The sequence below is a fragment of the Zobellia nedashkovskayae genome (genome assembly GCF_015330125.1).
Classification (GTDB): Bacteria; Bacteroidota; Bacteroidia; order Flavobacteriales; family Flavobacteriaceae; genus Zobellia; species Zobellia nedashkovskayae.
Genome location: NZ_JADDXR010000002.1, coordinates 3,056,593 through 3,171,935, shown reverse-complemented (window position 1 = coordinate 3,171,935; position 115,343 = coordinate 3,056,593). Strand labels below are relative to the sequence as shown.

Genomic DNA, 115,343 nt, shown 5'->3' with positions numbered 1-115,343 from the left:
TACTACTTCGCTGGATGGTGATATTCCAGAAATATCGGAATGGAACACAAGTCTACGAGGCAAGAGTCCTTTTGTAATTGGAGCATCCTTATGGACATTCAATGACTACCGAAGTGGTTATGCTGCTACCTCACCAGAGGAAAACCGAGTTTGGGGACTTGTAAATACCTGGCGCCAAAAGCGAAAATTATATAATCGAATAGAAAATGAACATAGCCCTATTCAACAAATTAAAGTATCAGATTTAGATGCAAGAAAAGGAAATGCAAAGATAATAATTACTCCTAAAAACTCAGGAGACTACCCTAGCTATAGTTTAAAAAATCACCTTTTAGTATGGTCTGTCCATGATTCAAAAGGAGACACATTGGCTAAAAAAACTATAGAAATGCCGGTATTAAAACCGGGAGCTGGTCCAACAGAAAATAATATTGACTGGAAACCATACTTAAGTGACATCTCTAGCTTACATGTAAATCTGGTTTCGCCAAATGGCTACAATCGGTTCCACAAAAGTTTGGCTATTGCTGTTCCTGAACAACCTTCCATTTCTAAAATTGAGTCCGGAAATACATCGGTTCGGATTCATTTTAATTCTGTATTTGGTGCGGACGCCTATCATATTATTCATCAAAACACCAGTGGTGAGCTCGTGAAATCTGAAAAAACTACAGCCAATTTCTTAGAAATTGAAAACTTGGAAAACGGAAAAGAATATATTTTTCAGCTCATTGCTACAAATGAAAAAGGTATAAGTAAACCTTCCGAAACACGAACCGGAAGCCCCAGCGGCAAAGAGCTTCCGCCCGTAATCTGGGATGCTTTTCTAGTTGGGGATAAACTTGTAGTTGGTTATTCTGGTAAGACAGATGACACGAGTTATGTGGTACGATATGGTACGCGTTCAAGTTATCTTCCTTTCAAGAATGCGACCAGAACACGAGGTATGACGGTAATCGATTTTGAAGGTGATGACCCACATTTTGTAAGCATCATGAAAAAAACCAAAAACGGAGAAAGTGAATGGTCTAAACCAAGGTATGTGTACACATTGAGAAATATTAATAGAAAACAACTCTGAAAATTCAAATTAACTGTAAAACAAATAGCGAGTTAAGAGCTTCTCTTTCATAACTCGATTCAACAAAAAGAATATAACTATGAAAAAACTATATATAATCGCGGCCTTCGTGACTGCCTGCTTGTTCTTTTCTTGCAAAAGCGAAAAAAAATCCAGTTCGGAAACTACTATGGCAAATAATGAAGTGTCCGCTACCAAAGCAGTTCCCGACTACAAAATAGAATTCGGAAAAGTTTCACCGGAGTCCATATTCAGGAATGACAGTCTCAGTATTTGGGGCGGTTCTATGGTAAAAGGCGAAGACGGACTTTACCACATGTTTTACTCCCGATGGCCTAAAAATATTGGTTGGGAATGGGTAAACTATTCCGTAATCGCCCATGCGGTATCAGAATCGCCCTTTGGTCCATTTGAGCATAAAGATTTTGCCTTACCGGACCGTGGTACAGAATTCTGGGATGGTTCTACGACCCATAACCCAACTGTGCATAAGTTCAACGGAAAATATTATCTGTATTATATGGGTAATACAGGAGATAAGAAAATTGTAAGTGTTCCCGGTAAACCCAAGATTAACTGGGTACACCGTAATAACCAGCGTATAGGCGTAGCTGTAGCGGATTCACCCAACGGACCATGGAAGCGATTTGACAAACCTGTTTTAGATATCGCACCTAACGAAGATGCCCTAGATGCTTTAATGACTTCTAATCCTTCCGTATGTCAAATGACAGATGGTAAAATCTTGATGGTGTATAAGGCTGTGGGTAAAAAAGACCCACTTCCAGGAGGTGGACCCGTTGTTCATATGGTGGCCATTGCAGATTCTCCTACTGGTCCATTTAAGAAATACCCGGATCCCGTTTTTACTTTTGAAGGTGAACGTTTCCCTGCCGAAGACCCCTACATTTGGTACCAAGATGGTAAATACAGAGCCATAGTAAAACGTATAAAACACGAAGGTAAAACTCGCGAATTCTCTTTGGTACATTATGATTCTGAAGATGGGATACATTGGAATACCGCTAAGAATTTTGAAATCTCAAAACGTATTGTTGAATGGGAAAATGGAAGAAAACAACAATTTGAACATTTAGAACGACCACAAGTGTACATGGAAAATGGTGAACCAATAGCGCTTCTATGTGCTGCAGACACCCTTGATGCCAATGGTATACGTGAATCTTTCAATATACAGATTCCGTTGAAAGTTGAAAAAATAGCTAACTAAAGTTAGTATTCCAAAACAAACTAAGTTCAAACTATAAAACACTAAACATGAATATCAATCCTTTTCTTAAGTGTTCCGCACTGAGCATTCTAATGGCTAGTGCACTTATCGCTTGTTCAGACCAAAAAACGGAAGTTAAGTCGGCTTCAACGGAAGGTTCAACACCAAAGGAACACCAAGTTTTTCCTCATAAAATGCCTTCCGAAAAACCTGATATGCCATTAAGCGCAGCAGCAGAACGTATGTTCAACTATCCTACGCCACGCGTTCAGGATAACGAGCTTTTTTCTCAATTTAAATACACTCGTTTAAAAGGATTTGATTATCACAACGGAGATGGAACTGTTTCTAGACGTGATCCTTCCAGACCAATTTTGGTAGACGGAAAATACTATTTGTATTATACAAAAAGAGATACCAAAGTACCACCAATTGGTTGGAACCGCGCTGATGAAGCTACGGATGAAATTCCATCTACGGATTGGGATTTGTGTGATATTTGGTATGCTACCAGTGAAGACGGAACCACATGGAAAGAAGAAGGCGTAGCCATTGGAAGACCAGAAAAACCAAAAGCCGGATGGCGTTCAGTAGCCACACCGGATATTTTGATATGGAAAGGAAAATACTATTTATACTATCAGGCTTTTAATGAGCCTAGTGGATTACGAGGAGATTGGTGTCCAGTATCCGTCTCGTCCGCAGACTCACCGAGTGGCCCTTGGACACATGGAGGTGACTCGGTAATTCCCTTTGGAAAAAAAGGAGAATGGGATCAAGACGCTACGCATGACCCACAACCCATTGTTTACAAAGGAAAAATTCACTTATACTATAAAGCAGCTTATAACAAATGGCCTGACATTCGCGATAAATATGCAGTTGGCCATGGTCTAGCTATTGCCACTGACCCTTTAGGTCCATTTGAAAAACACCCTTTAAACCCGGTGATGACTTCTGGGCATGAGACCACCTACTTTCCGTTTAAAGAAGGTGTGGCAACGTTGGCGATAAAAGATGGTAACGAAAGGTACACTATGCAATATGCAAAAGACGGTGTTAATTTTGAAATTGCTTCTGTGGTATCATTAGCACCTACTGCAGCAGCTCCTTTTGCTGCAGATGCCTTTACGGATTCAGGTGATGGAAGAGGAGTTTCTTGGGGGCTTTGCCATTTTACCAATGCCAGTAATACGCCTAAAAAAGGATATTCCATTATGGCCAGATTTGATTGCGACTTGAGCCTAGACGTTGATGAACCTTCGTATAAAAAAACAGGTGTATGGCACAAACCTGAAGTTTATTTTGCACAGGCACCCAAACAAAATAAGAACCCAGAAGGGCGATAAGGATTTGCTTCAATATAGAATTATAACAGTCTAATTTCTGATTGTTAAACAATGGTAAAAACCTAATTATTATCTTAAATTTAGCAAAGGACTTTTTTGTTGGATAGCGCCTTAATATATCCTCTTTTACACAGAAAAGTCCTTACCATAGAATACAAACTACCAAACCACTGTTTACATGAACAACTCATCTATTTTTCTCGCTTTCATTACGTTGCTTTCCTTTAATTTCTCCATTGCCCAAAACCAAGATAAAGACCGTCCCAATGTAGTTTTGGTTTTTATTGATGACGAGGGTTATGGTGATGTGGGCGTATATGGCGCTACAGGATTTGAAACACCTAACATTGACCAACTGGCCGCAAAAGGCACTCGTTTTACTAATTATTACTCTGCGCAACCAGTTTGCAGTGCTTCAAGAGCGGGAATATTGACAGGGTGTTATCCCAATAGAATCGGGTTTTCCGGTGCTCTATTTCCAAGACATGAAATCGGCTTGAACAAAGATGAACTTACTATTGCAGAAATATTCAAAGAACAAGATTATAAAACGGCTTGTTTTGGAAAATGGCACTTGGGATGGCAGAAAGAGTTTTTACCATTACAACATGGTTTTGATGAATTTGTTGGCTTACCCTACTCTAACGACATGTGGCCTCACGACAGTGCTACGGGAGAACATCTTTCTGCAGAGAAGAACAGAGCTCAGTTTCCTGATTTACCAATTATAGAAGGAAACGAAACCATAGCGTACGTTAAAAGTTTAAAAGACCAAGATAAATTGACCTCCCTTTATACAGAAAAAGCGGTAGATTTTATAGACAGAAATGCCAGCGAACCCTTTTTTCTCTATGTACCGCATACCATGGGCCATATACCTTTGGGCGTATCGGACAAATTTAGAGGCAAGAGTGAGCAGGGTCTTTATGGCGATGTTATGATGGAGATTGATTGGTCCGTAGGTGAAATAGATAAAGCCTTAAAACGAAATGGTGTTGCGGATAACACTATTTTTATTTTCACAACGGACAACGGGCCATGGTTAAACTACGGTAATCATGCAGGCTCCTCGGGAGGATTAAGAGAAGGAAAAACCACCAGCTGGGAAGGCGGGCAAAGGGTTCCTTTTATCATTCGGTGGCCTGGAAATACTCCAGAAGGGACTGTTTCTCATAAACTGGCTTGTGCGGTAGATTTGCTTCCCACATTCGCGGCGATTACCAATGGAAAACTATCCAACAATAAAATAGACGGCTTAGATATATCATCTCTTTGGAAAGGACAATTTTCAGAAACGCCTCGTAACACCATATTATATTATCACGGAAAGAACAACCTAAACGGAGTTAGAAAAGGCAATTGGAAACTCGTGCTTCCCCATACCTATAGCAGCTATAACGCAGAAAGTGGTAACGATGGGTATGGCGGAAAGAGAATAAAGACTGTTGTAGAACAGCCAGAACTTTACAATATGATGCGTGATCCAGGAGAACGGTATAATGTAATCGCCTATCACCCGGAAAAAGTAAAAGAACTGATGGTTGTTGTAGAAAAAGCTCGCAAAGAATTGGGCGACCTAAATGTTAATATTGAATCTGGAACCGAAAACAGGGAGATAGGCAAATTATAAAGAACACCTTGCTACTCTTCAACTAATAAAATTAATAAATACCACTATATGAAACTGAATAAACTAATCTGTTTGGCTGCTTATCTGCTACCCTTACTCACCATTGCCCAAGAAAAGAAACCTAATATTGTCTGGATTTTTTCTGATGATCATTCCTACCAAACTATTGGTGCTTACGGTGGTAGACTGCAAAGTTTGAACCCAACTCCCAACATAGATAAACTGGCCGCAGAAGGAATGCGTTTTGATAAGGCCTATGTTGAAAACTCAATCTGTGCACCAAGTAGAGCTACCTTATTAACAGGTAAAATGAGCCATCTTCACAAGAAGCTAGATAATACCAAGAATACAATTTTTGACCATGACCAGCAGCAGTTTCAAAAAATACTACGTACCAATGGTTATCAAACTGCTATGATTGGGAAAATTCACCTTCCGGGAAAAATGCAAGGTTTTGATTATTGGGAAGTACTTCCTGGACAAGGGAAATACTACAACCCGGATTTTATAACCGAAGAAGGCGATACAAACTATAAAGGCGAATACGTTACCGACGTTATTACCGACCGTGCCCTGAATTGGTTAGAAAACGAACGAGACCAAGACAAGCCATTTATGATGATGGTACACCACAAAGCTCCACACCGTAATTGGGATCCGGCAGAACGCTATATGGACAAATATGAGGATATAGAAATCCCTGAGCCAGATAACTTTTTTGACGATTACGCTACACGTACTACGGCCGCTCATAAGCAAGAAATGGATATTGCCACAAGCATGAAAATTGATTCCGATTTAAAAGCCGAAGGTGAACGTTATGCTAACGACCCAAGGTATAAAGAACGTTACGCAAAATTTGCCCAAGACAATCTTAAAGGCAAAGAGCTTGTTAAATGGAAATACCAAACATACATGAAAGATTATTTACGTTGTATTTGGTCTGTAGATGAGAGTGTAGGTGAAATAATGAAGTCGCTTAAAGAGCAAGGTCTTGACGAAAATACGATAGTAATCTACTCTTCTGATCAAGGTTTTTATATGGGTGAACACGGTTGGTTCGATAAACGTTTTATGTACGAAGAATCGTTTCGGACACCGCTTATTGTAAAATGGCCCGGAACAGTTAAGCCTGGAAGCGTAAATACCAATTTGGTACAAAACATTGACTTTGCCGAAACCTTTCTTGACCTTGCCAATGCTCCTATTTCAGATGATATGCAGGGTAAAAGTGTAGTGCCTCTTTTAAAAGGAGAAGCCCCTAAAAACTGGCGTAAATCTATGTACTATCATTACTACGAGTATCCTGGAGCACATGCAGTTCGTAAGCATGAAGGTGTTGCCAATAAGCGTTATAAGCTTATCCGTTTTTACGGAGAAGATGTTCCAAACGGGGAAGAATGGGAATTTTATGATTTGGAAAAAGACCCTTCGGAAATGGACAATATATACAACTCATCTGCTGCGGCAAAGCAAGTTTTAGAGATGAAAAAAGAGCTTGGTAAACTAAGAGTTCAATACGCGGTAAACGAGTAAAAAAGCATCAAAAACAGAATAACTAAAGACCGATGAAAAAAACACTCCTAGCCGCATTATTATGCGCCACTGCTTATTGTACAGCACAGGAAACAACTATTGATTCAAAAAAGTATGAACCCTATGTCAACCAATTGGGTTATAACTTAGGAGAATCCAAACGTTTTGTGTGCTATGGTGCCGAAAATGATACACCTTTCCATATTTTGAATGCCACCACTTCCAAAGTAGTATTTGAAGGGAAAATGTTGAATAACGAAGGATGGTTTTCTGAGTTTGAGCCAAAAGAAACTCAAGACGAATTTGTAATTAAAGTTGATGGGCATGGCAGTTCGGTTCCTTTTTTAGTAGCGGATTATCTGCTTGAAACGGCATCCTCAAAACTAGCTTATGATTTCTTTGTTGACGCCCGGGGATTCGATGATTTGAGCACCTATGATATGGCTGCCGTATATGGTGGTGGCCCAACACGTGATGGAGGGGCTTACGGACTTGAAACCATTTTTGAAATATTGCAGTACGCAAGTAATCCAGCCCTATTTGATAACTGGAAAACTGAATTGGGCGATAAAAAAGTAGCCGATGTTATAGACCTCATTCTCTGGCATGCTGAGTTTGCTTACAAATATGTTGATTATAATGGTCCCGTAAAAACCCGTCACGGTACTTTAGGTTATCAGGGGGAACCCAGAATGAACTATGATTATTGGAATAGTTTAGACCAACTGGCAGTGGTCTGTGCTGCATACCACTCATTTCTAAAACCCTATTTAGCCGAAGAAACCTATCAAAAATATAGAAAGGTCTGTTTGGATAATTGGGAGGCCTATGACCGCCATAAAGTAGTCCGGTTCTGGACATACAGTACCAAATGGGTAGATGAAGGCTTTCAAGAATTCAATGAAATGGGCAACGCCTACGGACAATCGGTTTTTCGTAATCTTTTTATGTACGAGTCCGAAAGGCATGAAAAAGATGGCTCTCCTGAGAAGTTTTTAAAATGGGCACAATCCGGTGCTTCGGATATAATAAAGAACTGGGATTTTAATAATCCACGTCATATGTGGTGGATTAGAAATGCCGAACATATTACGCCTCAGGCCCTAGCATATTTTCTTCTTTTAGCTCCAGAAAAGGCACCTGAGGGAACAAAAGAAAAACTAGAAGGTTGGGCGCTTCATATAAAACAAAAAAGCAATAATTTTTGGAAATACCGTAAGCACAGTGAAACGGAATGGGCACATTCAAAGACTAAAGAATTAGGAGGGGCTCCTGCTCTTGGCGGTTCTATGTTTGCCATAGCTCATCTTTTGAATGACCCTGAGCTTAGGGCGTTAGGTTGGGCTCAGACGGATTTTGTTTTTGGAGTTAATCCTGTAGGCACGCACCTTAGCAATAAAAGCGATGCACGTGTAAAAATTGGCGGGTACTGGAACGGTGTTGAAAAAGGGTGGCCACAATCCCACCCACATGGTTATGGAGAATTAGGTAACGTTAGGGGTACATTAGATGGTTCTCCATTAGACAGTCAATTCCCGATTGCTGAAAAAGTTGATGCAATTGAAGGAAAGAATGAAGGTCGGGTTTTTGGTAAAAATGCCTACGCAACTGAAGGTTGGGGAGTTTCTAACCGCGGTTGGCAAGCCACCCTAACCTTTGCTACATTAGGTAGCCACAAACTTCAAGTTTTTGATGGAGATTTTAAAGAGGAAATCTCAACTATAAAACCAGGCCAAACCATTACCGTACAACTAAACGCCGCCCTAAATATTGATAGAAATGCCATAGATAAAGGCTGGGTGATTGTAAAACAAGGTGAAAGGATTGAAAAAATTCAGCTTGCGGAGACGGGTCTAAATACTGGAATATTTGCTTCCGAATTCAAAATACCTAAAAATACGAACGTGAATTTTTTAGAGTTATCTTACGGTTTCTTAGGCTTTGAAAAGAAACTTAAATTAGACGTTCAACACTAAATTAACCTCATTTTTAACATGAAATATTTTTCCAATCCCCTAGTATTTTTTATCCTAGCGACAGTAGTAATATCATGCAAGAACGAACCTAAAAAAGCTACTATGAAAGAGGTTGAACAAGAGGTTAAAAAACCGAATTTAAAACTATTGGTAGGTACTCACGCAAGTGGAGATGAGCAAGGTATTTATCAGCTTGACTTTAATCCAACAACCGGCGAATTATTGAACTCGGAACATTTAGTAAAAGAGAACAATTCAGGTTACTTGTACCTCTCTAAAGATGGAAAAAGGGTGTATTCTTCCAACGGAGCAGTACCCGGTAGCATTTCTGCATTTGAGTGGAATGCCGATGGAAGTAAATTGAATAGAACAGCTAATGTAACCAGTGAAGGTGACGGAGCTTGTTATATTGAATTAAGTCCTAATGAAGACCTCCTTGCCGCTGCCAATTACGGTTCAGGCGGTATCGTATTGTATAAAGTAGATGAAACCGGAAAGATAATTGGTAAGCCAGAAGCTAGAAAACATGTAGGGAATGGGCCTCATGACAATCAAAAATCCCCCCATGCGCATTGTGTGAAGTTCAGCAAAGGGGGAGATTTTCTTTACGCCGTAGATTTAGGAATTGATAAAATATTAGCCTACCCTATTACCAGTGATGGTACATTAGGAAAAGAGCATACCGCTTTACAATTAGACCCGGGCGATGGGCCGCGTCATCTTATTTTTCACCCTACAAAAAACAAGGTTTTTATTATTAATGAATTGTATAGCTCTGTAGTCTCTGCAGATGTGGACACCAAAACGGGGATATTTACTAAAATTGATAAGAAAAGCACATTACCCGAAAGCTATGATGGAGCTAGTTTTTGCGCCGATATTCATTTAAGCAATGACGGTAAATTTTTATACGCCAGTAATCGCGGACATAATAGCATTGCCGTTTTTTCCGTATCGGATGATGGGCAAATGAGTTTTTTGGGTACGGAGTCCGTTCAAGGAGATTGGCCAAGGAATTTCACCTTGTCACCAGACAATAATTTTCTACTAGTAGCGAATAGAAAATCTGAGAATATTACCGTATTTAAAAGAGATGCAACCTCTGGTCTTTTGTCATTTACAGGTAACGAAATAAAGTTACCGCAACCAGTTTTTCTAAAATTTAGATAGCTTGTCTCCCCTTTTGGACTTTTAAAAAAGTAAAAAAATTGCCATAAATTTACCTTCCAAAAGGAGAGCGCCAATTAGCTACCTTTATTATTATATACTATTTATATTAATGTATTTATGTTCTTGTTCTACAAGTTCTATGAGCATACGCTGTTCGCCAGCAGGAAAATCCCATATTAACGCATCGCCTTGTGCATAACCGATTACAGCAGCACCCATTGGAGTTAATATTGATATTCTACCACTGTTTACATCACTCTCTGTGGGAACGACCAACTTAAATTTCTTTTGCCACCCATTTTCTGAGACAATGGTAATGGTAGAGTTAAAGCGGATAACATCTTCGGGCATTTCTGCCTCATCGTATATTTGTGCCGATTCTAGCTCTCCCACTAATTTCTCTACCGATTTACGCAAAGTTTCATCTTTGTAATAGCCCGAAAGGTTCATGAACCTTTTCAACAGTACATATTCTTTCTTTTCAATAACCAAGCCACCGTATTTCATTTCACTTTTATTTATGGAAAAATTCCCCTTTGTACATAAGTTTCCTCAAGCCTTTCAATGGCTATGATAAATGCTGCCGTACGCATATCAATCCCTCTTTGGGCTGAAGTCTCCATTACTTTAGTAAAAGATTCCCTTAATTTTTTCTCCAGTTTTTCTAATACTTCGTCCATTTGCCAGATTTCGCCGTTGCGGTTTTGAAGCCATTCAAAATAACTTCCTATTACCCCACCGGAATTACAAAGAATATCCGGTAAAATGGTAACCCCTTTATCCAGTAAAATCTCTTCTGCCTCAACATCAGTAGGTCCGTTCGCACCTTCTGCAATTAGATACGCCTTTATTTTTGGGGCATTAGCAGCAGTAATTACATTTCCTAATGCAGCTGGAATACAGATATCGCAATCCAAACTGAAGAAATTTGCCTTGTCTAAAGTCTCTGCTCCGGCAAAGCCCATAATACTACCTTTATTCGCTTTAGTATACGCCAACAAATGATCTACAGAAATACCTTCTTCGTTAATAATACTTCCGTAAGCATCTTGAACCGCAATCATTGAAGCACCTTCTTTTTCAAGAAAATAGGCCGCCCAATATCCTACGTTACCAAAACCTTGGACAATAAAACGCTTGTCTTTTAGCTTTATATTTTTGTGCTCTGCCCAAAATTTAATGTTCAGAAAAACACCATAACCCGTTGCTCTATCACGACCTTGAGAACCTCCAGCACCAATTGGCTTACCGGTAACCACGTGCATATTTGTTGACCTCTCTGCAGGCGATTTTGTAGACATATACGTGTCTAAAATCCATGCCATAGTCTGTGGATTGGTATTTACATCCGGAGCAGGAATATCTAATTCCGGTCCAATATTATCCCCCAATGCATAGGTAAACCTTCTGGTAATACGCTCAAGTTCTGCGTTCGAATATTTGGTAGGATCCAATTGTATACCACCTTTAGCACCTCCGTACGGTAATCCGGCCAAAGAAGTCTTCCAGGTCATCCACATTGCCAAGGCACGTGCTGCATCTATATCTACCGTTGGGTGATAACGTAAGCCACCTTTGTACGGTCCAAGAGCGTTATTATGCTGTACCCTATAGCCCGTAAATATTTCAACCTCGCCATTATCCATTCTTACAGGAAAATGAACGACCAGTTCATTATTGGTTACTTCTAATATCTTTCTGATATTAGAGTTTAATCCAATGATGTCTGCGGCATTATCAAATTGTCGCATGACGTTTGAGAGCATACCTTGCTTAACAGCTTTTTTCTGCTCAGGAGTTTTTACTATCATAAAATTATACTTAAAACAAGACCTTTGCGGCCTTTCGATTTCTAATAACTCGTTTCAATTCCGGTTTTCTCCGTATCGAACGATTGTTTTCTATTGGCCCATCATCAAAAAGATGAATATATTCACTACACGAGCTAATAGCATTTTTATTTGTAGTGATTACACAATGACTAACGTACCTACACGTACTGCAAATACTTCTGTTATACCCATTCATTTTATAATTTGATTAAAATTTTAAGTATAAAACCTACCCGATATTCCTGAGAATTCAACAAAACTCAGGTGCGGACAATCGGGTAGATCTTAATAACCACTATCAAACTAATTCATTAGCAATTCACCTGCGGCAAGTGCATTGTTTATATCTGCTGAAACAACGGTATGACTTCCAAAAAAGCGACCACCGTCTTTTCGTTTAATTTTTATTTTGGTAGAACCGTCCTTGTTCGTTTCTATTGCGGTAACCACAACTCTATCTCCTTTTAGTCCTTTGTAATTTGCCAAACCACCTCGTTTTATAATAAAATTGGCCCTCGGAAAATTTATATGTTTATAATCCATGCGCTTAGATGTACCTATTTCAAGTACATCACCAATCTGAACTTTAGACGTGTTAATTTTTACTTCTTCTTGTGCCTGTAATAAACTTGCTGAAAACAATAAGGCAAATGCTAATTTCTTTATCATACGCTATTCTATGTTTAAGTTAAAAATGAATTTACACTTCTACTTTTTCCAGCTTTAGATTACCCACTTTACTTATTTTTAAAGAAACACTGTCTGCTGGAGGTCCATAGGTTATAATATCATCTTCTGATCTACCGATAACCAAAGAACCCATAGTGCTTGTAACGGATATCTTTCCGTTCTTGGGGTCATTATTTAGAGGTGAAACCAATTGAAAAGTATACTGAAATTCTGAAATACTAGAAACCGTAACCATTGAATTAAATCCACAGATGTCTTCTGGCATATCTTCTCCTTCAAAGATTAATGCCGTTTTTAAGTTATCTTCTAAAGTGTCTAGCGCATCTTTATGCGAATAATCTTCTATGTACAGGTTATCCTTTAGGTATTTCTTTAAAACCCTATAATCTTTCCTCGCCAATACTAGACTTCCATACTTCATACGCTTTACTTTTCAATAATGTCATCTCTAACTGATGACTCACCAAAAAGCAAAACATATGCCTAGCAGAAGAAAAATATTTGCAAACAAATACAACCCACTGAATATCAGTAGATAAATAAAAAATATTCTTTTTGGAAAAAAATATGAAGTGAGGAAAATCTACCCAATTGAGTATATTTCCCCCAGGTAATTACTTTAGTCTTTCCCGTAGGGTTTTACGGTCTATTTGAAGAATTTCGGCCGCTTTTGTCTTGTTACCTTGCGTGTGAAGAAGTACGCGCTGCACATACTCTTTTTCCATTTCCCGGAGAGGCTTAAAGTCATTTTCAGGAAAATTTATTTGGAATTTTAATGCTTCAGGAAGGTCTTTAAGAGTAATAGCTCCATCAGACATGATCACAGCACGTTGTACTACATTTTCTAGCTCCCTAATGTTACCAGGCCAATTATATCGTTTTAAAACAGCTAAAGCATCTGGAGAAATTTTCAGCAATCGGTCTTTATATTCCACTCCGTATTTAAATAAGAATTTATCGACCAATAGTGGAATATCAGTTTTACGATCACGTAAAGGAGGAACCTGTATTTCTACTACGGTTAGTCGGTAATACAAGTCTTCCCTGAAGCGGTTTTCTTTAATATCGGTCAGTAAATCTGCATTGGTGGCGGCTATGATCCGGATATCTACTTTTTCACTTTTTCTGGCACCTACTTTTGTGATTTCTCGCTCTTGTAAAGCTCGGAGTAATTTGGTCTGAACAGTTAATGGAGCTATTCCTATTTCATCTAAAAAGAGAGTTCCACCTTCAGCCGCCTGAAAGAAACCTGTTCGGTTTTCATTAGCCCCGGTAAATGCCCCTTTTACATAACCAAAAAGTTCTGCCTCTAGCAAATTTTCAGGGATTGCCCCACAATTGACCGCAACAAAAGGTGCGCGAGAAAATTTCCCGGAATAATGTATAGCCCGTGCCACCAGCTCTTTTCCTGTTCCACTTTCCCCTTTTACCAAAACGGTAGCCTTGTTATTTTTTACCCTTTCGATTACATCGGTAATTTTTTGAAAGGCCTCTGATTCGCCTATCATTTCATTATGTACCGACTTATTTGCTGTAACTGTTTTTGATTTCACAGCTTTGCGACTCTTGCCGTGCTCAAAAGCTTTCTGCACTGCTTGTCTTAACTCTTCTTTTGTAAAAGGTTTGGTTAAATAATCTGTAGCTCCGGATTTAATTACTTCCAAAGCACCATCTACAGAAGGGTAACCGGTAATAACCAGTTTTGGAATTTCGGGATAATGTTCATCGGTGAATTTTAATAATTGCAATCCATCTACCTCAGGCATTTGAATATCGGTTATCAATAAATCAATAAAAGTATCTTTCAAAACATATAGTGCCTCCTTTACAGAAACCGCTTTGTAGGTATGATAATCCATAGACTGCAGATGGCGCTGCAAAAGCTCTAGGATATTAATATCATCATCTACCAGTAGAATGTTCTCTCTTTTAAGCATACTTATAATTTAGGAAAATCCAGAATAAAAACAGTGCCTTTAAGCTTATTGGGTCTATGTTCTATGGTGCCCTTATGACTACTAATAATACCATGAACAACACTTAGCCCAAGTCCAGAACCTTCTCCCAAAGGCTTAGTAGTGAAAAATGGTTCAAAAATTTTATCTTCTATTTTGGGATCAATACCTACTCCTTCATCTGAAATACGGATTTGAATATTCTTCCCTTTTTCAATTATAGAAACACCTACCGTTCCTTTTATTGGTGAATAATAAATTGCATTCATCACCAAATTAAAAAGTACTTGGGTAAACTGAACTTTATCTGCCCGCAACCGAATATCGTCTGAACCAAATTTTTTAATAAGTTTGAGATTCTTTTCGCGGAACGAAGGTGTTAATAATTTAAGTGTACTTTCTATAATAGGGTTCAGTTCTACCGGCTGCATTTCCTGCGGCATTTCGCAAGCAAAGAACATTAATTTTTTGACTATTTCACGACTGAATATTGCATTCTCAACAATTTTATCAAGATCTCTTAAGGCACCTGCATTACTTACCCGCTCTTTAAGAAGTTCCGTAAAACCTAGAATATTCGCCAGCGGTGTATTAAGCTCATGGGCAATACCTGCAGTAATCTCACCAAGAATATGAAGCCTGTCCGTACGTTCCATTTGGCGTTTTACTTTTGCCTCGCTTTCTCTAATCTGCTTTCTTTCCAGTAAGTTCCCTATGGCTATGGAAACATTGTTCAATAAGTCTTTTTCCTCCTCCAGAAAGTCTGCATAAAAATACCTGTCCTCTGGATATCCTACTTTTAGAGTACCACTAACCTTATTAAAAACCTTAATATCAGAATGCATTAAAGTCATGGTATCCTTGAAGCCATCTGTCTGGACGCTATATTCGCCCAAACTTAAATGTACTTCGCTAAGTAAATTAAACTGCCACGCGTTTTTAACACTATAAACAATAGCTTCTAGCGAAATCTCTAACTGATCAAAGTCGGAATTTGCTATTATTGAAGTTACCTCATAAAGGCAAGTCAACTCTTTAATACGTTCCTTTAATTTATCTTTAACCGTAGCCATATGTAAGATATAATTCTGTTTACAAAGATGATATTTATAAGATACTTCTGTATATATTTTAGAAAATCTTGTGATTTGGGAAGGTATAATTATGATTAAGCATCCGTATCAAATTTAGTTTTACTATTTCTAAAAGTGGTTGGGTAGACCAAACCTTGACCAAGAATTTTAAGCTTACAGAACCTATTCTTTTGTAACTCAACAAAAGATTTAAATTATAAAGAGCTTTAAAAAAGTACATTAATAATTATGATTGTACGTTGATGTTATTTGGTAGAAACAAACTAAATACCTCCTTAGGACTACAGGTTACTTTTGATGTATGTAGCACACAGGACAAATCATATTGAAATAAAATTCTTACAATTAAAGAATAAAGCCTACATTTAATATAAAAAATATAGCTAACTTGAAGGTGTATTCTTATAAAATTGCAAGATTTGGGGAAAACTACCAAAAAACCGAAATTGAAAATACCATATCTCGAAATCTTTATTGAACAGGCACCGACCGCTATTGCCATGTTCGATAAAAACATGTGCTATATAGCCGCTTCCAATTGCTGGATAAAAGACTACAAATTACAGGGTATAGAAATTGTTGGTCAATGCCATTATGATTTGTTTCCAGAAATAAATCAAGATTCAAAAGATTTACATCAACAATGTCTTGAAAGGGCTATAGACGTCTATGACGAAGCTCCTTTTAAACGTGAAGATGGCACGGTACAATGGCTCTATTGGGATATTAGTCCTTGGTACATTTCAAAAGGCAAGGTAGGAGGTTTGTTCATACATACTATAGATGTTACACACCATAAAGAAAGTGAACTAAAAAAAGCCAGAACAGAGGATATTTTCACTCAAACAAAAGAGGTTGCCAAAATGGGCACTTGGGAGATAAATTTAGCTACAAAAAAGGTATACTGGAGTAAAATAACACGTGAAATACATGAAGTGCCCGAAGGTTATAAACCCAACCTAGATAAAGCTATAGATTTCTTTGAAGAAAAAACTAGTCGTCCTAAACTCCGTTCCTGTGTAGAAGACACCATTGAAAAAGGTATTCCTTTTGATTTTGATTTTGAACTCATAACAGCAAAAAACAATATACGATGGGTACGGGTTATTGGAAAAATAGAAATTATAGATGGCAAATACAGTAATGTTATTGGACTTGTACAAGATATAAGTGATGTTACATTTTACAAAACACAGTTAAGCAAAGCACATGCGCAGCTAAAAGCCATATACAACTCAGAGTCCATTTCTATTTTCTCAACAGATAGTACGGGTTATATAAACCATTTTAATAAAGGTGCTGAAAAACTTTTAGGGTATTCTGCGGAGGAGATGGAAGGTAAGAAAGACCCAACTTGTTTTCTATATCCGGATCAGGTAAGCAAGTTTAGAGAAGACCTTGCTACTACGCACGGGAAGAATCCTGATAACTTTAGCCATTATGAAGATTTACCTGTTGAAAATGTAAACGACACCAGAGAATGGACCTACATCCGCAAGGACGGCTTTACAGTACCTGTACAATGTACAGTATCATCAGTAAAAGATGATTTAGGAAAAAATATAGGCTTTATAGTTGTGTCCACAGATATATCTGAATTAAAAAAGTACCAGAACGAACTTATCGCAAAAAATGAGTTGTTGAATTTCGCTGAGCAAATAACCTTAATGGGGCATTGGCGACGCAATTTTATTACCGGCCAAGGGTATTGGTCTAAGAGTCTCCATGAAATTTTTGAAAGTCAAGGAGATGGCTCTGATTTTAGCCAAGATAAGTTTGAAGCACTCGTCCACCCAGATGATAAGCAAATGATATTAGATCATATGCGAGAAACTGTCCAATCCAAAACTTTTAGAAGTTTTACCCATAAAATTGTAACTCCTTCCGGAAGAGTTAAAACAATTCATGTAATGGGTAAGGTCGTTACTAATGAAAAAGGAGAAATTACGGAGATAATAGGTACAACACAGGACATTACGGAACTGAAAATGGCCGAAAAAAAATTAAAAGGTCTTTTAGAATCAGCACCAGATGCTATTATAATCATCAATGAAGAAGGTACTATCCAGATTATTAACAAGCAGACTGAAACCTTATTCCAATGTTCACCAGATGAATTATTAAAAGAATATATAGAAGATTTTATTCCTAATATATTACCCTTTATAAAGGCGTCTAAATTCTCTAATTCTAATAATACAAGACAAGTTGGTGTTGTAGAAGAACTTGTTGGATTACGTAAAAACGGAGAAGAAGTACCTATTTCAATAAATATGGGACCTGTAGAATGGGAAAGTGAGCTGTTTACATCTCTTGCTATCCGAAATATTACCAAACAAAAAGCGGCAGAATATAAAATTCTTAAAGCCAAAGAAAATCTAGAAGTCTTAGCTCACAAATTAACTGAACAGAACAGACAGTTAGCAGATTTTACCCATATAACCTCTCATAACTTACGTTCACCAGTAAGTAATCTTAATTCTCTTTTAGACATTTATAAAACAACAGACGATGAAGTCCTAAAGGAAAGTTTGTTCGATAAATTTGAAACAGTAATAAATCACCTCACCTTAACACTAAATACCCTCATTGAAGCGTTAAAAACAAAAGGTCCTCATTCAGATGAAGATGTTGAAGAAATTGAGTTTGAAGACGTCTTAAATACAACCAAAGATTTGTTGGCCGGTGAAATATTAAAATCCGGCGCTTCTATTACCTCTGACTTCTCTAAATGCTCAAAAATTAAGTATCATAAAATATATTTAGAAAGTATTTTTTTGAATCTGATTAGTAATAGTATGAAGTACCGATCAAAAATTCGCAAACCAGAAATAGAAATTGAATCCACAAACCTAAATGGTAATATAATGTTGGAATTCAGGGATAATGGTCTAGGCATAGATTTAGAACAACATGGCCATAAATTGTTTGGTTTGAATAAGGTCTTCCACAGACACCCAGATGCCAAAGGTGTTGGTTTATTTCTAACAAAATCTCAAATAGAGTCTATGGGGGGCACCATTAATGCTTCCAGTAAAGTAGACGTTGGGACAACTTTTACCATAAATTTTAATTGAACAAATGAAAAGTACCCCTAAAATTTGTATCATAGATGATGATTATATCTATCGTTATACCGTTGTAAAAAAAATGGAAACCATGCATTTAGAAGCAAATACCATGGATTTTGAAGACGGTGAAGTGGCGTTGGCCTTCATATTAAAAAACCTTAACATTGACTCAGAATTACCCGATGTTATCTTTCTAGATATTGATATGCCCGTTATGGATGGATTTCAATTCATGAAAGAATTTTCTAAAATTGAAGATCAGCTAAGTAAGAAAATAAATATCTATATGATTTCATCTTCCTTAGACCCTATAGATATTGAAAGAGCCAAAAAAATTCATTCTATCGCCGACTATTTTGTAAAGCCTATAAAAGCAGAACAGCTTCAGTCTGTGTTCTCTTTATTGTAAAACATTGATTACCAATGTTATATATTCAATAAACATTTTTCTTTTTTCTCTGCATTGAAAAAAGAAGAATGTTTTTCTTACTCAGTCGGCTATTTTTACCCTTACTAGCACTTCTTACATTACGGATACTTGTCCGCTTTAATAATTTCTCATTAGATTTTTCCAAAAGCACTGTGGTTTCTCCAGTATTTCTCTGTTTTTAGGCAGCATGTTATCAAAATTCTTCAAAAAAGCTAATTCTAAATTAGCATAAACTCAATTTAGGCACAATTTATCCACTAAAACCCTAAAAATGGTAAAATAGTGCAATCCCTAGTTAAATTTCGCAAATATCTTCCTTCGTTTTTGTGGTTCATTTGTAAAAATTAAATGAGCATTAACAATTTAACAAACCAATTCAACTCCTTATGAACCAATTACTCAATCCTTAAAAACTAAAATATAACTGACAAAAAAAAAGGAAAGTGCGCTAACACTCCCCTTTTAGAAATTCATGCTATGCATGAAGTAAAGTAATACCCCATTGACTCTGGGGCATATTAACTCTAACTAATTCAAATTTATGAAAATCAAATGGTTTACTGATGCGGATTGCCCGGGCAATTCCATCAAGAGATTACTCGCATTAAAGTTCGCGATAATCTTAACGATAACGATTCCCTTCCAATCACACGCGTCTTCAGATTTAACGGAATCATCTTTAGAAAACGACCTCACCTCCAACCCAATTCAACAAACCGTAACAGGTACGGTATCGGATGCAACGGGTCCATTGCCAGGTGTAACCATTCTAGTTAAAGGAACCACCAATGGTACTTCAACAGATTTTGATGGTAATTACAGTATTACTATTGATGATGACCAAACTACACTTGTATATTCCTATATAGGGTATTCATCAAAAGAAGTTCAAGTGGATGGCAAATCGGAAATCAACGTTACCTTAGAAGAGGATGCTGCATTATTAGACGAAGTAGTTGTTTTAGGGTATTCTACTAAGAAAAAAGGAGAAGTAACTGGATCAGTAAGTACTATTAATAGCAAGGCTATTGAGCAATCATCAAGTAAGGATGTTGCCAAATCATTAGCAGGTAGAGCTTCAGGTCTAATTATTAGTGACCGTGGTGGTGTACCAGGTGCAGGTAATGGTGGGGGTGGCGATACAGATGATGATGCTACCACTATTTTAATTAGAGGTAAATCTACTTTAGGAAATAATACTCCACTAATCTTAATTGACGGGGTTCCTTCAGATTCGTTCTCTCAATTGGCACCACAAGATATTGCATCACTTACTGTACTTAAAGATGGCGCTGCCGCAATTTATGGCTCTAGAGCAGCGAACGGAGTTATTCTGGTAACTACAAAAAGAGGTGAATCCGGCAAGCCTAAAATCAATTTCTCTCATGCGTATAACGTTTCATCTTTTACCAAACGGCCAGAATTGATGGATGTAAACCAGTTTGCAACCTATGAGAATGAAATAAATGCAAGAGTTAATGGTGCAGATGCCGACCCATTATTTACACCTCAGGATATTGCAGGCTTTCCAAATACTGATTGGGCCGATGAGGTATTAGCAAAGACTTCTCCTGAATCTAGAACATCTCTTTCTGTTTCTGGAGGTAGCGAAAAAGCTAAGTATTTCGTTAGTGGTGATTTTATAGACCAAAAAGGTTTATATAAATCAGGTTCTTTAGGTTTTAAGCAATATCAACTTCGCTCTAATATTGATGTCAATTTAACTGATAGCTTCAAATTAGGAGTAGATTTAGCTACACGTTTTGGTAAAAGGACTGCGCCAGGTGTAGATGCCAATAATATTTATAAACTAATTTTTGGTTTACCGCCAAATGAAATTGCAAGATATCCCAATGGTCTTCCTGCACGAGGAGGCGATGAAGGAAATCCTATTTTAACCTCTAGTAATGCCTCTGGGTTTGATGATATCTTTACAAATACCACTACAGGTCGTTTTACAGTAGATTGGAAGCTGAGCAAGTTATTAAAAGGGTTAAGTATAAAAGGATTTACAGGGTTTAGAAAAATAGAGACCAATAGAAAAACTTGGTATTCTCCTTGGACATTTTACGCACAAGGGGATGATGGAACTTTTGAGCCAAGAATTGGATCTAATCAGCAAGGAACAGAACGTATCTTGACCGAGAGATTTGATAAATTTGATGAACAAATCTATAATGCACGTTTACATTACGATAACACGTTTGGCGACCACTCCATAAGTACCTTCGTAGGAATGGAAAGGCTAAATAATGATTCAAATAATTTCTTTGCATCAAAAGTTGGTGGATTTCCTGATGCTAGCAGAGGAGAATTGTTTCAAGGTAACAATGATGATAGACAGGCCTCGGGTGGAACTAGCTCTGAGTTTAAAAGACAAGATTTCTTTGGATCTCTATCGTATGATTTTAAGAAAAAATATTTTATTGACTTTACAATGCGATACGATGGATCCAGTAGATTTGGTGAAGGCAATCGTTATGGGACATTTCCAAGTGCTGCGGTATCGTGGGCAATTGATAAAGAGAGTTTCTTAGAGAACGTTAGTTGGATCGACGGTTTAAAACTAAGGGCTTCTTGGTCAGAAATGGGTAACGATCGTATTGGCGCTAACCAATTCCTTTCCTTATTTGATCTTGGAACAAATACGGGTAACACAAATAATCCATTAGGCACAAGATTTCCAAATTATTATGTATTAGGAGAAGGTGGTGAAAATTTTTCCAACACCTATAATCTTGCTAGGCTAGCAAATACCGACGTAACTTGGGAAACGGCTAAGCTATGGAACATTGGTTTGAACTTTACCTTGTTTGATAGTAAATTATCAGGTGATTTCAACTATTACGAACAAGATAGATCAGATATTTTAGTAAATAGATCAGGGGCTATTCCTGGGTTTATAGGATTACAGAATAGTCAAATTCCGGCTGAAAACATAGGTGAGACCAGAAGTTGGGGTTACGAATTTGAATTGGCTTGGAATGATCAAGTAAACGATAACTTCTCCTATAATTTAGGAATGAATTTTACAAATGCTCGTAACGAAGTGATTTCATTACCTGAGGGAGAAAATATCCTAGATTCCCAAAAGCAAGCTGGTAAACCAATAGACTCCTATAATAACGTCTTCCCGACTAATGGAATCTTTAAAGACCAAGCTCAGGTTGATGCCACTGCTATTAAAAGAGAGGGCACTGTACCGGGAGAACCAATTTACGTAGACGTAAATGATGATGGTGTAGTTGATGGAAATGATTTTATCAGAACATCAACTTCAAACATTCCACAAGTACAATACGGTATATATGGGGGCTTCAATTACAAAGCCTTTGGTTTCAATTTCTTGTTACAAGGGCAAGCTGAAGCAGAAACGTTGGTATTCTTTGATCAATCAGGTGCAAAACCAGAATTTGTATTCAATGAAAGATGGACACCAAACAACACAAACTCAATCTACCCAAGAGCGTTTGCGCAAGGAGATGCTATAAGTGGAGGGCAAATAGACGGAACTGATGGTTTTGCTGACATTTACTATTTTGACGCCTCTTTTGTACGCCTTAAAGAAGTGGAACTTTCGTACACTTTAAAAAGCGATGTTATCAAATTTGCTGACATTCGTCTGTTTGCCAGAGGATTTAACCTAGCCACTTTCTTCTCAGATATCTGGGATTTGGGCCTTGACCCTGAAGCTACGGGGTATAACAATTTTAGAGGAGCACAGTATACCCCCCTAAAAACATATACTTTGGGTGTTAATTTTAGTTTCTAAAAAAAAAAAAATATGAAAAATAATATAGTACTAAAAAGAATAAGCATTACAATGCTGATGGCGTTCTTTATAACCTTTAGCAGTTGTGAAGAAAGCTTGGATATAGACGTAAGGGACTCTTTTGCCAGTGATTTGGTATTGAGTACACCAGAACAAGTTGAATTGTTATTACTTACAACTTATAACAGTACGGAGTCATTTGGGGTTGGCTCCCAATTTTGGGCTCGTTACATGAATGTGGAGATAGCATCCCTTGAAGCTAGAATGAATTTCAACGCAGCAACACAAGCCTTAGACATCTTTGGAGTTCTTAGAGGGTGGTCTTCTCAAAATGTAGGACAGTTAGGTCAAAAATGGCAAGACCTTTATACCTATGTAAGACAAGCCAATGTATTTTTAGAATTAGTTGAAGGTAGTGAGGCTCAAGTAAATAATCCCGATGAAATAGAAGCCTTAAAGGCAGAAATGCGTTTTTTAAGAGCTAATCAGTATTCGAAATTACTGAAGTTCTATGGAGGGGTACCATTATTAACTTCGGCAACAACGCTAGATGATGACTTTAATATTCCGCGTAATAGTTATCAGGAGGTCGTAGATTTTATAGTTAGTGAAATAGATGAAATCGCGCCACTTTTACCTGTAACTAGAGAAAGTAGAGAATTTGGCAGAGCTACAAGATTGGCTGCATTGGCCCTGAAATCTAGAACTTTGTTGTATGCAGCGAGTGATTTGCACGACCCATCTATGGCTCCGCAATCATCTAATTTAGAATTGTACATCTATAACAAGGCCAACAAATGGCAAGATGCCGCAGATGCTGCTAAAGCGGTTATTGATTTGGTAGGGGATAGAGATTTGATAAGTACTCCAAATGCTAAGGCTTACCAAGAACTATTTTTATCAGCAAATCAAGATATCTTATTCGCAAGACCTTTTGGGGGAACTGTTTTTGGCTACGGTACCGATGTAACGACCCAACCTGACAATGCGCAATCGCCTAGAGGTTTTGATGGATGGAGTCTTTCTACACCATTGCACAACCACACCTTAATTTATAATATGGATGACGGTAATACTACGGATAGTCCTTCCTATGATGCAGCGAACCCTTACGAGAATCGCGAAATGCGTTTTTACGCCAATATCAATTACCAAGGGGCTATTTTTAGAGGAAGACCTATTGATTATGCTATTTCTTTAGATAACACGGTTGTACCAGATGGTTTGGATTCCTTTTCACAAGACCAACAAACCTTAGGGAATTTTAGACACGGTTCTACAACTGGGTATGCAATACGTAAATTTCAAAATGAGGCATTGGGTACAGATGTAAAACAAGCTAGCCCGGGAAGACCTTATATCATCTATCGACTTGCAGAAATTTATCTAAATTATGCAGAGGCTTCATTTAGAGCTGGTGATGAAGAGACGGCAAGAAGATATGTAAGTAGGGTTTCAGAAAGAGCCTTGCAGCCAGCTATTACAGCTAGCGGTCCAGAACTATTAGAGGCAATAAAAAGAGAGCGACGTATAGAGCTTGCCTTTGAAGCTCATAACTTCTTTGACGAAAGACGTTGGTTAAATGAAGATAATCTTGGTTTTGACGTACAAGGTATGCGCTGGATAAAAAATCTTGATGAAAATGTTTCTTCTGAAGAATTTACAATTGAAACAAGACCATTTGATAAAAAACAGTACTACTTACCAATACCGCAATCAGAAATAAATATAACTGAAGCGCTGATTCAAAATGAAGGGTATTAATTACCTACCAAATGAGGTAAATAAAGACAAAAGCCGGAGCATGTTTCCGGCTTTTAAATCAATTAGTATGTTATTACCACTATAAAAAAAGAATGGAGCTAAAAAAGCCCTTTCTGTTGTTTAAAAATAGGGGTTACTTAAAGGGAGCCTACTAAAAAGAGTTGTTTGTTGAGTTAGTTTGTTACCAGAGGGTGTAAAAGCTCTCTGGTTTTTTTATACTTAAAAAAAGCTAACAGCTCTAAAGACAAAAAAGGAACAACCCGTGTGCAGAGTTGTTCCTTTTTATATTTACCAATTGCTATAAAGGTTGTCTTATAGTTACTTTGTTCTTTCCTGAACAGAAATCGTAGTTTTAATTCTTATGAATGTTGTTATTTTTTCTTGTTTTTCCTTCTTGCTCAAGAAGCTGAGCATAGTTGAGTTTACGATACTGTTTCTTCTGGCTCTCGGGAGCTTTTCTATCAAATAAAACAGTGTATTTTTCATAATCGTTGGCTTTCATTCCGTCTTTTACTAAACGCTTATAGCGTTCATCATAAAGCTTGCGCATATTGGCGAGTTCCGACTTGTAACCTTCATCCTTTGCTAGGTTATGCATTTCAAGTTTATCTTTTGATATATGAAACAGTTCCTCTGTGGGCTGCATACGATCATCTGTATATTGCCAATAGATATATTTATAATCTTCGGTTACCACGGATAAGGCCTGTATTTCATCATTGCCCCACATATTAGTCAATGCTATATGGTCTCTTTTAATACCGGATTCCTTTTCTATTAAAGGAATTAGGTTTTCGCCATCCAGATTTTTAGGGATGTCCATACCGGCATAGGTTAGGATAGTTGGAGCCATATCTATATTAGCCGTTATAGTCTTCCGTTTTACACCCCGTTGCTTTTTGGGAGCTCTTGGGTCGTAAATAATAAATGGAGATCTGGAAGCTTCCTCATACGGAAGTACTTTCCCCCCAAGATTATGAGCTCCACAGCTATAGCCGTTATCACCAGTAAAAATGATGATGGTGTTTTTATCCATTCCGTGCTCCACTAACGATTCGCGAATCATTCCAATAGCATAATCTACGCCATGAATTAGCTGATTGTAAGCTCTAATCGCCTCTTGATAAGATGCTTCCGATTCTCTCCAGAAATCATATGAATTATATTGACGTCCAGATTTTGCCTGAGGCGATAAATGTTTAGCATATTCCGCTCCGTAATTATCCGGCTTCTTATACGTCTGCCCAGCATATACATCATCAAAGAAAGGGTCTGGTGTAAAAGGTAAATGAGGAGCCTTAAAACTGATGGACATGCAGAAAGGTTTCCCTGAGCTTTTTGCTTCTTTTATAAAATCTCCTGCCCAAGCACCATAGGCGCGTGTACTATGTGGATACTTTTTTGCGTATGCTGCTATAGTTGGGTTCTTGGCCGTCTCATATATAGTTTGGCCAGGTCCCCCACCCCATTTATCAAAATAGCCTACTGGTAATCCGTCTTCAATTTTTTCCGATTCTGGTCCGTCTAGAACAAAGCCTACTTTGCCCGCAAAACCAGTAAAATACCCAGCTTCTTTCAATAGTACCGGATATGTATTCTCAAACTTATCTACTGCAAGATCACCATGCATAAAATTGCACCCGGTTTTATATTCATACATCCCCGTTAAAATATTAGCTCTACTGGCCATACAGATAGAAGTAGTATTATAGTGATTAAGAAAGAGAACACCCTCTTTCGCCAGTTGATTTATATTAGGTGTTTTCACCTGGTTGTTTCCATAACAACCTGTGGCTACACTGGTCTGGTCATCAGAAAGAAGGAATATAATATTTGGGCGATTTATATTTTCTGATGATTTTTTTCTTTCTTGAGCAATTATCGTTGTTCCGGTAATTAAGAAAAGAAAAACTATAAATTGGCGCGCACTTGCTTTGTAGAATATTTTCAAATTAGGCATTTTCAAGGATTTAAAAGAGATAAATTAATTCTTAATTGGCTTGAGCATTCAGAAACGTGATGCGGCGCATTACTTCTGATTTCTCTCCCATAAACTCAGGATTTATTTTACTCTGATCAATAGAGAATTTATATCCATAAAGATCCGAATTTAGAAGTACAATGGAATTTAAAATCAATAATGCTTCAGTTTCAAATTGGGCGGAATAAAGAGCATTAAGCATAACCGGAGCTGGATCTGCTGCTCTAATAACCCCTAAAAATTCTGCAGCCCTTACCCTATTGATTGCCTGCACATCATTCCGTGCTATTTTATTGATATCCGGAGTTAAAGCTTTTATTTCTTCACCAAAACTACTACAAACAATTAGTGCCCAATACCGCTGCCATGGATCCGAAGATATTAATAACTCTTTTAATTGTGCTTGTACAACTGTAGCATCCTCCAACATTAAATTGGCGGTTGATATGTACTTTTGAATATCACCTTTATGAATCCTTCCAAGCTTCACAGGATTATCAAATGCATTTTGGACCAGATAGAATTCAGGATAAAAAGAAAGGTCAGGCATACCACTAATCCAATCATTCAATAGACCGCGCATCTCTTTTAGAGTAGTTTCAAACTTAATATCACTGGCCAAATTTGTGGTTTCATACGGATCATTTTCTACATCAAATAGCATTTCCGGAGCACGTGATTTGAAAAAAGTGGATTGTACTTCATTTAACTTTCCTTCTTCGTTCATTTTTTTCCATTCGCCATAAGCCGCTTGCTTGTAACGGTATTCGTTCATTAATCCGTCAAAATTAAACGGATTAAAACTTCTTATGTATTTGTACTTTCCCTTACGCACGGATCGCACCATATCATACTTTTCATCAAACCGATCGGCATACCCATAGGTTACATTTTCTTCACTCAATTTGTTGGCATCAACACCATTACCTAAAAAAGGTTTCCCATCTATTTGTTCGGGTATTTCTATGCCTGCCAAGTTCAATACTGTGGGTGCCAAATCTATAAAACTAACAAAGCGATCTGCTTGACTTCCTGTTTTTAAGTCCACCATATCTTTGTAATTCTGGGGAATCCTAACCACCATGGGTACATGAAGGCCTGTTTCATATAGATACCCTTTACTCCCCGGCAGTACACCTCCATGATCTCCGTAATAGAAAATAAATGTATTCTCTAATTGACCATCTGCTTCAAGCTCTCTGACTACCTCACCCAATTGACCATCCATTTCAGCAATTTTATCACGATAACGGGCATTTGTATAACGAAATAGCTTTGTATTAGGGTGATTAGGTTGCACCGTATAGTCCTCTACATTTGCTGTTGTAGGTGCATCTTCTATATCACTTTCCGGAAAATGAACTCGAGATTCATGTGTAGTTCCTATATTATGTACATAGAAAAAAGGTTGATTATCCTTGCGGTTTTTCCAAGTTCCTTTTGACGATGATTCGTCCCAGACATTATCACTTTTAATAAAATTATAATCCTCTTTGCTATTATTAACCGTGTAATAACCAGCATCCCGTAAATATGCCGGAAACATTTGTAGAGAGTCTGGCATAGGTACTAATTTTGAACGCCTGTGAAATTGAGAACCAGTTCGTGGTGCATAACAGCCAGATATAATAGTGGATCGCGCCACGCTACAAACTGGTGCATTGGAAAATGCTCTATTGAATTGTACCCCTTCTTTTGCCAAAGCTTCAATATTTGGCGTTTCAATCCCGTTTTTATCAAATAGTTGTAGGTAGTGCTTTGAGTTATCTTCCGAAACAATCCAAACAATATTGGGAGGAGAATGATTTACTTTATTTTGTCCTTTACAGGATAAATTTAATATTACGATGAATACAGTAAATAGGGATTTGAATTCCATAAAACATAAATTATTTTGATTTGAAACAAATTAGAAAGTTCATTTGGTTCAAGCTTCAAAAATGTAATATATCTTTTGAATTCTTTGCTACTATGGGTTAAAATTGTAGAACAAAAGTCTTTTGTATAGAAATTGTTGCGTTTTTAGAACCTCTTTCTTTTTTTGATATGAACAATTTCTTAAAAATTAAATAAGAAAATGGTATTGGAATTGAAAACTTGAAATACACGTTTTCAATCTTTTCTCTTAACTATTAAAAAGTAAAGTCTCTTTTCAAGGCATAAAAAATTTAACTGAAACCTACTCGTATAAGCTCAATTTATTTTTAAGCCTAATCATCTCTTCATTAGCTTTTTCTATGCGTTTCAACAAGCGCGTAATGACCTCAACACCTTCAAGGTTAATATTCAAATCTGTGTGCAGCCTCAGCACTTTCTCGGCCATAGGAAGTTCCTCCATAGGTATATATGAGCTATCACTACGTTCTATGATGCTTACAAGGCCAAATTCGTTCAACTGATTTATAACCGTTGTAGAAATACTATGACCATTACAAAATTCGGTAACCGATACATATTCTTGTTGTTGCATAATCTTAGTTTTTAAGGGATGCTAATTGTTTGAATAGTTCTTTCTCTTTATCGGATAGATTGGTAGGGGTTTGAATGTTGTAAGTGATGTAAAGGTCTCCGAACTGGCCTTCCTTTTTATAAATAGGAAAACCTTTACCTTTTAATTTTACCTTGGTTCCACTTTGGGTTTCTGGTTTAACTTTAAGTTTTGCTTTACCATCAAACGTATCAACAGTAATTTCTCCACCTAAAACCGCAGTGTACAAATCAACATCAACATCTTTATACAAGTTATTTCCGTCTCTTTTAAATGGCGTATTGTTATCAATAATAAACTTTAAGTATAGGTCGCCCTTTGGACCATTATTTCGGCCTGGTCCACCATGACCCGGTATTTTTATGGTCTGTCCATTTTCAATTCCTGCCGGTATGGTAAGTCTTATATTCTTACCATTAACGGTTAAGGTTTGTTTTTGCGTTGTAAAGGCGTCTCGCAAATTTAGGCGTAACTGGGCATTGAGATCTTGCCCCCTAAACCTAGTTTGTTGCCCTCCACGTTGTGAGAAACCGCCGCCTCCACCGCCGCCAAACATAGATTCAAAGAAATCGGAAAAATCACCCCCGCCAAAATCTTGGCCATACTGCTGGCCGCCACCACCTCGTGAACCCTGTTGTGCTTTTGCCTTTTCAAACTGCTCGGCATGCATCCAGTCTTTACCGTACTGGTCGTATTTTTTTCGGTTTTCAACATTTCCTAAAACCTCATTGGCTTCATTTATCTCTTTAAATTTTTTTTCGGCAGTTGCATCATTTGGGTTTACATCAGGATGGTACTTTCGTGCCAATTTCCTGTATGCTTTTTTAATATCTTTTTCACTAGCCTTTTTAGGCACGCCCAAAACCTTATAATAATCTACATAGTCCATCTTGATGTCAATTTAAAGAGTGACGCTTATCACAGCATGAAATTAACTAAAAATCCCCTCTAGGTCAAGCCTTTTAAAGATTGTTTTTAAGAGAGTAAAATATAAATAAGAACACATGATTTGGGTCATTTATCAGAAAATAAAATATAAAAAAACCATAGGATTGCAGTTTAAAAAGAGGGAACTACCTATGGTTTATATATCTAAATCTATTAAATGCCCAATTACAAATGTGGTTGTAGCAAATTAAAGTACCTCTTACTTTGCAACCGGTTTATAAATTCGGATCCAATCTACTTTAAACGTATTGTTATCTAAATTCTCTAACTCTCCATCAGTTGGGGTAACCGTTTGAGATTGTAATCCTGATGCTGGTGTAGATCGCCAGGTTTGGTCTTCGGTGTTTATAATGATATCCATTTCTTTACTGAGACCGGTACGGGTATCTACTTCTATGTTTCCGGGGTCTGATGTGTTCGTAAAGTATTTAGGGTCTATCATATCCTTTCCTGAAACGGTGCGCACTAATACCCCATCTATATAATACTCTAAATACCATGGGTTTTTCCAGTAGACACCATAGGTATGGAAATCTTTATTCCATACGGTACCGTCTTCAAACCAAGTTCCTGCATCTTTTGGTTGATAGTCTTGAAAAGGTTCCCTAATAAATACATGATGACTAATATGTATTTTTTTTGAAAAATAGGATTGCTCTTTTTGGGCACTTTCAGAATAGTCTGCTCCATAGGCCTCAAGGATATCTATTTCTTGGGTGTCATCTTCACTTAACAACCACACATCTGAAGCTAGGGTTGAGTTCATAACCTTTGCACGTGCTTCTATGTAAACAGGATAAACTACTCGCGTTTTTGAAGTAATACAGCCCATATTAATCTTTTCTGAGCTTGGTTTACGCGTGGCCCACATTTGTAATTGCCCGTTTGCCACATAAGAATGTTCTCTTTTCCATTCCGTAAGGCCCGGTCCGCTCCAGTGGTTATGATAAAAATCATCCCACTTTTCAAGGAATTTATCTCCTTTATTATCCGCAGGAGCATCATACTTAAAATCATCGGAAATTTCTTGAAACTCCCATGTCATATCCACCCCGGCATCTGCCGGTACAGGAATTTCTTTATAGTCAACTTCTTCGGATATTTCTTGCACAGGCTCTATTTCTTTTTCTTCTTCCTCAATCTGATTTTGCGTAACAGGTAATTCGGACGAATTATCAAATTTTGAACTGGTACCGCAACTATACAATAAGGCACAGCAAAACACCAATTTCAGTGGATTTAAGCTCATTTCTTTTAATATTTTAAATATTTAAATTAAATTCTAATAAAAAGGGAGAATCTCTCAATTCTCCCTTAAACTCAAACAAACAACATTGTGGGGATTATGGTCGTTCTTCTTTTTCTACAATAGAAAAGTCATCATAATACACTGTCATATCTGTAGTTTTATCCGCATTTGGAATAATCCTTAAATAAAATTGAGACAACGGTGTTGTACTTTGATAATCTGAGGTGTGTGTAGTCCACTCTCCTACTGGATGGGCAAAATTGTTCCAAAACTGGAAACCCCAATTCTGTAATAAGAAAAGACCGGTATGTGTACCGCCATCTGTACCTACACCACCTGGCGCTATATACATTTTATAGGAAACGATATAGGTCTTGCCATCTTCAAAAATGATAGGATTAGCGAATGCTGCACCAGCTTCTGCATTATCTTGACCTGCCTCTACTTTTAATTTTAAGCTGTATTCACCTGTGGCAGCTTGTTCCGTAGAATATTCAGCAGTTCCTTTATTGCTCCAGAAAGGAGCCCAACTGTCCGCCCCTGTTTCTAAACCGGCAATATCTGCAGGTATTAAATTAACCGAACTCATTAGTACAGGTTCATCTGTAAATGGTAATGCCTCTCTAGTATCCGATGATTCTATGCTACCACCTGAATAAGAAACCGTAATAACATCTGGGCGATATATTGGAGCCGCTAGCTTAATATCCATTTTTGTAGCATCATCTGCATTAACTGCAACGGAAGCAACTTCAAAAGCCTCTCCGTTTACCATAACAGTAAAAAACTCTTCTTGGCCACCAAAAGGTGTAAACTCTCCATTAAAAGGAACCTGAATAGTTTCATCCTCTAGTTCCTTAACTTCTCCTGTAAGCTCAAAAGGTTTAGAAGAAGGTATAACCTTGATTGGTGCATTCACTACATAAGTTGCAAAATCACCAGGAATGTTCTGCCCTGTACGAGATAAATTCATAGTTGCACTAAAGCTTCCCAATTTATTGAAGGCAATGTTAGCAATTGCATCGCCGCTACTACCTACAACAGGATTCTCTACAACTTCCTCACCCGGTTTTAACGCTTTTCTTATGCTCCAAGTACGACCGGTAGGCTCTCCTATAGTAGAGAGATCTGTAAACTCCATTGTATTCCCTGCTTCAATATAAATGGTATCCCTAGCTTCATGATTTACAACCACATCTCCATTTCTTACCTTTATTACTGGAACAAGTTTAGGGTAGACCTTAACCATAAAAGTAGTATCAATAACAAATAGGTCTCCTTCTTTTTTTGCAGCCATCTCATAATCTACATTATCACGATTCCCCTTAAAAACAACCATTTCATTAAAGGTGTTGTATAACCTAACTTTTTTCATTCCCGAGGTTTGAAAGAGTACATGCACCGTCTTTTCAAACGAGGTTGTGGTTCTAGGTTCTATAATAAAGGGGTCTAAGATAGAATCTGTTCTATCTATTGGTCCTTCAAGAAAGACATCCGTTTTTTCAATTCTCCAGGAATGGGCCTCCGCACCTTGAGATAAATCGGTAAAGGACAAATACTCATTTAAATTTACCTGGAGGTCGTTTGCCGTACCCTTACTCGTATAAAAACCTACATCCGAAAAAGGAAAAGGAGCCTCATATTCGTTGTCGTCGCATCCCACGAAGAGGATGGCAAAAACGGCTAATATTCTTATTGCGTTTTTCATTTTTTGCTTTTTTAATTTCTTGTTTTTGGCATTGTTCATTGATTTAATCATAGTATCCTTCAATTCTAATTATTCAATTGAGGGTTAGATATGATTTCTGAATTTGGTAAAGGCCAATATTCATGGATTGATGAATTGTAATTCACCGCAGCCTGTTGAAACTCATTCCAATTTTCATCAATATCCGGATCACCTGCTGGTAATTCCTTTACAATAGAAGCCCATCTGGTAACCTCTTTACCATCCTCATCCAAAAGGGGATAATGATCTGCTGCATAACGTTTTTGGGCAAGCTCTTTAAAACGTTCTGCCTTTATGCCCCATCTTCTAAGATCAATATTTCTGTTACCGTCACCTTCTGCAGAAAGCTCCAACGGCAATTCCTTATACATAAGATGCTCCATTAAACTTTGGGCATCGTAAGCAACATTGTCATGATCGTTTGCTGGGAACTCTCCGGTTCCTGCCAAGCCCAACAATTGAACTCCTGATCTTCTACGTACTTTGTTGATATAGGTAAGTGCTTCATCTACGTTGCCTAATTTTATCTGAGTTTCTGCATATTGCAAATAGATTTCTGCTAAACGAATTAAACGCTCATTAACACCTGATCTAACTTTACCAGGTGACAGCTCTTCCTCAGACCTAGTGATGTCCCAGTTGGTGTGTTTTCTCCAAAATGCAGTCATTTTAACATTAAAATTTGAGGCTTGTCCTGTTTCGTCTCTCAGGTAATACCCCATATCCGTATCGTCAACCAAAGCAACTGACCAAGATGTTCTTAAACTAAACTTTCTAAAGCCTTCATTACCCTCTTCATCAATAACCTTATTTCTAGGGTCTGAGAAATCTAAAGGTTCATTTCTATATTCTAATATTAACCAGTTGGCAACAACAGCTCCGAACCATGTTCCTGCTCCTCCTGTAAATTGTCTAACATATGCTGAATTTGCAACATCTCTACCATCCCAAGGACCTAACTCATTTTTGAAATCTAAAGAATACCCTACTTCTAAAATAGATTCTTCGTTAAACTCATCCATAGTAGTAAAGTTGCTACCAATATTTGGAGTCAAAGAATACCCAAAATTGTCAATCACATTTTTAAAATTTGTGGAAGCGGTTTCATAATCACCTTCATAAAGATAGGATTGCCCTAAAACCGCTACGGCTGCACCCGCAGTTACACGGCCTTTGTCTTTATCCTCCCATGAAATCGGTAAATTTTCCGCAGCAAATTTTAAATCTTCTAAATAAAATTTCTTTACATCCTCTGCTGGTGAAACCACTTGGTAAAATTCATTTTCTTCTATAGGTACAAAATCATAAATTGGTACAGCTCCCCCGTTAAAAGAGTTATATAGATTAAAGTACAAATAGCCTCTTAGAAACCGTGCTTGCGCAAGGATGACCAACCCATCTTCTATCTCTTTTTCCGTAGTATAGGTTTCTGCCAACACAGCAGCCGCCTCAATGACTTGATTTGCCCTAAAAATAGCTGTATAGTTTGCACTCCACTTATTGTTAGGTACAGAAGAAGCTTCATTAAAAACCTGTAAGTAATACTCGTTTGTATTATTTGGTCGCTGATAACCACTTGACCAGGCTAAGTCAGTTCTAGCAAGTTCGCCAACTAAATTTATAGTATTTGAATTCGCGAAACCCTTATAACTCGCGACTAAGCCTTGTTCTAAATCTCCATTGTCTTTCCAAAACGTTTCTGTAGAAATCTGATTTGGATTGGTCTGTTCCAGAAAATCATCTGAACAGCCCAAAATTGCTAACATGGGCACTAGTATAAAAAGTAACCGTTTTGTTATCGTTGTTTTCATAACTATCATTTTTTCATTTTTTTTGTCGGAATTGCTCTTCTTCATCTCAAATCTCATTAAAATTCAATTTGAAGCCCGGTTCGTATTTGGGAGCTTACCGGATAAGTTCCCTTATCGATTCCTCGTGTACTTAGGCCGTTATTACCCACTTCTGGATCATATCCATCATATTTGGTAATCGTTAACGGGTTCTGTGCCGCAACGTATATTCTGAATTTTGTTATGCCTAGTTTTTCGGTATAATCTCTAGGAATCGTATATCCTAAAGAAATATTACGCAACCTTACAAAAGTGCCATCATCCAACCAGTAATCTGTTTGGCCTCTATAATTGTTGTGGGTTGCATTTCTATTTACTGGAATATCCGATGTGCTATTTTGCGGTGTCCATTGGTATACCAAATCTTGGTGGTTCCCTACCTTATAAGCCAAGGCTTTGTTCCCGTTTATGATTTCGGCACCGAATGAACCATACCATTGCATTGAGAAATCTAATGCTTTGTAATTGGCTGAAAAGTTAAAGCCCATTTCAAATTCTGGAGTACCACTACCCATATATTGACGGTCACCAATACCAATCGTTCCGTCTTTATCAAAATCTACATATTTTAAGTCTCCTATTTTGGCATCTGGAACAATCGCTTGGTACGTAGCCAATTCTTCCTCGGTTTTAATAGTACCGGCAGTCTCCACCAAAAAGAAAGCTCCACCTTCATAACCTTCTGCCAAAGCGGTAACCAAATCCTGATCATTGTCATGCCCAGAAATACTACTATCATCAAAATATATGATTTTGTTACTACCGCTCATTTTGGTAATGATATTATCATTTCTGGTGTAAGTAAGCCCAGCGTTCCATGACACTTTACCTGAATGTTGATAATTCATGGCGAATTCGACACCCTTGTTGGTCATATCGCCAACATTTAAAACTACTTCAGCATTATTACCGCCTCCTGCTGTTGGAGGTAACAAAACAGGAAATAACATATCTTGTTTCTTGGTTTCGTAAATATCTCCTGAAAGTGTCAATTTATTATCAAAAAAGCCCATGTCGAAACCACCGTTTAACGATACCGATGTTTCCCAACGTACCTTAGGATTGGCAAATCCGGTTTGAGTAGCCCCTAAAATTAAATTTTGATTGGTTGCAACACCTAGAACATAATCATTATCCAGTGTAATTGTAGGCGTATAGGAATAATCAGCAATACCTTGGTTACCAGTGGTACCTCTACTAGCTCTTAATTTAAACGAAGACACGGTACTCTTTAAAGGATTCCAGAACTTTTCGTCAGAAACATTCCAACCTGCAGAGACAGAAGGAAATACACCCCATGGCTCTTCTTTAAAACGAGAAGATCCATCTCTTCTAACAGCTGCGCTCAAAAGATACTTGCCTTTATAATTGTACTGAAGTCTGGCCAACATACCAATTAAAGTACTTTCGCGATCTTGAGTCCATTGATTGTTTCCTGATCCTACATTTGGATCTGATGTTGCGCCGTTAAGAACAACTACATCATTTGAAGCTAAATCACTTTTCTCAGCAAAAAACTCTGAATAGTTATACTTCTCTGAAGAATAAACTCCCGTAAAATTTATATTATGATCTCCAAAACTTTTTTGATAGTTCAATATATTCTCCCACGTAAATTTCTTTGCTAGTGAGCTCATATTTCTAACCTTTGAGCGCTGTGAAGTTACCTCTGTTCCGTCATCTCTATATGCTGTGAATTTTGGATTTATGGTAATTCTTGTTCCATTATCGTAGCTTGTTGCAATTCTTGAAGTAAACTTTAAGTTATCTGTAAAGCTATAAGTTAAACTCAAGTTGCCATCAAAATAATTGTTCTCTTGATTATCCTCTTGTAAAAATCTGTATCCCAAATAAGATAGATTGGTAGCTCCGTTACCATCAGGTCCTGCATTATCTAAAACACTAGAACCCGGGTCTATGTTTGGACTGTATGCAGTATACTTTATAGCATCACCAAGTAGACCCCATGGAGCATGTTCCCTATTTTCTACCCTAAAAGACAAACCTGTTGTAATGTTCCATTTTCCTTTTACGAACTGGGTATTAGCCCTAACATTAAAGCGGTCATATCCAGATTTGATAATTACGCCCTCTTGGTCAAAATAATTACCCGTTACGTTGTAAGTAAGACCATCTTTTCCACCAGAAAGTGAAAGGCTATGGTTTTGAATTGGCGCCATGTCATTTTGAACAAGTTGTACCAAATCCGTATTGTTTGTAAGAAAGTGAGGACTTTGCTCTATTGTGGTCCATGTGTTACCATAACTACTGCTGTTCAATGCTGAACCTTGCAAAAATTGGACATACAACTTATCCTCTACATTAAGTAATGGAGTTGCAGAAGTAATAGTCTGTAGACCGTAATAACTATCTACGGCTATTTTCATCTGGCCTTCTTTTCCTTTCTTAGTAGTAATTAAGATTACACCAGCAGCACCTCTAGTACCATAGATTGCGGCAGAAGCCCCATCTTTTAATACATCTATAGTTTCAATTTCATTGATACTCAATTTTGGATCTCCATCAAAAGGGATACCATCTACAACGTACAGTGGCCTATTCGCTCCATTAATAGATGTAAGTCCACGAATCATTACGTTCGCTTCAGAACCAGGAGCTCCTGAACTTGCTGTAACATTTACCCCAGCAATCTGGCCTTGTAAAGCAGCACCAATGTCTGATGTTGATGTTTTTAATAATTCTTCTGATTTCACCTGAGCCACAGCTCCTGTTAGCTCTTTCTTCTTCTGAGCACCATAGCCTATTACTACAACTTCGTCTAGTGCAGAAACATCTTCTTGGAGTGTTACATCTATGGTCTGCTTACCACCAACAGCTACTTCTTTGGATTTAAAGCCAATATAGGTGAATACTAAAACGGCATTAGATTCCGCATTAATTGTGTATAAACCGTCAAAATCTGTAACTGCTCCGTTGTTGGTACCTTTTACCACAACGCTTACTCCTGGTAAAGGGGCATCATCGGCATATACCGTTCCACTAACGCTTTGAGATTGTGCGGCCATTGTACTTAGACAAAAGACCAAAAACAATCCCATTTGGAAAGTGAAGGATTTAAAATGAAAAATGTGTTTGAAATTCATATAGTTTCTTGTTAAATTTTAAAAAAGACACGATTAAAAAAAGTAGGTCTAACCTTATTTTAAAAGTTGAATTCAAATTCAAGTAATGATGGATTTTCTTTATTAATTAAATCGAGACAAATGACTCCCCCATACCTTGTTATAGTTTGACATATTTAAGAGGTCATTCTAGAATTGGTATGGCTTCATTTACATGGCAAGACTTCTATTTTTATTCTGTTTTGAGTTTGAAAAAAACCATTACTTGTTCTAATTGAAATCAACATGATGTCTGTTGATTTAGTTTAGGAATACATGTTGATAAACACCCTAGAGAAAATTGGGGGTGCGTTGTTGGAGGAGAAGTGATTTTTTCTTTTCATAATTAGAGTTGGTTTAAATTGAGTAAAGGTTAATTATTGAATTATCAATTAAGAGCTAAAAAATTTACATATGCTCTTTAATAGGTGTCCAAAATAGAGATATTGTTAAATTTTGCCTAAAAAAAGTGCTTGACAAAAACTTGACAGATTCAACTTTTTTTGTCTACTTTACCCTCCCAACCCCTTAGAAATACAGATTTTAGAAATTGATCATATCATTTACAACACTACAAGAAAGCCTTCTTTTCAAATGTTAAAATTTGATTTGTTCCAACAAAAAAAATAGAAAAAAAAGCAAGAATTACATACAAAAGAATACCGCAGAGTCCCTTAAAACATTGGGTTTACACTAATTTTAACTTAGGTTGGATGAATTTATATATGCTAGAATATTTTTGAAGTATACAGAAGTAACGGCTAACTGGGAGTATAACATATGGTTTTAAATAGAACATATGTTACCCTATAGCATACTCCCATTTTACCTTCTCTTTGGTTATATGCCAATTTCAAAAAAACAAAGGGTTCTTACTATCCTAAAAACTATCAATGAGAAATTTACATCCCGATTTACCTCATCACTACATAGATATAAACCTCCTTTAATAGGTAATTTTGAAAACAAAGGCATGTTTACCAACGGGAACATTTGGTAAAATTATGTGCAGACCATCCGGTTTATTAATAAATTCTAGTTCTTGTGATGCTCCCAATAGTTCAATAGATTTGATTTCTTTTTTAAGCAAGCCACGTTCCGTACCCAAGCTTCTTATGACCGTCTCACCAGATTTTGGCCAATCTAATTGTATGGCATATAAAGCGTCTCCCTTAACCGTAAACCGAATGTCATCTGCTGTATTGTCCGGATTTTTGCGCTCACTTAAATGACCCTCAGTTACTTTTGCAGACCCTTCTCCATATACTTCCCAAGGCCTAGTACCATAAATAGCTTCTCCGTTTTGACTCAACCACTCCCCTATTTCCAGCAAGCGTTCTTGTACTGGAGCAGGTATTTCACCATTTGCTTTAGGTGTAATATTTAACAACAGACAACCATTTTTACTGACCACATCTACTAAAAAATCTATAATACGGTTTGTACTTTTATAATCGGGATTACTAATGTCACTCCATGCTTTCCAATCAATAGAGTCATCTGTTAGCCATGGAAAATCTTTCATTTCGCTCATTCTTGCGCGCTCTACATCTAAAACTGCCGTGCCTTTTGCAAAATCATAGAATTTATAAGTAGCAACTACTTCTTGGTCATTATTAACTCCGTGGTTATAATAGTAGGATAGAAATTCTTTTCGGTAAGCCTCATCAATAACATCAACCTTATTATCAAACCAAACAAGATCAGGACTATAATTATCTACAATTTCTTTTAGTCTGTCTAACCACTCTTCATTGAATTTTTTATCACCAACGGGATAGTACCGTTCGGAACCTTCATCAATTTCTTTAGTACTGAAAGGGTACTGAAAATCACCTTTTTTTAACTTTGGACCATATAAATCTGCGTACTGCGGGTCTGCGGCATCGGTAGATTCGTCCCAAGTTGGGTACCAACCAAATAACCACTGGCGGTGATATGTGGCTATGAATTTCATGTCTCTTTTTCTAATCTCTTTTGACAGTTCTCCCATGATATCCCTTTTAGGCCCCATATTTTTAGAGTTCCAACGGGTAAGTTTACTGTCCCACATAGCAAACCCATCTGCATGTTCGGATACCGGTCCTGCAAATTTAGCACCCGCTTTTTCAAAGAGATCGGCCCATTCTGCAGCATCAAATCTTCCAGCTTTAAACATGGGAATAAAATCTTTATAACCAAACTCGTTTAACGGTCCGTAAGTTTTAACATGATGCTCGTAAAAACGTTTTCCTTGTTTGTGCTCTGGGTTATTAGGAGATGTATACATCCAATGTGAATACCATTCATTCTCATAGGCTGGAACGGAGTATGGCCCCCAATGACAGTATATACCAAATTTTGCATCTCTAAACCATTCGGGAGTTTCGTGATTTCTCAAAGACTGCCAATCCCCTTCATAGCTCTTTTCTTGTGCAGAAACTAAATTCAAGGTCAACATCAATACCAATACTAAATAGATAGTTCTCATTTTTTCAAAATTTTGATCAACATTCAATGCTCCTAAATATTAGGACATGACAGATATGGAAATTACAAATTTGCAAATCAAATCATAAGGACTACAGCGGGTTATATTGGTTTGTTGAGTTTATGTATAGTTAGATTTTAAAGAAAGTTAAACCAAATGAAGAAATCACTCCTCGATTTTGAAAAATGAAAGAAATTAATTACACTTGACTTCTAACTTTTATAGAATTATACAGCATGTAAGCATAGTTTACATTACGAATAAAAGCCCTAGCTTTCGATTTAATAAATATCAAATTAGTTTTAATAAATAATAGAACTGCATGTTATTGTCAAAAAGACTTATCCCCACTTACGGTCTTATTATTATATTCCTGCTTTCTGGTTTCTCCCTTAACGCCCAAGACTCTTCCATTCCCCTCAATGCATCTATTGTTCATACGGATACACTCGCAGTTCGTCCTAATGTACATAACATAGATTCCTTAAAATCAGCCATTGCTTCAGGCCTAATTAAAGGTGACACCCTAAAATCTGTTTGGACGTTGTTAAAACTTATGGATGCTTATAGTCACCAAGCACAGTATGCTAAAGCTTATGAGACTGTTTGGTCTGCTTTAACCTTAGTAGACTCTTCTGATAAAAAAGTAATAAAATCTCATATTTATCGAAGATTAGGGGCTATGTACAGTTATAATAAAAGAAAGGAAGAAGCTCTTAAATATTTACAGATGTCACTAGACATCATGAAAGAACAGGTAGAAAAAGGAACAATGCCAAAAGCCTCATTGGCTCATAGTTACTATACTTTTAGCTACACCTATAGGGGGTTGGATGAGCCGGAAATGGCAAAAAAATACTTGGATAGTTGTTATATATATTATGGCGATGTACCTGACAAAATTGCTTTACCTTATTTAAAATTTGAAGAATCCTATGTTTTAAGGGAGGAGCAAAAATATGAGGAAGCCATGCAAACACTTGCTGAAATAGAACCATGGTTTCAAAACAATACACCCTCCTATTTAGTACTTGTATACGCATATTGGGCGGTTATCTACAAGAGACTTGGTAATGTTGACAAAACCATAGAATATTATAAAAAAGCTCTTATAATTTCAGATAAATACCAGAGTCATATAGATTTTACTCCCTTCATTTATGAAAAACTTTCGGATAACTATAGACAAAATGGAAATTATAAAGAAGCTTACCAATGCTTGAATAAGGCAAGAACCTTAAACGCAAAATTTTTTGATGGGAGAAGCCAAAATAATATTCCTCTCATGGAGATTAAAAACGAATACCGTTTAGAAAAGGAGCGCCAGCAAGAAGTGATACGCCAGCAACGTATGGAAAAGTTAGAGCAACAAGATAAAATCTTGCTGCTACAGCGAATTATCTTGGGGACTAGCCTCATATTCGTGGTTATAATAGGTTTTGTCTACGTAAAGCACATTCGGTCTAAACACAGGGCTGAAAAACTTTTGATGCAAAAGACAAAAGCGCTCGAAATGGAACAGGCAAATGAACTTCTCGAGACCAAAAACAAAGAGCTAGCTGCCTCAACACTTCAGTTGGTTGAAAAAGATGAGTTTTTAAAAAGGTTAAAAACTGAATTACGAGGCGAAGATGGCACGGTAAAGGTCTCAGAAATTAATAGGGTTTTAAAGTCCATTTCTGTTGGTAACGCCAATAACTGGGAGGAGTTTAAACTTCGGTTTACAGATGTAAATAAGAACTTCTACGAAAAACTAAATAATACATATCCTAACCTAAGCCAAACAGATCAAAAAATTTGTGCTTTAATCAAACTAAACCTTAGCAGTAAGGACATGGCCCGCCTATTAGGTATTTCAACTAAATCTGTGCATACCACGCGACATCGTCTCCGTAAGAAAATGGAGCTACAGCGAAGTGACAACCTTGAGGAACTAATCTCTGCGTTATAACCTCTTCCGTAAGGCTTTAACTACCTGATATAGGGGCACTACCCACTTTATTTCATTACACTAAAATTTTATCCTATCACATTAAAAATAGCCGTTCCGAAAGGTTATTTTTACCGCTTGTATTTTTACAACATAAAGACAATTATATGAAATTTAAAATCTCAATATTGATTTTAATAGGGCTACAATTTCTAACTTCGGACCTAAGCGGGCAGACGCTAACACGAGAAGAAGTTCGAGATACCATGCAACTAATTCCCAGATTTTCTATTCACAACGATAATTATTTCGCTACCGGAGTTCCTACCAATAAAAGTATAAACAGTTCTACTGCCGATGCCAAGTACCAAATTAGCTTTAAACAAATTATAAGCCGTAACACTTTACCTTGGGATACATACGCATTCCTAACTTACAGCCAAAAATCTTTCTGGGATATCTATAAAGATTCATATCCTTTTGATGAAATTAACTTTAATCCAACTATAGGTGTTGAAAAAGCCTTTTATGATTCTGAAGATAGAATAAATGGGTGGGGCTCATTAGTATTTGAGCATGAATCCAATGGCCGCGACAGTATCTATTCTAGGAGTTGGAACCGCATAAGCGCTCAGTACTCTAGACTTTTAGGCCCCAAGACTATGCTACATGTTAGAGGCTGGATACCTTTTGGTTATAAATCTGGTAATCCAGACCTAATTGATTATGTAGGTTTAGGAGAAATAAAACTGTCACACGATATTATTGCAGACAAGCTTTTATTTGAAGTTAAGGTCAGAAAGGGGTTAAGTAATGATGCCAAAGGTATGATACGAACTAGGTTACATTATAGTCCATTTAAATATCCCTCTAACCAATATTTTATGATTGAGTGGTTTGCCGGGCATGCGGAAAACCTTATTGATTACGAAGAATACAAAAGTATGATCAGATTAGGATATGTTATAAAAAGTAATGAATTTAATATCTTAAAACGAAAGAGAAAGCAATTTTAACCTTTGACTTTTTACATAAAAAAAGCCCCTTTTCAGGGGCTTTTTCATTACACTATTATTTTACTATCTAACGTCTTCTAACGTTTTAATGGTCTTTAAATCATCCATTAACCAATCGCGTTGTTTTCTAATTACAGAAGCCGCCTCTAATGGCAAATGTGTATCTGCCAATACTTCATTATATTCCTCTATAGCAGCGTTATCTCCGCGTATAGCTTCTTCTAACATGGCTTCATCATTATCTCCGGCAAAGAAGGTCTTAACGTCCATCCATGCTCTGTGCATAGCTCCGGTGACACTACCATCTACTTCATCCCGCGTTTTTAAATCTGGGACCGCTGCTTTAAGTGAAACCAGGAAATTTCTGCGTTCAATAGATTTGGTTTGAAAGTAACTCTTTAACCCAATCTCTGTAGCATTTTCCGTTGCTTTTTGATACCCCTTTATGGCGTCTTCGTTCTTTTGTATAATGTCATTTATACTGTCTTCAATCTCTTTTATATCGCTATTCATATCATTTTTATTTTGCGGTAACTTAAATGCCTACCGTTTGACATATATTAAAATTAATACTAAATATTGTTTCCGATTGATTCGAAAAAAATTCATTTGAACGCTATTCAATTAGCTTCTTTAAGCAACGCTTTTAACGTTGTTCAATTTAACAATACAGATATAATCTTCATTCTGAAGCGTGCATTCGCCCAATCTTCTCATTTGGGCTTCCGTAGCTATATAATCAAAAAAGTCATCATATATTAAACCTCCCGTCTTACTCAAATCAGTAATATTAGAAAAAAGTGTTTCTTGTGTAATCTTAGAAATAATGGTGTACTTATAATTAAAATCGTTCATGTTGCTTTATTTAAATTAGACATCACCTGCTTTATTACAGGTACTAACTAGTTCAATTTTGGGTACTTAAATACCACTTACTTTCATAAGGATTAACTACAATCCTAATGGCACTAAACAGAATAGTTGGTATCTAGGTTTGAATACATTTTCAATATGGAATCCAATCCTTATGAAGTAAGGACCATTGCCCTCTCTGAATTCTGTTTATTATTATAATCTGATATCAAAAATAAAGTGGAGTAAGAATGTTGTTGAACTTTTTCAGTTGAAAAATGACCTCGATAAATAGCAAAAAAAGCATCCTGAATTTTATTTCAGAATGCTTTTTTTAATGGTTTACCTAAATTATATGGGTTATGAACGCATAACATCTTCCAACATAAAGTCTTCTATGGGGCGGCCGTGCTGTTTATGTAGAACTGAAATATCTCCCGTAGTTTCAAAAATTACTGCTTTTACCTCAGATAATTCAGTAACATTAGCTTCACGTAATTTCGCCCTCAAATCTGATTTTGCCACTCTACCCTTTCTTAAATTTTCTTCCAAAATAGTTTCTCCATCCATTAGTAATAATGGTTTATTATCCATCAAATCTTTAACTGTATCGTTTCTTCTAGCCAAGGCAGCTCCCATTTGTAAAAGATACACTACCACAATGCCAACAATTCCGTCTGCAAGACTTACTGTTTTAGACAAAATTGTTGTAGCCAAAATGGAACCTACAGCAACTGTCATGGCAAAATCAAAACTGGACATTTTTGAAAAACTACGTTTACCACAAATGCGCGTCATGACTATTACCGTAATATAAATCCCTACTGCGGTTAGGCAGATGGCAAATAATGCATCCCAAGAAAATACGAACCACTTTTCCATAAAACTATAATTACTAATACCCATTCTAACACTTATTCTAGAATGGCAGGTTGAAAATTTAAATTGATATCAAATCTTAATTAAGATCACAATTAATCATCCAATTGATGCCGTAGCGATCTGTGAAACGACCAAATAGAGCATTCCATTCACGTTCCCGTAATTCATGGTGTATACGACCTCCTGAAGATAGTTTCTCATATAGTTCCTTAGCTTCGTTCTTATCGTTCAGGTCTATACTCAAATGAATTTTTGTGCCTTCTGTTAATGGTGTATCCGGCGCTGCATCATAGGCCATAAAATGTACACCCTTACCTTTTAGCTCCGCATGTTGTAAACGATTGCGATAAGATGCAGGTACATCTATTTTCTTATCTGCGTATGTTTGTCTGTTCTTAATTTCTGCGCCTAACGAATCTGCGTAAAAGTTCAGTGCTTCTTGACAATTTCCGTCAAAGGCTAAATATGCTTGTGTTTTCATGATATTGAATATTAGAATTTATACTAAAATACTAGCAGAACCCTTTTGCGATCGATTACATCGATAATAACTTTAACACAAACGCAAAATGTACGTGTTCCCTAGTATCTAAAATAGAAAAGGGCATTCGCAACACTTTGGAACACCCTTTCAAAACTAAATACGTTCTGTGCTATCCGCCTATTACTTCACCACCGTTAATGTGTAATATTTGCCCTGTCATATAGGTGCTATCTTCAGATGCTAGATACACATAGGCCGGTGCAACTTCAGAGGGTTGTCCGCACCTTCCCAAAGGCGTATCTTCTCCAAAATCTTCTATATTATCCATAGTTGAAGGAATTAAAGGGGTCCATATAGGACCTGGAGCAACACCGTTTACCAAAATCTTTTTGGGTGCCAATTGAGACGATAAGGCTCGTGTAAAAGAAGTAATTGCCCCTTTAGTAGAAGAATAATCTACTAACTCCTTATGCCCTCTGTAACCTGTTATTGATGTAGTATTTATAATTCTGGAGCCTTCCTTTAAATGTGGAAATACCTGTTGGGTAAGGTAAATCATGGCAAGAATATTAGTATTAAAAGTTTCCTTTAGCTGTTCAATAGAAATATCTGTAAAGTCTTTTTGAGTGTATTGAGTAGCTGCATTATTTACCAGAATATCTATACTACCATAAGTATTCATTACCTGCTCTACCAGATGATTACAAAAATCATAATCTTTAAGATCTCCCGCCAAGTTTAGACATTGTGACCCCTCGTTTTCTACCATGCGTTTTGTTTCTTCTGCATCTTCGGTTTCATTTAAATAGACAATAGCTACCTTGGCTCCTTCTCTGGCATAGTGTACAGCCACTGCACGTCCTATTCCACTATCCCCTCCAGTGATCACCGCTATTTTGCCTTTTAACTTATTACTCCCTCTGTAGGTAGCTTTAATAGTTTCTGGCTGAGTTTTCATATTGGCCTGAAGACCCGGTCTATCTAAATTTTCTTTTCCTTTTTCAATTGTTGCTGTTTCTGACATAGTTAAATATTTTAAAGTTACTAAGTTTCGCAGAAGGAAGATTAAATCCTGATAATCAAATGAATATTTCTAATATCCCTCCTATAATACCACTAAATTATAAAGGCAAGTAGGGATAGAATAACTCAGTTCCTCTAAAAATTGACGCAAATAAATAGACTCGTGCAACCTTGAAATATCACTGGTTTTATTTTAATGCAAATTTGTAATTGCACTAATAAAGATTTTTTTACAGCCAAAACATTTTTAAACAGTCCAATAATTTTAAGGTATCATAATAATACATTAATAGTTATGGAATGTTTAGAACAACTTCTGAAAGTAATTGTAATTAGTGAATTACGTTACGTAGAAGGTGCCATTAATACGAAGGCCCCGTTAATGCGAATATTCATGGAACAATGCGCTATTGAACGCTCAAATTTTATTTTAAACGTTTGGCATGTAGCACTAAAACAAAATCAGAAAACAACATTATCTGATTTGTACAATTGGCACAACCAACTTTATGGTAAGGATTATTTACATATGCAGATTGGTTTAAACCTGAACATAGATGTATTAGATAGAAAAGCCCTAGAAATTTGCCGATTTATGTTGCAAATGAATCTACCGGATGAGCTTACTGCAATCCTTACGGAGCAGTCTATTAAAATAGAAACCAGCTTATTAGCTCTTGTTCAGATTAGGTCGCTTAGTGAAAACTAAGGGTCAAATATGGCTTTCTTGCCAAGTATATTGTTAAAGATAACTACATCTTATTAAAATTATTCCCCAAATATTATTTACTAATAAATGAACTCTATATGGAATCTAAGAAAACATCTAAAAAAGAAATTACCTCCAAAGACAAACAACTTCAAAATTATGAGGTAGACTATCAGAAAAAGCCCTTAACTACAAGACAAGGACTCAAAGTAAACGATACCAACAACTCTTTAAAGTCCGGTGAACGTGGCGCCACTTTGTTAGAAGATTTTCTACTACGAGAAAAAATACACAATTTTGACCATGAGCGTATTCCAGAGCGAATAGTTCATGCTCGGGGAAGTGGAGCCCATGGCTATTTTGAGCTTTATGAGAGCATTGAAGAATATTCCAAGGCAGGTATATTCACAGATACCTCCCGTAAAACTCCTGTGTTTGTCCGTTTCTCTACCGTTGCAGGATCTAAGGGGTCCACAGATTTGGCACGAGATGTTAGGGGTTTTGCCGTAAAGTTTTATACCGATGAAGGAACATGGGATTTAGTAGGTAACAACATGCCCATATTCTTCATACAAGATGCCATGAAATTTCCAGACCTTATACATTCGGTAAAGCCTGAACCACATCAAGAAATACCTCAAGCAGCATCGGCCCATGACACGTTTTATGATTTTGTTTCCCTTACACCAGAAACGTTACATAATCATATTTGGGTAATGAGCGACCGTGCCATACCTCGTAGCTTCCGTATGATGGAAGGTTTTGGGATTCATACTTTTCGTCTTATAAACAAGGAAGGAAAGGCACATTTTGTAAAGTTTCACTGGAAACCTAAATTAGGAGTGCACTCCGTAACTTGGGATGAAGCAGTTAAAATTAGTGGTGCTGATTCCGATTTTCATCGTAGAGATTTATGGAACGCCATTGAAGCTGGACACTTTCCGGAATGGGAACTCGGTCTACAAATCGTACCCGAAGAAGACGAACATAAATACGATTTTGACCTTTTAGATCCCACTAAGCTTATTCCAGAAGAAATGGTACCCGTAAAAATAATAGGGAAAATGGTTCTGAATCGGAATCCTGAAAATTTCTTTGCAGAAACGGAGCAAGTGGCCTTTATGCCTGGTAGTATTGTACCGGGAATAGACTTCACGAACGATCCTTTATTACAGGGTAGATTGTTCTCTTATCGCGATACACAGCTTTCCCGCCTTGGATCGCACAATTTTCATCAAATACCAATAAATAGACCCGTTGCAGAAGCTCAAAACAACCAACGAGACGGGCATATGCAGACAGAAATCCCAAAAGGAAGAACTGCTTATTTCCCCAATTCCATAGGTGGCGGCTGCCCCTATCTTTCCACCGTTGCCGAAGGAGGATTTGAGTCATATCAAGAACGTATAGATGCAAAAAAAATAAGAACGAGAAGCGAAAGTTTTAATGACCATTTTTCTCAGCCAGCTCTATTTTACAGGAGTCTTTCAGATTGGGAAAAAGAACATATAATAAATGCTTATTCCTTTGAGCTGGGTAAATGCGAAATTAAACCTATTAAAGAAAGAATGTTGTACCTCATTGCTCAAATAGACGAAAACCTTGCAAATAAGGTAGCCAAGAACATAGGATTAAAAGTACCATCATCAGTTCAAGAACCCATTAATCAAGCAATTGGTGCAGATGCAAATGTGGAAGAGCAACAACCGGGAGAGAAAAAAATATATTTGGAGAAGTCACCCAAACTGAGTCAAGCAAATATGCATTTCAACACTATAGAAACACGTCAAATTGCGATATTGGTGGCTAATGGTTTCCACATGCCCGATGTAATGAAAATGACCGATGCCCTAGAAAAGAAGGGAGCTGTCATTAAATTGGTAGCACCCCATGGAGGCACTATTATTTGTGACGATAATATGGAACATAAAGTAGATGCCGCCATCATGACCACAGAAAGCGTACTCTTTGATGCCGTATTTATTCCAGGAGGGAAAAAATCCATAGATGCACTAGTATCACAATCTAAATTTATAAAGTTCGTAAACGAAGCTTATAAACATTGCAAAGCAATAGCCGTTGCCAATGAAGGAAAAGAGCTATTGAATAAAAGTGAAATACAAGATTTTGATAATGATGAAGCCCTATTTATTAATGGTACGCCAGAAGATTTTATTGCAGCCATAGCAAAACACCGTAATTGGAACAGAAGAGAGAAAGCGGAAAAAATACCCGCTTAAAATTAATACTTAAAAGATATAAATTATGAATAATCAATATGCAAAACACGAGACGGATTATATTAAAAGTTATGAAAACTTAGGGTATACAGATTCCTATAGGTTTATCAATAACCAATTACGGAGTACAAAAACAGATACGAATTATACCCCCAAAGAGATAACTATTGTTAAAGAGCATAGGTATGAAGGAATGAGTAATCCCTCTGACATGTCCTTGCTCTATGTTATTGAAACGGCTGATGGTGGTAAAGGAACTCTACTTACAGGGTACGGTCCTAGTGCCAACACAGAACTGTATGAGTTTTTAGATAAAATTCCGGAAGGGAATATTAAGAATGAAAACGTGTTACCTCCAGACGCTGAGTAATAAACAATAATAATTTTATTAATTAATCCCGACAAATTCTTTTGTCGGGATTATTTCTTTTTAGATTTAATTCCATTAGCTATTCGCGAGAAAATGTCCAAGATTTTATTTTAATAGGTGCTTTAGCCAGAAATGCATCAAACTCATCTTCATCCTTAAATTTAATTTCCGATAGCAAACGGGATTCCAAGGATAAGTCAAAGGAACTCTCTTTAAAAGGCCAAGGTTTTACAATTAGATTTCCTTTAGCAGATTCATATATAAAATACTTTTTGTTGTCTATAGATGTATTTATCTCTAGTTCCCTACCCAACTGCGGTACTTGGTCTTGACATAAAATAAGAGATAATCTATCAGCAAAAATCATAATTTTATAGAGTTCCGCGATCTTATCAGGCTTTACTTTGTACCGCTCGCAAACCGTCGCTCTAAAACTTTTTAAATCATTTAAGAAAATATTAAATTCAGCATGATCCTTAGCGGTGTCTTCATACAAAAATTGAAGGTGGTGGGACAGAATTAAAGCAGACCAACTAGATTTTTTATTCACCTTTTCAAAAACCGCTTTAGCATGCTCAAACGATTTGGCTATTGGGGTGGTGTTTATGGCAAAATCCATTGGCATTCCTATTTTAGAAATACTCTTTTTAGCTTTATGCGATATCTGTTCATCATCATGCTCAATTATAGCAGTCATAGTTTCTAACCAATGATCAACAAAGAGTTTATGTCTTATTTTATCAGCTATTTTACCAGCCAACAGGCCATGTGCCGGATGTGATATTACCTCCACTCCATCGTGTAAAAAATTTATAAGCATAACAAAATAGATTATAGGTTTATTGTTAAAAGTGTGTATTGCTCTATAAAAATAATACCTCACGTAGAACGCTATTAATGTCATCCCTATTTAGTTTAATCCAAATGCATTAGCAGGGTAATGAATGGTTTTGTTTGAGCTAAAATTTGAACCAATAGCGAACTTCCTATTTTCATAGGCTACATAATTTTATAAAAAAAACGATGAATATCTCAACAACCCCCAAAACATTGAAACCTGAAAAAAGTATAATGAAAACCTATCTCAAACAATTGAATAAGCAGATTACAGAGTTACGAAAGACTTTTGAAAGTAACTTCCCAAAATATCCCTCAAGGAAATTTGAAGCTGTTCGTGAATTCAATATCAAACTCGTTAAAACCAAATTGAAATTGAACAGTATTCCAATATCAGAAACCACAGAGAAATCAAAAATACAAAAGCGTTTAAATCGCATATCAAATGAAATTCAAAAACTAAATAAGGTGAATCAAAATCTTATAGACTGAATATTATAGTAATTACCTTCAGCTTCCTCTATTATAGCATGATTGATTACCAGAACAGTACAAAATCGTGTGCGAACACAAAGCAAGCTACGGTGCTTTTCTAAGATTAGAATTTTTCCTATATTTGACATACAAATAATTCGACTATAACAAATTAAGACTGGTTAAATTGAAGTCGATTACTACACTATAAACTACTTTATTGAAAACGATTAAAGATATTGCCGAAGAAGCCAAGGTTTCTACAGGTACAGTAGACAGGGTAATTCATAAGCGTCCTGGAGTATCTCCTAAGACTAGGGAAAAAGTTCAGAAATTACTAGATAAGTACGATTTTGAAAGAAATATACTTGCCAGCACTTTGGCTTTCAAAAAGAAGTATAGAATTGCTACGCTAATACCATCGGTCATATCTAAAAATCACTTTTGGCATGGACCACATTTAGGGATGAAATCGGCCGCTAAGGAAATACAAAAATATGGTGTGGAAACACACAAGTTTTTCTTTGATCAATACGATTTAAAATCGTACGAACAGGCGCTAGATAAAATTCTAGATTTGAAACCCAACGGAATTGTTTTCGCCCCCTTCTTTTACAATACTTCATTGGCATTCGTAGAGAAATTAAAAGAAAAGGAAATACCCTGTGTGTTTATAAATATTGATTTAGATACTCCCGATAAACTGACTTACATTGGTCAAAATGCACTACAAAGTGGTTACTTGTGTGGCAAAATGATAAACCTGATTACCAAACCCGAAGAATCTGTAGCCATATTGACCTCGCAAAAAAATGTGGGTAGGCATTTGGCAATAGAGACTAGAATGAAGGGATTTTTAGATTACTTTTCCGACCATAACAGTGATAAGCAGATTAAAAAAATAATCATTGACGATTTTGATACGGAAATGATTGAAAAAGCACTTACCAAAGAATTGGAAAGCAATAAACAGATTTCCGGTATTTTCGTGCCGTCTAGTGCTATTTTCATGATTGCTAAATTTCTTGAAAGCAGAGGTCTCAACAATATACGCGCTATTGGTTATGACACCCATATAGATAATCTTGAATATATTAGAAAAGGATCTATTGATTTTGCCATAGATCAAAACCCTTTTGAGCAAGGGTATATGGGACTTAAAATACTCACAGAGTATCTACTTCTAAACAAAACGCCAAAACCTAAATACAATTCAGCCATAAATATAGTTACCAAAGAAAATGTAGACTATTTTGATGTTGCCGACACTATTGAGTACGCCGTTTAGCTTAGATTACCGAGAAGCATTTTACGTACAGACCAACCAATGAAAAAACTACTGCTATTACTTCTTGTCTTTGCTGTATGTACAGCCAATGCGCAACAATCTGTTGCCAGACAGTGGAATGAAGTATTGCTAGATGCCATACGTTCTGATTTTGCCAGGCCTACTGTGCATGCTCGTAATTTATACCACAGTTCCGTAGTAATGTACGATGCTTGGGCCCTATTTGACGATACTGCGCAAACGGTCTTTCTTGGGCAAACATATGGTAATTACGATTGTAATTTTAATGGCATTTTACAACCTGAAAATATTAACACTGCTCGCCATGAAATCATGAGCTATGCCCTATATAGGTTATTGATACACCGTTTTTCTACTTCTCCAGGGGCGACTGAAACTTTAGAAAATATACAAGACTTATTCCTTTCCTTTGGATACGACCCATTATTTGCATCTATTGATTATAGCTCAGGTTCTTATGCCGCTTTAGGAAATTATTTAGGCAATGAGATGATTGCTTTTGGTAACCAAGATGGTTCCAATGAAGATTTAGAATATGGCAACCAGCTTTACAGACCTAGCAACCCTCCTCTAGTTTTATCAGAATATCAAGATATTACGGATATAGACCCAAACCATTGGCAGCCGCTATCATTTGACCTTTTTATAGATCAGTCTGGGAATTCAGTTCCCGTGGCCATACCAGATTTCCTAAGTCCTGAATGGGGTTCTGTTGTTCCTTTTGCTTTAGATGAAACGAACCTACAGATTAAAAATAACGGTTTTGATTCTCATTTGTATTTTGACACGCAAGAACCGCCTCTAATAGAAAATTCTATGACCGATGGGCTTAGCGACCCGTATAAATGGAATTTCACTTTGGTGGCTGCATGGTCAGCTCATTTAGACCCAGAAGACCCTACGGAAATAGATATATCACCAGCTGCTTTGGGTAATGTTGATATAGAAACCTACCCTACTTCATTTGAAGCGTACAAAACTTTCTACAATCTTATAGATGGAGGAGACACTGGTAAAGGTTGGGACCTCAACCCCTACACAGACCAGCCATACGAGCCTCAACTTGTAAAACGTTCGGACTATACAAGAGTCCTTGCGGAGTTCTGGGCAGATGGCCCCGATTCTGAAACTCCGCCCGGACATTGGTTTACCATCTTAAATTATGTGAGCGACCATCCTTTGGTTGAGAAAAAAATTAAAGGAGAAGGTTCTATTATAACTAATTTGGAATGGGACGTAAAATCGTATTTAGCCCTTGGTGGAGCCATGCATGACGCGGCTATTTCCACTTGGGGCATTAAAGGTTATTTTGATTATGTCAGACCTATTTCTGCCATCAGGTATATGGCAGGCAAAGGGCAAAGTAGCAACTCTGAATTACCAAGTTTTGACCCAAACGGTATCCCTCTCATCCCTGATTTAATTGAACTTGTTGATGAAACCGACCCATTAGCGGGACCCATGGGAGAATTTGTGGGAGAAATTAAGATTAAGGCTTGGAGAGGTCCAGACTTTATAAATGACCCAGAAAATGACGTTGCTGGTGTCGGGTGGATATTAGGAACGCACTGGTGGCCCTATCAACGTGGTACTTTCGTCACCCCTCCTTTTGCAGGTTATATTTCTGGTCATTCCACGTTTTCTAGGGCTGCCGCAGAAGTTATGACACTATTGACCGGAGATGCTTTTTTTCCTGGAGGGATGGGAACTTTTGACATCAAAGCAAATGAATTTTTGGTATTTGAAGATGGCCCTTCCGAAGACTTAACCCTACAATGGGCTACCTATAGAGATGCTTCTGACCAAACTAGTCTTTCAAGAATTTGGGGAGGAATTCATCCTCCTATAGATGACATTCCAGGACGACTAATGGGCGATAAAATAGGAAAACAAGCTTTCGCTAAAGCAGAGCGCCTTTTTGGTGTTAAAACATCTTCCGAAGGCGGTGACGATAACGCTGTTCTGTTTCCTATACCTTTTCAACAAGAAATGAACCTAGCTACTGATCTCACGGGAGAATGTACTGTACAGCTTTATAGTTTAAACGGTGAATTAGCTTTTTCTGAAAAAATAAATTTCAACGAAAAATCAAAAATAGAAACCCCTACCCTTTCTTCAGGGATGTATATTTTAACTATAAAAAATAGCGATGGAACTACTGTCCACCGTCAAAAAGTAATCAGGCAATAAGTATTGACACTTATTCTTTCATCAATTCTTTGATAAAACTAACACCAAAAAGGCCCGTATGAAAACTTCATACGGGCCTAAAAAAAACTAACAAAAAAATCAACTAGCTCATAACCTCTTGGTTACAAAGCTTTATAATTTTGGCTCCCAGCCTTGGGCATATTCCCTTTTCCAGCTTTCCATGGCCTTTTCGTTGTTTAAGATTTTACCAGTTTTCTGATCTATTTTTATAGTCTCTCCTGCATCTTGCGCGATATTACCTAAATGGCACAACATAGTTGAGATACTAGCATCCTGAATATCCGAGTGAAGGGATTTATCCGTTCTTATAGCTTCAAAGAAGTTACCTACATGGTTTACATCTAATTGCCCCTGCCCCATTGTATTGGTAGTTGCACTTTCTGCTCCCTCTTTTTCTTCCTTTAAAAGGTTACCATCTAAATCATATAACTTATAAAAGTTTCGATCTAACTGAATAATACCTTTACTGCCATAAATGGTAGCACCACGACCTGGTTGGTTTGGTATTATTTTACCACGGCTATGACCTGTCCAAGTAATGAATTTATCATCTTGATATGTATAGGTAACCTGCTGGTTGTCTACAAACTGCCAATCATCATCAAAAGTGTACTTACCACCAAAAGAAGTAACACTTTCTGGTAGGTCTACACCCAATGCCCAACGGCATAAATCAATTTCATGTGTACCATTATTATGTACCTCTCCTGTACCCCAAGTCTTAAACCAGTGCCAGTTATACGGGTGTATATTATCTCTATACTTTTCTCTTGGTGCAGGACCTTGCCACATATCCCAATCTAACGTATCTGGAACGGCTATTTCATTCCCTTTTCCTATAGAACCACGATTATTACTATAGTACGCCTCGCCTTTGTATACTTCACCTATTACACCATCTCTAATGTCCTTCACTCCCATTATAGAAGTCTTTGCGGACCTTTGCTGGTTACCCATTTGTACTTTTTTACCGTACTTTTTATGAGCTGCTACCAACAAATCGTTCTCATAAGGGTTGTGGCTACATGGTTTTTCTACATACACGTGTTTGCCCGCCTGTAAAGCCATTATGGCCATAGGAGCGTGCCAATGTTCTGGTGTGGCAATAAATACAGCATCTACATCCTTATCCTCTAGTACTTTTCTAAAATCCTTTTCATTTTTTGGGATGTAACCAATATTTTCTTGGCACCACAAATTATGCTCTTCAAGTATAGTATCATCTACATCACAACTATAAATAATTTTAGCATTTTTTTGCTCATGGACTGCCATTACATGCGCTTTGGCTCTACTACGAACACCAATAATAGCACAGTTAATATGGTCATTAGCACCTAGAATATTTGCATTGGCCATAGATGGCAAAATAAGACCACTGAACGATAATGCTACTGAACCTGTTGCCGTTTTCTTTATAAAATTTCTTCTTGTCGTCATTATTTATCGGCTTTAGGTGTTTTTATTTGAATGTTTTTGAAGCTAACTCTGTCTCCATGGTCTTGTAATAAAATTTGACCATTGTCTAACTCTCCAAAGTTTGGCCACTTAGCATATTTACTCTCCGAAACTAATTTTCTATACGCATCACTCTTACGGTCATACTCCAATACTTTAGCGCCATTAAGGTAATGCTCAACGTGATTTCCTTTTGATATGATGTGTGCTGTGTTCCACTCGCCAATTGCTTTTATTGGCTTCTTTGGGTCCGCTTTAATCAAGTCATAAAGAGAAGAAACCGTACGGCTACCTTCGTGGTTTCCTTTTTTTGCATCTGGATGTCTTTCATCATCTAAAATCTGATACTCCAAGCCTATTGAAGAACCTTCTCCTTTATTGATGTTGGTATCTACATAATATTTAATACCGCTATTGGCACCTTCCGTTAATTTAAAATCGACTTTAATCTCAAAATCCCCATAGTTTTCTGTGGTAACGATATCACCACCTGCTGCAGATTCTTCTCCACCGGAAGACAAGACCGTAAGGATACCATCTTTAATTTCCCAACCTTTATCTGGAAAACCTTCTAATTTAGCTCCTCTCCAACCATCTGTAGTAGCACCGTCCCAAAGTAATTCCCAACCTTGATCTTGTTCATTTTTAGTTAGTTGATTTGCCATATTAACTGCTGGCAACGGACTCTTTTCTGAATATTTAGGTAAATCATCTGTAATGATTTTGATATTCTTCCATACAATTTCGGTACCTGGAGTTTTGTCCTTTCCTATAGAATGCACCTGCAAACCAATAAACCCACTTGCCGTTTGGCTATCGATCAAATGAGACGCTGGCACACCATTAATCCATGTTTTTAAGGTATCACCAATAGCTTCAATTCGGTAATGGTTCCAATCGTTTTGTTTAAAAGCTTGTTTTGCCTTTGTATTGCTATCAGGTAATGGATGCAACCAACCTCTGCGGGCTTCATCATAAATACCTGCGCTCCACGCGCGATCAGATGGGTCAATTTCTACCTGATACCCGTGTATTCTACCATCCATATAATATGGAAAACTATTACTCCGAATCTGAATACCGGAATTCATTGACGGATCTACCTTATAATCCAACTCCAATATAAAATCGCCATACATCTTATCAGAAGTCATAAAAGAATTTGGCGTGTTGCTTACCGTTGTTCCCACTATAGTGTTATCTCTAACTTCATAGATAGCTTCACCACCTTTTTGGGTCCAACCCGTTAAGGTTTCACCATCAAAAAGTTCAGTCCATGGGGTTTCTTCTTTTTGAGCCTGACAGCTTATAAAAAAGCTTGATGCCAATACTAAAAGGGCGCTGTTATACCCAAAGGATTTTAGTTTACTTGTTTTTAAATACTTCATCTTCAATTGTTCTAAGTTGTTTTACGTTTATGATTTTACTATTTTTCTTATATAAGTTGTGTTGCCACTAACTATTTTCAATACATATAGGCCAGCTGGCAAGGTCTCATATCCACTGATTGTTATAGAACCTCTTGCCGCCTTACTATTTACCATTTGATTACGGACGACATGTCCAGAAACATCGCTTAAAATTATGCTTACATTATCTTCAAAGGCAACGCCTGACACTATACGCAACATATTATTAAATGGACTTGGATAGACCACTATTTCACGACCATCAATATTTTCTTCGCTCGGCACGGTTACTAGTGAACACCCCCCTGTTCCGTCAGTATTTACTACCAATTTAGTTAATTTTACAGTGTTATTTTCACCTTCGGTTATTAACTCTGTGTACACCCCTTCTTCACTTACGGTTTGATTACCGATAGTAATTTCATCACCCTGGCAAATTTGAATGGTTTCAAAAGCACGTTTAAAAATGCCCTCGTCTTCTTTAATAAAATAATCTGTATTAGCTTCCAAATTTTTAAATACCTCTCGCTTATGACCTTTTGGCCATTTTACTACCAAACTATCTACTGTTTCCAGCTGACCTAAACCAAAGTGTACTATAGAACTGTGCACGGACAAGTAACTGCTTCCTCCGGAAACTTCCCTTATTTGCTCTTTTCCATCAGTATATATTTTAACTAAAGCCCCGTACCCACTTCTATTGTTCTCAGTCCCTTCTAGTTTTACTTTTAACCAATTTGCCTCCTCAGAACCTGAATTCATATAAATTTTAGTGCTTCCAAGATTCCCTTGGCTCACACGAATATTTACAGCAATCATATCTAGCCTGCCGTCATTGTTCAAATCTCCATATGCCATTCCCCTAGCTTTGTTGGGTTCCTTGGTTACCAATGTTTCGGAAACATTCTCAAACCTTGTTTCTTTTCCAAAACCCAAGTACAATAAATTATTCTGAGTATCATTAAGGTTTAACAAAGATCCTTTTGAAGCATAGAGATCTAAATGTCCATCATTGTTTACATCCAAAAAAGCCGCACCCCAACACACCCCTGTTCCATCACTGACATTTATATCTCTTGCCACATCTTCATAAGAAAGCAAGCCTTGATTTTGATACAGTTTATTATGACCGATGTTCGTTACATAATAATCAAAATTTCCATCTTCATTAAAATCACCTACCGCAATACCCATACTATTTATGGCGGCATTCATACCGGAAGCATTGGATATATTACTGAAGTTCCTTTCTGGATAATTGTTGACCAAAACCTTATTGGGTTCATAAAAATCCCCAAAATCATTAAGTACAAATAAATCTGCATCTCCATCTTGATCTATGTCCGAAAAAGAAGAAACCAAGGTTGTTCCTTTTTCATTTGAGGCTAATGGATTATCAATCTTTAAAAAAGTACCATCACCCTTATTTTCATAGAAAAAATCAGCTAATGGACTCGTAATATTTTGGTCAAAAGGAAGGTTATCATAAGCCACATAATTACCTACATAAATATCTAAATCCCCGTCTAGGTCATAATCGCCCATTGTTGCCGTCATACTCCATGCTTCATGGGTTATACCCCCTGCGGGTGCTATATTGGTAAACGATTTCCCTTCTAAATTTTTTAATAAATAACAACGAGCACCTTCTGCTGTAGTAATAAAAAGGTCAGTAAAACCATCATTATCTACATCACCGGCTACCACGCCCATGGTCTTTACACTTCTGAATTGAGTAATACCCATTTCTTCGGTTACTTCTCTGAAATTATCATTACCCAAATTTTCATAAAGCTGGTCATTTTCATCACCACCAGTAAGGTAAATATCTTCCAGACCATCATTATTAAAATCAAAAATGGCAACGCCCCCTCCCATAGCCTTAGAATCTGATATATAATGATCAATACCAAGCTCCTTTGCTTTTTCAGTAAAATTTTGTGCATGAAGAGACCAGCTCAGTAAACTGAACAAAAAGCTTAAGTAAAGTGCTCTATCTCTCATGGTCTTATTGACAACCTTAAAAATTTGGCACAGGAGAAATTCCTATGCCAAATCATTTTATTTGACTTCTGTTTTGCCCAATTATTATTAGTATCCCGGGTTCTGTTTTAAGTTTGTATTGGCATCCATCTCATCCTGTGGAATGGGCAAAAACTTATATTTATCAGGAAAAGAATTGCTAAAAGCCGGATCTTCAAAAATCGTAAACGTAAGTTGTGATGGGTCAAAAACGTGTTGTGGACCACCATCCCCTGCGGTAGCCACTCCATTACGCTCTATTTTCATACCATGGAAAGTATTGTTAAGAACTGTAGTAGCTTCTCCCCAACGAATTAAATCAAACCAGCGATGGTTTTCAAAAACTAATTCTATTCTTCTCTCTTGTCGGATTTTTTCACGCATATCTTCTTTAGAACCTGCTGATATTTCTGGCATAAAAGCTCTTCTTCTAATTCTGTTTAGCGCCTCAGTAACTTCTGCACTTGGCCCATTCACTTCATTTTCAGCTTCTGCATAAATTAATAGAATTTCTGCAAAACGTATTTCTTGCCAAGCTGTGTTACTAACTCCTTCTGGCGCAAACCCCAAGGACGGATCAACAAATTTTCTTACCAAATATCCTGTAATAGAAGCATTACCATCGCGTACGGTACCCGGTCCTTCGTTAAAACCGTTCCATTCCATATCAATAAAAGGTTCTCCTCGTGAAGGTGATACTTCAGAAAACTCCGAACCATGATAAAATATAGAAGCATAGAAACGAGGATCACGATCTGCATAAGGATTTGTGGAATCATAACCAGATGCCGCCTCTTCAATTGCAAGACCATTAAGCATTTCAAAATCATCTATCAATTCTTGTGTTGGATCGGTCTGTCCTCCATTATCATTTCTCCATCTTACTGGCCAGTTACCGCGATCAAATTGATGAGATCTTTCTGGTGGCAAAAACAAGATTTCATATATGGTTTCTACATTTCCACCCGTAGATAAAAATAAATCGCCATAATTCTTGATTGCTTCTTCTGCACTTGTTGGATTTGCTCCGTATAATTCAAGTCCGTCATTTTCTGTTCCGCTAATCAAAGTATTAGCCAAAATAGACGCATCTTCATAACGTTCCGCAAAAAGCATTGCACGGGCATTCAAAGCAATAGCTGCCTGCTTGGATAACTCACCAGCTTTAACTTCTGATTTATTCTGAAGTCCAGCCGCTACGGCGGTCAACTCTTGATTTACAAAAGAATAAATTTCACTTCTTGGTGTTTGAGATGGAAATATATCCTCATCATCAAGAGATTGAGCTGCTGTCAATAAAGGAACATCGCCATATCTTCTAGTAAGATCAAAATAGAACCAAGCACGCACGTACCTTGCCGAAGCCGCTGCTCTAATTTTAAACTCATCATCAAACTCAGAAGTTTCTAGACTTTCTAAAAACTCATTAGACTGACGAATGGCGGTATACGCATCATCCCATATGTCTAATGCTCCTAAGTCTAGAGGATTTAATGAGCCTACACGTACTACGGCGTTGGATGGAACCCACCCACTCTTTGAACGAGCCTCGTCTGATATGGAAGCTAGTAAATAGTTATTTCCGTATCCTGCTCCAGTACTACCATATTGTCCTGAGGGCAGTTGCCCCACAATGTTATTTAAAAATGCTTGGGCTAAGGATTGGTCTTCGAACACCGTTGATGCCCCCAATTGATCCGTTGGATCTTTATCTAAAAAATCGTCGCTACAAGAGGTCGCAAAAGCAAGACCGAGCGCTAATATTGTTACAATCTTTTTCATTTTGTTCACTTTAAGTTTTGTTTTTAGAATCCTATGTTTACGCCGAAAGAAATTACCCGTGAGATTGGATAAAATAACGAGTTCCCCTCGGTTCCTTCAGGATCTCCTAAAGAAATATTGGTAAAGGTCAAAAGGTTGGTACCTGATGCAGTAAGACTTAGTGTTTTGATTCCGTAGGCCTCTAACTGTTCTGAAATAGATGCAAAATCATAACTGATTTGTGCGCGTCTTAAACGTAAGAACGAAACCTCTTCTATCCAGAAATCACTAGTCTGGTTATTGTTTGAGTTTCCATCAGGTAATATTCTAGGATATTTTGCATCAGGATTATCTACCGTCCACGAATCGTTTAACACTTTAAAGTTATTCCCTACATCTAACAAGAAACCTCTTGGTGTAACCTGTCTAGTATAATCCGTTGCTCCTTGGAAACTGAATGCCAAAGAGAAGCCTTTATAGCCTAATTCTGCATTAAGACCATATATAACACCCGGAGTATTACTGGATCCTATTAAGGTACGGTCATCTTGGTTTACTTCGCCATCTGGTTGCCCTGTAAGATTCCCGTCTGCATCACGGCCGTTAATATCTTTATATCTTATATCACCCGGTGCCAATTCTCCAAACTGAGACGGACCGTTTGCTATCTCCTCATCATTCTGATATATACCATCCGCAAGGTATCCTACACGAGCACCTATCTCATTTCCGGTTAAACTTGCTCCCGGTAAAACATCGGCAGGCTCATCTAAAAAAACAATTTCATTGTTAGCCAATGTTAGGTTAGCATCTAGATTATAGTAAAAGTTTTCACCAATAGAGTATTTATGCTTCACGGTAAATTCCCAACCCCAACTATCAACAATACCTAAATTTTCACTTGGTAATTCCGCTCCAAAAGTACCTGGTACGGATAAACTTCTTTCGGCAAGAATATCTTCTGTTCTTTTCTTATAATAATCTACTTCCAGCCCCCATTTACCCTCTAAAAATTCGGCTTCCAATCCAATATCCGTAGTAGTAGCGGTTTCCCATGTTATATTTGGATTTGGAATACCAGATGGGCTTATACCTTGACGAAAAGCACCATCGGCCACATAACCACCTTGAAAGTTAAAACCAGTAATGTACTGAAAAGGATCTACTCTATCATTACCTGTAATACCCCACGAACCTCTAAGTTTCAAATCTGTGATCAAATCAGAATCTTTCATAAAATTCTCTTCTGAAATTCTCCACCCTGCAGAAAAAGCAGGAAAGTACCCATCACGGCCTTCCTTTGGAAAAATATATGACTGATCTAAACGTAGATTGGCTTGAAATAAATATCTGTTTTTATAGCCATAATCCGCTCTAACTACAAACCCTCTTCTTGCTGTTTCTGAAGCTCCACCTGTATTCTGGTCATTATCTACAGATCCTGCAAAAAGCTCTTGTATGGCCGGGGAAAGAAACCCATCCCTATAAGCGAAAATATTATCAGATTTCTGTTCTATCTTCTCATAAAGTGCCAATGCAGAAATTAAATGATCTCCAAATTCTTTCTTATAATTTAAACTCAGTTGCGTAGTCTGTTGTGTAAAATCTCCTCTACGCTCATCTAAATAACTTAGGTTATCACTAATATTTGGAATGTATTCGCCCGTTGCTTCGTTTAACTGATACGAGGTATAAGGTGTAAAAAACACTTTTTGTTTGGTGACATTTCTATCATAAGAGTACATGGCTTTTGCTGTTAGACCTTCTATTCCTGGTACTTCATATTCTAACTGAAAATTAGTTTGGAAATAGTCGCTATCTCTTCTATCACTACCATTTCTATTAGCATCACCTACAGAGTTACCACTGAATCCGTCAAAACCAAGTGATCCTTCAGGAAGACCCTCTGCTCCTGGGCGACCATCTACAAAAACTGGAAATAAAGGGTTTGCCCGTAAGGCATTAGAAAATATTTCAGCATCAATATCCGCAGAACGTAAAGTATTCTCTAACCTACCCGCTATGTTAAGACTAAACTTTAAACGGTCTGTAATATCCGCATCTACATTAGAACGAATACTACTTTGTTTGAAACCGGCATTCTCATATAATGCGCTTTGGTCCAATAAACCGTAGGAGAAGAAATACCTAAGCTTTTCACTTCCACCGTCTACAGAAAAATTATACTGTTCTTGTGGTGCAGAATTCCGCAAGGTTTCATTCCACCAATCAAAACTTTCTACTGTACCGGCGTTGGCCTGGTCTACTAAGTCATCATACGGTAATGCATCTGGAGCAGTACCTCTATTTAAAAAAGACTGTCTAAATGCCAATACATACTCACTGGCATTCATAAGTTCCGGTCGTTTTGTTGGCGATTGAAATCCATATTGACTAGAGAAATTAATAGAAGGCTTTCCTATTTTTCCCCTATTCGTGGTAATTAAAAGTACTCCGTTCGCAGCACGCGAACCATATACCGCTGTTGAAGCCGCATCTTTAAGGGCCGTAACACTAGCTACTTCAAAAGGGTTCACCCTTTGATACGGACGCTCAACTCCATCAATAAGAACTAATGGACTATTATTTCCTAAAGTACTTCTACCCCTAATCTGGAATTGCGCATCATCTTGACCTGGTTGACCGGTTGTCTGCACGGCAATAACACCAGAAAGTTTCCCTGAAAGTGCTGCAGATAAGTTTGGTGGTGGCGCTACGGTAAGCGTCTTACCTTCTACTTGTGAAAGAGACCCCGTAACATCTTCCTTTTTTTGTGTACCATACCCCACAACAATTACTTCTTGTAGACTCTGCGCATCTTCAGCTAATTGAATGTTAAGAGTTTCGTTTGCGCCCACGGTTACTTCCTTAGAAGCAAAGCCTATGGAACTAAAACGCAATACAGCATTAGCATCTGCTACCTGAATGGAGTAATTCCCGTCAAAATCCGAGACTACACCATTAGTGGTTCCCTTTTCTACTACGTTAACACCGGGTAAAGGAACGCCGGCTTCATCTGTAATAACACCAGAAATAGTAGACTGCACGGTAGAGATGCGAACCATTATTTCTTCATTTTCATTGACGAGAGGTCTTATCCCTTTGTCATCTACCAACAAGATATCTTCGCTAGAAGATTTAGCATTGGCAGTACTCACTAAAAGCAAAACAAACGCAAAGGAACCTAGCCGAGATTTAAAACTCGAATAAGAACCCGTACGCAAAATTCTTGCACATCGGTTTTTTCTTTTCATAATTGAGATTGAGTTGGTTACTAAAAATTGTGTTGAGTGGTATTCTTTTAAAATTTTGAGCTCTTGTTCACTAATCACCTGCTCAGCCTACTAAATCACCAAAAGCTGAAAGCACAAAAATGTATGCGTTAATTAATTGACAATCAAATAACTAAAACAGGTTTCGTGTTAACAAAATCCCAAAATTTATTACAATATTTTACGAATATAATTTCCCAACCTGAAATAACCTAGTAAAAAGTCTTAAAAAGTGTGCGCACACAAATAACAATCGTGTTCGGACACGAGACAAATACTAAGATTATGGTAGAAATACTGTAAATAATTACCGATTACGTATTAAAATCCTCCGCTCCTCTGCTTCTATTCTTACTCCCTTCAACTCTTCACAAGCTCGGTTCTAAAAAGAAAAAATCCTTTTTGAGTTAATATCTATTCTAATTCGTTCCTGCCCTTTATTACAAAATCTATATTTTCGGTTTAAAATTCTATCTATAAAAAAAATTGAGAAGTAAGCTCCAAAAGGGTTGTGCTTCACGTATATAAAAAAGCAATTGTGTATTGCCTTTCTAAATCCGGACAACTAGTTATCAGATAAATGAAAGTGAATATATTATTTGATGACCAATCAAAAACATAAAACAAGTATGACTCTTAACCTTTATTTAGCGGACGATGATAAAGAAGATCGCGAATTGTTCGTAGAAGCTCTTGATGAAATAAATATCTCTACTAAAGTAACTCAGTTCGATAATGGTGTGGACCTTATGGATAATCTGTTTTCCAAAACAGATTTACCAGATGCTATCTTCTTAGATTTACACATGCCGCTTATGAATGGCTTTGAGTGTTTAACGGATATTAGGAACTTTTCTAGATTTGACGATATTAAGGTTATTGTCTATTCTACTTCCTACCTCCAAAGGGAAGTGAACCAATTGCAGGCAGATGGCGCCAACCAATATATTCAGAAACCTTCTTCTTTTGAAGACCTTAAAATTATGCTTCACAAGAGCTTACTATCTATGGTTGTAAAAGATGATGAAGAAGCTAACTCTGGCCAATTTGTTATTTTGGTTTAATTTAAATCATACCTCTATTTAAGTAGGATTACATTGACTTTAATCCTATTAATCTTACCTCAAAAACTCCTTTTTTTTGCATCATAATTATAATTTTTAGCGCTAACCTCAGCTACAATCACCCTGTACTTTTGTATCAGAATTAATGTTTAATCTAAATATTATTGATATGAAAATTACAAAATCGATTTTAATAGCAGCTACCTTTCTTTTTACTTTAGGAGCATCCGCACAAGACAAAGATGACCAAAGAGTAATGGCAGATGCCGAGAAAGCTAAAGCTAAACTACAAACGTCAAACGAGGGTCTAGACATGTTTTTTGAAAACGCTTCTGGCTATGTAGTTTTTCCGAATGTTGGTGAAGGTGGCCTAATTGTAGGTGGCGCTTCCGGTAACGGAGTACTTTATGAAAATGGTAAAGCAGTTGGGATGGCCGATTTGAAAAAATTGGACATAGGTCTGCAAGCTGGTGGACAAGCTTTAACCGAAATTATTTTCTTTGAAACTGCTGAAGCTTTACAAAGATTCAAACAAGATAAATTTGAGTTTTCTGCGGAAGCTACTGCTGTAGCTCTAGAAAAAGGTGTTGCTGCCAATGCAAGTTATAACGACGGTGTTGTTGTATTTGCTAAGCCAAAAAAAGGATTGATGGCTGACCTTTCTGTAGGTGGACAAAAATTCAACTATACAGATATGAAGAATATTGAGAAAAAATAATTTATTTTTCTAAAGAAAAAGCCGGTCTAAAGACCGGCTTTTTTTATGCCTTATTTTCAAAACTTCTCATCTACAATTCCACATTAGAAAACTGTAATAAGAAACCTATTTAAAAAAGATGTTTACTGATTATTTCTGTCAACTGCTTTTTCATTGCGTTATAAGACCTAGACTTGGTAACGAACATATTGGCCCCCAAATCCAAACAACGCAATTGGTCTTTGGGGTTACTTGTAGTAGAATACATGATTACGGGTATTTCCGTAAAAAGCGTGTTTTTTCTAATTCTGGTCAAACATTCCGCACCGCTTACTACCGGCATATTCAAATCTAAAAATATCAGTTTTGGCAAAATAACCAAATCACTGGTCAACCGTTTCAAAAAAGACGATCCGTTATCAAAAGACTCCACAGGCAGCATCGGAAAAAGCTCTTCTATAGCTTCTTGAAACAACATGCGGTCATCTTCATCATCATCAATATAAATAAGTGGTCCGGTATTCATAATAAGCTTATTTCCAGCGTACCCTCCAAACATTATATCTCTGTTAAAGGGAGGCCAAAGATAACCTCCAAATTTTTTTAACAATCACCATGCTAGATAATTAGCAAATATTTATTGTTATGGCAAAAATTACTGGTAATTATTAATCAAAAAGCGGTATCAAGTCCCTAAAACGTCTATCTAGGTGGTTATTTTACTAATTTCTCAATAGCTACGAATTTTAAGTTGTAAGGCTTACCTTCAAATTATTACGGATTTCTATAGAACACCCGCTTTTTTCAATTCCATCTTTAATAATGAACATAAAATCAAAATACCTTAAATTGGTATTTATCGGGTTAATATTTAACGGGTTAGGGGTATTTATAAGCCCTCGTTTTTTACCTTTTTATTCCTTTTCATATTATTTTTGATAGGACACTTATGAGCTCCTTTTGCTTATAGAAAATACAGATAATATGGAAGTTACTTTAGATAAAAGTGCAGGCATGGGAGCCATCTTAACAGATGATGCTTCTACAACCTTTAGGGTTTGGGCACCCAATGCCGATAAAGTTTTTGTTATTGGCGATTTTAACGACTGGAAAAAAGACAAGTTAGAACTAGAACTCGAAGAGAATGGCTATTGGGCCGGCGTTACCGATAAATGTAAAGAAGGCGACGAATATAAATTTTTGATCATAAATGGCAAAAATGAATACCAACGTAACGATCCCTATGCCGTAGAGGTCACCAATAGCGATGGAAATTCCATTGCAAGGAAACTAGATTTTGATTGGGAGGGCGATGATTTTCAAATTGCCAATTGGAACGAGCTCGTTATCTACGAACTACATGTGGGGACTTTCAACCGTAAAAAACCAGATCAGGTAGGTACGTTTGAAGATGTTATTGAGAAACTCCCCTATCTAAAAAAACTGGGCATTAACTGTATAGAATTATTACCTGTAGCAGAATTTGCAGGCGGAATTTCTTGGGGCTATAACCCAGCGCATCCTTTTGCTATTGAACAAGATTACGGCGGGCCGGATGGTTTTGCTAAACTGGTAAAAGAAGCCCATAAACAAGGTATTGCGGTTATTATGGATGTGGTTTACAACCATTTTGGACCTTCTGATATAGCCCTTTGGCAATTTGATGGTTGGAGCGAAAATGATAAAGGTGGAATCTATTTTTATAATGATTACCGTTCGGAAACCCCATGGGGAGATACCCGCCCCGATTATGGCCGAACCGAAGTAAGGAAATACATTGCGGACAATGCCATGTTCTGGATAGATAAATACCGTTGTGATGGCCTACGGATGGATGCTACTTCATACATTAGGTTTGAAGGTGGCGGTCTGGGATTGGATACGGAAATAAATGAAGGGAATATCCTCATGCGGGATATTAACATGCAAATTCAATCTAAATATCCTCATGTATTGACCATTGCCGAAGACCTAAAAGGTGATGACAAGGTAACGGACAGTTCTGAATACGGTGGATTGGGTTACGGCTCTCAGTGGGATATGAATTTTGTACACCCCGTTCGTGAGGTGTTAACGATGATCAACGACTCAGATAGAGACCTTCAACAAATAGTGAACGCCCTAACCTACAGCTATAGTGGTGATGCCTTTAGAAGAATCATCTATACGGAATCTCATGATGAAGTTGCCAATGGCAAGGCCAGGGTTCCCGAAGAAATACAGCCGGGAGATGCAGAAAGTCCGTTTGCTAAAAAACGTGCCATTCTGGGTATTGTTCTTACGCTAACCGCACCGGGAATACCTATGTTGTTCCAAGGTCAGGAATTTATTGAAGATGAATATTTTCAAGATACGGAAGCTTTGGACTGGGGAAAACTAGACAAACTAAAGGGCATTAATAAACTATCTACGGACCTTATTGCGCTTAGAACCGGAAAAGCAGAACGCACCAACGGACTGCGAGGACAACAGATAGAAATTATTCACTTTAATCAAGACACAAAAATTCTTGCCTACGTACGTAGCAGGGATGCTGATGATAATGAACCGGTATTGGTTATTCTAAACTTTGGGGACAAGGCTTTTGAAGAATACGGAATTGGCGTTGCCAAAGATGCGGAATGGAAATTACGTTTTAATAGCACATGGAAAGGCTATGATGAAGATTTCTCAGAACTAGCCGTAGAAGGCATGGAAAAAGTAGAAGAACCAACGGACGAAAAACCGTTCACTGGTCAGGTTACCATTCCTGCGTACGCAGCGCTCATTTATACAAAATAAGCACAAGCACGGTTTACGGAAGCATATAGAACTGCCCCATGGCACAAGTACATTTTACTTGGAGTTATGGGGCAGTTTTTTAATACCATAATGTTTTTGGGACTCTGATAGGCCACTTAAAAACCAATTGCTATGTTATCCATCAAAAAAGAAACGGATAGCGGCTATGCTCCTCAAAACAGCCCTTTATATTAGTGTCATGTTTAACCCGTGTTCAAAAACACTTCACTTTAAAAATTCATAAAATGAAGTGCAAAATGCCCGTTTAGAGCCCTGAACACCTTAAAAAAGAGAAAAAAACATGAAATATCTTATATATAGTATCATAATAGTATTGATTATTGGATGGATTTTAGGATTTTTGGTCTTTCAGATTTTGGGAGGTCTAATTCACCTATTATTGGTATTGGCCGTTATCCTAATTGTCTATAACTGGTTTATAGGTCAGAAAAATAAAGAATAATTAAAAAGCACCCCTTTAGCTATGGCCTCAGGATTTTTTGCGTTACTAGATGATATTGCTGCACTTATGGATGATGTTGCGGCTATGAGTAAAATTACCGCCAAGAAAACGGCTGGTATTCTAGGAGATGATTTGGCAGTAAATGCAGAGAAAGCCTCCGGTTTTATGTCCGATCGCGAAATTCCTGTACTGTGGGCCATCTCAAAAGGGTCTATGGTCAATAAGCTAATTATTCTACCCATTGCCTTTCTACTCAGTTACCTCCTCCCCTCTGCTATAATTGTAGCGTTGGTGCTTGGTGGACTTTATTTGGCGTATGAGGGAGCGGAAAAAATCTATGAAGTTTTTGTGCCGCACCATGATGCCGCACACCAAACGCTGAACACAGAAATGACCGAAGCAGATATACTTGCTTTAGAAAAAGAACGCGTAAAAGCAGCCATTGTAACAGACTTTATTCTTTCTGTAGAAATTATTATCATTGCTTTGGGCTCCGTGGCAGATGAGCCGTTAAATATTCAAATACCTGTAGTTTCGCTAATTGCATTAATTGCCACCGTTGGCGTGTATGGTATTGTTGCCATGATTGTTCGTATGGATGAATTTGGTCTTAAACTCATTAACCTTAATGAGCAGGACAATAGCTTTTCTGATTATGTGGGCAGGTTCTTGGTTGGTGCTTTGCCATGGGTCATAAAAAGCCTTTCCGTAATTGGTACTATTGCGCTCCTATTGGTTGCCGGTGGTATTTTTGTGCATAACATTCATTTCTTCCATGACCTTTTACCACAATTACCGGACATTGTTAAAGAATTTCTAGTAGGCCTTGGCGTAGGTTTGGTAGTCTTGGCAGGCGTTAAATTGGTAATGAAGGTGATTAGTCTTTTTAAGAAGAAGTAACCACATTACCCAACCGGGAATTGTGCCTAAATATTATTTTTTGCTTTGCAGCGGATGTTTTATGGGCTGTAAGCCGATGATGTTTGTTGCCGAATACGCTAGAGATGATTTTCATTTTAGGCCGAAGCATTCTTGCAGATTTCTAATTCCAGATTTGTTTTTAAATAAACTTTCCACAAGAATTGATGTATTTCCCTCTTACGTCGATAAATTCCTACACTTTAACGAATAGTGTTCATCTTACACTATACTTACAGATTTCTGTAATTGTATTATGATTAGTATTGTGATCTTTATAGATAAGTCTAAAAAGTAAGGAAAACTGCATAAAACCACTAGTTGCTTTTTACCGCTAGATTAGAGATATAAAGTAACTAGTTGCTTTATATAATTGTTAAGCATTAATTATTCATAAATAATGAACAACCAGATTATTAGACAAAATTTAATCAAGAATAGAAACAAGTACTTCTCTATTCTTGACTCCAATTCAAATTTAGACAGCTATTTAAAAGATATTCTCCAAAATTTGAAGGAATTTGATTTTGAAAATTACAAACAAAATTTAGAAATAGAAGTTGTCAAAAACTTAAAGGACTGGTGGTCAAATCCTAAAAAAGGAATAAAAAAAGAGGAAGAATTATATGCCATACTTTTTGAGTATGATTACTTTTTTCAAAAAAATGTAGAAGCTACTGCTTACGGAATTGGCGAATGGAAGGACTTCCAAGTACAGTTTGACAAATTCGATATGGGGTTTGATTATGACTTCACAACCGATTTTTATGCATGCCCGGGAATCGGGTTAAGATTTTTTGATAGTCTTGAAAGTTTACATCATGAAAATCTACCTGAAAAATACACAAACGACCATATCAACTATGATGAACTGAAAGATGGAGATATCATCGAAATGGAGGAATTTAATGATATCGAATTAGTTGAAGGTTATGATGAAATAATTGAAATATATAAGTTAGAGGGAATGATTGCAATCCATGATGTTCTGTTAAAAATTGACAGGAATGGCGGATTTGAATCCCTAAATTATAAAGATAATTTCATGTTTATTATTGACGAACATGATTCAGGAGAAGTATATCCATTGCTCGTAAAGAAAAAATAACTAATGCTAACAATACCTAAACATAATGCGGGCTTTAGGGCTTAATCGAATGGTTTGTGTATTTTTATGAAGTCCGCAAAATCTTTGGGATTTTGCTTTAAACAAGAAAAAGAAAAAACAAAACAAAAAGATTTTGCTATGTGCGTGGCGGAAAGCAAACGCTAGTTTGCTCGCGTACTGTTGATAATTAAACCGTTATAGTTCATTTCTCAAGAACACTTAGTAACAAATGAAAATATATGCAATTAGTGGACTTGGAGCAGACAAAAGGGTGTTCAAATATTTGACTCTTGACCACGAATTAGTTCCTGTTGAGTGGATTAAACCCAATACAAAGGAATCTATTATAGAATATTCCAAAAGACTAATCGTTGAATACGGAATAGGCACGGATAAAAATTTCGGGATTTTGGGGGTAAGTTTTGGCGGTTTAATAGCAACTGAAATCAGTAAATTAACTAAACCAAGATTCACTATTTTAATATCATCTGTTGAAACAAGAAATGAATTGAGCGGTATTATCAAACTAACAGGAAAATCAAAACTGATAGAACTCGTTCCTGAGAGCTTGTTAAACCCACCGAAAGCAATTGCACGTTTTATGTTTGGAACGGACAAGAAAGAACTATTAAACTCAATAATAGACGATACGGATGTTAGTTTTACAAAATGGGCGATTAGGGAACTAATGAATTGGAAAAATCAATCTCAATTACCAAGTTTGATTAAGATTGGAGGAACTAAAGATAAATTACTTCCACCAAAAGGAGATAATACAATTTTGATTGATAAAGGTGGACATTTTATGATAGTAGATAAAGCTAAAGAAATAAGTAATATAATAAACCGAGAAATAAAAACGTACTACAACAAAATCTAAACGTAATGCAAAGTTTAGTACTAAATCGAAAATTACGTGACAGCGAAATATTCAAATTTAGCTTTGGACAAAAAAAAGAAAACTAAACTTTAGATAATATAAGAAATGTATTAATATCACTAAAAACCATAAGCTGGTCTACTAATTCTTGCAAACATATTTGATTTTTTACCACCACTTTTAAATGTATATTTTCCTTGCCTGTTATGCTATGGGCTTCTTTAATTTTTTAACCCCTTGTTATGTTATACGAAATATCCTACTTTTAGAATGTTCGTATAAAGACTTATTAATCGACTTTTTATAACAATATTGGACGTAGTCAAGCACTATTGCTATTAATAAGTCTTCCTTCTTGAAAATAAAATAGCAATGAAGCATATTTTTTCTTTAAAACTTTCTCAGCAGCAAAATATAGATACCGTAAATAGCTTTCAGGTTGCTTCTGACAAACTACTTTTATCTACTAAAACTGTTCTTCAAAATCATAACTTCCGCACCGAAGAGAATGGCAACGGCATTAATTTTATATATCCCATTGGATTTACTACACATTCTGGAGATAATGAAAGGGCTGGAATGAGAATCTTAAGAAAAGGGCGTATTGAGTTTCTAGAGCTACCTAATCACAGAATTGAAATTAAGAGCATTACCAGTTTAGAACATTTAGCTTTTATAGCTGTTGGTGTTGGTCTTACCTTATTTTTCGCAGGACTGTTTATTCCTGAAATCAAGATAAATTATAAGCTCATAATAGCCAGCTTAATACTTATTGGACTCATTTTTGGAATAGGTAGAAAATCTATAAAAAATAGAATCGCTAATATTCTTACAAACATCGTGAAAAATTAAGTTTCCTACTATTCCAAATAATTAGACGATTACTAGAATAGCTACTCCATTTTTCTATTTAATATATATATATATATTAAGTTATGGAAAAGCGCACAAATTATTAGTTAACAGCGGTATACGGGCTTTTCTTTATTAACTATTATTTTAAAACTGGTCTCGTAGAAAAACTAATACAAGGTAAAATCTACATTGACATTTCTCTTACACTAACCGGCATAAGCGGAGCGGTGTATTACTGCGCCCAAGACTATTATATTCTAGATAGTATTTTAACGATTAGAGGATTCATAGGTTTGGCTAAAATATGAGACCCGTTTTTGGAAAAATCATAGCATAGAACCAATTTATAGAAATCTCAAAACTGGCCAACTCCCCAGAGGATGGTGGTCACCCCTATGTATTGCTGATTTTTATTCAATTTTTGATGAAGCTAGGACAAAAAAAGACCCTGTTTCACCAAGGCCTTCTCTAACAATTGTAACGCTACGTATGAAAGTCTTTACAGCCTTTTATACGATACCATAAACTCTTCAATTTCCGTTGCGGAGGTGGGTAGTCTGTTTCCTAGTATTTGTGCACCGTTGCTGGTAATCAAAAACACATCTTCTACTCTAATACCCCCAAAATCTCTATATTTTTCAAGTTCTTCATAATCTATGAATTCTTGATACTTGCCTTCTTTTTTCCTCAAATCAATTAGTTCCGGAATAAAGTAAATACCAGGCTCTACGGTCAACACCATACCTTCTTCTAAGGCTCGGCCTAATCGTAAGGAACGGAAACCAAAATCCGTTCGTTTTTTTAGGGTGTCCGTATACCCCACATATTGCTCTCCCAGATTTTCCATGTCATGAACATCAAGCCCTAACAAATGCCCCAGACCACATTGAAAAAACATGGTATGTGCTCCTTCTGCAACTGCTTTTTTAGGATCTCCTTTCATAAGGCCAAGGGTAATTAGACCTTTAACTATTTTTTCGGCTGCCGCCAAATGCACATCTAAAAACAATTGCCCTGGTCGTAACATCTCTACCGCTGTGCGGTAAGACGCATACATAATATCATAAACCGCTTTCTGAGTTGCACTGAACTTTTTAGCAATGGGAAAGGTACGGGTAAGATCTCCCGCATAACCAGAGGCCACTTCTCCCCCACAATCGCATAGGAGCATATCTCCTTCACTCAATTCATTACCTCTGTAGTGGTTATGCAAAATCTGACCATTGATGGTTACAATACGCGGAAACGAGGTTCCTACTCCTTTGGCAAGTGCAATTTTACTTACTTCCCCAAAAACATCGGATTCTTTTAATGCCGGCTTGGCAACTTCCATTGCCCTATATTGCATTTCTACCGTAATATTCAATGCCTTTTCGATTTCTAAAACCTCAGCAGCAGATTTTTTAGTTCTCAGTTTTACAATCGCTTTTATAAGCTCCACAGAACTATGCTCCTCAAGTTCGGGTATAGCAATATTTAGTAAAGCCGATAATTTTACGGAATGTTCTGCTCTGTACGGCGGTAAAAAATGTACTTTTTTTTCTTTGGAAACCGCCCCTCCAATATATTCGGATAATTCTGAAACCGACTTTACAGCTGACACTCCCACTTTACGAGCTTGGTCTTGTAATGATTCTATAGGACCGGAGAAAACAATATGATCGATTGATGGATTATCACCAAAAATAATTTCCTCATCATTATCTAAATCAATAATAGCCGTTAAGCCAAAAGTTTGGATTCCAAAGAAATAAAGAAAGGTGCTATCCTGTCTAAAAGGGTATATGTTGTCTTCAAAATTTATACCTACTTCATCGTTGCCCGTAAGAAGAATTAATCCTTCTCCTACCAGCTTCTTTAATCCTGCTCTACGCGCTATATATTCTTGTGTTGAAAACATTCTTAAGATGTAAAAAAATTAAACATACTATTAAATAAACAGAAGCCTCACGAACTACTATTTGCCTCCTGCCGGTAGATTCTCTTTCCAATACTTCTCCATAGTCTCCCTTAAGTGATAAGATGTATTTTCACGCTCATTAATTCTATGAGACCTCATGGGGTAAGACATCATATCGAAAATCTTATTATTTTCGATTAGTTTATTAATCAACATTTCAAAGCTTTGGTAATGTACATTGTCATCTGCCGTTCCGTGAATAACCATAAGATTACCTTCTAGGTTTTGGGCGAAATTTATGGGCGAACCATCATGATATCCTTTAGCATTATCCGTTAACAGGCCCATATAGCGTTCCTGGTACGTGGCATCATATAATCTTTGATCGGACACAAAACTAACCGCCAATCCGGATTTGTAAGTTTCAGGATAACGGAACATACAGTTTAAGGTCATCTGACCTCCACCACTCCATCCCCAAATACCAACTCTAGAGGCATCTATAAAATCATAGGTGTCCATAATTTTATGTGCCGCCTTGTTCTGGTCCTCAGAAGCCAGAATCCCTATTTGTCCGTAAATAGCATTACGCCATTTCTTACCCCTTGGCGTCTTTGTTCCCCTATTATCTACACTCATAACAATATACCCTTGTTGTGCCATATACTGGTCCCAAAGGCTACCTCCGCCCCAATTATCCTGCACCGTAGAACCCGCAGGCTCACCGTACACATAAAAAAGTAACGGGTATTTTTTTGATGGGTCAAAACCAATAGGTTTGATCATAAACGCATCTAAAACGGCATCTCCTATATCTACTTTTACGAATTCTTTAGGCTGAAGTTGCAGCGCATCAAATTTCTGTTTCAAATCTTTATTGTCCTCAAGCACCCGTATTTGTTTATGAGCAGGCAAACTCACGAGCGAATACACAGGAGGCGTCGTAGCATTTTGAAAAACCTGAATTCCCCATTTCGCATTTTCAGAAATCTGGTATGCGTTCTGGCCAGAATAAGATGTGGGCGTAACACGCTGGGCGGTTCCTTTTCCGTCAATTCGGCTTCTATATAAATAACGTTGTGTATAGTCATCCGGTGAGGCCGTATAGTACACATACCCTCCTTTTGGATCTATACAGTTTATACTCACCACATCAAAATCGCCTTTGGTTATGGGTTGAAGATCCGTCCCATCTCGCGATACTTTGTATAAATGCAACCAACCGTCCCGCTCACTAGACCATGTAAAATATTTCTCGTTGTCTAACCAACGGATATCATCATGCATATCTAAAAAAGCTTCGTCTTTCTCTGTTAGGATATTTTTAAACTTTAGCGTTTCAATTTCTGCTACATATACTTTATTCGTGTTTTGCGGACGGTTCAGTTGTTGGATCATTAACTCGTTGGAATTCGGTATAAAATCCATTCGTGCTAAATAATTATTCCGTGGGTCACCAGGAATATCAAACCATTTCGTTTCCCCTCCTATTGCCGGCACTACGCCTACCTTCACGGCAGACAGTTGTGTACCCACTTTTGGGTACGGCATAGGAATAGGCTTGGAATAAATAGAATCTACATTATTGATCATATAAAAAGTACCTACACCCGCTGTATTGGATTGCCAATAGGCAATATTCTCCCCATCAGGACTCCATCTAAAACCATCCCTACAGCTTAGTTCTTCCTCATAAACCCAATCAAAAGTCCCGTTTATGATATTACCGCCACCATCTTTGGTAATCTGGGTAACGCTATTTGAGCTTACCTCTTCTACATAGATATTTAGTTCACTTACATAACCCACTCTAGACCCATCTGGCGAAAATTTAGCGAACATTAGCGTAGCCTCTGGCAAGGATTCACCCAACTGGCTTAGTTTCTTTGTAGCTAGATTCAGCACCCAATAATTTCCTCTAGTATGGTAACGCCATACCTTTCTGGTATTGGTAAAAACAAGAAGTTTGGTATTATCATTAGACCATTTGTAATCTTTGATCACTAAGGGCTTTTCGCTTCCTTTAGGTATTAAATCAGAAGCGGAAACTACAATAGTCCTTTTCCCCGTTTTGGCATCGTATTTTACAATATCTTTCCCGGCAAGACCGGCACTTTCCTCTAATGTAGAATAGCCCTTGTTATCTTTCATCCACCTAACGGGACCAAAACCTTTCTGACCAAATGCGTCATTTTTATAAATATCCGCCAGGGTAAGTGTTTTTGCTTCTTGTGCAAACCCTACGTTCGCAAATACTAGAATTGCCAATAGGTTGATCCATACCATTTTCTTCATACGTATTCCTCTTTTTACCAATAATGAGTTAGAAATTATTTACTTTCACTTAACAATGCTTGCAGGTATCCTTTAGAAATTAGGTCATGCCAAGAGAAGCGTCCTAAGTTACAATACGCACTGGTTATTTTTAAACCCTTTTTGCACTTTTAACAAAACTATAGGGCAACCTTTTTACAAGCTGCGCATCTATTAGACTGAACCTATAATCTATATCGTATAATGAGAACAAAATGTATTCTTTTACTTACTACGGCACTTACTAGCGTATTATTTTTATCCTGTGATTCTACGGATGATACTATTGACTGTACCGAAGATTTCTCTGGTGTTTTGGCTTCCGCCGAAGAAAAATTACCCGGAGACTGGGTCCTGACCGCCATGACGGCCGATACCGAGATAGACCTAACCGATGATGAAACGGCCAACCCTTCCACAGACCTTTTTGCGCAGTATGAAGATTGCCAGAAAGATGCTTCCTACTCTTTTGGCACCAACCGTACCTATGTATACCGACAAGCACAAAATACAGCGGACTGTACTAACCAAGTCACATTGGGCGGTACGTGGCAACTTAGCGATGATACCCTCCGTTTGGTAACGGATTGTAACCTGAGTTCTATTGCGCTAACCTTTGCAGAAGACGACTCCGCTTTTATGTTTACCAACTCATTTTCTATTGCAGATGCCGAGGGTAAGACCATACAGACCAACGTAACCTTCACTTATACGCTTACGGTGCAATAACTTTAAGGAAACACGGTCCGGTTTAACTTAACATTTTAATAAGTATTCAATAACTTCATAAAAACACATACAAGGTAGCTTTACTTCAAATATGTAATTGAAGTGAAAGAACTTAAAATAGTATCCGTTTTAGCCGTATTAGTATTAAGTCTCGTGGTAATAGAAATGAAAAGCAATGCGCACTCCCTAAAAGTTGGGGATATTTCTTTTACATCCATGAAATCTACAACTAGTGACGGTTTTTCAATTACAACCGCTGTAAAATTACCCCCAAGAACCAAGATTCGTTTTACGGATTCTGAATGGAATGGAAATCATTTTGGCTTTGATGAAAGTGATATTTTATGGGAAACAGGAAATGACACCATAAACGCTAACTCTGAAATTAAATTCACAAACTTAAACTCAACCCCTTCTGTTTCCATTGGGAGTGTTTACGGTTCTATGAGAATCTCTAAGAAAGAAGATGCCATTTTTGCTTATACAGGCAATGAAAGAACGCCAATGAAAATCTTAGCCGCCTGTGCAAATGATGAATTTGGTTTTGGGACGTTAATAAATACAAGTCTCACAAAAGGTACCACAGCACTACTGTTTCAATAAAAAGCTCTGTAACCCCGCTCTTAATGAGCGATTAAAAAAGTAACATACATTTACCTACATCAGGTACAATTAATTGCAAATATATCTTACAATAAACTTAACCTGATAGTTTAATTGCCGATTAACTGGACCTGTTACTCCTGATCGGCAATTTTCGTTTAGAATAGTCTTAGCCCTGTTTATTAATAGGGTTAACAAAAACCTGACTTCATTTAAGCGGGAGTGCTTCTAATATTTAAGTCTGCATATTCCCACATTTTAAGGAATAGCATATTTCTTAAACTAAAACTAATGGGCTTTCTATAATCGTAATCTAATTTGTATTGCGATATTTATAACTGAATCTTTACCGCTAGATTAGCGATATAAAGCAACTGGTTGCTTTATACAATTGCTAGCTTTAATTAAAAAAATATGACGAGAAACATTCTAATCGTAATTTTGATTTGGTGTTCTAATATGTATTGTCAAGATACACTGGTTTATACTAATCCGAATTCTAAGGCAATTCAAGACCAATATCTATTATTTACTAAAACAAATACTTTTGAACACTATGTAATTAATAACAAACTCGAAAACTGGTTTGGAATAGGAGAATATAAATTATCTGACAATACTTTGGATTTAAAATTTGGTGATTCTGATAGATTTAAAAAGACAAATCTTGTAGAACATGTCACTGTTTATGATTTACCAAACTCAAAAAATGATACACTAATAGTTAGATTTTACAAAGAAAACACAATTCCTATTGACGGTCTTTTCAAATTTAATAAAAAAACATATGAACCTGATGTCGAAAAAGGAGTCATCAGAATTTCTAAAAGTATTTTTAATAACACTGAAAATCCTAAAATAGAAGTATATATTAACAACCAATACAAAGAAATACAACTTAAAAATATGAAAATTTTAAGGGCTTTGTATTTAAGACATTACGATTACAGTAAAACTTATCATTTCGAATCTAATTTTGAAAAAAAAATACCAATAAAAAAAGGAGATATAATCACACACAGTGAATATCTTAAAGAATGCAATTTGAATCTTAACTCACTTATGAAGAGTTTTCAGGTTTTAGACAAGCAAAACTAAAGCTAACAAAAGTAACCGTTACACAACTCGTCATCATCAATAAATTGATAGCTTATAATTAACCATCGCAATTTGTCCGAGTATAAAAAACAATCCTAAACTAGGAATAGAAATATATCTAACGTAATTAAATGAAAAAATTAAAAGAACTAACTGACGCTAAAATTGAATCAGGAAGACAGGCTAATCCTGAGTTTATGAATGGTGTAGATGCTATAATTAAACAAGCAAAAGAATTTCAACAAGGGGAAGATGCCATAAAAATTGCACAGAAAGCGCCTAATTTTAAACTACCTAACCCAGAAGGTAAATTAATAGCATTAGATATTTTATTAGAGAAGGGTCCTGTTGTTATAACTTTTTACAGAGGTAATTGGTGCCCTTACTGTAACCTACAACTTAGGGCTTTACAAGCTAGATTAGATGAAATTCATGCATTGGGAGCTACATTGGTTGCCATTAGCCCGCAAGTCCCAGATGGGTCATTAACAGAAGATGAAATTAGTAATATGGACTTTACCGTATTGTCTGATCAAGACGCAAAAGTTGCTTTGCAATATGGTGTTGCCTGGCAAGTGCCAGAATTTTTAGCAGAACACATGCGCGTAGACCGTAAACTTGATTTAGAGAAAATTAATAATGGCAACGGCAATGTATTGCCAATCCCAGCCACCTTTGTATTAAATAAAGACGGACTAGTTACTTGGCGCTATATTAACGTTGACTACAGAACTCGTTCAGAGCCCGATGAAATTATTGAAGCCTTAAAAAATCTATCATAAGAACGTACCGTCATTTATTGATAACACAGGTCGTTTAACTATTTCTAAAAAACTGGCTACAACTAAACCCTTTTCCCACCTGCTCCCAACAAAGTAAAAAAATGAACAAGCTATTACAAACCGACTTATTAGAACTAGACTCGCTTCTTGAAAAAGTAAAAAAACAAGGAGTAGATTATCTACATACCATAGACGACAGGAGTACGTCTTCAAATGAAAATATACCTGATGTACTAGCCCTAAATACCAAAGGTATTGGTGCTCGTGAAACGCTGCAATTATTTAACGAGAGGTTTGAACCTATCCTAGTGTCATCCGGTGGACCTAGATTTTGGGGTTATGTAATTGGTGGTTCTACGCCTGCTTCTATTATGGGAGATTGGTTAGCAACCATCTATGACCAAAATCCGCAAGCTATAAACGGACAAGGAGATATCTCCGCGAATATTGAGCTAGAGACTATTAAACTTATTTTAGACCTTTTTGAGTTGCCGGAATCTTTTGTAGGTGGCTTTGTTACCGGAGCTACAATGTCCAATTTTACCTGTTTAGCAGTGGCTAGACAATGGATCGGTAAAACCTATGGCAAAGATTTTGCAAAAGAAGGCATTACAGAAAAAATAAATATCCTAACGGCCTCGCCTCATTCTTCCGCTATAAAATCGCTTGCGCTTTTAGGTATTGGCAGCAATACTATTATAAAAGTAAAAACCATTGAAGGAAATAGAGAGGCCATTGCAATAGATGATTTAGAAGCTCAAATCAAAAAATTAAACGGACAGCCATTTATCCTCATATCCAGTGCAGGAACCGTAAATTCGGTAGATTTTGATAATTTTACTGCCATTAAAAGCCTAAAAGAAAAGTACAATTTTTGGTGGCATACCGATGCTGCCTTTGGTGGTTTTGCGGCTTGCTCCAATACCTATAAACACTTTCTTAAAGATTGGGACTATTCAGATAGTATAACCCTAGACTGTCATAAATGGCTAAACGTCCCCTATGAGAGTGCTGTTTTCCTGGTAAAGGAAGAACATAAATTATTGCAAACGGAAAGTTTTCAAAACTCTAATGCACCATATCTTGGTGACCCTTTAGAGAATTTCAATTATTTTAATTTTCTTCCGGAAAACTCACGACGCCTTAAAGCACTACCCGCTTGGTTTTCCCTAAGGGCATACGGAAAAGAAGGCTACGCAACTATTGTAGAAAACAGTATTGATTTGGCTATGTATTTTGGGAGTAAAATAGAGAAGTCCGCGGACTTTAAATTATTGGTGCCCGTTAGATTGAACAATATTGTTTTTAATCTAAAAAGTAATCAGAACCAAGATAAAATAGATACTTTCTTAACCCAGTTAAATGCCACGGGCAAAGTATTTATGACACCAACTTTCTACAATAACGAAAAAGGAATTAGAGCTTCTTTCGTAAATTGGAGAACGACCAAAAAAGATGTCGACTTGGTATTTGATGAAATAAACCGAATCATAAGTTTAATTTGAATAAAACCAAGACCAGTATACCAGTACGTAGAGTTCACCCCTGAACAACTAAAAGCAACCTGTTTTGCGAAGCACCAAGCCGAAACCAAAGTGCTTATCTCCTACTCTACATTTCTCGTACTAAACACACAGACCAACACACTACTCTCCTATTTCCTTACTGCGCAGCAACACTATATCCCCTACAAAAACTTTTGATTTAGTGATTTTATAGCGTTTTAATATTTTGATTAGCTATTTATTTTAAAAACGATGGTAGCGCTGTTAATAAACAGGGGTAACAAAAACCAGTCCTCATTTAAAAAGATACTTTACTGATGTTCTACGTCGATAAATTCCTACGTTTTGACGAATAGTGTACATCTTATACCAAAGCTTACGCTTATCTGTAATCGTGTTATGATTTATAATGTGATATTTAAGGAGTGAATCTATAGGAGAAGCTTGTTTGTGGATAAAGCAACCAGGGTGTTTTTACCTAGAGATTAGAGATATAAAGCAACTAGTTGCTTTATACAATTGTTATGCAACATAAGACCAATCAAACTTAAAAAATGAAATCAATAGGAATTAGAGCAACACCAAAAGAGATATATTTCGCAGTAGTTGAACAAAATGACGAGGGAAATAATGTTATTGTTATCGATAAATTGATTTTACCTCTATCATTAGAAATACCTGACAGGCTTAACTTTATTAGGAAAACTATTATTGATATAATTAACCAATATAACGTTACAAAAGCGGGTATCAAAGTTACAGAAGGAAATGCTCAAAGGCTTAGTATTGAAAGAATCTCTATAGAAGCTATAGTCCAAGAATTATTTTCTAGTTGTTCTGTTCAAAAGTATTTTGGAGGTAATATTTCTAAAATCTCAAAACTCTTGGGACTTTCTAATAACGGAGATTTAAAGAAAATTATAAAAGGAGAAAGTATTCCAGAGGAGTTAGAATTTCTTCAAGAAAATAGCGAAACAGAAAGAGAATCAGTATTATCAGCACTTGCTGCATTAAATTTATAAAATGAATATAGGTCTAAGAGAAGCTACTCTAAATTTTGAATTAAAAAATAATATCGGTGCAGAAGGGAAAAACTCTGATGTTTTTATAGCACACGATAAACAGTTTGATGCAGATATTGTAATAAAGAGAATTCCTAAATCAGATTTTAATTCACCTAACGATTATTATAAAGAAGCTAAATGTTTATATGCTTCAAAACATCAAAATATTGTTACAGTAAATTATTCTTGTGAGGATGATGACAATATATACATTGCAATGCCACATTATGGAAAAGGCTCTTTAGAATCATTGACAAAAACAAGATTTTTAACAGTTAGAGAAATTCTAAAATATTCTATAGATTTTTTATCTGGTCTAAATCATATTCACACAAAAGGATTAATACATTTTGACATAAAGCCAACTAACATTCTTATATCTGATTCTAATGAAGCTTTGGTTACAGATTTTGGTTTGGCTAAATTTACGAATGCTCACAGAGTTGCAGAACAAGATAGATTTTATAGCTTACATACAGCACCTGAATGTCTTGTAACAAATCAATTTACTATTCAAGTTGATATTTATCACGTTGGTTTAACTTTGTATCGAATTTGTAACGGTTCTGATATATTTAAAAACCAACTCGCTGGTATAAAAGATAAAGCAGAATTGAACAGTTTAATCACATCAGGAAAATTTCCTGATAGAAATCTTTTCTTACCACATATTCCTCAAAAATTAAGAAATGTTATAAGAAAAGCACTTTCTGTTAATCCATCTGATAGACATAATAATTTAATAGAGCTTTTAAACGAACTATCTAAGATTCAAGAAAACTTGGATTGGCAAATAAGTGGAATCCCTAATGGCAGTAAATGGGTGTTAGACGAGGACAATAAAATATATGATATTTCGTTGATAAATAACAATGGTTCTTTTAGTATCGAGACATACAAGACTATGAAAAGCTCTGGAAATAGAACAAGAGTAAATGGAGATTTTAGAGCTAATTTAACTATTCAGAAAGCAACAACAGAACTAAAGAAAATACTAAAGTCATATTAATTACGTAAATTTGCACATTAGTTTTATTAAATGAAAGTAAATAAAACAACATATAATCCCAATAAAAATTTGACAAGAGGACAACTTTCGAACCCTTTTTCAAATTCCTCAATTCATACTAGAATTAAAAAATCTGGTGCTATTGATTTGAGAAATAATTCTATGTGGACTGAAAAAAACAGTTATTCTCAAGTAAAATCAATTGACAAAACAAAGAAACTGAAATAAATTACGTTGGGTACAGCGTATATAATTTATAACTAGTTTCAGCCTACTTACCAAAATCCTCGTAGATTTTCTATTCCGTTTTTATTTGCTAAACTACGTGCTTAACCACGCAACAAACCATATACAAACACGTTGTGTAACATTTACAAAAAAATTAACTCACTCAATACTAATGCTTGCAGAGTTATTTGAAGAAAATAAAAAAGCACCATCCCAAACGATAGTTCGGTTATCTAAAAGTTATTATTATTGGCAAATAGTACTTTTTCTTTTCTGGATTTCTATTGCCATTATTCTAATATTTTTGGACTTGAAAATATTTGGGTTTTTACTGGTCTGTTTAGTAACGTATAATATGAAAGACATCTTCAAGGTTTTCAGTATAATCCAAAACAACTTAATACAAATGACCTTATCCTCTAAAGGGATTTCCCTTTGCGACGGAAAAACATTAAGCTGGAACTCAATTGAGGACGATAAAATAATTGTAAAACCAAATTATGTTGCATCAGTTATATCTAAAGAGTATTTGACTTTTAAAATAAATCACATTGAAAAGGAAATATTTATTAATAATCTGGACATAAATTCTTTAAGATTAGAATATCTGCTAAAAATCTACCGAAATAGACACTTAAATGGAAAATAAAAAACGTTACACAACCCCCGCTAACGCTCGTTTGTAACGAGTGCTCTACACCGTTTTTGCAAGTATCAATAAGGCCTTTTAATGGATAAGAATAGGTTAATGACCAGTGCAGGTAAAGCTTTTTACCTATACATTTAACCTTATAATGATAACTTAGATTGCGAACCAAATTTCAATTGAAAAAGGACTTGATTACATCTGTTGAGATTGATGAAGAAGAAGGGCACTGCGAACTTCAATTGACAAAGAATACTAAATGGGTAAATATTTCAGCTAGTCTTTTAAAATAAAGACAAAATTTAAAAAACTGGCTTCTGTATTATCCGAAAAGTAACCGCTTATTTACGGTGTTATTTCTCATAGAAAAGACTGTTATGAAGTATTTAAAATCAATTTTTCTAACCATTTTTCTCATCGTAATTTTAGTTGCGCTCGGGGTTTATATGTCAGATTGGAATCTTACTAATCAGGATTCTGTACCCCGGTTTTACGGGCTTATGGCCTTAGTTTTTATTTTGATACTCGCAACTCTCCCAAAAAAGAAATGGCAAAAAATCTCAATACTACTGGGTCTCTCTGCCGTGACAGGATGTATTGGTTTTTTTCTTCTTTTTTTCTCCTTTTTTAAATGTGAAGAAAAGGTTTTGACCATTTGGGATATTGACGACTATAAAATCTCATACGGCTATTCTGAGTGCTGGGCTGGCCCAGCAGAAGAAGCTAAATACAAATTAGAGCAAAGAGCATTGGGCGGGCTTTTAAACAAACGCCTAGCCGTTATTTGGAAGTCACAAACAGAAAATTTGGTGAGCAACAAAACGTTTGTAAATGACAAAAACTGTATTATAGAATTTATGAACGGAAAATATCAATTTGACCTCTGTTCAGAAATAAACGTAACGATTAAAGCACCTAGCAACCCTTATTAAACTCATGCCAAAAATCACTTTAACAACAAAAATTAAAGCATCCAAAAAAATTGTGTTCAATCTCTCTAGGAGTATTGATTTACACAAAATTTCAACCGAACATACAAACGAAACTGCCGTTGCTGGAAAAACTAGCGGATTAATTGGCTTAGATGAATCGGTTACATGGCGTGCAAAGCACTTTGGTGTGTATCAACTACTCACTTCAAAAATCACGGAATTTGAAAGTCCTAATCTGTTTGTAGATGAAATGGTTAAGGGCGCTTTTAAACGTTTTAGACATGAGCATCATTTTACAGAATCTAAGGGAGTAACTTTAATGACCGATTATTTTGATTATGAATCTCCACTTGGTTTCTTAGGCAAGCTAGCAGACAAGTTATTCCTACTTAAATATATGACGGACTTATTAAAAGAACGGAATAGGATTGTAAAAGACTTTGCGGAGACGGACAAATGGAAAAAAATAGTTAAGGAGTAAAAGTACATCTGTAATCAGAAAAGGCAAGTAACGCAGGTTTTAAATGGTCTGTGTATATTTATGAAGTCCATCAATCTTTGGCTTTTAACTGAAGATGAGAGAAAAAACTAAAGAATAAGCTAGTGTCTTTTTAGATGCTAAAGCTCATAACCAACCCCTTTACCATTTATTAAAAAAAATTAGTATGAAAAAGTTTTACCATATTTTACTACTTTCTTTGACATTAATAGCTTGTGAACAATCTGGTGATGATGATATACAAAACAAAGATTTGCAAGAGGACGTTGAAAACTTAATTTTAAAAAGAGTAGAATCTATATTGGATTGGGAATTATATAAAGAGGTAATAATATATAATGATGATTTGTCTTATGATTTAAATAATCGGTTAACAAATTGGAGTACAAAAACAAACGATGACCCAAGTATATCTATAGATATTACCTACTCAGGAAATCAGATAGTACAAATTGGCGAATTCTCCGTTACGTATGATGAAGACAAAATAACACTTATCTCGCCCTTAAGAAAAGAGGAGTTCTTTATTCAAAATGGAAAAGTAGTTATGTACAAGTGGTATCAGTTTAATACTGATACTTCTAGTTTCAGATTAGTTGTAACCAATAAATATACGTATGACAAGGATTTTAGAAATACAATTAGGACCGATGAATTCAATGCCGATGGAGAATTAAGGCAATATGCTACTTATGAATATGATAATAAAATTAATCCATATAGAAATATAAATAATGTTTTAAGTGTAGTCTCATTTATGGAATTAGGTTTTTTTGGTACAGATAGCGAAAATAACGTTGTTCGCATGGAAAGTTTCACAAAATTCAACGATGGGTTTAATTCTAGAGTATTCACCATCACATATTCTTATAACGATTTAAATTATCCAACAAATTTAAAAAGGGTTGGAGAAGATTACTCCTTAGAACAGATCTTTATATATGAGGAATAATTACGAAGCATTTTTAATAAATAAAATAACTTGCAAAAATCTAAATCTACTAGTAAAAAAGACAAGCTAGCGCCCACACGAGTAAATAATGAACACATTTTAAACTAGCATAGAACCATCCTAACCATGAAAAAGCATCGAATTTTTACCGTTTTAGCCTTTCTTTTATTTTCACTTTCTGCTTGTAATAAAGACGAAACAAAAAATGAGAATGGGAAAGCTCCTGGGCAAATTTCTTATCTCTTATCCTTTAACGAAGCTGATGGTTTCGATTTTGAATCTGGTTTATGCACCATGTCAGGAACAGCTTTTCCTCAAGAAAATACTATTCTTTATCATTCAGGAACTTCCATTACAGAACATTCAAATGAATTTGAAAAACCTATTACATCTGTTATAGGAAACAATGTTTTAGCTTTTGATAGTGTAGAAAAATTATCCGTTAGTTTTAAACTAGTACCTAAAAATGCCGGTGAGCCAACTCCACTTGAATTTGCCTTTTTAGTTTTTTATAATAACGAGGAAGAACCCACGTATTATAACAACTATATTTCTGATAATGTTACAGGTGACTTTGTACATGAATTTACATACTCTTTAGAAAATGGCGTTGAAGTAGAAACAAATACGCATTAATACTAGACCACACCCAAACCACTACAACCTAATAATCCTATCCAAAACAATGGATAATCTTTGTATACCCTCGCGTATTAAAGAAATACTGATGGACATTGAACCCTTTTAAAACCTCAATCCATTTCTATTAGATTATATTCTCCGTGCTTTTTCAACATACCAATTAAGTGTTGTTTTCCATTACCCATTTCTATTTCTCTTATCGCAACCAAGTTGCAATAAAGAAAAATATCTTACTTTTATCCAAAAAGTAACTAGAGCACAATGGAAGATAAAAATGAATTTGACGTAATTATCATTGGTGGTAGTTATGCCGGCCTTTCGGCAGCCATGACCTTAGGAAGGGCGCTACGCAACGTTTTGGTAATAGATAGCGGAAAGCCCTGTAACATTCAAACACCGTTTTCCCATAATCTAATAACCCAAGACGGAAAGACACCCAAAGAGATTTCGTCCCTTGCTAAAGAACAGGTGCAGCAATACGACACCGTAAAATTCCATAACGGACTTGCGGTAAAAGGAAGGAAGACAAAAACAGGTTTTACACTTGAAACGGAAAAAGGAGCACTCTTTACCGCTACTAAATTAATTCTAGCAACGGGTGTGAAAGATTTGATGCCCAATATAAAAGGGTTTTCTGATTGTTGGGGTATTTCTATACTTCATTGCCCCTATTGCCATGGGTACGAATACAAAGGTGACCCTACAGGAATTCTCGCCAATGGTGATAGTGCTTTTGAATTTGCCAAGCTTATTAACAACTGGACCACCAACTTGACTATTTTTACAAACGGACCCGCTACCTTGACCAATGCACAATTGGAAAGCTTATCTACATACCACATTAACATTAACGAAACTAAAATAGATGCTTTTAACCACGTAAATGGACTTTTAGAAAGTATCTCTTTTGTTAATGGAGAGAAAGCTTCAATAAAAGCTTTGTACGCCCGACCTGAATTTGAGCAGCATTGTAAAATTCCAATAGAACTGGGTTGCGAACTTTCCGAACAAAATCATATCATCGTAGATAGTTTTCAAAAAACAACCGTTGATGGCGTTCATGCCTGTGGTGACAATGCAGCTATGTTCCGCGCCGTTTCTTACGCCATTGCAACCGGTACAATTGCCGGTGCAATGACAAATAGGTCGTTAATAGAAGAAAACTTTTAAACACATCAAATGCCCTTCTTTAGATACCGATAGCCATCACACGAATCTATAATCTATATAAAAAAAGACCTCATCGCTTAAAAACGGTGAGGTCTTTTTGAGTTAACCGAGCCTATAGTTTTTAAATGAGCAGGGTTACCTGTAACAGCAAAATCTTAGTCATCCGATGAACAGGTAAACTGAAGCGCAATTGGTTCTCTGGGTTCAAAATCTATATCGTCTCTATAATCAATCAACTCAAAATTATGCTCTGGCCAAACAATGTTGGTGGGGTTACAGGAGTTGTAAACAATACAGTCTACTATTTTATTGGCACCCGTACCTTCAGCAGTACCAAATGCCGCAAATATTAAGGAATTAGAAGTTGGTACGCCCCTATTCTGTCCCAAATCACCACATATAATCTGCTTGGCACGTATTCTGGTAAAAGTCACGTTTTTAGAACCTTCCACAGAAGAAACCACACCATTACCCATTTCTAGAAAATCTACATCTTCAACCAATCCGCCAAAGCCACCACGGGCACCTTCCGTATTCTGGTCTTCAAATAATACGCCTACACCCGTAGGGCTATTGTTACCTACAATCAGGCCTTTTTTAATTTGTTGTCCGGCACTTTTGTAAATACTAATATTATCTTCCGTCCAAGCGATATTCCGGTCATTTATCACCGAAAAATTCTCTAGTAATCCGCCTATACATTTATCATACTGTACAAATTGCCCTCTAGGGTACGGACCTCTCATATTATGCCCTTCAATGTAGGTCAATATAGAATCATCGCACTGGTTTAAGCTAATACCCGTAGAACCATCTGTAACTTTTACATTGGTAATCACTAAATTTTGAGATTCAATACCTTCAATACAATTTCTTGTGGAATCCGGTAAAGGACCGCTAGACGGCGCATTGGTATAGGTAATGGAACAATTGTCTATAGTTAAATTATCGGCATTTGCGAATTTAATGCCGGTATAGGCACCCGTATACTCAATAATACAGTTGGTTATGACTACACCAGAAAAGTTATTTATTTCTATACCATGCTGGTTGGAAGTTTTAATATATAGATTTTCTATGCGTTGGTTGTTAGCGCTAACTAGAATAGGACCTGATTCTTGAAGGTTAGATTTGCAAATGTTTCCGCTTAGAGACGGTACTATGGTATACGTTACTATGGTGCCGTTTTCTGAAGTTACCGTATAGGTAATTTCACTACTAAAATCTTGAACAGTTTTGGATTCCGGACTCACGGTTGCTTCCGAGGATAAGGTAATAGTAGGCGTTAATTCCTGGATGGCAACGCTATAGGGATTCAGTTCTACATGAATGGTTTTGTTATCCTTATCCAATGTGCCCATGATATCCGTAACAAGACCTTCATTATCTGCAGTACTAAATCTAAACTCCGTTATTTCGGGGTCGATACTTACCACCGGTGTTTCTGGTGTTTCTTCTGGTGTTTCTTCTGGCGTATCTTCTGGCGTATCTTCCGGGGAATCTTCCGGACTAGCCTCTGGTGTTACATCAGGAGGTGTATTTGCAGTGTTAGGATCACTAAATGCATCAGTATCCGATGAACAAGAGCCTAGTTGCAATGCTAGAACTGCTAATACCAGTAATACTGTAGTATTGAAGTATGAAGATTTACGCATAGTTCTAGCCATAATGGGTTTTTAATTCATTAATACATAACTCAATAGGTTCGCATTACATTTGAAAAACCTACTCCCTTTGGATAACTATTTTTTAGGCTGATTGTTGTTCTTAAAGAGGAAACATTTCACCACAAATAGGTCTAATTACTGTTTTTAATTGAAGTACGTTATACTTTGGCTTAATTCATGTGGGGCAGTAAACTATCTCTAGGCAAGCCCACGAGGCACTAAAAAGTATACATTGGTTTCGAGGCAGGCCTCGGATTATTTAAACTCGATTATCGAGTAAAAATCAATACGTTAAATCTCGTAGATCAATTAAACTTTAAATCAGAACACTAATGAAAAAAATCATGACGTTACCGAAACATCACTAATTACATATGACCGGTCTGGTTTTGGAACAATTGAATTAAATCCGAAATTAGAAAATGCTTAAAAGAACAATTAGCCAGTGCAGATTTGGAGTTTATTTCAATTGATGGTTAAAAAGCAAAATATGATATTTGTAAGCGGTTTTTATTTTAATATGTTGAATGGATAATTTTAAACAAAACTATAAACGAAGCTTTTATTTAAGTGGCGACCGCAAGAAATATTGGTATTCCGCATTCTTTCTAGGCTTCTTTGTCTCTTTAATTCTCATAGGCCTTAAGCCGTTTGAAAAAAGTATAATAGACCACCCGTATATAACGCTTGTTCATATTGGTGTTGGGTTAATTTGTACGGCAGTCTATGTTCTGGGGTATGAAATTTTATTAAGGTGGTTTAAAACCATAAAATTCAATTATTTAAAACTTATTCTTTTTGATGTTTTTCTTGCGTTAGTAAGTGTGACTCTTATTTTTCTTTATGACCGTTATATTATTGTAAAAGATGGGCATGTTACTTTTGGTTTTCTATTGGAATATATTCTTGTATTGGGTTTACCTTTTTACCCTGTTATTCTTTCTATTTTCCACTTTTTGAAAACAGTAGTTTTTCCCATTCAAGTATATGCACCCATCTCCAAAGAATATTTAGCAGATGCGGAAAATATTTTAAGCATAAAAGAAGATAATGGTGCAGCTGGGTTTAGCACAAATTTGGAACAGCTTTTATTTATACAATCTCAAGATAATTATATAGAGATACATTATTTAAAGGATGGAGATTACACCAAACATCTAATGCGGGGTACATTAAAGAGTATTCTAAATGACTTTGCCTTTCTTCTTAAAGTACATAGATCGTTTGTTGTAAACCCAGATAAGGTAGAATGTTTAGTAGGAAACTCTAATAAGGCCACTATTTCTTTTAAGGGCGTTGCGGTTTCGGTGCCGGTTTCTAAATCCTACTACTCTTCTGTCAAAAACTATTTATCTACTAGTACCAAAATCTAGTCATTTCGCCACAAAAGGACTTACTTTCTTTTTCAAAAATCAAGCGCTTTATATTTTAGTCGTCAGTAATACTTAATAGTAATGAACATTTTTTAAACTATAAATAACGACCTAATGAAAAATTTCTATTTTAAATTCTTAATGATTTTCCTTTTACCGCTTTCCTTCTCTGCTCAAGGCCAAGACACCTTAGTAGATGTAGGAGGTTACAAAATGCATTTCAATATTATAAAAGGAGAAGGCACTCCCATTCTTTTTGAAGCTGGCGGAGGTAATGATGCTTCTGTTTGGAATGGCATCCTAGAAAAAATTCATACCGTTACGGGAACAACACTAATTACTTATGACCGGTCAGGAATTGGAACAAGCGAATTAAATCCGAAGCTTAAAAACGATGCTGATTTTGGAATAGAAAACGGAATTAAAGAATTAGAAATAGGTCTTTTTAAATTAGGGTACGACAAGGATATTATCTTAGTTTCCCACTCCTACGGCGGACTCTACAATCTACTGTACACCCGTAAACATCCTGAAAAGGTGAAGTCCATTGTTTTAATAGATGCCACGCCCATTGATTTCTGGAATGACGAATTACTGACCATGAGAGATATGAATGTGGATCTCAGTACTATTCCAAAAGGTACCGGTGATTATTATGCGAATGCTAATTATAATGAAACGATGCGTTCTATAAGAGGAATGCAGTTCCCAGAAAGTACGCCTATTACAAGCGTTTTTCCAGAAAATTCATTTCCATATTTTCCTGAGGTGCTTTCAACTAGATGGAAAAAACTACAGGACGAGCTAGGCGAAAAAAATAAGAATGTAACTTCTATTATAGCCAAGGGCAGTGGTCATGCCATTTTTGAAGATAATCCTGCGTTGATCATCAATATCATTGTAAAAGCCTATTCAGAAACACTAGATAATGACCAACAAAATACAATATTAAAAAAGGCGCTAGACAATGCTATAACATTAGCTATTGAGGATAGGGTAAACAACCGTTCAGAACACGATTTGAATACCTTAGGCTATTCATATATGCAAACCGAAGAACTTGATAAGGCTTTAGAAGTTTTTAAAGTTGCTACTATTTTGTTTCCAGAAAGTGCTAATGCATATGATAGTTATGGCGAAGCTTTATTGGCAGCAGATAAAAAAGCAGAAGCCATTGAAATGTACAAAAAATCTATTGAATTAAACCCTGAAAACGAACATGCAAAAGAGGTGTTACTGGAATTGAAACAAGGGTAACTAGTATAAAGAACTCTATTTTTAGAGAACCTACCATTCTTTAAGAATGGTAGGTTTTTTTATACTTTATAAACTCTTATAAACTAGAGGTACACTTAAAGCCATAACTTAATACGCCAGTCCAAAATAATCCATAACCTCTTCGTAGCTCATTTTTTTAAAGTTGGGTTGTTCAGAACGCCCAGAAAGTGAAACCCCGCCAGGAACCATTACATACTTGTATTGCGGCCTAGCAATAGATGAGCCCGTTAATTCATGCTCGCTAAGTTCTGTATCATCCGTGGAGTGTGCTCCAAAACGTATTTCGCCCCTATCCGAAAAATGGATGGCAACAAAATCTCTCCGTATAGCAAAAGAAGAGTGATCAAATACCAAGGGTAATTGATAAACAGTATTTGAGCTGCTTCTATAATAGCCTAATACAAAACCGCCATTATTTAAAAATTCTTGGGTAAGTCTAATTTCGTCAACTTTCATGCTTTTGGAATCTGGTCCATCATAATAGCTAAAATCTTGATCTAACCAATCGCTGTACATCACGTTTGCAGCCCCTGTTTCGCCTGTATCTCCTTTTGGACCTTGCTCGCCTTGGGCTCCCGTTGCCCCCGTTGCTCCTGCTACACCTGGCTCACCTTGAATTCCTTGTTCACCTTGTTCTCCTGCTGGGCCCATTGGACCTATATCTCCATCTGCTGAATCTTTGCTACAAGATGTCATTGCTAGAGCCATTACCATTAAGCCGCTCAATAAAATTTTCAGTGTAGTTTTCATAATATTTACGAATTTCGGTTTTACACTTATTAATGGTATCAGAGGTAAAGGGTTAACATTAGAAATAAAAAAAAGTGGGAATTGATTATTGGTAGATGCAGAAAGAGTATTTGATTTTTTGGTACTTGGCCAATCATTGAAATAGGTGCTAACACTCTGATTACCTATTTTAATTACTGATGAAGGGTCATTTTCAATAATTTTAATGGTAAATCTTTACTTTTCAGCTCGTTCATATATTCTGCGGTAGTAAACGGTATCATATGGGCCACCTTTTGTTTCGTCCTGTTATTTACCTTAGAAGACAGCTACTCTATGATGATTCCTGCTGTATTGGCGCTACTCTTTTGTACGCTTCTTACTACCTTTACTTTGGGCTTGTTAATCACCTATCTTATCAAAAGCATCATTTAAATGAAAAAAGCACTTTTAATAGTCCTCTTATTGGGTTTTGCATTCGGTTTTTCGCAAACAGAGGTGGCACAAATAGACCTATCCGATGGTGCGCTAGAGTTGACGGAGCAAAACGTTATCTATGACCCCAGTTACTTTTCTATTGATTACCCCAATGGAGATGTGCCTAGTGACAAAGGAGTTTGTACAGATGTTGTTATACGTGCCTATCGAAAAATTGGAATTGACCTTCAGAAAGAAGTTCATGAAGATATGAAGGCCAATTTCAGTGTCTATCCTAAAAATTGGGGCCTTACCTTTACGGATAAAAATATTGACCATAGAAGGGTTCCTAATCTTATGACCTATTTTAAACGGCAAGGTGCGGAAAAACCAATTTCTGACAACCCAGAGGATTACGCATCCGGAGATGTAGTTTGTTGGAATCTGGGAGGCGGCACAACCCATATTGGCATTGTAGTGGGCAAGAAATCAGAAGACGGAAACCGAAACTTAATTGTGCACAATATTGGTGGAGGTCAAGTTTTAGCAGATTGCTTTTTTGTCTATACCATTATTGGTCATTACCGTTATAAACCATAAGGAAACTTTGTAGCCATTGCATTGCTGAAATGTCAAGAAAAGTCAAAAGGAGATATTAGAACAATTTTCTATTAAGCTGTCCAATACGATGCTTTTATTAGAAAAGGGCCAATCTTGAACAAAAAAAGGCCATCTAATTTAGATAGCCTTTTTTGTACTAAGATTACTCTAGAACTATTTTATGACTTTTACATCAATAGAGATTCTTTCTGCATTTAAAAGATTAATCTTAATCGCTCCTATTTTTCCTTCGGCAGTTTCAAAAAGAACTACATCTCTATAGGTAATCGGTTGAGATTCATCATCGTTAACAACGGTAAGGTCCTTAAGTAAAGTATCGTCTTCGATCATATCAAATTCCTCAGCAGTCATTTCTACATTGGCCATTTGTATTAGTGTGGTCTTTGCTCCCTCTAGCTCTTCAAAATCCCGGTCATTATCAGGGCTATTAAAAGCAATAAAAACCTGGTTAGCAAAAGATATCAAATCAATTTCAGCAATATTTTCTTCGGCAATTTCAGATTGTTTGTAAGTCTCCCCTGTAGTAACAGAAAAAGCGACACCATACTCGTCAGAATCTGAATCTATTAGTTTTAGCTCAACATCTTCATAGGATAAAATAGCACCTGTTTCTTCTACTACAACTTCATCTTCACTATCATCATCCGAACATGAAGTAAATCCAACGAATAATACGAGTAATGGCAATACTAAGATTTTTTTCATCTTGAAATTTTAAAGATTAGAACTTACAAACGGGAAAGAAGTTGTCTTTATTGCAATAATTTAAATGGCCGAGGTGATAAAGACATTGATTTTGTTGTGGACACCTATGGTTTGCCCAAAGAGTGATATTACTTCATTGTGTTGCTTTATTCTACCATATTATTTAAGTTTAACAAGTGAATTATTAATTATCATATATTTTAAATGAAGTACCTATTTTTTATCCTCTTTATGGGAACTACAATCTTATATTCTCAGGTTCCCGACGCCAAATCCTTAGTTAAAATCCACGAAGCTACCAGTATAGAAATCAATAGCATAACAGCTCCTGAAAAAGGTTCTTTTGTATATGATACCACTTTAAATAAAATGCTCTTTTACAATGGCAACGGCTGGATAGAAATTAATGATAATCCGTCTACGGCCTATACAGGTCATTTTATAATTACGGGAACCGGTAGCCAAACCATTACTGGGCTACCTTTTGAACCAAGTTCTATTTCATTTGTAGCACATGCCAATATAGAAACCACAACCATAAATGATGATAATGGGATTGCGGACAATACCAATACTATTGCAAATGCCTTTGGTTCTATGAATGGTTACGCCCGAAATGATAGTGGCACTATAAATCAACAGGTAATTTACGTTGGTGGTAATGGAACTTCCATTAACGATATTTCTAGATATGCCAATCCTAACGAATGTGTGGGTATTAGATATTCTAATCAAAATGGAGATAACATAGGGCTCACTACAGCTAGTTTATCGTCATTTACAAGCGATGGTTTTGTTGTTAATGTAACGAATTCGTCAGATAATTTAGTTGTACTGTTTACAGCTTATAAGTGAGGATTTATGATGTGCTGTTTTTTTTGGATAATACGAGTCCCTTAGCATGAAAACTTGCTTTATAATTATATGATATCACCAAATTTTCGGAATAGCCCTTTTCAGTCTAATCGTATGGAAATATGAAACCCTATTTTAAAAGCAACCAAATAGAATGATTATCATCTATGAATAAATGATTAAATATGAAACAAGGCCCCAAAGTACTTGCTTTGCTATTTTTATTATTCACCCAATCCTGCAAAAACGATGATTGCGAAACTATAGCCTGCTTTACGCCTCCAACGCCTTTTGAGTTTGAATTGGTAGATATAACCTCTGGAGAGAATGTGTTTACCAACGGTACGTTTAGTTCAAGCGACATTAAAGTTATTGATGTTGCCGATGAAAGCGCCATTGATTTTTTTTTCATTGCTGAAAACGATTATAATATTCTACAAATTAACACCGTAGGGTGGGAAACTGAAATAGTTACCTATTCCATTCAAATTGCATCAGAACCTGTATTTGAACTTTATGTAGATGCAGAACGAAAGAGCAATACCTGTTGCGCGTCTACTGAATATAAGGAAGTACGTATTGACAATGCAGATTTTGAATTAGACGAGGACACTGGCATTTACAAAATAAGGGTAGAATAATTACTAAAGTAATTTGTTAACAACCTATCTTTAGAGGTATTAAATAGTGCGTTTGAGATACATCATTGCCCAATATTTCAGACCTTTGCACCAATAGTATAACAGACTCATATACCCAAGTCTAACACCTGTTTTCAATGAAAAATTTTACTTGTCAGCATTGCAAAAATGTTGTGTATTTTGAAAACCATACCTGCGAAGCCTGTCGCCAATGGTTGGGTTATGAACCCATTTCTTCACAAATGCTTTCTACAGGTTTGCAACAAACCGTTCCTAGGTTTCAACTCAATGGAAGAAACTATCAGTATTGCAGCAATCACCAGTATCACGTATGCAACTGGTTGATAGACGCAAATAGTGCAGATACACTTTGTGAGGCTTGTAATCTAAACCGTACCATTCCCAATCTCTCCGTTAAGGAAAATGTATTGGAATGGAAAAATCTTGAGCGTGCCAAAAGTCGCCTTATTTATGCTTTAAAACAATGGAATTTACCTTTTGTTCGTGGTGTTAATGGTAGTTATGACCTGTTGTTCGACTTTCTTTCTGGAGACGAAAAATTAAAGAAAGACCAATCTGCCATGACCGGCCATGCCAATGGTCTTATTACCATAAATCTTGCCGAGGCCGATGCCATTCACAGAGAACAGGTAAAGCAAGAACTAGAAGAACCCTACCGCACCTTAATCGGACACTTTAGGCATGAAGTGGGCCATTACTATTGGGATAGGCTTATTAACGAGAACCAATACAACCTAAATGCATTTAGGCAACTCTTTGGAGACGACCGTGCAGATTACGGTAAAGCCCTAGAGCAGCATTATAAAAAAGAACACAATTACAATTGGAAGGGGAATTATATAAGCAAATATGCCAGTTCTCACCCTTGGGAAGATTGGGCAGAAACTTGGGCGCATTATTTACACCTTGTGGATATGGTAGATACAGCACTCAATGTTGGTTTATTGAATAAAAACTATACACAAATTAGTGATGCCTATCATCATCATAACTTCTCTGACATCTATAAAGCTATAGTTCCATTGTCCATTGCCGTAAATAGTCTGAACCGAAGTATGGGCCAACCGGATATCTATCCTTTTGTAATACCAAAACCCGTGCAGCAAAAGCTGGAGTTCGTACATTCCATATTGCGGAATTATAATTCGTAGCAACCATTCTATTTTGACTTAAACCCATATAAAAGGCTCATAAAATATTGGTAAAATAGAGATTCCATTTTTCTATTTAAAAGTTATGTATTAAATTAGTAAACTGCCCTGTAGGTCAATAGCACACAGGAGTACAGCCGTTTTACTAACTTTTATCTTAAGCCCCATCTTATGGAAAGAGTAATACAAAGCAACATCTATTCGGACTTTTTTTACATGCTATTTGGTGTAATAGGCGCAACAATTTACTATATGAAAGGCAGCTATATACTTGGTAGTATTTTGGCTGTTTATGGCATTGTGTATTTGGTGAAAATCTTAGAGTATTTTTTTAAGAAAAATCAAAACCAACAAAGCCCTACTGAATAGTAATTGAACCCCTATTTTTCAAAAACAAAAGTAGTCACCGATTTCTCACTCAACAGAAACTTGCCGTCTACTGGTTTTTCTAAGGCGTTATGCTTCAAATCCTGGTCTTTATTGGTTTTATAAGACCTCAGCTTGGTATATGCTGCCATATTCATTTGAAGGGCTAGAAGCACCGTTTCTTCGCTTTGGTTGACCGCTACCACAACCCTACTCCCATCCGTATTCTCGTACGCAGAAACTAAAACGCCATTTTGTAGCCCCTGTACCGTAGTACTGTTATCATATGCAACTGAAATTCGGGTAGCGCCCGGACGTACAAAGCGTGCATAGTTACCAAAGGCCCACAACAGTTTGGAATCATAGATAGCACCATCCGCAACGTTTTTATCATGATAGACCAGGCCATCTTTAAAGTCATATGGACTCATAGCGAGCCACCAATGCCACGCACTTGCATTGGCAATGGTGAGATCAGCATGAATAACACGCGCCACGTATAAGGCCGTTTGCATACCCAAATTCCTACCCTTGCCTTTAATCTCTTCGTTATTCTCTAGGATGCAATATTCACTCATCCAATATTCCAAATCTGGAAATTTTAGCAATTTTTCTGCAATGCGTTCTCGCTCTCTTTTTAGCTTCTCTACGCTCCAGGTCGTAAAATAACTATGCGCAGCTACTTTAGATGCCAATGTGCTTAGACTTCCTAAATAATACGGACTTTTGGGATTAAAGAACGTTTCAATCTGGTCGCTTCTATTTTGGTGTTTCTTTTTTATTCCTGTTAAATAATCAATAGCTCCGGCCTCCGTAAGCTCTATTTTAGAAGTGATTTTTTTAAGTTGAAAAATAGAATCGATTACCCTAGCGGCCGAAGCCAACTCAGTATTGTTCCAAGGCGAACCTTCTTGCCCACCTTTCCATTCCCATTGCGGTTCGTTAAACGGACTCACATAATCAAAATCTATGGCTAAACTATCTTTAAAGTGGTGAAGTACATCTGCTAAAAAATTGGCGTATGCAGCATAATTGTCACTACTCAAATTTGCCGATAACCCATCTTCTGAATGCGCTTTTTTGTTTTTTGTAAAATATATAGGCGGACTGTTTACAAAAGCAACAAATTGTTCTACACCTTGCTCTTTGGCGGCCTGCAAGAACCAACGCTGTCCTGCTTGTTTTTGCCAGTTATACGTTTCATTGGCTTGCAGAAATCCTTCGGTTCTTCGCCATGGATCTTTAATACCGCTATTATCGCCTTGCGTGGCGCTTCCGGCTCCTATGTTAAAACGCCAAGCGGTTAAACCAATCCCTTTTGGTGAGCCCGTTGTATCGGTTTCGGTACTGAACAACCATTCGGTTACTTTATACTTTTTAACTTCAGGCCAAAGACCTACATATTGCGCCGCCCAAGCATCCGAAGCTCCAAAATTATGAATGGTCTGAAAGGTAATAGCAGCATCAATTTCCACCTCAACAACAGTTTGCCCTTGCCCCGATAGAAAGTAAAAACTGCTACTCGCTAAACTCAATAAAACCCACTTTTTCATCCCCTTCCTAAATATTTCAATGCCGTTATTTCTTCGCCTCACTTGGAACTTTTATAATACTACCCTCATTACTGAAGAATCCATTTTCCAAATCACCTTCACAGGCTTTCAAAAGTTCCATTTTAAGTGCTTCTAATGTGTCAGAATGTTGTTTTGATACATCATTTTCCTCTTTGTAATCATCAGGTAGAAAGAACAATTCAAAAACTCCCTTTTTTAAATCGGTTCTAATTTTCCATCCTTCTTTGGTAATTAAAGTGGGGCCGGTATACGAGGAATACACCACAGATTCATGACCGCTATCTGTACTTGTACCAATTAATTCATCATAGTATGAAATACCATCCGTATGAAACGGTTTGTTAAAACCAGTAACTTCTGCAAGTGTGGCCACTAAATCATAATTAGCCACAAGCCGATTACTAGTTTTTCCGGGTTGTATCTGAGCAGGCCATTTAAATATGAGCGGAACCCTAATCCCGCCCTGTAGATTACTTCTTTTCATACCTGCTTGGCCGCCGTTGCCATCAAAAACATCTCCTGCGAGATTGCTATAATATTTATACTCCACATCGTCAAACCGTTGGCCTGTTTCTATATTGGCATAGGGTTTTAAAACTCGGCCTTCCTGCGCATAGTAGATTTCATGGCCGTTATCTGCCGTAAATATGACAATGGTATTCTCATCTAGTTCTAATTCTTTCAATTTTTGCATTAACTGCCCCACGTTATCGTCCAACATTTTGATCATAGAAGCATATTCCTTTTCAATAGGCGTAAGTCTATCGTCATTTACAAAATCTGGATGTATTTGAGGAATGGCCACAGGACCGTGTGGTAGCTGAGTGGGGAAATAGAGGAAGAATGGATTGTCGCGGTTGGTTTCTATAAAATTGAGCGCCCGATTCATAAAAAGGTCTTGCGAATATTGGGCCTTCCCTTTCATATCATGCCTTTCCGTGAAGTTTTCAGATGTTTCCGGCTCACCGGACTTCCCTGCGTTGGCAAGGGTATTTCCTTTGATATCTACCTTTTTACCATTTTCAAATAAGAAAGGGGGATAAAAACCATGTGCTCTAACATGATCTAAGTATCCGTAATAATAATCCCAACCATGCCTTTTCATTTGCTGGTCCGTAGCAGAAAAACCCCATTCTAATTTACCGATTTCAGCCGTTTTATATCCTACTTCTTTTGCTACTTGCCCAAGAAACACCTGATCTGCAGGTATGGGGCGTAGCGCTTCGTTTATGTTGTTTTCAACTTCGGTTTGAGTAACATTATCCGTGCTTATTTTTTTATACATTGCCCCTGGCGTAATCTCAAATTTCTGAGCGTGGCAATCCGTAAGCCCTGTAATAAGAGATGCTCTAGCGGGAGCACATAGCATATTAGAGTATGCGTTTTGAAAACATAATCCCTCATTAGCTAGCGCATCTATATGTGGAGTTTTTATGATTTGTTGTCCTTCATGACCCAATAAACCTATCCCCAAATCATCTGCATAGATTAAAATAATATTAGGCTTTCTCTCTACAACATCATTGGTTTTATCAACATTCGGTTTACAAGAAAAAAATAATACGAACGAACTCAATGCTACTAAAAAGGATATTCTATTCATCGCTTTTTTAATTTTCAATTCGCCTAAAGTATAACCAAGGCAAAATTTAATTAGAAAGAAAAATAGAGGTTCAAAACTGAACCTCTATTAAAAAAACTCAACTAACTAAAATGATTTTCTTCAACTTTCTGGTTTGGTTTGGTGAATTTGAATATGATTCAATTCGCTACTAGGGATTTCTCAATATACTTCACCACGGATTTAGAAAGCAATTCAGAACCTTCTTTGGTATAATGAACATTACCCGGACCTGCAGCATGTTTTTTATGCACCTTTTTGGAAATCTTACCTAAAGGGTTCACCGTAATCCCATACTTTTTCATTACCGCCAAGGCTTCTTTGTTATATATCTTTTCTGCGTTTGCAAAACGGCCTGCCTCTCCTTCCGGAACATAACTTGTAGTGGCAAAAATGAGCTTTGCGCCCGTCTTTTGTAACCGGATAACCAAGCTTTCTAGATTGGCTCTATATTCCTCTGGGGTATACGTAACCGTACCTTTTATTTTATCTCTATTTCCCACTTTTTTTGAGTCTGGATGCCGGTAACACAAATCCCATAATCCCCAATTAAAATGGATAACATCCCATTGGGTATCACCTAAATATTCATCCAATTTCTCTAGTCCAGTACCCGTGTGCTGGGCATTGCCTTCATTATGAACCACATTGGCACGATCTTCTAATGCAAGTTTTACAAAAGGCGTATACCCTATGGATATGGAATCTCCTATAATCAATACATTAGGGCGTTTGTCTTGAATAAACCCAACTAGAATGGCGCAAAGTGCGATAATTAGAATCAGTTGCTTTGTCATAGATACTTGTGGTTGTCTTATTGTTCTACCTCTTCTTTTAGTAGTGAACTGAAGTTTGTTCCTTAAATCTAATAAAGAGGCCCAGAAACTGGACCTCTTCAAAAAAAAAAAAAACAATTAACTAACTCTAACAATTATTTTTATTTGCTATCTAAATAGGTCTCTTGGCTGAAAGTAAATACATCAGACGGTGTACGTGCATTTTCAAAAAGCGTTTTCATCTCCTTTATGACTTCTGGGTTTTTCTGAGCCACATTATTTTGCTCGCCAATATCTGTAGTAAGGTCGTATAGTTTAATGGCAACATCTGCTCCACCGAAAACATCATACTTTACCGCTTTCCAATCACCTTTTCGAATAGCCTGTCTACCGCCTTTTTCATGAAATTCCCAATACAGGTATTCATGATTTTTTTGCAAGTCTTCATGACCTAAAAGTGTGGGTAAAAATGAAATCCCATCTAAGCCTTCAGGTGTTTCAATACCAGCTATTTCTGAAAATGTTGGAAACACATCCCAAAAAGCAGATACCAGCTCCGTTGTACTTCCCGGTCTAATTTTTCCAGGCCATGCCGCAATCATAGGAACTCTAATTCCTCCTTCGTAAAGATCTCTTTTTGTACCTCGAAACGGTCCGTTACTATTAAAATACTCTGGATCTGCACCACCTTCTGTATGTGGACCATTATCTGAAGTAAAGACCACAATGGTATTATCTGCAATACCCAACCCTTCTAACTTTGCCACGATTTCCCCAACTTGCGCATCTAATAATTGTACCATAGAAACAAATGCCGTGTGCGGTTCTTTTTGTGACCTATATGGCCCTTGGTTAAACTCCGGACCATCATCAACACCTTCATAAGGTGTTTCTGGCGGGAATTTGCCTCTGTTTTTCTCCATGAATTCTTCAGGAGCAGCCAATTCCGCATGTGGAATAATAGATGCCACATATAAGAAGAACGGATTGTCTTTGTTCAATTCTATAAACTCCAACGTTTTTTCATGAATCAACCCTGGTGCGTAAGTCCCTTTATTCTTTCCTAAATTGCCTTTAAGCACCAATGAATCTTTATTTGCCCATAGATGATCAGGATAATAATTATGGCCCAACCGCTGGCAATTGTACCCAAAAAAGGTATCAAAACCTTGGTTTAAAGGGTCCCCTTCGGAACCAGGAAATCCAAGTCCCCATTTCCCAAAAGCACCTGTAGCATAGCCTGCTTTTTGCATAGCTTCGGCCATGGTAAAAGTATTATCAGGTAAAGGATATTGGCCTTCTGGCATGATTTCCTTATTTCCCCTAACAACGGTATGACCGGTGTGCATACCCGTTAATAAAGCCGACCTAGAAGGTGCACATACCGTACTACCCGAATAGTGTTGGGTAAAAACTATACCGTCTTTTGCTAGCTTATCGATATTAGGAGTAGAGAATTTTTGCTGCCCGTAGGAACTTAAATCCCCATACCCTAGGTCATCTGCCAAAATATAGACAATATTAGGTCTGGCATTAGCAGTTTCAGTAGTAGGCTCACTTGCTTCAGTGGTATTTTTTTCCTTGTTTTTACACGAGAAAACCAAAGTGCCGAGCAAAATAAAATAAAAAAGTTGTTTCATATTCTAATCTTAGTAAGTACCACGGAGTAAGAAATCCTACTCCGTGGCAGTTATACTTATCCTTTTAAAAAGTTGTTTCATATTCTAATCTTAGTAAGTACCACGGAGTAAGAAATCCTACTCCGTGGCAGTTATACTTATCCTTTTAATTACCGGTATCCATTATTGGTAGGATCTGATTCCAATAAGTTTGGATTCAGCTCTAACTGGATTTGAGGTACAGGTAACAAAACATGATATGGCTGAATGTTAGCCGCTGGATTGTTCCATGGTCTGTGTTGAACGGTCTGTACCGTTTCTAACAAAATGCCCCAACGTATAAGATCCATTCTTCGATGGCCTTCCGCACTTAACTCAAACTTACGCTCGTCATATATTGCCTCTCTAAATTCTTCTTTAGACAAGCCAGTCCAAGGTTGGTCTGGCTCAAATGCTCTTTCCCTAACCTTATTCACATAAAAAAATGCAGCTCCAGGACCATTCAACTCGTTTTCAGCCTCAGCTGCCATTAAATACACATCTGCCAAACGAAAAACAATATAGTTTTCTGGGTGATTTCCTCGTAATGAATTTTCTTGATCTAAATTCCAGTTCTTGCGGAAGTAAGGAAACGCTAGTTTCCATCCCAAATACTCCGTAACAATGGTAGCATCATATCTAAGATCACCATCTTGCCAGTTTTCTTGCAAAGCAAACTCTGGTAAAGGTACTGACCAACCGTAACCGGTCATATCCTCTCCTTGATCACGCAAAAGGCCTTGAAATATATCCACTTTTGTTCCAGATACCCCATTTACAATAGTATCATTATTTCTTCCTGCAGGTTCGTCCCTAATACGTGGATTGTAGTCATCTGTTCTTGTGGTAAATAAGCCATCATAATCTGCCTCAAAATCAACTACAAAAATATGTTCGTCATTATACTGATTGCTTGGGTCTGACTGATCAAAAACATCGGCATAATTATCTAATAACCGGTGCGCTCCACCATCTATTACAACATCACACTCCGCTTTTGCCAAAGCCCATTCCTCATCAAAAAGATGATATTTTGCTTTTAACGTTGCGGCAGCCCATTTACTGGCTCTACCTAAATCGTTACCTGAGTAAGCGCTAGGCAACAAATCAAAAGCTCTTGCTAAGTCTTCCTTCATAGCACTTCTTACCTCTTCTTTTGGAGTTCTTCCTAAAACCGACCTTTCCAATACAGGCAACTGCTCCGTATAAAAAGGTACATCTCCCCATAAATTGGTTAAGTGATAATACGCCAAAGCTCTTAGAAAAAGTAGCTCACCTAATCTACTATCCATAGCTTCTTGAGATAAACTTTCATTACCCTCTATATTTGAGATAAATTCTGTTGTATTATTAACCACTTTATACAACTGTATCCAAGTTCCGTTACCATCTGCGGTTCCTTCCTGAATTAAGTAATTATGAATAGAGCCGTTCACATCTCTATTGGCGGCTTGTACATCTGCACCACTGGTGTAATAATTGTCTAACCCACGTTGCCTATACACATTATTGTCTTGCAATAATCTATACACTCCATTAACAGCCAATTCTGCTTCTTTATCATTTGTGAAAAAGGCATCTGGTGTAATTTGATCTCTTAAATCCTCTTCCAAGAAATCATCGCATGAGCTTAAAACAAGAAAGCCCACAAGTAGTATCAAAAATTTACTCGTTATATTAGTTTTCATATCTGCTTTTTTAAAATTCTACTTTTATACCTAAGGTTATTGATTTCGCATACGGATATTGACCAGATGCAAAACCCTGGGAAACAGAATTAAGACCGCTTCCGTCGCTAAAATTATTTACCTCAGGATCACCCAAAGTAAAGTCTGTAAAAAGTAAAAGATTTGTTCCGGTAACATACACGTTCAATGAACTGAACACATCACTAAGTCCCCCTGATTCTAAAGGCACATTGTAGTTTAACGATAAGGTTTTTAACCTTAGGTAAGAACCATCTTCAATATTTAAACTACTGTTAGGATTAAAAAGACTGTTGGATGGTCCTGCTCTTGGAATGTCTGAAGTTTCATTTACACCAGCAATCCAACGATCAAGTACTATTGGATCCACATTTTGTTCTCCCCTACCAAAATACGCCGTTTGCGAACGTACATTATAAATCTCTGCACCATAACTTCCGTGGAAAAAGATATCTAACGTAAGGTCTTTGTATGTAAACGTATTTCTAAAACCACCATAAAAATCTGGGATAGGGCTACCTAATACTACTGAATCCTCATCGTTAATATTGGAATCGCCATTAACATCTTCGTATCTCGGACCACCAATAAAAGACCGTCCTTCTCTGCCGTCTGCAATAATCTCATCTGCACTTTTATAGGTTCCCAAATATTTAGCCCCAACAAAAGTTGGTAGTGATTCACCAACGATTAATCTAGCAGAATTACCTCCTTGATTTCCTGTGGATTGTAAAGTAATATACTCTTGACCATCTAACTCCAATATCTCACTATTGTTAGAAGATATACTTAGATTGGATTCCCATTGAAAATTCTCATTCTCTACGTTAACCGTATTTAAACCAAATTCAAAACCACTGTTCCGTACAGAACCTAAATTTTGCAATTGGGTTGTGGAGTTGGCTCCTACTTGCCCAGACAGTGCTACTGCTAATAACAAATCTTCCGTAGTCTTTCTATAATAATCAGCCTCAAAAGTTATTCTATTATTAAAGAAACCTAATTCAATACCTAAATCTAATTGTTTTGTGGTTTCCCAGCTTAACCCGCTACTTGGTACATCACCAACTGCCACACCATTTATTAAAGATCCATTAAAGACCGTTGTGGTATTATTATATGTTGCTAAAGAATTATATGCTTTAACCCCTTGTTCTCCAACAATACCGTAACTACCTCTAAGCTTAAAACGGTCTATGACATCTGAATCTGCCATAAAATTTTCCTCATCTACATTCCAAGCAGCTCCTATTGAAGGGAAAAAAGCATATTTGTTACCCGTTTCAAATACAGATGAGCCATCATACCTACCCACCAACGTAAGCAAGTATTTACTTTTATAACCATAGTTAACTCTACCTAAAAATGAACTTAAGGTACGTTGACTATAACCCGACCCAACTACTGCAGTTGAAGCATCACCTAAAGCCAGATTATTAAAAAGTACCACATCATTAGGAAATTGATCAGCTTCGGAACGGGTACTCTCGTTATTATCCTTTTGCCAAGTAAAACCACCTAGTACTTTTATAGAATGATCATCTAAGTCTAAATTATAATTAAGCGTATTTTCATTCAGGATACTCTTCGTAAAGTTCGTATTAATACGACCGAAACCTCCATTTACCCGCTCTGGTAAAATACCAGGTAAATAGTTATTTTGCTTTGTGTAATTTAACTGGGCTCCAAAAGTAGATTTAAAAGAAAGGTTTTTGGCTATTTCGTATTCTACATATGCATTAGTTATTACTTGAGTAACCAAATCATGATCTACACGTAATTGTATATCTGCTTCTGGGTTTCGTTCCAATCCCGCACTAATAGGGTTTTCGAAAGAAAAGCTTCCATCTTCCAAATAAACCGGACGTATAGGTAGTACTTGAGAGACAATACCACCATAATCTACTTTGTTATTTTCTATCTTATAATGCGTAATATTAGCTCTAATACCTGTCTTAAACCTATCGGAAACTCTAACATCAAGATTGGTTCTGAAGTTTACCCTTTCTAAACCAGAGCCTCTAAGAACCCCTTTTTGATTGAAATAATTTCCAGAGATAAAGTAATTGGCATTTTCAGAATTCCCAGTTACAGATACATCCGTATTTGAAATAGAGCCCGGTTGCTCCACTAAATCCAACCAATCTGTGGTAGTCGTAGTTTCTGGATTTAAAACCAATGGTAACGTGCTATCCGTAAGTCCAAAACCATCTGGCCCCGGTGTAAACTGATACGATTCATTTTTATAGTTTACAAAATCTTGTCCCCCAAGAATGTCTATACGGTTTGCCGTTCCTTGCATACTTTGGTAATGGTTAATGGCAACTACCGGTTTCCCTGGCGCCATACCTTTACCATTTTTAGTAGTAATTAAAATTACCCCAGAAGCACCCCTTGTACCATATATAGAAAGTGCGGTGGCATCTTTTAATATTTCAATGGAGGCAATGTCGTTTACGTTAATCGTATTCAGGTTAAAACCTGTTCCTGCAATGAATCCATCAATAACATATAACGGATCATTATTTCCGTTGATGGAACTATTACCCCTAATACGAATAGTAGAACCAGAACCTGGCGTACCGTTGTTTGAAGTAACCTCTACCCCTGTAGCACGCCCTTGTAAGGCTTGATCTACTCTGGCTACAGGTTGGTTTTCTAGAACATCTGATTTAACAGAAGATACAGAAGACACTAAATCTTTTTTAGTAGATGTACCATACCCAATAACGACTACCTCTTCTAAAAGAGCCACGTCTTCTTGTAGTACCATATTAATGGTAGTCTCGTTTCCTACCGAAATACTTTTGGTAACAAATCCCAAATAACTAAACTCTAATGTAGCACCCTCGGCTGCTTTTATAGTATAGTTTCCATCAAAATCGGCCACGGTTCCTACTGTAGTTCCTTTTACTAAAACATTCACACCCGGTAGCGGTTGGCCAGACTCATCCGTAATGGTTCCTGTTAAATTTTGCTGTGCCTGAAGCGACACCATGCCGAAGAACAGCAGTAGCAATAACATTCTTTTTAAATTCATAGTGGTTTATTGTTAGTTAAATAGTGGCCCTTTGTTGAGTTCAAAGCCTTAGGGTAAATATATTCTAGAGTTTTTGCGCATTTATCTCATAATGGTATACATATGTTGCAGATGACCGTTTTACGGGCTTTAAAAGCGTCTCATGCAACATTTATAACCTATATTTAGTACATATTTTAACCCCTAATTATTGAATTACACGCCTAAATCTCAACTTAGCTTAAGGAAATACTCCTAATACATCATTGGTTGACCCAGATTTTTTATTTGAACTACACCTTACTTAAAAGACCACTTTGACCAAACCGCTCTTATGAAACAAGTTCTCCTCTTTTTAATACTACTTTGTTCAGGGGTAAATTGTGTTGCACAAAATACCAACACCTATTTTCATTCTTTACATATAGATGATAGCCGTTTTAATAAAAGAACCAACGTTATCTACGAGGATCATTTAGGTTATTTATGGTTAGGTACCGATAGTGGATTATATAGATATGATGGGCATTCTTTGGTTGAAAATCAATATGATGTCTTTGATGAAAAATCTATACCTAATAACAGTATTAATTCTATTATAGAAGACAGCTACGGAAATTTGTGGCTTGGAAGTGAGAGCTACCTCATACTCTATCATAGAAAAACCAATAGCTTTAGAGGGTTTTATAAGAACAATACAACTACAATTCTTGGCAAATCTAAAGATGGTACGGTCTGGGTGAATCTAAGAAATACCGGTATTGTTAAGGTTGTTCCGCAGGAGGATATAGGTAAGATTGAATTTCACACCCAACTGAACTACAAACAGAACAGTAAAATCTGGACCAACGATAAAACCATAAACGACTTCTCAGAAGACCTCTTTGGACGAAATTGGTTCGCTACACCCAAAGGCATCTTGGCGCTCAATCCAGATGATATGCTGGTAGAAACGGGATTCTCTAAAAATGTATCCTTTCTAACACCCTTAGAAAACAACACTTTATTGGCAGCTACGGATGAGGGTATGTTTCTTCTTCAATACGGAAAAACCGATTTTCAACTCAAGATATTGGAAACTATAGACGTCTTCAATAAAAAGAACCAAACCAACACGGAATTTACCTCTATCTCAACAGATTTAGGTTCAGCAACTATTTGGGCCAGTACCCAATCTGGTTTATATAAAGGGAAGAAAGTCAATAATTCATACGTTTTTACTAACGTAACTGATGGTCAAAAGACTGAAAGTACACCTTATGAAAACCGAGTTAACTCTTTAATTATAGATCGATATAAAAATCTATGGGTGGCTACCAATAAGGGCATTAAAAAACATATTGATAGGAATTCAATTTTTGAATATACCACCATCAATACCAACTTAAACAACCACTTTACCCAATCCTTACTAAAAACAACTAAAAACGAATTACTGGTATCATATAACCACATTGGGCTATACAGTTTCGATTTATGGACAAATACCAATAGGTTACTAACAGCAGCCAATGAAAATTATAGCGTTGTAAAAGAATACTTCTCCAAGAAAGAAGTACTCTTTGCTTCCGGAAAAACCCTTTTGCTTTCTAAAAATTATAACGATCAAACTAAGAAAGTACAATTTGATACGCTCAAAAAATACAACTACAACATTCGTGACTTGGTTACCCTAAATAATGATGAAATATGGGTTGGACTTTGGGGCGGAGGGATAAGTATTGAAACCCCTAAGCAGGAAAAAAATGCATTTAAAAGCAAGGTCATTTCTACCCTCTTTGGAAAAAATGTTTCGGTAATGCACCTAGATCAAAATCAAAATATGTGGATTGGCACCCGGGGAGATGGTCTTTTTAAGGTCAACTTAATTAATGAAGAAATTAAAGTATTCAACCCTTCATTGGAAGATGGCCTGAGTTCAAATGCTATTTTATGTCTGCGTGAAGATGATAAAGGCAATCTATGGATAGGTACCAGAGGGGGCGGGCTAAATTTTTATGACCAAGCAGCCCAAACTATTAAAAGCTATGGTAAAAATGAAGGTTTAGTATCCACTACAGTTGCTAGTATTGAAAGAGATGCTTCTCAAAATTTATGGCTAAGTACCCGAGATGGTATTTCTCGATTTGATATCAATAATGAAAAGTTTGTCAATTTTAGTATTGAAGATGGTGTAACCGAGAGTCATTTTACATTCAATTCAAGCGCCGTAGATGAAGATGGCAGAATTTATTTTGGTTGTCCTGGAGGTTTCTTTTCCGTAAATGCTAAAAACTATAAAAAGGAATCGTTAGTTCCCAACACCATAATTACGAACTACACTATTTTTGGAGATTTTGATAAATCAAATACCGCCAATAAAGAAAGTCATTCAAAAAAATATCTTCATACCACGGACAGCCTTAAGTTAGCACATAATAGAAATAACATTGCCTTTGAGTTCTCTACATTAGATTTTACCGCGCCCAACAAGAACGAATTTGCTTATATACTTGAAGGCACAAACGATTTCTGGCACTATACAAAAGCATCAAACAGAAATGCCAATTACAATGACCTACCTCCGGGCAGTTACACCTTTAAAGTAAAAAGTTCCAATAGTGACGGGGTCTGGAACGATAATCCAGCCACCTTTCATTTTCAAATTAGCCCTCCTTATTGGAAAAGCAATTTGGCTTTTCTTCTCTATTTTCTTTTACTAATAACTTCCATTTATACTACCTGGCTAGTTATTAAACGCTGGTATAGATTAAAAAAGAAACTAGTAGCTGAAACGGTAAGCAGAGAAAAAGATAACGAAATGAACCGCATGAAAATGGTGTTCTTTACTGATATTTCTCATGAGTTACGTACGCCATTAGCCTTAATTCTAGGTACTATTGAAAAAGTGGTGAAAGAGAAAAAGTTTACGTTAAGCCCTATTACATCGCAAAGAATTTACAATAACACGTTAAGAATGCATAGGCTTATTAATCAATTGATGGATATCCGGAAGTTTGACGAAGGGAAGCTTAAACTACAGATTTCTAAAAACAACATCGTTAACGATATTGAAATTATCAAAAATGCCTTTAACGACTTTGCCAAAATTTATGATATAGCGTACCAATTCGTTACAAAGGAAAGTAAGATCGTAGGATGGTACGATGTAGATATTCTAGAAAAAATTCTTTTTAATCTCTTATCTAATGCGTTTAAGTACACTCCTAAAAAGGGAATCATTACAGTTTCTTTAGGACTGGCATCCGGAAAGGAGAAAAGCCATTTTCATCAACAATTTAGAAATGGTTCTTATATTAAATGTAGTGTTAGGGATAATGGTATAGGTATTCCCCAAGAAGATATTGAGCAAATTTTTGACCGCTATTATCAGGCTACTAAAAAATACAGCAATCAGATACCGGGAACCGGAATTGGGATGGAATTGGTACAAAAACTCATTGAAAGACATCATGGTACCATACAAGTAGAGAGTGAAGAAAACACCTTTACCGAATTCACTTTTTACCTACCCATTTACAAAAACCGATATCATAAAAAGGAACGTATCAACAGAGGTACGCCACTCACAAAAAACTTCATTAAAAACTCTGAATTTCAGGTAATTGAAGATATTTCCTCAGAATTTGAAGGCAAACCCAAAGCACTCCAAACGACCAAACCGTTGATATTACTTGTTGAAGATAATGAGGACCTAAGATCGATGGTAAAAGAAGAATTAAAAACCGATTTTAATATTATTGAAGCATGCAACGGTAAAGAAGGGTACACCACCTGCTTAACACAACGCCCCGACTTAATTATCTGCGATATCTTAATGCCCATAGAAGATGGCATTTCTATGCTGCGGAAATTAAAGGCTAATCCAGAGACGAAGACCGTCCCTATTTTTATGCTCACCGCTAAAAACTCTGAGGAAACAAAAATAGAGTGTCTTAGTTTAGGTGCCGATGATTACATAGAAAAACCGTTTAGCCTAGAATTTGTAAAATGGAAGGTGAAAAATACGTTCAATACTCGCGAAGACCTTATAAGTAAATACAGTAAGATTATTACACCTGTGCCGTCTGAAATAAAAGTAGATTCCAACGATGAAAAATTTATACGGAAGCTCGTGACCATTATAGAAAAATCCATTGACGACAAACATCTTAATGTGGAATTTTTAGCATCTGAGGCAGGCATGAGTAGGGCCAACTTGTACCGTAAAGTGCAAGCCATAAATAACGATACTCCTGTAAATTTTATAAAACGAATTCGTCTAAAAAGAGCTGCTCAGTTATTAAAAAGTAACAAGATGTATATTTCTGAAGTTGCCTATATGACCGGTTTTAGTAACCAGAAATATTTTAGCAAGTGCTTCAGCAAAGAATATGAAATGAGTCCTACAGACTATGCCAAGCAGTTTTACAAAGAAACAGAAACGACCATTGAAGTATCTAACGAAAACTAGATACCACTCCCTTTACTATATAAGTTGAACATTTGTATCACCTAAACGATTCATTATAGCCCTTTACAATCTGTAGAATATAAATATTTTTACTGTTCTATTACCCTAGAACGCTATCCTTATGAGGAGCGCTATTCAACTGAAATAATCTGATACCCATATGACTCTTCCCATTAGTAAAACCTTTTGCGTGGCACTGCTATTAATATGTGCGTTACACTCGTGCAAACCCTCTAAAATTGATATCCAAGAGCACAAAAAGCCAAATATTGTTCTTATAAACATAGACGACCTTGGTTATAAAGATGTTGGTTTCATGGGTAGCCAATATTATGAAACTCCCAACTTAGACGCTTTGGCCCAAGAAGGTATGATATTCTATAATGCCTATGCTGGTGCGGCAAACTGTGCTCCTAGTAGAGCCTGTCTGATCTCCGGTTTGAATACACCTAGGCATGGTGTTTATACGGTAAGTCCGTCTGATAGAGGAAACACAAAAACCCGAAAACTAATTCCGATTAAAAACACAGATCATCTTAACGATACCATTTTCACCCTACCTCAGATGCTTAAATCCGCTGGGTATATTACGGGTAGTTTTGGTAAGTGGCATGTGGGTAAAGACCCCAATACTCAAGGAATTGATGTTAATGTAGGAGGAAGTGCAAAAGGAAACCCGGGCAAAGGCGGCTACTTTTCACCGTACAAAATAGATAATATTACTAATGGCCCTAATGACGAATACCTAACAGATAGGCTAACCAACGAGGCCATAAAGTATATAGAGAAAAACAAAGACACCACTTTTTTTCTTTACATGCCCTATTACACGGTACATACTCCTATTATGGGTAAAGAAGAACTAGTGGTCAAGTTTGAATCAAAAAGCGGGCAAAACGGACAAAATAGACCTGATTATGCTGCAATGGTATATGCTATGGACCAAAACGTAGGCAAATTGTTAAACGCTTTAAAACAAAATGGCCTTGAAGAAAACACCGTAGTAATTTTCACTTCAGATAATGGAGGTATCCGAGCTATCTCCGAACAGAACCCGTTAAGAGCAGGAAAAGGTTCCTATTACGAAGGTGGTATTCGCGTTCCTCTAATTATAAAATGGCCGGGGAAAATAAAGCCAAAATCGACCTCTACAGTTGCGGTCAGCAATTTAGATTTTTACCCCACGCTTCAGAATAT

General features: G+C 36.7%; 86 protein-coding genes (2 of these 86 only partly in view). 48 read left to right on the top strand and 38 right to left on the bottom strand.

Annotation, left to right across the window (positions count from 1 at the left end; translation table 11 throughout):
• From IWB64_RS13215 to IWB64_RS13185, 7 genes are all read left to right on the top strand, one after another.
• Positions 1 to 1,081: the 3' end of a glycoside hydrolase family 2 TIM barrel-domain containing protein gene (locus IWB64_RS13215; protein WP_194534444.1), read on the top strand. Its footprint begins 1,976 nt before the window's first position; the window shows 1,081 of its 3,057 coding nt (coding positions 1,977-3,057); its start codon lies beyond the left edge, outside the window; it ends in the stop codon at positions 1,079 to 1,081.
• A gap of 79 nt (positions 1,082 to 1,160) precedes the next feature.
• Complete coding sequence (locus IWB64_RS13210) at positions 1,161 to 2,312, top strand: glycoside hydrolase family protein (RefSeq protein ID WP_226975880.1); 1,152 nt, start codon at positions 1,161 to 1,163, stop codon at positions 2,310 to 2,312.
• 47 nt (positions 2,313 to 2,359) lie between these two features.
• Positions 2,360 to 3,661: a glycoside hydrolase family 117 protein gene (locus IWB64_RS13205; protein ID WP_226975879.1), complete on the top strand. Its 1,302-nt coding sequence runs from the start codon at positions 2,360 to 2,362 to the stop codon at positions 3,659 to 3,661.
• 178 nt (positions 3,662 to 3,839) lie between these two features.
• A complete protein-coding gene (locus IWB64_RS13200; RefSeq protein ID WP_194534443.1) occupies positions 3,840 to 5,291 on the top strand; it encodes a sulfatase family protein in 1,452 nt (483 codons plus the stop codon).
• A 48-nt stretch (positions 5,292 to 5,339) separates the two neighbouring features.
• On the top strand, positions 5,340 to 6,827 hold the full coding sequence (locus IWB64_RS13195) for a sulfatase family protein (protein ID WP_194534442.1): 1,488 nt from the start codon (positions 5,340 to 5,342) through the stop codon (positions 6,825 to 6,827).
• A 32-nt stretch (positions 6,828 to 6,859) separates the two neighbouring features.
• Entirely contained in the window at positions 6,860 to 8,803 is a 1,944-nt protein-coding gene (locus IWB64_RS13190; protein ID WP_194534441.1) for a cellulase N-terminal Ig-like domain-containing protein, read from the top strand.
• Positions 8,804 to 8,905: 102 nt separating this feature from the next.
• Positions 8,906 to 9,973, top strand: a complete 1,068-nt coding sequence (locus IWB64_RS13185) for a lactonase family protein (RefSeq protein WP_194534440.1) — start codon at positions 8,906 to 8,908, stop codon at positions 9,971 to 9,973.
• Between the two features lie 90 nt (positions 9,974 to 10,063).
• Here IWB64_RS13185 and IWB64_RS13180 read toward each other — a convergent pair whose 3' ends face one another.
• The 6 genes from IWB64_RS13180 to IWB64_RS13155 form a co-directional block, all read right to left on the bottom strand.
• Positions 10,064 to 10,480 (bottom strand): GreA/GreB family elongation factor, encoded by a 417-nt coding sequence (locus tag IWB64_RS13180; RefSeq protein WP_194534439.1) that lies wholly within the window; start codon positions 10,478 to 10,480, stop codon positions 10,064 to 10,066.
• A gap of 11 nt (positions 10,481 to 10,491) precedes the next feature.
• Positions 10,492 to 11,784, bottom strand: coding sequence for a Glu/Leu/Phe/Val family dehydrogenase (locus IWB64_RS13175; RefSeq protein ID WP_194534438.1), 1,293 nt, complete (start codon positions 11,782 to 11,784; stop codon positions 10,492 to 10,494).
• Positions 11,785 to 12,108: 324 nt separating this feature from the next.
• Entirely contained in the window at positions 12,109 to 12,474 is a 366-nt protein-coding gene (locus IWB64_RS13170; protein WP_194534437.1) for a hypothetical protein, read from the bottom strand.
• Positions 12,475 to 12,505: 31 nt separating this feature from the next.
• Complete coding sequence (locus tag IWB64_RS13165; RefSeq protein WP_194534436.1) at positions 12,506 to 12,916, bottom strand: GreA/GreB family elongation factor; 411 nt, start codon at positions 12,914 to 12,916, stop codon at positions 12,506 to 12,508.
• A 193-nt stretch (positions 12,917 to 13,109) separates the two neighbouring features.
• Positions 13,110 to 14,432 carry a sigma-54-dependent transcriptional regulator gene (locus tag IWB64_RS13160; protein ID WP_194534435.1) on the bottom strand — a complete coding sequence of 441 codons (1,323 nt, stop codon included), beginning with the start codon at positions 14,430 to 14,432 and terminating at the stop codon, positions 13,110 to 13,112.
• A gap of 2 nt (positions 14,433 to 14,434) precedes the next feature.
• Entirely contained in the window at positions 14,435 to 15,523 is a 1,089-nt protein-coding gene (locus tag IWB64_RS13155) for a sensor histidine kinase (protein ID WP_194534434.1), read from the bottom strand.
• A 467-nt stretch (positions 15,524 to 15,990) separates the two neighbouring features.
• Here IWB64_RS13155 and IWB64_RS13150 point away from each other — a divergent pair, with 467 nt between their 5' ends.
• The 4 genes from IWB64_RS13150 (at position 15,991) to IWB64_RS13135 (ending at position 24,581) form a co-directional block, all read left to right on the top strand.
• Positions 15,991 to 18,621, top strand: coding sequence for a PAS domain-containing sensor histidine kinase (locus tag IWB64_RS13150; RefSeq protein WP_194534433.1), 2,631 nt, complete (start codon positions 15,991 to 15,993; stop codon positions 18,619 to 18,621).
• 4 nt (positions 18,622 to 18,625) lie between these two features.
• The gene (locus IWB64_RS13145; protein ID WP_194534432.1) at positions 18,626 to 19,024 is read left to right on the top strand and encodes a response regulator; all 399 of its coding nucleotides are present in this window, start codon (positions 18,626 to 18,628) and stop codon (positions 19,022 to 19,024) included.
• A gap of 562 nt (positions 19,025 to 19,586) precedes the next feature.
• A complete protein-coding gene (locus IWB64_RS13140; RefSeq protein ID WP_194534431.1) occupies positions 19,587 to 22,817 on the top strand; it encodes a SusC/RagA family TonB-linked outer membrane protein in 3,231 nt (1,076 codons plus the stop codon).
• A gap of 12 nt (positions 22,818 to 22,829) precedes the next feature.
• A complete protein-coding gene (locus IWB64_RS13135; protein ID WP_194534430.1) occupies positions 22,830 to 24,581 on the top strand; it encodes a RagB/SusD family nutrient uptake outer membrane protein in 1,752 nt (583 codons plus the stop codon).
• Between the two features lie 352 nt (positions 24,582 to 24,933).
• Here the strand turns inward: IWB64_RS13135 and IWB64_RS13130 are convergent, their stop codons facing one another.
• The 9 genes from IWB64_RS13130 to IWB64_RS13090 all read right to left on the bottom strand — a co-directional run bounded on the left by IWB64_RS13130 (position 24,934) and on the right by IWB64_RS13090 (position 40,418).
• Complete coding sequence (locus tag IWB64_RS13130; protein WP_194534429.1) at positions 24,934 to 26,541, bottom strand: sulfatase family protein; 1,608 nt, start codon at positions 26,539 to 26,541, stop codon at positions 24,934 to 24,936.
• Between the two features lie 31 nt (positions 26,542 to 26,572).
• Positions 26,573 to 28,441, bottom strand: coding sequence for a sulfatase family protein (locus tag IWB64_RS13125; protein WP_194534428.1), 1,869 nt, complete (start codon positions 28,439 to 28,441; stop codon positions 26,573 to 26,575).
• Between the two features lie 300 nt (positions 28,442 to 28,741).
• A complete protein-coding gene (locus IWB64_RS13120; RefSeq protein ID WP_194534427.1) occupies positions 28,742 to 29,032 on the bottom strand; it encodes a chaperone modulator CbpM in 291 nt (96 codons plus the stop codon).
• Positions 29,033 to 29,036: 4 nt separating this feature from the next.
• Positions 29,037 to 29,939, bottom strand: coding sequence for a DnaJ C-terminal domain-containing protein (locus tag IWB64_RS13115; RefSeq protein ID WP_194534426.1), 903 nt, complete (start codon positions 29,937 to 29,939; stop codon positions 29,037 to 29,039).
• Between the two features lie 258 nt (positions 29,940 to 30,197).
• Positions 30,198 to 31,247, bottom strand: a complete 1,050-nt coding sequence (locus IWB64_RS13110) for a family 16 glycosylhydrolase (RefSeq protein WP_194534425.1) — start codon at positions 31,245 to 31,247, stop codon at positions 30,198 to 30,200.
• Positions 31,248 to 31,341: 94 nt separating this feature from the next.
• Entirely contained in the window at positions 31,342 to 32,955 is a 1,614-nt protein-coding gene (locus tag IWB64_RS13105; RefSeq protein WP_194534424.1) for a hypothetical protein, read from the bottom strand.
• Between the two features lie 65 nt (positions 32,956 to 33,020).
• A complete protein-coding gene (locus IWB64_RS13100) occupies positions 33,021 to 34,787 on the bottom strand; it encodes a RagB/SusD family nutrient uptake outer membrane protein (RefSeq protein WP_194534423.1) in 1,767 nt (588 codons plus the stop codon).
• Between the two features lie 56 nt (positions 34,788 to 34,843).
• Positions 34,844 to 37,930 carry a SusC/RagA family TonB-linked outer membrane protein gene (locus tag IWB64_RS13095; protein ID WP_226975878.1) on the bottom strand — a complete coding sequence of 1,029 codons (3,087 nt, stop codon included), beginning with the start codon at positions 37,928 to 37,930 and terminating at the stop codon, positions 34,844 to 34,846.
• Positions 37,931 to 38,894: 964 nt separating this feature from the next.
• A complete protein-coding gene (locus IWB64_RS13090) occupies positions 38,895 to 40,418 on the bottom strand; it encodes an alpha-L-fucosidase (protein ID WP_194534422.1) in 1,524 nt (507 codons plus the stop codon).
• Between the two features lie 328 nt (positions 40,419 to 40,746).
• Here IWB64_RS13090 and IWB64_RS13085 point away from each other — a divergent pair, with 328 nt between their 5' ends.
• The gene (locus IWB64_RS13085; RefSeq protein ID WP_194534421.1) at positions 40,747 to 42,369 is read left to right on the top strand and encodes a tetratricopeptide repeat protein; all 1,623 of its coding nucleotides are present in this window, start codon (positions 40,747 to 40,749) and stop codon (positions 42,367 to 42,369) included.
• 146 nt (positions 42,370 to 42,515) lie between these two features.
• Positions 42,516 to 43,364: a phospholipase A gene (locus tag IWB64_RS13080; protein ID WP_194534420.1), complete on the top strand. Its 849-nt coding sequence runs from the start codon at positions 42,516 to 42,518 to the stop codon at positions 43,362 to 43,364.
• Between the two features lie 63 nt (positions 43,365 to 43,427).
• Here the strand turns inward: IWB64_RS13080 and IWB64_RS13075 are convergent, their stop codons facing one another.
• From IWB64_RS13075 to IWB64_RS13055, 5 genes are all read right to left on the bottom strand, one after another.
• Entirely contained in the window at positions 43,428 to 43,877 is a 450-nt protein-coding gene (locus IWB64_RS13075; protein WP_194534419.1) for a ferritin-like domain-containing protein, read from the bottom strand.
• Positions 43,878 to 43,997: 120 nt separating this feature from the next.
• Positions 43,998 to 44,219, bottom strand: a complete 222-nt coding sequence (locus IWB64_RS13070; RefSeq protein WP_194534418.1) for a hypothetical protein — start codon at positions 44,217 to 44,219, stop codon at positions 43,998 to 44,000.
• A gap of 357 nt (positions 44,220 to 44,576) precedes the next feature.
• Positions 44,577 to 45,098 (bottom strand): DUF421 domain-containing protein, encoded by a 522-nt coding sequence (locus tag IWB64_RS13065; protein WP_194534417.1) that lies wholly within the window; start codon positions 45,096 to 45,098, stop codon positions 44,577 to 44,579.
• 76 nt (positions 45,099 to 45,174) lie between these two features.
• Positions 45,175 to 45,579 (bottom strand): VOC family protein, encoded by a 405-nt coding sequence (locus IWB64_RS13060; protein WP_194534416.1) that lies wholly within the window; start codon positions 45,577 to 45,579, stop codon positions 45,175 to 45,177.
• A 172-nt stretch (positions 45,580 to 45,751) separates the two neighbouring features.
• On the bottom strand, positions 45,752 to 46,606 hold the full coding sequence (locus IWB64_RS13055) for an SDR family oxidoreductase (RefSeq protein ID WP_194534415.1): 855 nt from the start codon (positions 46,604 to 46,606) through the stop codon (positions 45,752 to 45,754).
• A 294-nt stretch (positions 46,607 to 46,900) separates the two neighbouring features.
• On the opposite strand from IWB64_RS13055, the gene IWB64_RS13050 reads away from it, so the two are divergent.
• The 3 genes from IWB64_RS13050 (at position 46,901) to IWB64_RS13040 (ending at position 49,924) form a co-directional block, all read left to right on the top strand.
• Positions 46,901 to 47,314 carry a hypothetical protein gene (locus IWB64_RS13050; RefSeq protein ID WP_194534414.1) on the top strand — a complete coding sequence of 138 codons (414 nt, stop codon included), beginning with the start codon at positions 46,901 to 46,903 and terminating at the stop codon, positions 47,312 to 47,314.
• Between the two features lie 98 nt (positions 47,315 to 47,412).
• Positions 47,413 to 49,554: a catalase gene (locus tag IWB64_RS13045; RefSeq protein WP_194534413.1), complete on the top strand. Its 2,142-nt coding sequence runs from the start codon at positions 47,413 to 47,415 to the stop codon at positions 49,552 to 49,554.
• A 25-nt stretch (positions 49,555 to 49,579) separates the two neighbouring features.
• Positions 49,580 to 49,924, top strand: a complete 345-nt coding sequence (locus IWB64_RS13040; protein ID WP_194534412.1) for a hypothetical protein — start codon at positions 49,580 to 49,582, stop codon at positions 49,922 to 49,924.
• A 79-nt stretch (positions 49,925 to 50,003) separates the two neighbouring features.
• Here the strand turns inward: IWB64_RS13040 and IWB64_RS13035 are convergent, their stop codons facing one another.
• On the bottom strand, positions 50,004 to 50,744 hold the full coding sequence (locus IWB64_RS13035; protein WP_194534411.1) for a DUF3891 family protein: 741 nt from the start codon (positions 50,742 to 50,744) through the stop codon (positions 50,004 to 50,006).
• Positions 50,745 to 50,995: 251 nt separating this feature from the next.
• Between IWB64_RS13035 and IWB64_RS13030 the strand changes: the two genes are divergently transcribed.
• From IWB64_RS13030 to IWB64_RS13020, 3 genes are all read left to right on the top strand, one after another.
• Positions 50,996 to 51,253, top strand: a complete 258-nt coding sequence (locus IWB64_RS13030; protein ID WP_194534410.1) for a hypothetical protein — start codon at positions 50,996 to 50,998, stop codon at positions 51,251 to 51,253.
• Positions 51,254 to 51,455: 202 nt separating this feature from the next.
• Positions 51,456 to 52,523 carry a substrate-binding domain-containing protein gene (locus IWB64_RS13025; protein ID WP_194534409.1) on the top strand — a complete coding sequence of 356 codons (1,068 nt, stop codon included), beginning with the start codon at positions 51,456 to 51,458 and terminating at the stop codon, positions 52,521 to 52,523.
• A 39-nt stretch (positions 52,524 to 52,562) separates the two neighbouring features.
• The gene (locus tag IWB64_RS13020; RefSeq protein WP_194534408.1) at positions 52,563 to 54,734 is read left to right on the top strand and encodes a vanadium-dependent haloperoxidase; all 2,172 of its coding nucleotides are present in this window, start codon (positions 52,563 to 52,565) and stop codon (positions 54,732 to 54,734) included.
• Positions 54,735 to 54,866: 132 nt separating this feature from the next.
• Here the strand turns inward: IWB64_RS13020 and IWB64_RS13015 are convergent, their stop codons facing one another.
• The 5 genes from IWB64_RS13015 to IWB64_RS12995 all read right to left on the bottom strand — a co-directional run bounded on the left by IWB64_RS13015 (position 54,867) and on the right by IWB64_RS12995 (position 64,659).
• On the bottom strand, positions 54,867 to 56,195 hold the full coding sequence (locus IWB64_RS13015) for a Gfo/Idh/MocA family protein (protein WP_194534407.1): 1,329 nt from the start codon (positions 56,193 to 56,195) through the stop codon (positions 54,867 to 54,869).
• The gene (locus IWB64_RS13010; RefSeq protein WP_194534406.1) at positions 56,195 to 57,601 is read right to left on the bottom strand and encodes a 3-keto-disaccharide hydrolase; all 1,407 of its coding nucleotides are present in this window, start codon (positions 57,599 to 57,601) and stop codon (positions 56,195 to 56,197) included. The genes IWB64_RS13015 and IWB64_RS13010 overlap by 1 nt, the downstream gene beginning before the upstream one ends.
• 27 nt (positions 57,602 to 57,628) lie before the next feature.
• Positions 57,629 to 59,626 carry an FG-GAP-like repeat-containing protein gene (locus IWB64_RS13005; protein WP_194534405.1) on the bottom strand — a complete coding sequence of 666 codons (1,998 nt, stop codon included), beginning with the start codon at positions 59,624 to 59,626 and terminating at the stop codon, positions 57,629 to 57,631.
• Between the two features lie 87 nt (positions 59,627 to 59,713).
• Positions 59,714 to 61,426 carry a RagB/SusD family nutrient uptake outer membrane protein gene (locus tag IWB64_RS13000; RefSeq protein WP_194534404.1) on the bottom strand — a complete coding sequence of 571 codons (1,713 nt, stop codon included), beginning with the start codon at positions 61,424 to 61,426 and terminating at the stop codon, positions 59,714 to 59,716.
• A gap of 23 nt (positions 61,427 to 61,449) precedes the next feature.
• Entirely contained in the window at positions 61,450 to 64,659 is a 3,210-nt protein-coding gene (locus tag IWB64_RS12995) for a SusC/RagA family TonB-linked outer membrane protein (protein ID WP_194534403.1), read from the bottom strand.
• A gap of 647 nt (positions 64,660 to 65,306) precedes the next feature.
• On the opposite strand from IWB64_RS12995, the gene IWB64_RS12990 reads away from it, so the two are divergent.
• Together IWB64_RS12990 and IWB64_RS12985 are read left to right on the top strand one after the other, a co-directional pair.
• Entirely contained in the window at positions 65,307 to 65,741 is a 435-nt protein-coding gene (locus tag IWB64_RS12990; protein ID WP_194534402.1) for a response regulator, read from the top strand.
• 169 nt (positions 65,742 to 65,910) lie between these two features.
• Entirely contained in the window at positions 65,911 to 66,459 is a 549-nt protein-coding gene (locus IWB64_RS12985; protein ID WP_194534401.1) for a lipid-binding SYLF domain-containing protein, read from the top strand.
• A 109-nt stretch (positions 66,460 to 66,568) separates the two neighbouring features.
• On the opposite strand, the gene IWB64_RS12980 is transcribed toward IWB64_RS12985, so the two are convergent.
• Positions 66,569 to 66,964, bottom strand: a complete 396-nt coding sequence (locus IWB64_RS12980) for a response regulator (protein ID WP_194534400.1) — start codon at positions 66,962 to 66,964, stop codon at positions 66,569 to 66,571.
• Between the two features lie 458 nt (positions 66,965 to 67,422).
• On the opposite strand from IWB64_RS12980, the gene IWB64_RS12975 reads away from it, so the two are divergent.
• The 6 genes from IWB64_RS12975 (at position 67,423) to IWB64_RS12950 (ending at position 73,440) form a co-directional block, all read left to right on the top strand.
• Entirely contained in the window at positions 67,423 to 69,219 is a 1,797-nt protein-coding gene (locus tag IWB64_RS12975) for an alpha-amylase family glycosyl hydrolase (RefSeq protein ID WP_194534399.1), read from the top strand.
• A 301-nt stretch (positions 69,220 to 69,520) separates the two neighbouring features.
• Positions 69,521 to 69,682: a lmo0937 family membrane protein gene (locus IWB64_RS12970; protein ID WP_194534398.1), complete on the top strand. Its 162-nt coding sequence runs from the start codon at positions 69,521 to 69,523 to the stop codon at positions 69,680 to 69,682.
• A 21-nt stretch (positions 69,683 to 69,703) separates the two neighbouring features.
• Positions 69,704 to 70,582, top strand: a complete 879-nt coding sequence (locus IWB64_RS12965) for a DUF808 domain-containing protein (RefSeq protein WP_194534397.1) — start codon at positions 69,704 to 69,706, stop codon at positions 70,580 to 70,582.
• Positions 70,583 to 71,000: 418 nt separating this feature from the next.
• Complete coding sequence (locus IWB64_RS12960) at positions 71,001 to 71,708, top strand: hypothetical protein (RefSeq protein ID WP_194534396.1); 708 nt, start codon at positions 71,001 to 71,003, stop codon at positions 71,706 to 71,708.
• 229 nt (positions 71,709 to 71,937) lie between these two features.
• A complete protein-coding gene (locus IWB64_RS12955) occupies positions 71,938 to 72,588 on the top strand; it encodes an alpha/beta hydrolase (protein ID WP_194534395.1) in 651 nt (216 codons plus the stop codon).
• Between the two features lie 372 nt (positions 72,589 to 72,960).
• Positions 72,961 to 73,440 carry a hypothetical protein gene (locus IWB64_RS12950; RefSeq protein WP_194534394.1) on the top strand — a complete coding sequence of 160 codons (480 nt, stop codon included), beginning with the start codon at positions 72,961 to 72,963 and terminating at the stop codon, positions 73,438 to 73,440.
• A gap of 502 nt (positions 73,441 to 73,942) precedes the next feature.
• Here the strand turns inward: IWB64_RS12950 and IWB64_RS12945 are convergent.
• Complete coding sequence (locus IWB64_RS12945) at positions 73,943 to 75,343, bottom strand: aminopeptidase P family protein (RefSeq protein ID WP_194534393.1); 1,401 nt, start codon at positions 75,341 to 75,343, stop codon at positions 73,943 to 73,945.
• A gap of 57 nt (positions 75,344 to 75,400) precedes the next feature.
• On the bottom strand, positions 75,401 to 77,638 hold the full coding sequence (locus IWB64_RS12940) for a S9 family peptidase (protein ID WP_194534392.1): 2,238 nt from the start codon (positions 77,636 to 77,638) through the stop codon (positions 75,401 to 75,403).
• 222 nt (positions 77,639 to 77,860) lie between these two features.
• Here IWB64_RS12940 and IWB64_RS12935 point away from each other — a divergent pair, with 222 nt between their 5' ends.
• The 12 genes from IWB64_RS12935 (at position 77,861) to IWB64_RS12880 (ending at position 89,515) form a co-directional block, all read left to right on the top strand.
• The gene (locus IWB64_RS12935) at positions 77,861 to 78,385 is read left to right on the top strand and encodes a DUF5004 domain-containing protein (RefSeq protein WP_194534391.1); all 525 of its coding nucleotides are present in this window, start codon (positions 77,861 to 77,863) and stop codon (positions 78,383 to 78,385) included.
• Positions 78,386 to 78,487: 102 nt separating this feature from the next.
• Positions 78,488 to 78,988, top strand: a complete 501-nt coding sequence (locus IWB64_RS12930) for a hypothetical protein (RefSeq protein ID WP_194534390.1) — start codon at positions 78,488 to 78,490, stop codon at positions 78,986 to 78,988.
• A gap of 414 nt (positions 78,989 to 79,402) precedes the next feature.
• A complete protein-coding gene (locus IWB64_RS12925) occupies positions 79,403 to 80,086 on the top strand; it encodes a hypothetical protein (protein ID WP_194534389.1) in 684 nt (227 codons plus the stop codon).
• Positions 80,087 to 80,217: 131 nt separating this feature from the next.
• Entirely contained in the window at positions 80,218 to 80,868 is a 651-nt protein-coding gene (locus IWB64_RS12920) for a peroxiredoxin-like family protein (protein WP_194534388.1), read from the top strand.
• A 101-nt stretch (positions 80,869 to 80,969) separates the two neighbouring features.
• The gene (locus IWB64_RS12915) at positions 80,970 to 82,373 is read left to right on the top strand and encodes a pyridoxal phosphate-dependent decarboxylase family protein (protein ID WP_194534387.1); all 1,404 of its coding nucleotides are present in this window, start codon (positions 80,970 to 80,972) and stop codon (positions 82,371 to 82,373) included.
• Positions 82,374 to 82,927: 554 nt separating this feature from the next.
• Entirely contained in the window at positions 82,928 to 83,395 is a 468-nt protein-coding gene (locus tag IWB64_RS12910) for a hypothetical protein (protein WP_194534386.1), read from the top strand.
• Position 83,396: 1 nt separating this feature from the next.
• Positions 83,397 to 84,446, top strand: a complete 1,050-nt coding sequence (locus tag IWB64_RS12905; RefSeq protein WP_194534385.1) for a serine/threonine-protein kinase — start codon at positions 83,397 to 83,399, stop codon at positions 84,444 to 84,446.
• A 1,251-nt stretch (positions 84,447 to 85,697) separates the two neighbouring features.
• Complete coding sequence (locus tag IWB64_RS12900) at positions 85,698 to 86,252, top strand: hypothetical protein (protein ID WP_194534384.1); 555 nt, start codon at positions 85,698 to 85,700, stop codon at positions 86,250 to 86,252.
• Positions 86,253 to 86,256: 4 nt separating this feature from the next.
• Positions 86,257 to 86,733: an SRPBCC family protein gene (locus tag IWB64_RS12895; RefSeq protein WP_194534383.1), complete on the top strand. Its 477-nt coding sequence runs from the start codon at positions 86,257 to 86,259 to the stop codon at positions 86,731 to 86,733.
• A gap of 184 nt (positions 86,734 to 86,917) precedes the next feature.
• Entirely contained in the window at positions 86,918 to 87,703 is a 786-nt protein-coding gene (locus tag IWB64_RS12890) for a hypothetical protein (RefSeq protein ID WP_194534382.1), read from the top strand.
• Between the two features lie 126 nt (positions 87,704 to 87,829).
• Complete coding sequence (locus IWB64_RS12885; RefSeq protein ID WP_194534381.1) at positions 87,830 to 88,339, top strand: hypothetical protein; 510 nt, start codon at positions 87,830 to 87,832, stop codon at positions 88,337 to 88,339.
• Positions 88,340 to 88,606: 267 nt separating this feature from the next.
• Positions 88,607 to 89,515, top strand: a complete 909-nt coding sequence (locus IWB64_RS12880; protein ID WP_194534380.1) for an NAD(P)/FAD-dependent oxidoreductase — start codon at positions 88,607 to 88,609, stop codon at positions 89,513 to 89,515.
• A gap of 155 nt (positions 89,516 to 89,670) precedes the next feature.
• Here the strand turns inward: IWB64_RS12880 and IWB64_RS12875 are convergent, their stop codons facing one another.
• The gene (locus tag IWB64_RS12875) at positions 89,671 to 91,182 is read right to left on the bottom strand and encodes a right-handed parallel beta-helix repeat-containing protein (protein WP_194534379.1); all 1,512 of its coding nucleotides are present in this window, start codon (positions 91,180 to 91,182) and stop codon (positions 89,671 to 89,673) included.
• Positions 91,183 to 91,709: 527 nt separating this feature from the next.
• Here IWB64_RS12875 and IWB64_RS12870 point away from each other — a divergent pair.
• Positions 91,710 to 92,555 carry a LytTR family DNA-binding domain-containing protein gene (locus IWB64_RS12870; protein WP_194534378.1) on the top strand — a complete coding sequence of 282 codons (846 nt, stop codon included), beginning with the start codon at positions 91,710 to 91,712 and terminating at the stop codon, positions 92,553 to 92,555.
• 114 nt (positions 92,556 to 92,669) lie between these two features.
• A complete protein-coding gene (locus tag IWB64_RS12865) occupies positions 92,670 to 93,812 on the top strand; it encodes an alpha/beta fold hydrolase (protein WP_194534377.1) in 1,143 nt (380 codons plus the stop codon).
• A 108-nt stretch (positions 93,813 to 93,920) separates the two neighbouring features.
• Here the strand turns inward: IWB64_RS12865 and IWB64_RS12860 are convergent, their stop codons facing one another.
• Positions 93,921 to 94,583: a collagen-like triple helix repeat-containing protein gene (locus IWB64_RS12860; protein ID WP_194534376.1), complete on the bottom strand. Its 663-nt coding sequence runs from the start codon at positions 94,581 to 94,583 to the stop codon at positions 93,921 to 93,923.
• Positions 94,584 to 94,997: 414 nt separating this feature from the next.
• On the opposite strand from IWB64_RS12860, the gene IWB64_RS12855 reads away from it, so the two are divergent.
• Positions 94,998 to 95,579, top strand: coding sequence for a DUF1287 domain-containing protein (locus tag IWB64_RS12855; RefSeq protein WP_194534375.1), 582 nt, complete (start codon positions 94,998 to 95,000; stop codon positions 95,577 to 95,579).
• A gap of 174 nt (positions 95,580 to 95,753) precedes the next feature.
• Here the strand turns inward: IWB64_RS12855 and IWB64_RS12850 are convergent, their stop codons facing one another.
• Positions 95,754 to 96,305: a hypothetical protein gene (locus IWB64_RS12850; protein ID WP_194534374.1), complete on the bottom strand. Its 552-nt coding sequence runs from the start codon at positions 96,303 to 96,305 to the stop codon at positions 95,754 to 95,756.
• A 204-nt stretch (positions 96,306 to 96,509) separates the two neighbouring features.
• On the opposite strand from IWB64_RS12850, the gene IWB64_RS12845 reads away from it, so the two are divergent.
• From IWB64_RS12845 to IWB64_RS12830, 4 genes are all read left to right on the top strand, one after another.
• Entirely contained in the window at positions 96,510 to 97,160 is a 651-nt protein-coding gene (locus IWB64_RS12845) for a hypothetical protein (RefSeq protein ID WP_194534373.1), read from the top strand.
• 185 nt (positions 97,161 to 97,345) lie between these two features.
• Positions 97,346 to 97,801, top strand: a complete 456-nt coding sequence (locus tag IWB64_RS12840) for a hypothetical protein (RefSeq protein WP_194534372.1) — start codon at positions 97,346 to 97,348, stop codon at positions 97,799 to 97,801.
• A 137-nt stretch (positions 97,802 to 97,938) separates the two neighbouring features.
• On the top strand, positions 97,939 to 98,973 hold the full coding sequence (locus IWB64_RS12835; RefSeq protein WP_194534371.1) for a zinc-binding metallopeptidase family protein: 1,035 nt from the start codon (positions 97,939 to 97,941) through the stop codon (positions 98,971 to 98,973).
• 171 nt (positions 98,974 to 99,144) lie between these two features.
• Positions 99,145 to 99,342 carry a hypothetical protein gene (locus IWB64_RS12830; protein ID WP_194534370.1) on the top strand — a complete coding sequence of 66 codons (198 nt, stop codon included), beginning with the start codon at positions 99,145 to 99,147 and terminating at the stop codon, positions 99,340 to 99,342.
• A gap of 11 nt (positions 99,343 to 99,353) precedes the next feature.
• On the opposite strand, the gene IWB64_RS12825 is transcribed toward IWB64_RS12830, so the two are convergent.
• The 6 genes from IWB64_RS12825 to IWB64_RS12800 form a co-directional block, all read right to left on the bottom strand.
• Positions 99,354 to 100,892 (bottom strand): glycoside hydrolase family 30 protein, encoded by a 1,539-nt coding sequence (locus IWB64_RS12825; RefSeq protein WP_194534369.1) that lies wholly within the window; start codon positions 100,890 to 100,892, stop codon positions 99,354 to 99,356.
• A 25-nt stretch (positions 100,893 to 100,917) separates the two neighbouring features.
• Positions 100,918 to 102,516: an arylsulfatase gene (locus IWB64_RS12820; RefSeq protein ID WP_194534368.1), complete on the bottom strand. Its 1,599-nt coding sequence runs from the start codon at positions 102,514 to 102,516 to the stop codon at positions 100,918 to 100,920.
• 158 nt (positions 102,517 to 102,674) lie between these two features.
• Positions 102,675 to 103,331, bottom strand: coding sequence for an SGNH/GDSL hydrolase family protein (locus IWB64_RS12815; protein ID WP_226975877.1), 657 nt, complete (start codon positions 103,329 to 103,331; stop codon positions 102,675 to 102,677).
• Positions 103,332 to 103,471: 140 nt separating this feature from the next.
• A complete protein-coding gene (locus IWB64_RS12810; protein ID WP_194534367.1) occupies positions 103,472 to 104,950 on the bottom strand; it encodes an arylsulfatase in 1,479 nt (492 codons plus the stop codon).
• A gap of 149 nt (positions 104,951 to 105,099) precedes the next feature.
• Complete coding sequence (locus IWB64_RS12805; protein WP_194534366.1) at positions 105,100 to 106,656, bottom strand: RagB/SusD family nutrient uptake outer membrane protein; 1,557 nt, start codon at positions 106,654 to 106,656, stop codon at positions 105,100 to 105,102.
• Positions 106,657 to 106,666: 10 nt separating this feature from the next.
• A complete protein-coding gene (locus IWB64_RS12800; protein ID WP_194534365.1) occupies positions 106,667 to 109,714 on the bottom strand; it encodes a SusC/RagA family TonB-linked outer membrane protein in 3,048 nt (1,015 codons plus the stop codon).
• 313 nt (positions 109,715 to 110,027) lie between these two features.
• Between IWB64_RS12800 and IWB64_RS12795 the strand changes: the two genes are divergently transcribed.
• Positions 110,028 to 114,146 (top strand): two-component regulator propeller domain-containing protein, encoded by a 4,119-nt coding sequence (locus IWB64_RS12795; RefSeq protein WP_194534364.1) that lies wholly within the window; start codon positions 110,028 to 110,030, stop codon positions 114,144 to 114,146.
• A 190-nt stretch (positions 114,147 to 114,336) separates the two neighbouring features.
• Positions 114,337 to 115,343 carry the 5' portion of a sulfatase gene (locus tag IWB64_RS12790; RefSeq protein ID WP_317171975.1) on the top strand. 394 nt of this gene lie beyond the right edge of the window, so only the first 1,007 of its 1,401 coding nucleotides appear in the window; the start codon lies at positions 114,337 to 114,339; its stop codon lies beyond the right edge, outside the window.

Excerpts from the sequence above, each read along its gene's own strand:
- IWB64_RS13210 (WP_226975880.1), top strand. The coding sequence starts at position 1,161 with ATGAAAAAACTATATATAATCGCGGCCTTCGTGACTGCCTGCTTGTTC.
- IWB64_RS13205 (WP_226975879.1), top strand. The coding sequence starts at position 2,360 with ATGAATATCAATCCTTTTCTTAAGTGTTCCGCACTGAGCATTCTAATG.
- IWB64_RS13200 (WP_194534443.1), top strand. The coding sequence starts at position 3,840 with ATGAACAACTCATCTATTTTTCTCGCTTTCATTACGTTGCTTTCCTTT.
- IWB64_RS13195 (WP_194534442.1), top strand. The coding sequence starts at position 5,340 with ATGAAACTGAATAAACTAATCTGTTTGGCTGCTTATCTGCTACCCTTA.
- IWB64_RS13190 (WP_194534441.1), top strand. The coding sequence starts at position 6,860 with ATGAAAAAAACACTCCTAGCCGCATTATTATGCGCCACTGCTTATTGT.
- IWB64_RS13185 (WP_194534440.1), top strand. The coding sequence starts at position 8,906 with ATGAAAGAGGTTGAACAAGAGGTTAAAAAACCGAATTTAAAACTATTG.
- IWB64_RS13180 (WP_194534439.1), bottom strand. The coding sequence starts at position 10,480 with ATGAAATACGGTGGCTTGGTTATTGAAAAGAAAGAATATGTACTGTTG.
- IWB64_RS13175 (WP_194534438.1), bottom strand. The coding sequence starts at position 11,784 with ATGATAGTAAAAACTCCTGAGCAGAAAAAAGCTGTTAAGCAAGGTATG.
- IWB64_RS13170 (WP_194534437.1), bottom strand. The coding sequence starts at position 12,474 with ATGATAAAGAAATTAGCATTTGCCTTATTGTTTTCAGCAAGTTTATTA.
- IWB64_RS13165 (WP_194534436.1), bottom strand. The coding sequence starts at position 12,916 with ATGAAGTATGGAAGTCTAGTATTGGCGAGGAAAGATTATAGGGTTTTA.
- IWB64_RS13160 (WP_194534435.1), bottom strand. The coding sequence starts at position 14,432 with ATGCTTAAAAGAGAGAACATTCTACTGGTAGATGATGATATTAATATC.
- IWB64_RS13155 (WP_194534434.1), bottom strand. The coding sequence starts at position 15,523 with ATGGCTACGGTTAAAGATAAATTAAAGGAACGTATTAAAGAGTTGACT.
- IWB64_RS13145 (WP_194534432.1), top strand. The coding sequence starts at position 18,626 with ATGAAAAGTACCCCTAAAATTTGTATCATAGATGATGATTATATCTAT.
- IWB64_RS13140 (WP_194534431.1), top strand. The coding sequence starts at position 19,587 with ATGAAAATCAAATGGTTTACTGATGCGGATTGCCCGGGCAATTCCATC.
- IWB64_RS13135 (WP_194534430.1), top strand. The coding sequence starts at position 22,830 with ATGAAAAATAATATAGTACTAAAAAGAATAAGCATTACAATGCTGATG.
- IWB64_RS13130 (WP_194534429.1), bottom strand. The coding sequence starts at position 26,541 with ATGCCTAATTTGAAAATATTCTACAAAGCAAGTGCGCGCCAATTTATA.
- IWB64_RS13125 (WP_194534428.1), bottom strand. The coding sequence starts at position 28,441 with ATGGAATTCAAATCCCTATTTACTGTATTCATCGTAATATTAAATTTA.
- IWB64_RS13120 (WP_194534427.1), bottom strand. The coding sequence starts at position 29,032 with ATGCAACAACAAGAATATGTATCGGTTACCGAATTTTGTAATGGTCAT.
- IWB64_RS13115 (WP_194534426.1), bottom strand. The coding sequence starts at position 29,939 with ATGGACTATGTAGATTATTATAAGGTTTTGGGCGTGCCTAAAAAGGCT.
- IWB64_RS13110 (WP_194534425.1), bottom strand. The coding sequence starts at position 31,247 with ATGAGCTTAAATCCACTGAAATTGGTGTTTTGCTGTGCCTTATTGTAT.
- IWB64_RS13105 (WP_194534424.1), bottom strand. The coding sequence starts at position 32,955 with ATGAAAAACGCAATAAGAATATTAGCCGTTTTTGCCATCCTCTTCGTG.
- IWB64_RS13100 (WP_194534423.1), bottom strand. The coding sequence starts at position 34,787 with ATGAAAACAACGATAACAAAACGGTTACTTTTTATACTAGTGCCCATG.
- IWB64_RS13095 (WP_226975878.1), bottom strand. The coding sequence starts at position 37,930 with ATGAATTTCAAACACATTTTTCATTTTAAATCCTTCACTTTCCAAATG.
- IWB64_RS13090 (WP_194534422.1), bottom strand. The coding sequence starts at position 40,418 with ATGAGAACTATCTATTTAGTATTGGTATTGATGTTGACCTTGAATTTA.
- IWB64_RS13080 (WP_194534420.1), top strand. The coding sequence starts at position 42,516 with ATGAAATTTAAAATCTCAATATTGATTTTAATAGGGCTACAATTTCTA.
- IWB64_RS13075 (WP_194534419.1), bottom strand. The coding sequence starts at position 43,877 with ATGAATAGCGATATAAAAGAGATTGAAGACAGTATAAATGACATTATA.
- IWB64_RS13070 (WP_194534418.1), bottom strand. The coding sequence starts at position 44,219 with ATGAACGATTTTAATTATAAGTACACCATTATTTCTAAGATTACACAA.
- IWB64_RS13065 (WP_194534417.1), bottom strand. The coding sequence starts at position 45,098 with ATGGAAAAGTGGTTCGTATTTTCTTGGGATGCATTATTTGCCATCTGC.
- IWB64_RS13060 (WP_194534416.1), bottom strand. The coding sequence starts at position 45,579 with ATGAAAACACAAGCATATTTAGCCTTTGACGGAAATTGTCAAGAAGCA.
- IWB64_RS13055 (WP_194534415.1), bottom strand. The coding sequence starts at position 46,606 with ATGTCAGAAACAGCAACAATTGAAAAAGGAAAAGAAAATTTAGATAGA.
- IWB64_RS13050 (WP_194534414.1), top strand. The coding sequence starts at position 46,901 with ATGGAATGTTTAGAACAACTTCTGAAAGTAATTGTAATTAGTGAATTA.
- IWB64_RS13045 (WP_194534413.1), top strand. The coding sequence starts at position 47,413 with ATGGAATCTAAGAAAACATCTAAAAAAGAAATTACCTCCAAAGACAAA.
- IWB64_RS13040 (WP_194534412.1), top strand. The coding sequence starts at position 49,580 with ATGAATAATCAATATGCAAAACACGAGACGGATTATATTAAAAGTTAT.
- IWB64_RS13035 (WP_194534411.1), bottom strand. The coding sequence starts at position 50,744 with ATGCTTATAAATTTTTTACACGATGGAGTGGAGGTAATATCACATCCG.
- IWB64_RS13030 (WP_194534410.1), top strand. The coding sequence starts at position 50,996 with ATGAAAACCTATCTCAAACAATTGAATAAGCAGATTACAGAGTTACGA.
- IWB64_RS13020 (WP_194534408.1), top strand. The coding sequence starts at position 52,563 with ATGAAAAAACTACTGCTATTACTTCTTGTCTTTGCTGTATGTACAGCC.
- IWB64_RS13015 (WP_194534407.1), bottom strand. The coding sequence starts at position 56,195 with ATGACGACAAGAAGAAATTTTATAAAGAAAACGGCAACAGGTTCAGTA.
- IWB64_RS13010 (WP_194534406.1), bottom strand. The coding sequence starts at position 57,601 with ATGAAGTATTTAAAAACAAGTAAACTAAAATCCTTTGGGTATAACAGC.
- IWB64_RS13005 (WP_194534405.1), bottom strand. The coding sequence starts at position 59,626 with ATGAGAGATAGAGCACTTTACTTAAGCTTTTTGTTCAGTTTACTGAGC.
- IWB64_RS13000 (WP_194534404.1), bottom strand. The coding sequence starts at position 61,426 with ATGAAAAAGATTGTAACAATATTAGCGCTCGGTCTTGCTTTTGCGACC.
- IWB64_RS12995 (WP_194534403.1), bottom strand. The coding sequence starts at position 64,659 with ATGAAAAGAAAAAACCGATGTGCAAGAATTTTGCGTACGGGTTCTTAT.
- IWB64_RS12990 (WP_194534402.1), top strand. The coding sequence starts at position 65,307 with ATGACTCTTAACCTTTATTTAGCGGACGATGATAAAGAAGATCGCGAA.
- IWB64_RS12985 (WP_194534401.1), top strand. The coding sequence starts at position 65,911 with ATGAAAATTACAAAATCGATTTTAATAGCAGCTACCTTTCTTTTTACT.
- IWB64_RS12980 (WP_194534400.1), bottom strand. The coding sequence starts at position 66,964 with ATGAATACCGGACCACTTATTTATATTGATGATGATGAAGATGACCGC.
- IWB64_RS12975 (WP_194534399.1), top strand. The coding sequence starts at position 67,423 with ATGGAAGTTACTTTAGATAAAAGTGCAGGCATGGGAGCCATCTTAACA.
- IWB64_RS12970 (WP_194534398.1), top strand. The coding sequence starts at position 69,521 with ATGAAATATCTTATATATAGTATCATAATAGTATTGATTATTGGATGG.
- IWB64_RS12965 (WP_194534397.1), top strand. The coding sequence starts at position 69,704 with ATGGCCTCAGGATTTTTTGCGTTACTAGATGATATTGCTGCACTTATG.
- IWB64_RS12960 (WP_194534396.1), top strand. The coding sequence starts at position 71,001 with ATGAACAACCAGATTATTAGACAAAATTTAATCAAGAATAGAAACAAG.
- IWB64_RS12955 (WP_194534395.1), top strand. The coding sequence starts at position 71,938 with ATGAAAATATATGCAATTAGTGGACTTGGAGCAGACAAAAGGGTGTTC.
- IWB64_RS12950 (WP_194534394.1), top strand. The coding sequence starts at position 72,961 with ATGAAGCATATTTTTTCTTTAAAACTTTCTCAGCAGCAAAATATAGAT.
- IWB64_RS12945 (WP_194534393.1), bottom strand. The coding sequence starts at position 75,343 with ATGTTTTCAACACAAGAATATATAGCGCGTAGAGCAGGATTAAAGAAG.
- IWB64_RS12940 (WP_194534392.1), bottom strand. The coding sequence starts at position 77,638 with ATGAAGAAAATGGTATGGATCAACCTATTGGCAATTCTAGTATTTGCG.
- IWB64_RS12935 (WP_194534391.1), top strand. The coding sequence starts at position 77,861 with ATGAGAACAAAATGTATTCTTTTACTTACTACGGCACTTACTAGCGTA.
- IWB64_RS12925 (WP_194534389.1), top strand. The coding sequence starts at position 79,403 with ATGACGAGAAACATTCTAATCGTAATTTTGATTTGGTGTTCTAATATG.
- IWB64_RS12920 (WP_194534388.1), top strand. The coding sequence starts at position 80,218 with ATGAAAAAATTAAAAGAACTAACTGACGCTAAAATTGAATCAGGAAGA.
- IWB64_RS12915 (WP_194534387.1), top strand. The coding sequence starts at position 80,970 with ATGAACAAGCTATTACAAACCGACTTATTAGAACTAGACTCGCTTCTT.
- IWB64_RS12910 (WP_194534386.1), top strand. The coding sequence starts at position 82,928 with ATGAAATCAATAGGAATTAGAGCAACACCAAAAGAGATATATTTCGCA.
- IWB64_RS12905 (WP_194534385.1), top strand. The coding sequence starts at position 83,397 with ATGAATATAGGTCTAAGAGAAGCTACTCTAAATTTTGAATTAAAAAAT.
- IWB64_RS12900 (WP_194534384.1), top strand. The coding sequence starts at position 85,698 with ATGAAGTATTTAAAATCAATTTTTCTAACCATTTTTCTCATCGTAATT.
- IWB64_RS12895 (WP_194534383.1), top strand. The coding sequence starts at position 86,257 with ATGCCAAAAATCACTTTAACAACAAAAATTAAAGCATCCAAAAAAATT.
- IWB64_RS12890 (WP_194534382.1), top strand. The coding sequence starts at position 86,918 with ATGAAAAAGTTTTACCATATTTTACTACTTTCTTTGACATTAATAGCT.
- IWB64_RS12885 (WP_194534381.1), top strand. The coding sequence starts at position 87,830 with ATGAAAAAGCATCGAATTTTTACCGTTTTAGCCTTTCTTTTATTTTCA.
- IWB64_RS12880 (WP_194534380.1), top strand. The coding sequence starts at position 88,607 with ATGGAAGATAAAAATGAATTTGACGTAATTATCATTGGTGGTAGTTAT.
- IWB64_RS12875 (WP_194534379.1), bottom strand. The coding sequence starts at position 91,182 with ATGGCTAGAACTATGCGTAAATCTTCATACTTCAATACTACAGTATTA.
- IWB64_RS12870 (WP_194534378.1), top strand. The coding sequence starts at position 91,710 with ATGGATAATTTTAAACAAAACTATAAACGAAGCTTTTATTTAAGTGGC.
- IWB64_RS12865 (WP_194534377.1), top strand. The coding sequence starts at position 92,670 with ATGAAAAATTTCTATTTTAAATTCTTAATGATTTTCCTTTTACCGCTT.
- IWB64_RS12860 (WP_194534376.1), bottom strand. The coding sequence starts at position 94,583 with ATGAAAACTACACTGAAAATTTTATTGAGCGGCTTAATGGTAATGGCT.
- IWB64_RS12855 (WP_194534375.1), top strand. The coding sequence starts at position 94,998 with ATGAAAAAAGCACTTTTAATAGTCCTCTTATTGGGTTTTGCATTCGGT.
- IWB64_RS12850 (WP_194534374.1), bottom strand. The coding sequence starts at position 96,305 with ATGAAAAAAATCTTAGTATTGCCATTACTCGTATTATTCGTTGGATTT.
- IWB64_RS12845 (WP_194534373.1), top strand. The coding sequence starts at position 96,510 with ATGAAGTACCTATTTTTTATCCTCTTTATGGGAACTACAATCTTATAT.
- IWB64_RS12840 (WP_194534372.1), top strand. The coding sequence starts at position 97,346 with ATGAAACAAGGCCCCAAAGTACTTGCTTTGCTATTTTTATTATTCACC.
- IWB64_RS12835 (WP_194534371.1), top strand. The coding sequence starts at position 97,939 with ATGAAAAATTTTACTTGTCAGCATTGCAAAAATGTTGTGTATTTTGAA.
- IWB64_RS12830 (WP_194534370.1), top strand. The coding sequence starts at position 99,145 with ATGGAAAGAGTAATACAAAGCAACATCTATTCGGACTTTTTTTACATG.
- IWB64_RS12825 (WP_194534369.1), bottom strand. The coding sequence starts at position 100,892 with ATGAAAAAGTGGGTTTTATTGAGTTTAGCGAGTAGCAGTTTTTACTTT.
- IWB64_RS12820 (WP_194534368.1), bottom strand. The coding sequence starts at position 102,516 with ATGAATAGAATATCCTTTTTAGTAGCATTGAGTTCGTTCGTATTATTT.
- IWB64_RS12815 (WP_226975877.1), bottom strand. The coding sequence starts at position 103,331 with ATGACAAAGCAACTGATTCTAATTATCGCACTTTGCGCCATTCTAGTT.
- IWB64_RS12810 (WP_194534367.1), bottom strand. The coding sequence starts at position 104,950 with ATGAAACAACTTTTTTATTTTATTTTGCTCGGCACTTTGGTTTTCTCG.
- IWB64_RS12805 (WP_194534366.1), bottom strand. The coding sequence starts at position 106,656 with ATGAAAACTAATATAACGAGTAAATTTTTGATACTACTTGTGGGCTTT.
- IWB64_RS12800 (WP_194534365.1), bottom strand. The coding sequence starts at position 109,714 with ATGAATTTAAAAAGAATGTTATTGCTACTGCTGTTCTTCGGCATGGTG.
- IWB64_RS12795 (WP_194534364.1), top strand. The coding sequence starts at position 110,028 with ATGAAACAAGTTCTCCTCTTTTTAATACTACTTTGTTCAGGGGTAAAT.